Annotated in this window: 95 protein-coding genes and 1 riboswitch (2 of these 96 running past the window's edge); of the genes, 46 read left to right on the top strand and 49 right to left on the bottom strand. The window is 60.2% G+C overall.

The features are described 5' to 3' along the window. The 3 genes in view from AC5I5B_RS09780 to AC5I5B_RS09770 are tightly spaced (at most 14 nt apart) and all read left to right on the top strand, a layout consistent with a single transcriptional unit that may run on beyond the window. On the top strand, positions 1-588 hold the final stretch of the coding sequence (locus tag AC5I5B_RS09780) for a glycosyltransferase family 2 protein (RefSeq protein ID WP_112958612.1). Its footprint begins 1,350 nt before the window's first position; 588 of the gene's 1,938 nt are visible here — the last part of the coding sequence; its start codon lies off the left edge, out of view; it ends in the stop codon at positions 586-588. A 14-nt stretch (positions 589-602) separates the two neighbouring features. After that, positions 603-1,106 (top strand): DUF995 domain-containing protein, encoded by a 504-nt coding sequence (locus AC5I5B_RS09775; protein WP_003506364.1) that lies wholly within the window; start codon positions 603-605, stop codon positions 1,104-1,106. A 13-nt stretch (positions 1,107-1,119) separates the two neighbouring features. Further along, positions 1,120-2,082: a glycoside hydrolase family 26 protein gene (locus AC5I5B_RS09770; protein ID WP_060724773.1), complete on the top strand. Its 963-nt coding sequence runs from the start codon at positions 1,120-1,122 to the stop codon at positions 2,080-2,082. Between the two features lie 51 nt (positions 2,083-2,133). On the opposite strand, the gene AC5I5B_RS09765 is transcribed toward AC5I5B_RS09770, so the two are convergent. Beyond that, positions 2,134-3,318, bottom strand: a complete 1,185-nt coding sequence (locus AC5I5B_RS09765) for an AGE family epimerase/isomerase (protein ID WP_112958613.1) — start codon at positions 3,316-3,318, stop codon at positions 2,134-2,136. Between the two features lie 432 nt (positions 3,319-3,750). On the opposite strand from AC5I5B_RS09765, the gene bcsN reads away from it, so the two are divergent. From bcsN to AC5I5B_RS09740, 5 genes are all read left to right on the top strand, one after another. Further along, positions 3,751-4,650 (top strand): cellulose biosynthesis protein BcsN, encoded by a 900-nt coding sequence (gene bcsN, locus AC5I5B_RS09760; RefSeq protein WP_112958650.1) that lies wholly within the window; start codon positions 3,751-3,753, stop codon positions 4,648-4,650. Between the two features lie 94 nt (positions 4,651-4,744). Further along, the gene (gene bcsA / locus AC5I5B_RS09755) at positions 4,745-6,934 is read left to right on the top strand and encodes a UDP-forming cellulose synthase catalytic subunit (RefSeq protein ID WP_003506371.1); all 2,190 of its coding nucleotides are present in this window, start codon (positions 4,745-4,747) and stop codon (positions 6,932-6,934) included. Continuing rightward, complete coding sequence (locus tag AC5I5B_RS09750; RefSeq protein WP_112958614.1) at positions 6,931-9,432, top strand: cellulose biosynthesis cyclic di-GMP-binding regulatory protein BcsB; 2,502 nt, start codon at positions 6,931-6,933, stop codon at positions 9,430-9,432. Before bcsA ends, AC5I5B_RS09750 begins: the two co-directional genes overlap by 4 nt. Further along, positions 9,429-10,484, top strand: a complete 1,056-nt coding sequence (locus AC5I5B_RS09745; RefSeq protein WP_065695084.1) for a family 8 glycosyl hydrolase — start codon at positions 9,429-9,431, stop codon at positions 10,482-10,484. Before AC5I5B_RS09750 ends, AC5I5B_RS09745 begins: the two co-directional genes overlap by 4 nt. Next, positions 10,475-12,823: a tetratricopeptide repeat protein gene (locus AC5I5B_RS09740; protein WP_162724170.1), complete on the top strand. Its 2,349-nt coding sequence runs from the start codon at positions 10,475-10,477 to the stop codon at positions 12,821-12,823. The genes AC5I5B_RS09745 and AC5I5B_RS09740 overlap by 10 nt, the downstream gene beginning before the upstream one ends. A 28-nt stretch (positions 12,824-12,851) precedes the next feature. Here the strand turns inward: AC5I5B_RS09740 and AC5I5B_RS09735 are convergent, their stop codons facing one another. Together AC5I5B_RS09735 and AC5I5B_RS09730 are read right to left on the bottom strand one after the other, a co-directional pair. Continuing rightward, a complete protein-coding gene (locus AC5I5B_RS09735; protein ID WP_111780242.1) occupies positions 12,852-14,006 on the bottom strand; it encodes an amidohydrolase in 1,155 nt (384 codons plus the stop codon). Positions 14,007-14,066: 60 nt separating this feature from the next. Then, positions 14,067-15,713 (bottom strand): GNAT family N-acetyltransferase, encoded by a 1,647-nt coding sequence (locus AC5I5B_RS09730; protein WP_112958615.1) that lies wholly within the window; start codon positions 15,711-15,713, stop codon positions 14,067-14,069. 234 nt (positions 15,714-15,947) lie between these two features. On the opposite strand from AC5I5B_RS09730, the gene AC5I5B_RS09725 reads away from it, so the two are divergent. Next, the gene (locus AC5I5B_RS09725) at positions 15,948-16,682 is read left to right on the top strand and encodes an SDR family NAD(P)-dependent oxidoreductase (RefSeq protein WP_003506382.1); all 735 of its coding nucleotides are present in this window, start codon (positions 15,948-15,950) and stop codon (positions 16,680-16,682) included. 36 nt (positions 16,683-16,718) lie between these two features. Next, positions 16,719-18,071, top strand: coding sequence for an aspartate aminotransferase family protein (locus tag AC5I5B_RS09720; protein WP_003506383.1), 1,353 nt, complete (start codon positions 16,719-16,721; stop codon positions 18,069-18,071). Between the two features lie 117 nt (positions 18,072-18,188). Here the strand turns inward: AC5I5B_RS09720 and AC5I5B_RS09715 are convergent, their stop codons facing one another. After that, positions 18,189-19,535, bottom strand: coding sequence for a dicarboxylate/amino acid:cation symporter (locus tag AC5I5B_RS09715; RefSeq protein WP_112958616.1), 1,347 nt, complete (start codon positions 19,533-19,535; stop codon positions 18,189-18,191). Between the two features lie 236 nt (positions 19,536-19,771). Here AC5I5B_RS09715 and AC5I5B_RS09710 point away from each other — a divergent pair, with 236 nt between their 5' ends. Both AC5I5B_RS09710 and AC5I5B_RS09705 read left to right on the top strand, forming a co-directional pair. After that, positions 19,772-21,613: a sensor histidine kinase gene (locus AC5I5B_RS09710; protein WP_112958617.1), complete on the top strand. Its 1,842-nt coding sequence runs from the start codon at positions 19,772-19,774 to the stop codon at positions 21,611-21,613. A 1-nt stretch (position 21,614) separates the two neighbouring features. Next, positions 21,615-22,979: a sigma-54-dependent transcriptional regulator gene (locus tag AC5I5B_RS09705; RefSeq protein WP_112958618.1), complete on the top strand. Its 1,365-nt coding sequence runs from the start codon at positions 21,615-21,617 to the stop codon at positions 22,977-22,979. 97 nt (positions 22,980-23,076) lie between these two features. Here AC5I5B_RS09705 and AC5I5B_RS09700 read toward each other — a convergent pair whose 3' ends face one another. Next, complete coding sequence (locus AC5I5B_RS09700) at positions 23,077-23,568, bottom strand: BA14K family protein (protein WP_003506390.1); 492 nt, start codon at positions 23,566-23,568, stop codon at positions 23,077-23,079. A 179-nt stretch (positions 23,569-23,747) separates the two neighbouring features. Between AC5I5B_RS09700 and AC5I5B_RS09695 the strand changes: the two genes are divergently transcribed. Further along, complete coding sequence (locus AC5I5B_RS09695) at positions 23,748-24,458, top strand: GntR family transcriptional regulator (protein ID WP_112958652.1); 711 nt, start codon at positions 23,748-23,750, stop codon at positions 24,456-24,458. A gap of 52 nt (positions 24,459-24,510) precedes the next feature. Here the strand turns inward: AC5I5B_RS09695 and AC5I5B_RS09690 are convergent, their stop codons facing one another. Beyond that, positions 24,511-25,767, bottom strand: coding sequence for a D-amino acid dehydrogenase (locus tag AC5I5B_RS09690; RefSeq protein ID WP_112958619.1), 1,257 nt, complete (start codon positions 25,765-25,767; stop codon positions 24,511-24,513). A 7-nt stretch (positions 25,768-25,774) separates the two neighbouring features. Further along, positions 25,775-26,941, bottom strand: coding sequence for an alanine racemase (gene alr, locus AC5I5B_RS09685; protein WP_111817955.1), 1,167 nt, complete (start codon positions 26,939-26,941; stop codon positions 25,775-25,777). A 126-nt stretch (positions 26,942-27,067) separates the two neighbouring features. Here alr and AC5I5B_RS09680 point away from each other — a divergent pair, with 126 nt between their 5' ends. Then, complete coding sequence (locus AC5I5B_RS09680) at positions 27,068-27,526, top strand: Lrp/AsnC family transcriptional regulator (protein WP_003500727.1); 459 nt, start codon at positions 27,068-27,070, stop codon at positions 27,524-27,526. Positions 27,527-27,750: 224 nt separating this feature from the next. Here AC5I5B_RS09680 and thiD read toward each other — a convergent pair whose 3' ends face one another. The 5 genes from thiD to AC5I5B_RS09655 are packed head-to-tail and all read right to left on the bottom strand — an operon-like array spanning position 27,751 to position 31,663. Further along, a complete protein-coding gene (gene thiD, locus AC5I5B_RS09675; protein ID WP_112958620.1) occupies positions 27,751-28,548 on the bottom strand; it encodes a bifunctional hydroxymethylpyrimidine kinase/phosphomethylpyrimidine kinase in 798 nt (265 codons plus the stop codon). Further along, positions 28,545-29,207 (bottom strand): thiamine phosphate synthase, encoded by a 663-nt coding sequence (gene thiE, locus AC5I5B_RS09670; RefSeq protein ID WP_003506409.1) that lies wholly within the window; start codon positions 29,205-29,207, stop codon positions 28,545-28,547. The genes thiD and thiE overlap by 4 nt, the downstream gene beginning before the upstream one ends. Beyond that, the gene (locus tag AC5I5B_RS09665) at positions 29,194-29,934 is read right to left on the bottom strand and encodes a hydroxyethylthiazole kinase (RefSeq protein WP_080864898.1); all 741 of its coding nucleotides are present in this window, start codon (positions 29,932-29,934) and stop codon (positions 29,194-29,196) included. The genes thiE and AC5I5B_RS09665 overlap by 14 nt, the downstream gene beginning before the upstream one ends. Beyond that, positions 29,931-30,881, bottom strand: a complete 951-nt coding sequence (locus AC5I5B_RS09660; RefSeq protein WP_162724171.1) for an ABC transporter substrate-binding protein — start codon at positions 30,879-30,881, stop codon at positions 29,931-29,933. The genes AC5I5B_RS09665 and AC5I5B_RS09660 overlap by 4 nt, the downstream gene beginning before the upstream one ends. Beyond that, entirely contained in the window at positions 30,878-31,663 is a 786-nt protein-coding gene (locus tag AC5I5B_RS09655) for an ABC transporter permease (RefSeq protein ID WP_080866819.1), read from the bottom strand. The genes AC5I5B_RS09660 and AC5I5B_RS09655 overlap by 4 nt, the downstream gene beginning before the upstream one ends. Before the next feature lie 126 nt (positions 31,664-31,789). Then, a riboswitch (TPP riboswitch) is annotated at positions 31,790-31,892 on the bottom strand. Between the two features lie 195 nt (positions 31,893-32,087). On the opposite strand from AC5I5B_RS09655, the gene AC5I5B_RS09650 reads away from it, so the two are divergent. After that, a complete protein-coding gene (locus AC5I5B_RS09650) occupies positions 32,088-33,377 on the top strand; it encodes a pilus assembly protein TadG-related protein (RefSeq protein WP_003506420.1) in 1,290 nt (429 codons plus the stop codon). A gap of 22 nt (positions 33,378-33,399) precedes the next feature. Here AC5I5B_RS09650 and AC5I5B_RS09645 read toward each other — a convergent pair whose 3' ends face one another. The 6 genes from AC5I5B_RS09645 to AC5I5B_RS09620 all read right to left on the bottom strand — a co-directional run bounded on the left by AC5I5B_RS09645 (position 33,400) and on the right by AC5I5B_RS09620 (position 40,768). Then, on the bottom strand, positions 33,400-35,394 hold the full coding sequence (locus AC5I5B_RS09645) for an alpha-glucosidase (RefSeq protein ID WP_112958621.1): 1,995 nt from the start codon (positions 35,392-35,394) through the stop codon (positions 33,400-33,402). Positions 35,395-35,405: 11 nt separating this feature from the next. After that, positions 35,406-36,260: a carbohydrate ABC transporter permease gene (locus AC5I5B_RS09640; protein ID WP_080866815.1), complete on the bottom strand. Its 855-nt coding sequence runs from the start codon at positions 36,258-36,260 to the stop codon at positions 35,406-35,408. Between the two features lie 4 nt (positions 36,261-36,264). Continuing rightward, positions 36,265-37,176: a carbohydrate ABC transporter permease gene (locus tag AC5I5B_RS09635; RefSeq protein WP_162724176.1), complete on the bottom strand. Its 912-nt coding sequence runs from the start codon at positions 37,174-37,176 to the stop codon at positions 36,265-36,267. A gap of 174 nt (positions 37,177-37,350) precedes the next feature. Then, entirely contained in the window at positions 37,351-38,601 is a 1,251-nt protein-coding gene (locus AC5I5B_RS09630; RefSeq protein WP_112488902.1) for an ABC transporter substrate-binding protein, read from the bottom strand. Between the two features lie 50 nt (positions 38,602-38,651). Beyond that, a complete protein-coding gene (locus tag AC5I5B_RS09625; protein WP_080866814.1) occupies positions 38,652-39,728 on the bottom strand; it encodes an ABC transporter ATP-binding protein in 1,077 nt (358 codons plus the stop codon). Positions 39,729-40,063: 335 nt separating this feature from the next. Then, the gene (locus AC5I5B_RS09620) at positions 40,064-40,768 is read right to left on the bottom strand and encodes a GntR family transcriptional regulator (RefSeq protein ID WP_099087158.1); all 705 of its coding nucleotides are present in this window, start codon (positions 40,766-40,768) and stop codon (positions 40,064-40,066) included. Between the two features lie 100 nt (positions 40,769-40,868). Between AC5I5B_RS09620 and AC5I5B_RS09615 the strand changes: the two genes are divergently transcribed. The 5 genes from AC5I5B_RS09615 (at position 40,869) to AC5I5B_RS09595 (ending at position 48,372) form a co-directional block, all read left to right on the top strand. Next, positions 40,869-42,026, top strand: coding sequence for an LLM class flavin-dependent oxidoreductase (locus AC5I5B_RS09615; protein ID WP_080864905.1), 1,158 nt, complete (start codon positions 40,869-40,871; stop codon positions 42,024-42,026). Next, a complete protein-coding gene (locus tag AC5I5B_RS09610; RefSeq protein ID WP_112958623.1) occupies positions 42,026-42,919 on the top strand; it encodes an aldo/keto reductase in 894 nt (297 codons plus the stop codon). Before AC5I5B_RS09615 ends, AC5I5B_RS09610 begins: the two co-directional genes overlap by 1 nt. Beyond that, complete coding sequence (smoA, locus tag AC5I5B_RS09605; protein WP_003506438.1) at positions 42,919-43,443, top strand: NADH-dependent FMN reductase SmoA; 525 nt, start codon at positions 42,919-42,921, stop codon at positions 43,441-43,443. Before AC5I5B_RS09610 ends, smoA begins: the two co-directional genes overlap by 1 nt. Positions 43,444-43,666: 223 nt before the next feature. Further along, complete coding sequence (locus AC5I5B_RS09600; protein WP_236775467.1) at positions 43,667-47,791, top strand: autotransporter domain-containing protein; 4,125 nt, start codon at positions 43,667-43,669, stop codon at positions 47,789-47,791. Further along, a complete protein-coding gene (locus tag AC5I5B_RS09595; protein ID WP_495752617.1) occupies positions 47,791-48,372 on the top strand; it encodes an invasion associated locus B family protein in 582 nt (193 codons plus the stop codon). The genes AC5I5B_RS09600 and AC5I5B_RS09595 overlap by 1 nt, the downstream gene beginning before the upstream one ends. Here the strand turns inward: AC5I5B_RS09595 and AC5I5B_RS09590 are convergent. From AC5I5B_RS09590 to AC5I5B_RS09575, 4 genes are all read right to left on the bottom strand, one after another. Beyond that, positions 48,369-51,509: an efflux RND transporter permease subunit gene (locus tag AC5I5B_RS09590; protein ID WP_112958625.1), complete on the bottom strand. Its 3,141-nt coding sequence runs from the start codon at positions 51,507-51,509 to the stop codon at positions 48,369-48,371. The two genes, AC5I5B_RS09595 and AC5I5B_RS09590, sit on opposite strands and share 4 nt — an antisense overlap. Beyond that, positions 51,506-52,783 carry an efflux RND transporter periplasmic adaptor subunit gene (locus AC5I5B_RS09585; protein WP_112356375.1) on the bottom strand — a complete coding sequence of 426 codons (1,278 nt, stop codon included), beginning with the start codon at positions 52,781-52,783 and terminating at the stop codon, positions 51,506-51,508. The genes AC5I5B_RS09590 and AC5I5B_RS09585 overlap by 4 nt, the downstream gene beginning before the upstream one ends. A gap of 289 nt (positions 52,784-53,072) precedes the next feature. Next, positions 53,073-54,269 carry a polysaccharide biosynthesis/export family protein gene (locus AC5I5B_RS09580; protein WP_020011828.1) on the bottom strand — a complete coding sequence of 399 codons (1,197 nt, stop codon included), beginning with the start codon at positions 54,267-54,269 and terminating at the stop codon, positions 53,073-53,075. A gap of 415 nt (positions 54,270-54,684) precedes the next feature. Further along, positions 54,685-55,809, bottom strand: coding sequence for a glycosyltransferase family 4 protein (locus AC5I5B_RS09575; RefSeq protein WP_003506450.1), 1,125 nt, complete (start codon positions 55,807-55,809; stop codon positions 54,685-54,687). A 503-nt stretch (positions 55,810-56,312) separates the two neighbouring features. Here AC5I5B_RS09575 and AC5I5B_RS09570 point away from each other — a divergent pair. The 5 genes from AC5I5B_RS09570 (at position 56,313) to AC5I5B_RS09550 (ending at position 61,566) form a co-directional block, all read left to right on the top strand. Next, positions 56,313-57,839: an ABC transporter substrate-binding protein gene (locus tag AC5I5B_RS09570; RefSeq protein ID WP_112356376.1), complete on the top strand. Its 1,527-nt coding sequence runs from the start codon at positions 56,313-56,315 to the stop codon at positions 57,837-57,839. Positions 57,840-57,945: 106 nt separating this feature from the next. Then, positions 57,946-58,887 carry an ABC transporter permease gene (locus AC5I5B_RS09565; protein ID WP_162724172.1) on the top strand — a complete coding sequence of 314 codons (942 nt, stop codon included), beginning with the start codon at positions 57,946-57,948 and terminating at the stop codon, positions 58,885-58,887. Then, complete coding sequence (locus AC5I5B_RS09560) at positions 58,887-59,762, top strand: ABC transporter permease (RefSeq protein ID WP_020808496.1); 876 nt, start codon at positions 58,887-58,889, stop codon at positions 59,760-59,762. The genes AC5I5B_RS09565 and AC5I5B_RS09560 overlap by 1 nt, the downstream gene beginning before the upstream one ends. A gap of 1 nt (position 59,763) precedes the next feature. Continuing rightward, entirely contained in the window at positions 59,764-60,987 is a 1,224-nt protein-coding gene (locus AC5I5B_RS09555; protein ID WP_087745585.1) for an amidohydrolase/deacetylase family metallohydrolase, read from the top strand. Positions 60,988-61,071: 84 nt separating this feature from the next. Beyond that, positions 61,072-61,566: a RidA family protein gene (locus AC5I5B_RS09550; RefSeq protein ID WP_020808498.1), complete on the top strand. Its 495-nt coding sequence runs from the start codon at positions 61,072-61,074 to the stop codon at positions 61,564-61,566. Between the two features lie 6 nt (positions 61,567-61,572). On the opposite strand, the gene AC5I5B_RS09545 is transcribed toward AC5I5B_RS09550, so the two are convergent. Further along, positions 61,573-62,409 (bottom strand): IclR family transcriptional regulator, encoded by an 837-nt coding sequence (locus AC5I5B_RS09545; protein ID WP_020808499.1) that lies wholly within the window; start codon positions 62,407-62,409, stop codon positions 61,573-61,575. 89 nt (positions 62,410-62,498) lie between these two features. Here AC5I5B_RS09545 and AC5I5B_RS09540 point away from each other — a divergent pair, with 89 nt between their 5' ends. Both AC5I5B_RS09540 and AC5I5B_RS09535 read left to right on the top strand, forming a co-directional pair. Further along, positions 62,499-63,695, top strand: coding sequence for an aminotransferase class V-fold PLP-dependent enzyme (locus tag AC5I5B_RS09540; protein WP_111797176.1), 1,197 nt, complete (start codon positions 62,499-62,501; stop codon positions 63,693-63,695). Between the two features lie 203 nt (positions 63,696-63,898). Further along, positions 63,899-65,734 carry an ABC transporter ATP-binding protein gene (locus tag AC5I5B_RS09535; protein ID WP_112958626.1) on the top strand — a complete coding sequence of 612 codons (1,836 nt, stop codon included), beginning with the start codon at positions 63,899-63,901 and terminating at the stop codon, positions 65,732-65,734. A 6-nt stretch (positions 65,735-65,740) separates the two neighbouring features. Here the strand turns inward: AC5I5B_RS09535 and AC5I5B_RS09530 are convergent, their stop codons facing one another. Together AC5I5B_RS09530 and AC5I5B_RS09525 are read right to left on the bottom strand one after the other, a co-directional pair. Further along, positions 65,741-66,370, bottom strand: a complete 630-nt coding sequence (locus tag AC5I5B_RS09530; RefSeq protein WP_112958627.1) for a glutathione S-transferase family protein — start codon at positions 66,368-66,370, stop codon at positions 65,741-65,743. A 1-nt stretch (position 66,371) separates the two neighbouring features. Then, positions 66,372-66,737, bottom strand: a complete 366-nt coding sequence (locus AC5I5B_RS09525) for a metalloregulator ArsR/SmtB family transcription factor (RefSeq protein ID WP_112958628.1) — start codon at positions 66,735-66,737, stop codon at positions 66,372-66,374. 211 nt (positions 66,738-66,948) lie between these two features. On the opposite strand from AC5I5B_RS09525, the gene AC5I5B_RS09520 reads away from it, so the two are divergent. From AC5I5B_RS09520 to AC5I5B_RS09505, 4 genes are read left to right on the top strand one after another with little or no spacing between them, the layout of a single operon-like run. Continuing rightward, a complete protein-coding gene (locus tag AC5I5B_RS09520) occupies positions 66,949-67,800 on the top strand; it encodes an ABC transporter substrate-binding protein (RefSeq protein WP_112958629.1) in 852 nt (283 codons plus the stop codon). After that, complete coding sequence (locus tag AC5I5B_RS09515; protein WP_111780268.1) at positions 67,797-68,924, top strand: LLM class flavin-dependent oxidoreductase; 1,128 nt, start codon at positions 67,797-67,799, stop codon at positions 68,922-68,924. Before AC5I5B_RS09520 ends, AC5I5B_RS09515 begins: the two co-directional genes overlap by 4 nt. 29 nt (positions 68,925-68,953) lie before the next feature. Further along, the gene (locus AC5I5B_RS09510; RefSeq protein ID WP_112958630.1) at positions 68,954-70,786 is read left to right on the top strand and encodes a TRAP transporter large permease; all 1,833 of its coding nucleotides are present in this window, start codon (positions 68,954-68,956) and stop codon (positions 70,784-70,786) included. Positions 70,787-70,802: 16 nt separating this feature from the next. Continuing rightward, a complete protein-coding gene (locus tag AC5I5B_RS09505) occupies positions 70,803-71,801 on the top strand; it encodes a TRAP transporter substrate-binding protein (RefSeq protein ID WP_112958631.1) in 999 nt (332 codons plus the stop codon). Positions 71,802-71,870: 69 nt separating this feature from the next. Here AC5I5B_RS09505 and aztD read toward each other — a convergent pair whose 3' ends face one another. Both aztD and AC5I5B_RS09495 read right to left on the bottom strand, forming a co-directional pair. Beyond that, the gene (aztD, locus tag AC5I5B_RS09500) at positions 71,871-73,121 is read right to left on the bottom strand and encodes a zinc metallochaperone AztD (protein ID WP_112958632.1); all 1,251 of its coding nucleotides are present in this window, start codon (positions 73,119-73,121) and stop codon (positions 71,871-71,873) included. A 295-nt stretch (positions 73,122-73,416) separates the two neighbouring features. Continuing rightward, positions 73,417-74,928, bottom strand: coding sequence for an aldehyde dehydrogenase (NADP(+)) (locus tag AC5I5B_RS09495; RefSeq protein ID WP_003506480.1), 1,512 nt, complete (start codon positions 74,926-74,928; stop codon positions 73,417-73,419). 244 nt (positions 74,929-75,172) lie between these two features. Between AC5I5B_RS09495 and AC5I5B_RS09490 the strand changes: the two genes are divergently transcribed. After that, a complete protein-coding gene (locus AC5I5B_RS09490; RefSeq protein ID WP_003506481.1) occupies positions 75,173-75,526 on the top strand; it encodes a hypothetical protein in 354 nt (117 codons plus the stop codon). Between the two features lie 28 nt (positions 75,527-75,554). Here the strand turns inward: AC5I5B_RS09490 and uxuA are convergent, their stop codons facing one another. The 7 genes from uxuA to AC5I5B_RS09455 form a co-directional block, all read right to left on the bottom strand. Beyond that, on the bottom strand, positions 75,555-76,763 hold the full coding sequence (uxuA, locus tag AC5I5B_RS09485; RefSeq protein ID WP_060726879.1) for a mannonate dehydratase: 1,209 nt from the start codon (positions 76,761-76,763) through the stop codon (positions 75,555-75,557). 16 nt (positions 76,764-76,779) lie between these two features. Then, positions 76,780-77,826 (bottom strand): L-idonate 5-dehydrogenase, encoded by a 1,047-nt coding sequence (locus AC5I5B_RS09480; RefSeq protein WP_003506484.1) that lies wholly within the window; start codon positions 77,824-77,826, stop codon positions 76,780-76,782. Positions 77,827-77,895: 69 nt separating this feature from the next. Beyond that, positions 77,896-79,302, bottom strand: a complete 1,407-nt coding sequence (locus AC5I5B_RS09475; protein WP_003506486.1) for a TRAP transporter large permease — start codon at positions 79,300-79,302, stop codon at positions 77,896-77,898. A gap of 4 nt (positions 79,303-79,306) precedes the next feature. Continuing rightward, positions 79,307-79,879 carry a TRAP transporter small permease gene (locus AC5I5B_RS09470; protein WP_003506488.1) on the bottom strand — a complete coding sequence of 191 codons (573 nt, stop codon included), beginning with the start codon at positions 79,877-79,879 and terminating at the stop codon, positions 79,307-79,309. A 61-nt stretch (positions 79,880-79,940) separates the two neighbouring features. After that, on the bottom strand, positions 79,941-80,915 hold the full coding sequence (locus tag AC5I5B_RS09465; RefSeq protein ID WP_060724724.1) for a sialic acid TRAP transporter substrate-binding protein SiaP: 975 nt from the start codon (positions 80,913-80,915) through the stop codon (positions 79,941-79,943). Between the two features lie 62 nt (positions 80,916-80,977). Continuing rightward, positions 80,978-81,694: a FadR/GntR family transcriptional regulator gene (locus AC5I5B_RS09460; protein WP_003506492.1), complete on the bottom strand. Its 717-nt coding sequence runs from the start codon at positions 81,692-81,694 to the stop codon at positions 80,978-80,980. A 372-nt stretch (positions 81,695-82,066) separates the two neighbouring features. After that, complete coding sequence (locus tag AC5I5B_RS09455; RefSeq protein ID WP_060724723.1) at positions 82,067-82,753, bottom strand: HAD family hydrolase; 687 nt, start codon at positions 82,751-82,753, stop codon at positions 82,067-82,069. 408 nt (positions 82,754-83,161) lie between these two features. On the opposite strand from AC5I5B_RS09455, the gene minC reads away from it, so the two are divergent. Genes minC through minE form a run of 3 tightly spaced genes read left to right on the top strand, consistent with a single transcriptional unit; the run spans position 83,162 to position 84,998 of the window. Beyond that, on the top strand, positions 83,162-83,890 hold the full coding sequence (gene minC, locus AC5I5B_RS09450; protein WP_003506496.1) for a septum site-determining protein MinC: 729 nt from the start codon (positions 83,162-83,164) through the stop codon (positions 83,888-83,890). A gap of 35 nt (positions 83,891-83,925) precedes the next feature. Then, on the top strand, positions 83,926-84,741 hold the full coding sequence (gene minD / locus AC5I5B_RS09445) for a septum site-determining protein MinD (RefSeq protein WP_003506498.1): 816 nt from the start codon (positions 83,926-83,928) through the stop codon (positions 84,739-84,741). After that, entirely contained in the window at positions 84,738-84,998 is a 261-nt protein-coding gene (minE, locus tag AC5I5B_RS09440; RefSeq protein ID WP_003506500.1) for a cell division topological specificity factor MinE, read from the top strand. The genes minD and minE overlap by 4 nt, the downstream gene beginning before the upstream one ends. A gap of 42 nt (positions 84,999-85,040) precedes the next feature. Here minE and AC5I5B_RS09435 read toward each other — a convergent pair whose 3' ends face one another. The 3 genes from AC5I5B_RS09435 to AC5I5B_RS09425 all read right to left on the bottom strand — a co-directional run bounded on the left by AC5I5B_RS09435 (position 85,041) and on the right by AC5I5B_RS09425 (position 89,258). Further along, on the bottom strand, positions 85,041-85,943 hold the full coding sequence (locus tag AC5I5B_RS09435; RefSeq protein WP_111780275.1) for an amino acid ABC transporter substrate-binding protein: 903 nt from the start codon (positions 85,941-85,943) through the stop codon (positions 85,041-85,043). 72 nt (positions 85,944-86,015) lie between these two features. Beyond that, positions 86,016-86,909 (bottom strand): amino acid ABC transporter substrate-binding protein, encoded by an 894-nt coding sequence (locus tag AC5I5B_RS09430; protein WP_112495711.1) that lies wholly within the window; start codon positions 86,907-86,909, stop codon positions 86,016-86,018. Positions 86,910-86,939: 30 nt separating this feature from the next. After that, positions 86,940-89,258 carry an EAL domain-containing protein gene (locus tag AC5I5B_RS09425; RefSeq protein ID WP_112958634.1) on the bottom strand — a complete coding sequence of 773 codons (2,319 nt, stop codon included), beginning with the start codon at positions 89,256-89,258 and terminating at the stop codon, positions 86,940-86,942. A gap of 344 nt (positions 89,259-89,602) precedes the next feature. Here AC5I5B_RS09425 and AC5I5B_RS09420 point away from each other — a divergent pair, with 344 nt between their 5' ends. Continuing rightward, positions 89,603-90,961: an amidase gene (locus AC5I5B_RS09420; protein WP_112958635.1), complete on the top strand. Its 1,359-nt coding sequence runs from the start codon at positions 89,603-89,605 to the stop codon at positions 90,959-90,961. 45 nt (positions 90,962-91,006) lie between these two features. Here AC5I5B_RS09420 and AC5I5B_RS09415 read toward each other — a convergent pair whose 3' ends face one another. From AC5I5B_RS09415 to AC5I5B_RS09405, 3 genes are read right to left on the bottom strand one after another with little or no spacing between them, the layout of a single operon-like run. Next, a complete protein-coding gene (locus AC5I5B_RS09415) occupies positions 91,007-91,648 on the bottom strand; it encodes a ThuA domain-containing protein (RefSeq protein ID WP_003506506.1) in 642 nt (213 codons plus the stop codon). Positions 91,649-91,665: 17 nt separating this feature from the next. After that, entirely contained in the window at positions 91,666-92,766 is a 1,101-nt protein-coding gene (locus tag AC5I5B_RS09410) for a Gfo/Idh/MocA family protein (protein ID WP_111785064.1), read from the bottom strand. A gap of 52 nt (positions 92,767-92,818) precedes the next feature. Beyond that, entirely contained in the window at positions 92,819-94,018 is a 1,200-nt protein-coding gene (locus tag AC5I5B_RS09405; RefSeq protein WP_003506508.1) for an ROK family transcriptional regulator, read from the bottom strand. 195 nt (positions 94,019-94,213) lie between these two features. Here AC5I5B_RS09405 and AC5I5B_RS09400 point away from each other — a divergent pair, with 195 nt between their 5' ends. The 6 genes from AC5I5B_RS09400 (at position 94,214) to AC5I5B_RS09375 (ending at position 100,862) form a co-directional block, all read left to right on the top strand. Then, positions 94,214-95,515: an ABC transporter substrate-binding protein gene (locus AC5I5B_RS09400; RefSeq protein ID WP_495752616.1), complete on the top strand. Its 1,302-nt coding sequence runs from the start codon at positions 94,214-94,216 to the stop codon at positions 95,513-95,515. 70 nt (positions 95,516-95,585) lie between these two features. Continuing rightward, entirely contained in the window at positions 95,586-96,524 is a 939-nt protein-coding gene (locus AC5I5B_RS09395; protein ID WP_003506511.1) for a carbohydrate ABC transporter permease, read from the top strand. Beyond that, the gene (locus tag AC5I5B_RS09390; RefSeq protein WP_003506513.1) at positions 96,517-97,365 is read left to right on the top strand and encodes a carbohydrate ABC transporter permease; all 849 of its coding nucleotides are present in this window, start codon (positions 96,517-96,519) and stop codon (positions 97,363-97,365) included. Before AC5I5B_RS09395 ends, AC5I5B_RS09390 begins: the two co-directional genes overlap by 8 nt. A gap of 17 nt (positions 97,366-97,382) precedes the next feature. Further along, on the top strand, positions 97,383-98,456 hold the full coding sequence (locus AC5I5B_RS09385) for an ABC transporter ATP-binding protein (RefSeq protein ID WP_107677408.1): 1,074 nt from the start codon (positions 97,383-97,385) through the stop codon (positions 98,454-98,456). A gap of 144 nt (positions 98,457-98,600) precedes the next feature. After that, positions 98,601-99,653 (top strand): sugar phosphate isomerase/epimerase family protein, encoded by a 1,053-nt coding sequence (locus tag AC5I5B_RS09380; RefSeq protein WP_060724713.1) that lies wholly within the window; start codon positions 98,601-98,603, stop codon positions 99,651-99,653. A 21-nt stretch (positions 99,654-99,674) separates the two neighbouring features. Beyond that, positions 99,675-100,862, top strand: coding sequence for a Gfo/Idh/MocA family protein (locus AC5I5B_RS09375; protein ID WP_112593208.1), 1,188 nt, complete (start codon positions 99,675-99,677; stop codon positions 100,860-100,862). A 72-nt stretch (positions 100,863-100,934) separates the two neighbouring features. Here AC5I5B_RS09375 and AC5I5B_RS09370 read toward each other — a convergent pair whose 3' ends face one another. From AC5I5B_RS09370 to AC5I5B_RS09360, 3 genes are all read right to left on the bottom strand, one after another. Next, the gene (locus AC5I5B_RS09370) at positions 100,935-101,183 is read right to left on the bottom strand and encodes a hypothetical protein (RefSeq protein WP_112278542.1); all 249 of its coding nucleotides are present in this window, start codon (positions 101,181-101,183) and stop codon (positions 100,935-100,937) included. A 116-nt stretch (positions 101,184-101,299) separates the two neighbouring features. Then, positions 101,300-102,574, bottom strand: coding sequence for a glycerate kinase type-2 family protein (locus AC5I5B_RS09365; RefSeq protein WP_112958638.1), 1,275 nt, complete (start codon positions 102,572-102,574; stop codon positions 101,300-101,302). A 4-nt stretch (positions 102,575-102,578) separates the two neighbouring features. Beyond that, positions 102,579-102,932, bottom strand: a complete 354-nt coding sequence (locus AC5I5B_RS09360) for a DUF1304 domain-containing protein (RefSeq protein ID WP_060724711.1) — start codon at positions 102,930-102,932, stop codon at positions 102,579-102,581. Positions 102,933-103,155: 223 nt separating this feature from the next. On the opposite strand from AC5I5B_RS09360, the gene AC5I5B_RS09355 reads away from it, so the two are divergent. The 3 genes from AC5I5B_RS09355 to AC5I5B_RS09345 are packed head-to-tail and all read left to right on the top strand — an operon-like array spanning position 103,156 to position 108,627. Further along, the gene (locus tag AC5I5B_RS09355; RefSeq protein ID WP_065695018.1) at positions 103,156-103,920 is read left to right on the top strand and encodes an ImuA family protein; all 765 of its coding nucleotides are present in this window, start codon (positions 103,156-103,158) and stop codon (positions 103,918-103,920) included. Continuing rightward, entirely contained in the window at positions 103,835-105,352 is a 1,518-nt protein-coding gene (locus tag AC5I5B_RS09350) for a Y-family DNA polymerase (RefSeq protein WP_174054501.1), read from the top strand. Before AC5I5B_RS09355 ends, AC5I5B_RS09350 begins: the two co-directional genes overlap by 86 nt. Beyond that, positions 105,349-108,627 (top strand): error-prone DNA polymerase, encoded by a 3,279-nt coding sequence (locus tag AC5I5B_RS09345; RefSeq protein ID WP_112958640.1) that lies wholly within the window; start codon positions 105,349-105,351, stop codon positions 108,625-108,627. Before AC5I5B_RS09350 ends, AC5I5B_RS09345 begins: the two co-directional genes overlap by 4 nt. A gap of 12 nt (positions 108,628-108,639) precedes the next feature. On the opposite strand, the gene AC5I5B_RS09340 is transcribed toward AC5I5B_RS09345, so the two are convergent. Continuing rightward, on the bottom strand, positions 108,640-109,278 hold the full coding sequence (locus tag AC5I5B_RS09340; protein ID WP_112354816.1) for a class I SAM-dependent methyltransferase: 639 nt from the start codon (positions 109,276-109,278) through the stop codon (positions 108,640-108,642). Between the two features lie 83 nt (positions 109,279-109,361). Next, entirely contained in the window at positions 109,362-110,300 is a 939-nt protein-coding gene (locus AC5I5B_RS09335; RefSeq protein ID WP_003506534.1) for an AraC family transcriptional regulator, read from the bottom strand. Positions 110,301-110,482: 182 nt separating this feature from the next. Here AC5I5B_RS09335 and AC5I5B_RS09330 point away from each other — a divergent pair, with 182 nt between their 5' ends. Beyond that, positions 110,483-111,700 (top strand): MFS transporter, encoded by a 1,218-nt coding sequence (locus tag AC5I5B_RS09330; RefSeq protein ID WP_099087357.1) that lies wholly within the window; start codon positions 110,483-110,485, stop codon positions 111,698-111,700. Positions 111,701-111,768: 68 nt separating this feature from the next. Here AC5I5B_RS09330 and AC5I5B_RS09325 read toward each other — a convergent pair whose 3' ends face one another. The 4 genes in view from AC5I5B_RS09325 to AC5I5B_RS09310 are tightly spaced (at most 18 nt apart) and all read right to left on the bottom strand, a layout consistent with a single transcriptional unit that may run on beyond the window. Then, positions 111,769-112,503: a FadR/GntR family transcriptional regulator gene (locus tag AC5I5B_RS09325; protein ID WP_020011781.1), complete on the bottom strand. Its 735-nt coding sequence runs from the start codon at positions 112,501-112,503 to the stop codon at positions 111,769-111,771. Between the two features lie 18 nt (positions 112,504-112,521). Continuing rightward, positions 112,522-113,502 carry a galactofuranose ABC transporter, permease protein YjfF gene (gene yjfF, locus AC5I5B_RS09320; protein WP_003506538.1) on the bottom strand — a complete coding sequence of 327 codons (981 nt, stop codon included), beginning with the start codon at positions 113,500-113,502 and terminating at the stop codon, positions 112,522-112,524. Beyond that, on the bottom strand, positions 113,499-114,542 hold the full coding sequence (locus tag AC5I5B_RS09315; RefSeq protein WP_153315986.1) for an ABC transporter permease: 1,044 nt from the start codon (positions 114,540-114,542) through the stop codon (positions 113,499-113,501). Before AC5I5B_RS09315 ends, yjfF begins: the two co-directional genes overlap by 4 nt. After that, positions 114,542-115,343, bottom strand: the 3' portion of a protein-coding gene (locus tag AC5I5B_RS09310; RefSeq protein ID WP_003506542.1) for a sugar ABC transporter ATP-binding protein. 722 nt of this gene lie beyond the right edge of the window; the window shows 802 of its 1,524 coding nt (coding positions 723-1,524); its start codon lies beyond the right edge, outside the window — the gene reads right to left on this strand; it ends in the stop codon at positions 114,542-114,544. The genes AC5I5B_RS09315 and AC5I5B_RS09310 overlap by 1 nt, the downstream gene beginning before the upstream one ends.

Genomic DNA, 115,343 nt, shown 5'->3' with positions numbered 1-115,343 from the left:
TTGGCGGCAATACGCGACACGATCCGTGGCGATTTCGTCGATTTCCGCATCACGCCGAAGGGCACGCAGGCAAAACCGCCGCTGCCGCTGAGGGTCGTCGCGCCTTACATTCTTCTGGCAGCGCTCAGCCTTGTGGCCATGGTTCTGGCGCCGCGTGAAAACGGGGCGGAGGGCTTCTTCGTCTTCGCCGCCCTCAATGTGGCGATCTATGCGGGCCTTTCGGTGTTTCTGCTCATCCGCCATGCGATGGAAAACGGCGTGCCAAGGCTGCCGGCATTGCGTGGGGGAGCGACCGCCGCTGCCTGTTCGCTGCTGCTGGTGGCGGGGAGTGCCGCAGAACTCAGCTCCCATGCGATCGGCGGGCTGGAAGCCCTGTCGCACGGGCAACCCTATGTCAGTTTCACTGAAACGCGGTTCACGGTCGCCGGCGCGGGCGTGGAGGGTGCCAGATCGGTACGTCTGAAACTGCGCATCGCCGTGCCGGGACTGCGTGGACCGCAGGAAATGCAGGCGGAACCCATGGTGGTGCCGCCGCCGGCGGTGACAACCGGAGAGATCATGCTGGCCGACAATAGGGTCGGACAATGAAGGAGGAGGCTGTGATGAAAACAACAATAAGCAAATGCGGATTCTCCGCTTTCGTACTCTGTCTTGCGGTGGTCGTGCCAAGCGCCGTCCACGCTGCAGGCGGCACGAAGACGCCGAAACCGCTCAGAACCAGCGAAGTCGTGGACATGTACTTCGACAAGACCTGGAAATGGGAAACGGGCGGCGGACGCTTCATTGCCGATGGCCGCAAATTCGTCGCCGCAACGGAAGAAAAGGGCAAGAAGTCCATCGGTGAAGGCCGCTGGACCGTCGATGCCAATGGCACCCTGTGCATGCGCGCCACCTGGAAAAGCGCGGCAGGAAACGGCAAGGCCGATACCTGCTTCGACCATGGCCGCATTGGCAAGGTGCTCTACCAGCGCAAACAGGGCGGGCCATGGTACGTGTTCCGGCACAACCCGCCACGCCCTGGCGATGAGTTCCTCAAACTCGTCCGCAAGGACGATGTCACGCCGCAGATCGCCGCTTACGACAAGGCGATGACGGCAACAAGGTAGGGAGTAAGGTGTCATGCAGATAACAAGAAGAAAACTTTTGTTCGCAGGTGGTGCCGCCGCAGCCTTTACCGCCGGCATGTATCCGGTGCTCAAGCTCGACGCACAGGGTGTCGCCCCCATGACGTCGACGGGCATGAAGACACTTGCCGACAAAAGACCGACATTGCATGCGGACGGCATCCGTTTCGGCGCCTACGATCCGCACGGTGATTTCACGGCCCAGACCGGGGTGGCGTCGGAACATCTGTTCCTGCCCTGGGAGGACGTGGATCTCGACAGTCTCGCACTTGCGGATGCCTACGCTCTGGAGCGCAAGCGCAACGTGTTGATCACGGTCGAACCCTGGTCCTGGGACGTTAACTGGCGGCTCACCTCCGACGAGTTGCGCCGCAAGGTGATGAGAGGTGACTATGACCAGAACATGCAGGCGATCGCCGCGCGCATGTCGGCGATGAAAAGCCCGCTGATCCTGCGCTGGGGACAGGAAATGGAAGACACGTCCGGCCGCTTCTCGTGGTCGGGCTGGAACCCGCGTGATTACATCACGGCGTATAAACGCATGGTGGACATGACCCGCAAGGCGGTTCCCAGCGTCAAGGTGATGTGGTCACCGAAAGGTCTCGAGGGTCTGCAGGCCTACTACCCCGGTGATAGTTACGCCGATCTGGTCGGCCTTTCGGTCTTCGGTCTCGAGGAGTACGACAAGATCGAATATGGCGGACCGAAGACCTTCACCGATCTGCTGCGCAAGGGCTATGGACTTGTCGAAACCTTCAACAAGCCGGTCTGGGTTGCCGAACTGGGTTATGAAGGCGGCGATTCCTATGTTCGTCCGTGGATGAACGACGTGACGCTGAAACAGGCGGATTTTCCAAAGCTGGAAGAGGTCGTCTATTTCAACGACAAGGATGTTCATTCCTGGCCGCACAATCTCGGCAGACCGGACTGGCGCGTCGTGCGCCCGGCCAAGGCCTGATCGACGTCGAAAACCGGCGAGCGGCGATGCCGCTCGTCCGGTGCTCCAATACTAGTTAGCCGTCGCCAGCACTGCCTCGGCCTCATAGATGGCGCAGACGATGTGATAGAAGGTGCTTGCCGGCGCCGGCTCGTCGAGCATCGGCCTGTCGGCCGGCCATTTGTCGAACCAGAGCCCCTTGACCGGCGTGTCAAGGAAAGGCTGCAGCGCGCCGATGGCGCTGAGACCGGAGGCAAGGTAACGCTGCCGCTCCTCGCCGTTCGTGACGCTCGCCAGCCGCACCGAAGCCTTCAGCCATTCCGTCTGCGGCCATAACCGCGCCAGCCCGTCATGCACCGAAAAATCGTCGTAGAGGCTCATCACCGCCACCTTGCGGCGCGCGCAGATGCCGTGCTCTTCGCCGATCTGGAACAGGCGTTTTGCCTTGTCGATCGCTTCATCGTTTCCGCGCAGGCTGCCCCAGCGCACCAGAAGCCATGCCCATTCGAACTGGTGGCCCGGCTCCATGATCCGGCCCTTGTCGCTGTCGTGGGGTGTCCAGTCATGGGCGAAGAACTCGCGCAGCCCGCCATTGCCGCTATCAATGAAGCGGGTTAGCGCCAGACCGGCAATCTCATCGGCAAGCGCCGACCACGGGCCTTGCGGGTCCTGCAGCTCCCAGGCCAACATCGCCTCGAAAAGATGCATATGCGGATTGGAGCAGAGCGGTGCGCGAGGCGGGTTTTCTTCCTCGAAGCCCGCAATGGGATGTCTGTAGTCGCGCTCGAGGATGGCAAGAATATCGAGCGCCCGGCCGCGCATCTCGTCCCTGCGCTCGGGAAGGCTGGCGGCCGTCTGTGCGGCGGCGAAAAGCGCAAAGGCCTGATTGTAAAGATCGAAAGAGGGGTCGATCAGCCTGCCGGTCTGGTCGGCAAGGTTGCCGTAAAGGCCGTTTTCAAGGCGATAAACCTTCTCGAACCAGGAGAGACCGTGGAGGAGCGCATCTTTCCACGGCCCCTGCCATCCGTGCTGGCCGGCGGCGGCAAAACAATAGGCCTGACGCGGCTGCACGCGGGCGCGGCGGTCATCGGAAAAAACCGGCTTCGCATCCTGGCCGAGACGCTCGTAAAAGCCGCCATCCGGGCGGGCCGAACCCGCCTCCCACCACAGGGGCAGGGCGTCTTTATCCAGCCATTTGCGTAATGTTCCGATCTCTTCGGCAAGCGTCTGCGCGATGCTCGGAAATTGCACTGTCATATGGTAACTCTCTGTTTTTACAGTTGAATTAAAAATTTGACCAATAAAAACACGTAATAATAGACGCAAGTAGACCATGGGACATATTGCGCTGCAACCGTAAAATTATCGGCCTGACAGGACGCCAACCCCTGGCGGCGTCATTAGTTCCCCTTCTTTCGTGGGAGATGAGGGCCGCAACGGCGATTCGCGATTCATAAAGTGTCAGAAATTACAACGCAAATTTGAGATTGCTTATTCGTAGTCCTCACGTATTTCGTAGCAATGGTCTGGTCATTAGTGATTCGGTCTCCTTTTAACCTGGGCGGCGTTGGGGAAACAAAGGGGCGCAAGGCAGTGAAATTTTCTGCCTATACTTCATTGCTGTTCTCCGTTGCGGTTCTTTCGGGCTGCAATACTCCCGCGGGCGTTCGGTCGTTCGGCGGCGCGCAGATGGCGTCTCCTTCCGAGGCGCTGGTTTTCCCCCCGCCCGGCGGTCCCGAAATCGTCACCGTGGTCAACCGCACCTATTCCAACGCCGTGGCGCAGCAGGTCATTTTGCGCTCTGAGGCCGCGACCCCCGGGCAGAATTATATCAAGGCTGAGTTTTTCGGCCCGCAACAGGCCGGCGATACCGGTGGCGACGCCCTGGCTTTTTCCGGTTTCCGGGCATCTTCCGTCGCGCGGGAAATCCGCGCCGAGTTTCCGGGCGAAAACATAGCCATGTCGGCAAATTACCTGCAGAACGGTTATGGTGCGTTTTCCTATGCCGCCGGCCACGGCCGCGGCGACGATAGCTGCCTTTATGGCTGGCAGGACATACGCTCGCCGGAAAGCATGCGGCAGGACTTCCGCAATCTAGGACGCATCAAGGTGCGGCTGCGTCTTTGCCAATCTGGCGCAAGCGTCGAGCGGCTGCTGGCGGTCATGTATAATTACACCATTACCGGCACCTATGCCTCGCCAAGCTGGAACCCCTACGGCACGCCGCGGGCCGTCGATCAAAATCTCGGGCGACCCGGGAGCCCGGTCTATCCCATGAAGGCGGAGGATGTGCCGATGCGGCCCGGCGGCGAAGTGACCGCTAGTGTGCCCGTCCGGCCGGTCCGCCGCGTGGCGGCCGTCACGCCCGCGCAGCCGGAACCACAGCCTTTGCCGCCCGTTGCTGCCGTCAATATCCCATCGCCCACATCGACGGGTTCGCCGATCCAGCCTGTTCGATCTTCGGTGGCGGGCAGGCGGATGGACGGCGGGCCGGTGGAAAGCAGCCGGCAACCGTCGCAGGTGCCGCAGGTGTCCATTCCCTCGCCAGCTTGTCTGTCCGGTTCGGGAGCGTCACCAGGATGCAGGTGATCGCCGGAACCAGCGGAGAAGTGAGCGCCGAGGCGCATATCGCAAAATTTCCGGACCTAAATTCCGGATGGGGACGAGAACGGAAAGTTTCTGGATGAACAAGGCCATCACAGTCATTGTCTGGTTGCTTGTGTCGCTTTGCGTTCTGGCCATCGTCACGATGCCGGTCAGCCTGCAGACGCATCTGGTGGCGACCGCGATTTCGCTCATCCTTCTCGCAACGATCAAGAGCTTCAACGGGCAGGGCGCGTGGCGCCTCGTCGCGCTCGGTTTCGGCACCGCCATCGTTCTGCGATATGTCTACTGGCGTACCACGAGCACACTGCCGCCCGTCAACCAGCTCGAAAACTTCATTCCCGGTTTTCTGCTCTATCTGGCGGAGATGTACAGCGTCGTGATGCTGGGGCTCAGCCTTGTCATCGTATCGATGCCGCTGCCGTCGCGCAAGACGCGGCCCGGTTCGCCCGATTATCGGCCGACGGTCGATGTCTTCGTGCCGAGCTACAACGAGGATGCTGAACTTCTCGCCAATACGCTGGCAGCGGCCAAGAACATGGACTATCCGGCTGACCGTTTCACCGTATGGCTGCTGGACGACGGCGGCTCGGTGCAGAAGCGCAACGCCAGCAATATTGTCGAGGCGCAGGCGGCGCAGCGCCGCCACGAAGAGCTGAAGAAGCTCTGCGAAGAGCTCGACGTGCGTTATCTGACGCGCGAACGCAACGTCCATGCCAAGGCCGGAAATCTCAATAACGGTCTTGCCCATTCGACCGGCGAGCTTGTGACCGTGTTCGACGCCGACCACGCGCCCGCCCGCGACTTCCTGCTGGAGACGGTGGGATATTTCGAAGAGGACCCCCGGCTTTTCCTGGTGCAGACGCCGCATTTCTTCGTCAATCCCGATCCAATCGAGCGCAACCTGCGCACCTTCGAGACGATGCCGAGCGAAAACGAGATGTTCTACGGCATCATCCAGCGCGGTCTCGACAAATGGAACGGCGCTTTCTTCTGCGGTTCCGCCGCCGTGCTGCGGCGCGAGGCGCTGCAGGATACGGAAGGTTTCAGCGGCGTCAGCATCACGGAAGATTGCGAAACGGCGCTCGCGCTGCATTCGCGCGGCTGGAACAGCATCTATGTCGACAAGCCGCTGATCGCCGGCCTGCAACCCGCCACCTTCGCAAGCTTCATCGGCCAGCGCAGCCGCTGGGCGCAGGGCATGATGCAGATCCTGATCTTCCGCCAGCCGCTGTTCCGGCGCGGTCTCTCGTTTACGCAGCGTCTCTGCTATATGTCATCGACGCTGTTCTGGTTGTTTCCGTTTCCGCGCACGATCTTCCTGTTCGCGCCGCTGTTCTACCTGTTCTTCGACCTGCAGATTTTCGTGGCCTCGGGCGGCGAGTTCCTAGCCTATACGGCGGCCTATATGCTCGTGAACCTGATGATGCAGAACTATCTCTATGGCAGCTTCCGCTGGCCGTGGATTTCTGAGCTTTACGAATATGTGCAGACGGTTCACCTTCTGCCCGCCGTGGTTTCGGTGATCTTCAACCCCGGCAAGCCCACCTTCAAGGTGACGGCGAAGGATGAATCCATTGCCGAGGCGCGGCTTTCGGAAATCAGCCGGCCGTTCTTCGTCATCTTCGCGCTGCTGGTGGTGGCGATGGCCTTTGCCGTATGGCGCATCTACAGCGAACCCTACAAGGCGGATGTCACGCTCGTGGTCGGCGGCTGGAACCTGCTCAATCTCATCTTTGCAGGCTGCGCGCTCGGTGTCGTTTCCGAACGCGGCGATAAGTCGGCGTCGCGGCGCATCACGGTCAAACGGCGTTGCGAAGTCAAGCTTGAGGGCAGCGACGCCTGGGTGCCGGCTTCTATCGATAACGTGTCGGTGCACGGGTTGCTGATCAATCTCTTCGATAGCGCGACGAATATCGAAAAAGGGGCGACGGCCATCGTGAAGGTCAAGCCGCATAGCGAGGGTGTGCCGGAAACCATGCCTGTCAACGTGGTGCGGACGGTTAAGGGCGAGGGTTTCGTCTCGATCGGTTGCACCTTCTCGCCGCAGCGCGCCGTCGATCACCGCCTGATCGCGGACCTGATTTTCGCCAATTCGGAACAGTGGAGCGAGTTTCAGCGGGTGCGCCGCAAGAACCCCGGCCTTATCCGCGGCACGGCGATCTTCCTGGCCATCTCGCTCTTCCAGACGCAGCGTGGCCTCTATTATCTGGTCCGGACGCTTCGGCCCGCTCCCAAAGACGCCAAACCTGTCGGAGCCGTAAAATGACCGGCCGTAAATCCATCCGGGATTCTCTGGCAGTGCTGGTATGGGGGGCCGTTGCGACGGGCGCGATGGCGCAGTCCTCCCCCTTCGACATGTCGCCGGAACGGCCCGCCCAAACTGCTCCGACACCCGTACCGCCGTCCGCCATTCCGCCTGCCGTACCGCGCCAGCAGCCTCCTGCCCAGAAGCCGGCCCCAACGCCGTCTCAGCCATCCGCCACGCCGCCCTTTTCGGTTCAGCCCGCGCCGCAGCAGCAACAACGCCCCGCCGTTCCGTTGCCGCCGCCGGTTTCGGCTCCTCCGCGTCAGGAAGGCGCAAGGCCGGTTCCGGCGCAGGCCTCGCCGCTCAGCGCCGACAGCCGCCGCCGATATATCCTGCCCTATGAAAAGCTCAGCCTTTCCGGTGAGATCGACCGCCGGCAATGGAGCATCTATCTGACGCCGGAGCAGGTGAATGCCGCCGTTTCGCTCAATATCGGCTATCAGAACGCCATCGTGGTCGCGCCGGAAAGCTCGAATTTTCAGGTCAGCCTGAACAATGTCCCGCTGGAGCCGGCGCGTATTGAAGCGCCCGACAGCGAGGGCAATGTCTCCTTGAAGATTCCGCCCGGCGTCCTGCAGGTCGGCTCAAATGTCGTGAGACTGGGCGTGCAGCAACGCCACAGAACCGATTGCACGATCCAGTCCACCTATGATCTGTGGACCGATGTCGACCCTGCGAGCACCTATATCGGCTTTAATGCCGATGTCGCAGGAAGCTTTGCCAATATCGACGATATTCAGGCAACGGGGCCGGACGGCAAGGCGATGACGTCGATCGAGATTGTCGCGCCGGCACTGGGCAATCCGGCGTTTGCGGATTCTCTCCTGCGTCTTTCACAGGCGCTAGCGCTCAGAACCCAGATGCCGAACCAGGCGATCCGTTTCGTGGCCGCGCCTTCCACAGAACGCAAGGCAGGCACGCTGACGGTCCTCGTCGGAACCGCCCGTGAGATTGCCGGGATAGTCGGTACGCTGCCGCCCGAGGCGTCGGCGGGCGCCTTTGCCGGCTTTGGCGCCGCAGCACCTAGCGGTCTTTCGCCGCTTTTCGTCAGCGGCCCCAGCCCGCAGGCGGTTCAGGCGGCAATAGAGACGCTGTTTTCCTCGATATCGCGTACGCCCGGCGCGCAGAGAACGACCTTTTCAACCCGCAGCTGGCATGCGCCCGATGTGCCGCTTGTGATGTCGGACCGCCGTATCGCGCTTTCCGAACTTGGCCTGGAAAGCACCGAATTTGGCGGCCGGCGTTTCCGCAATGAGTTTTACGTGGGCATGCCCGCCGATTTTTATGCCTCGGCCTATGGCGAGGCGTCGCTTCTGCTCGACGCCGCCTATTCGTCGCAGGTACTGCCGGGCAGCCATATCGATATCTACGTCAATGACGAGATCGCCTCGACCGTGCCGATTTCCAACAATGGCGGCGGCATTTTCCGGCATCTGCCGATCAATGTGACGATGCGTCATTTCAAGCCGGGGCCCAACAAGGTAACCATCGAGGCGGTGCTGATGACGGCGCAGGATCAGGCCTGTGCGCCGGGCGCGCCCGCCAGCACGACCCCGCGTTTTGCGTTGTTCGACACGTCTGAACTTCATATTCCGGACTATGCACAGATCGGCCGCAAGCCCGACCTCGCCGCGATGGCGGGCGCCGGACAGCCCTATCGGACCGGCGGAACTCCTGTTGCACTGTCACTCGACCGTTTTGACACTGACACCATGTCTGCGGCAGCGACGCTGATCAGCCGACTGGCAAGCGTGGCGGGGCATCCCATCAACATCGAGACTGTCGCATCGCCGCTGGTGATCGGCGACCGCGACGCGCTGTTCGTTGGAACGATTTCGCAATTCCCGCAGGCATTGATCGGCCAGTTTAATCTCGTTCCTTCCAGCCAGATATCCTGGAAAATGGGAACCGGCGTTCAGCCGCCCGCCCAGAGCAGCGAAACCCTCTTTAACGACTGGCGGGAGCGGGTGGACGGAGGTGTCTGGGAGGGGCAGGTGTCGTCTCTCGAGGACTGGATGAAGCGGAATTTCGACCTGAGCTCGGATACGCTGCGCTTCCTGCCGGCGGCCGAGCAGCTCTATGCGCCACCCGGCAATGTCTCCTTCATGCTGGCGCAGGGACTCAGCCCCTCCGGCCAGGGGGTGTGGACGCTTGCCACAGCACCGACATCAGCGGAACTTCTTGACGGCATGGCGGCGATGACGCGGGAAAACCGCTGGCGCGGTGTCACGGGTCGTGTCGCCGCCTACGATGCCGCTGCCGAAAAGCTCGAAACGGTGGAGGTGGAGCGGCCGTATTTTTACGTCACGCGGGCGTTTTCCCTGTCCAACTGGAGGCTGGTTGCCGCCAACTGGCTGTCATCCAATGTGCTTTCCTATTCGCTGGCATTCATCGGTTTCGTTTCTCTCCTCGGCGTCGCAACTTTCACGATGCTGCGCATGATGGGGCGGCATCGATGAAGAACGGGATCTCGAAACTGGCCGGCATTCTCCTCGTGTCCGTGATGGCGGTGTTTGCAGGTATTTCGGTCAGCTGCGCCGCTTCGGTCTCACCGGAAGCGTGGTCGACCTATAAGGGTGCATTTCTGGATTCCGGTGGTCGTATCATCGATACCGGCAACGGCAATATCAGCCACAGCGAAGGGCAGGGCTACGGCATGTGGCTTGCCGTGCTTGCAGACAACCTGTCCGACTTCGAATTGATCTGGAGTTTCACACGTACCGAGCTCCTAGTGCGTGATGACGGACTTTCCGCCTGGAAATGGGATCCGCGCACCAAGCCGCATGTCACTGATATCAACAATGCCACGGATGGCGATATTCTGATCGCCTATGCGCTGGCGCTGGCGGCCGGGCAATGGAACCGTCAGGATTATGCCGAAGCATCCGCGGCCATCGCATCCGCCGTTCTCAAGAAGACGGTGGTACAACGTGGCGGGCGGGTGCTGCTTCTGCCGGCTGCCAGCGGTTTTGACGAGGGCGACCGGGAGGACGGGCCAGTGGTCAATCCTTCCTATCTGATTTTCGAGGCGTTTCCGGTCCTCAATCTCGTTGCGCCATCGCCGCTCTGGAAAGCTCTTGCCGATGACGGCGTGGCGCAGATCGGCGCCTTCGCTTTCAGCGATAGAAAACTGCCGGCCGATTGGGTGTCTGTGAAGACGAAGCCGCAGCCGGCGTCGGGTTTTCCGCCGGAATTCGGTTATAATGCGGTGCGTATTCCGCTTTATCTTGCAATGGCGAAGATGGGCTCGCCGGATCTGCTTTCCCGTCTGAAAACCGGCATGACGCTGGAAAGCGGCGCTGCCGGAACCTTCGACCTGAAGAGTGGCGAGGTCAAGGATGTCCTGTCGGATCCCGGCTATCGTATCATTCCGGCGCTCGCCGGCTGCGTCAGCGGGGGGGCGGCCATTCCCGCCGAACTTAAAAACTTTCAGCCAACACTTTATTATCCCTCCACATTGCATCTTCTGGCATTGTCGTTTCTGGCAAGGAATAACGGGGAATGCCGATGAACAAGCCATTGTCGACCTCGGCTCTCATCCTGCTTCTGATTGCGCTCGCCGCCTTCCACTGGCGCGACAGCATTCTCGGGCGGGTTTCGGACGTGCATACCTCGGCGGTCGGTGATAACCGCGCCGTGCAGCGCATTTCGCCGGCAGCCAATCCGGCGCAGATCAACGCTTTCGTCAAAAACCGCGAGATGGCGCAGGTGACTCAGCCCGCGACACCGCCGGTAACGGTGCCGGCGACCGATCCTTTGCCGGTGACGCAGGCCGGCGGGCAAGCACCGCAAACACAGACGGCGCAGGCACCGGCCCCCCGTACGCCCCAGCCCACATCGGGCAGCATGCCCGAAGTCGATCTCAGCGCGCTACGCTATTTTGCGGCGAGAGGCGATACCCAGCGCCTTCAGGCTGAAATCGCGCGTCTTCGCACGCTTTATCCCAACTGGACGCCGCCGGCCGGTCCTCTCGCCATTCCCGAAAACGGCGATCCGCGGCTCGATGCCATGTGGCAGCTTTATACAGATGGCCGTTATGCCGAGGTGAGAAAGGCGATTGCCGACCGCCAGCAGGGGGAACCCGGCTGGCAGCCGCCCGACAATCTGACGGGCATGCTCACCTTGGCCGAAGCGCGCCAGCGGCTCGTCAATGCCTCCGATCTCAAGCAATATGCGACGGTGGTGGATACGGCGGCCAACAATCCCGGCCTGCTGACCTGCAGCGAAGTCGATGTTCTGTGGCGGGTGGCCGACGCCTTCGCCAATACCGACCGGATGGGACGGGCGCGCGACGCCTATCTCTACATTCTCAACAATTGCACTGTTGCAAGCGACAGGCTCGCCACGGTGCAGAAGGCATCTGCGCTTCTGCCGGCGGAAATGATGGACGATCTGCTGGCCAAGGAAAAACCTGGCGCAGACGGCCAACTGGAATTCGAACCGGTGAAGAACGATCTCGCCCGCCAGTTTGTAGCCAAGGCCGGGGAAAAAGTGAAAGAGGGCGAAAAAGAGCGCATCACCGTTCCCTCCGCCTATGTGATGCGGCTTGAGCGGCTTGCCGAAACCGACAAGCTTGCGAGCGACGCCCTGTTGCTCGGCTGGTACAATATCCGCCAGAAGAACATGACAGAGGCGGAAAAGTGGTTCCGCAAGGCGCGGGAAGAGGAAGACAGCGCGTCCGCCTCTCAAGGGTTGGCGCTGGCGCTGATCGACCGTAACGAGCCGCGCGAGGCCGAGGACGTCATGTATAAATGGCGCACGGCTTCCGACGATGCGCTTGCGACCTATCTTGCCGCAACGGCCAATATTCTTGCGCTGCAGCCGCCGGTCGTGCTGCCGCCGGATGTGTTGCAACGCATCGCCGTTGAAACCGTGGCGCGCAAGGATGCGGCCACCGCGCAGCAATTTGGCTGGTACTCGCTCGCCTTCCGGCAGACCCCGCTTGCGTTGCAATGGTTCAGCACGGCTCTTGGCTGGAAGCCCGATGATGAGCCGTCTGCCTACGGCATGGCCGTCAGCTATCACGATCTTCGCAATCTCGCCGGTCTGCGTGGCATCCAGCAGCAATGGGCAAGCCGCTCCCAGCGGATCGCCGATGTGGGAACGGCGCGCATGGTGGATCAGTCCGGGCAGACGGTTGCCCCCATAACCGCGCCATCCACTGCCCCACAGGCGACGGCGCCTGCACCGACCTATGCGCCGCAGGGCGAGACGGCGGTGGTATATGCCCCGCCTGTCGTCCAGCAGCCGGAACCTTCGCGCAAGCAGGCGCGCCGCCCGGCGCAGGTGCAAAGGGAAGCTAGCGCCGCATCGCGCCCACGCTCCTGCGCGGCCTATCCCGATCCGCAGCGTCTGCCGCCGCAGCAGGCGCTCGATCTCGGCTGGTGCCTGATGGAGACGAACCGGCCGGCGGAGGCGCTGAAAGCCTTCGAAGCCGCGCTTGAAGGCGGTCAGTCGGCAGTTAAAAGCGACGCAGCCTATGGCCAGAGCCTTGCTTATCTGCGCATGGGCTTGACGGACCATGCCGCCGTTTCGGCGACGAAATCGAGCATGGACCGCCCGCGCGCGACGGAGCTGCAGGTCTCGATCCTTGCTGACCGCGCGGTTTCTGCCTTCCAGTCGAAGCGTTATGCCGAAACGCTTCTCCTGCTCGACCAGCGGGCACGGCTGGCGGATGAGCGCACGGACCTGATGGTGCTGCGTGGTTATTCCTACCTCGCCATGCGCCGTTACGGCGAAGCGGCACAGATTTTCGAAAGCCTGACAGCCATCGGAAATCAGGATGGGATCAAGGGCCTGGCTGCCGTGCGCGCCGCTCGTCCGAGTAACGGCCCGCAGGGCGGCGGCTGAGGCAGGCCGGCGTGACGCCGGTGGCCGCTTATTTCACGTCGGTGAGGTTGCGGATGATACGCATGAAGATGCGTGCTCCGCTGACGATCAGCGCGTCCGGAAAATCGTAATCGGGATTGTGCAGGTTGGGGTAGTCCCTGCCTGCACCGAGAAAGAACATGGCCGAAGACGAAACGGCGCGAAAACGGCCGAAATCCTCGGAAGCCCGCATGGGCAGCCCTTCCGAACCGTGGGAGATTTTCTCCTCGTCCAGCGCTTGCCGGATATGCTCGACCGCGTCGGGCGCATTTTCGCAATGGAGGAAAATATCGTCATAGGTGATGTCGAGTGCCAGCTTCTGCTCGGCTGCAACCTTTCTCGCCAATGACTCCGCAGCCTCGCAGAGTTTTTCCATCCGGTCGTCGGTCAGTGTCCGCAGCGTCGCCCAGATTTCCGCATCGGCCGGAGAAATGCCGAAAGCGGCTTCACCCATAACGGCATGGGTGATCGTCACCATCGAAAAATCAGGCTCAGGCGGGAAACCGGAGCCGAGTTCGGCCAAGGCCGGCATTAGCTGAGAGATGGCCCGCATGGGGGAAATGCCGTGTTCGGGCGAGGAAGCATGCGCGGTCTTGCCGGAAAGGCGGATTTTGACACCACGCGACGCGCAGTTGACCGGTCCCTCCACGACGCTGACATGGGCGAAAGGCAGGCCCGGCAGGTTGTGGAGTGAAAAGGAGTAGTCCGGCTTTATGTGTTCGAAGCGCGGGTCGGCGAGCACGGCGGCGGCGCCCGCACCGGTTTCTTCCGCCGGCTGGTACAGAAGGATGACGCGGCCGGTCTCCGGGCGCTGCCGGGAAAGGCCGAGCGCCAGCGCCGTCAGAATGGTGGAATGGCCGTCATGGCCACAAAGATGGCCCTTCCCATCAGTGCCGGAGCGGTATTCGGCCTCACTCTTTTCGTGGATAGGCAGAGCATCGAGCTCCGAACGGATCAGGATCGCCGGACCGCTTTTGCCGCTGTCATAAATCGCGGCGACGCCATGGCCGCCGAGATCCGCAAAAAGCTGGTCGGGCTGCGCCTGCTTCAGGAAAGTGCGGATGCGCCGCGCTGTTTCCTTTTCTTCGCCGGAGATTTCCGGATGACGGTGCAGATCATGGCGAAGCTCAACGAGATCGAGCATGTCCTTGTTGGTCAGAAACATCAAAAATCCTTGCAAGTCGTCCGGCCGGTTTTTCCAGCCGCAACTTACAGGGCGTTGCCTTTAATGCAAAACCTTTGGCGGGTGCCAGCGTTTGCCCGCCGTTTTCGGCTTGATGGCGAGCGTGACGATATCTGACGGCAGCGGAACCTTTGTCTTTGCCAGTTCCAGCCTGGCAAGGGCTGCACGGGCTTTTTCTGCATATTCCAGATGCGCCGCATCGTCGGAATGATAATGCTGCAGCCTGTCGAGAATTTCAGCGCCTTCCACCGTTCTTTCGGCGGCAATCAGCGCCACCGCGCATTTATAAAGCGCTTCCCGGTGGAAGGGTGCGCGATTGGTTACCTGGCGGAAGGCCTCGGATGCCTCGTGGTAGTACTGCTGCGCCAGCCGGGCCTCGCCGATGCGAAGCCACAGGACGACGGGTTCCTGGCCAGCGGCCAGAAGGCTTAGAAAGGCGATCTCGGCCTCCCGGAATTCACCCCGGTCGAACGACAGATTGGCGAGCCCGAATTGCGCGCCGAGATGGTCAGGTGCTGCGGCAAGCACCTGCCCGAAGGCGATATTGGCGGCCGCCTTCTGGCCGCTCTTGTAGAGTTTGAGCGCCTGTTCGTAGACAAAACGGATGCTGCGGGGGTGAAGCGTGCCGCCGAGATTTTCGCCCGAGCGGGTGCGGAACAACGTGCAGCTCAGCTTCTGCTCCTCCGGCCCGAAGAAATATTTGTAAGGCTCGTTGCCGCGCAGGAAATCATAGGTCCTGAAACCCTGCTCGATCGCCCGGCGGATGCAGTGGCCATGCAGCACGAGGCCGGGGGAAGGGGTCTTCCAGTTCTCGTCGCGGCCGGTGATATAGAACAGGACCGACTTCTTCTGGCGGTCGATGATATTGGCGAGTGCCCCCAACGGCTGGTCGCCGAACCAGAGGACCGGTACTTCCAGATCGCCGCGGATATAGACATCCATCAACATTTGTCGTGTCGCGCCGATCAGGAGTTCCGTACGCTCCTTGCCCTTGTGCGGCGCCCAGCGGATGCGCCAGAAATCGAACAGGATATCCATATCCCGCCTGATCGTCTCTCTCGTCGCGAAGGTGATGCTATATTCATCGCCGCCTTCGACCTTTCTCAGGAAACGTCGGAGCTTTTGCCGGGTCTGGCTGCTCATATGGCTGTCGAGATAGCTATCGAACGTCTCCGGCAGGGCCACCACTGGGCAGATGCAATTGTTGATGTTGTAGGGGTTGGTCGGCATGTTGTCGCGGAACATGACGAGCGGACCCTGAAGCGCGCGGATCATTGCGTCGCGACGCTCCGGCGGGCCGGAGAGATAATCGAGTTTCAGTTCTGTCCAGTTCTGCTGGCGTATATAGGAGCAGAAACCGGCAACGGCGTGATCTTCATAGTCCGGCAGGGTGATGAAGCCGGTGTAATCCGCCGCCGCATTGCCTGCCATGACGATGCTATCATGGAAGCGGCCGGTTTTCTTGTCCGGTTCGGTGACGATGCGCAGCGGGAAAAACGCCACATAGGGCGAGCCTTCCGGCCGTTCGCGCAGCGCAAGGATGAACCAGCGCCTGCGGCGCGGCATATAATCCCTGAGCCATCCCCAGGAGAGGAAATGCCGGGCATGGGGATCGGCCATGAACACCGCATCCCAGTTTTCGCGGATCGCCTCGAAGCCGGCGTCCGTGTCGATGATATCGATGCGCATTCGTCCCCCTCCCAATACTGATCACACATTCGGGAGGCTTCATTTTATGGGGAAACGGTCGGCTTCAAATATTCCCTTCGGGTGAAAGCCGTACATCAAATGGGATTAGCCCGTCGCCGATCCGCCATCGCTGCGCCGCGACAAAAAAGACCTTGTCAGCCGATGGCAGCGCTCTAACATGCGGGGCTGAATGCGCGGCCGGCTCAACGGTCCGCATGGCACAGGAGTTCTCATATGGCTGTTCCTTATATGCTTCTGACCGGCGCCAGCCGCGGAATAGGGCATGCCACCGTCAAGCTGTTTCAGGAAAAGGGCTGGAGAATTCTCACCGTATCGCGGCAACCCTTCTCCGAGGAATGCCGTTGGCCGTCTGCACGGGAAAGCCATATTCAGGCTGATCTGGAGGACTTGTCCCGTATTGACGCTCTGGCGGACGAGGTGCGTTCACGCCTGCCGGAGGGAAAGCTTGCGGCGCTTGTCAACAATGCCGGAATTTCGCCCAAGGGTGAAGGCGGAAGTCGTCTCGGTGTGAAGGATACGACGGCGGATATCTGGACGCGGGTGCTGAACGTCAATCTCGTTTCGACGGCGCTGCTTGCCCGCGCGCTTTTGCCGGAACTTGAGGAGGCGAAGGGCTCCATCGTCAACGTCACATCGATTGTGGGCTCACGTGTGCATCCTTTTGCAGGCGTGGCCTACGCCACATCGAAGGCGGCGCTCGCGGCGCTGACGCGCGAACTTGCGCATGAGTTCGGCCCGCGTGGCGTGCGCGCCAACGCCATTGCGCCGGGTGAGATCAACACCGCCATCCTCTCCCCCGGAACGGCGGAACTGGTGGACGCGCAGGTGCCGCTCGGGCGGCTCGGCACCACGGCCGAGGTGGCGCAGACCATCTATTTCCTCTGCTCGGAACAGTCGAGCTACATCAACGGCGCGGAAATTCACATCAACGGCGGCCAGCACGTCTGACACGCCGACCATCAACCGAAAATGGAGCCTTTATCGATGACCATCCTGCCGAATTCCGTCGAGGCACGCGATATCGCCTATCAGATGCATCCGAACGTCAATCTGCGCAAATTCGAAAAGACCGGCGGGCTTGTCATCGAGAGCGGCGAAGGCATCTATGTGACCGACAGCAGCGGCAAGCGCTATATCGAGGCGATGGCGGGGCTCTGGTCGGTGGCGCTCGGTTTCGGTGAAAAGCGGCTGGTGGAAGCGGCGACGAAGCAGATGCAGAAGCTGCCCTATTACCACACCTTTTCCTACAAGACGCACGGCCCGTCCGTCGATCTCGCCGAGTTGCTGATCGAGCTTTCGCCGGTGCCGATGTCCAAGGTGCACTTCACCTCCTCCGGCTCCGAAGCCAACGATCTCGTTGCCAAGATGGTTTGGTATCGCTCGAACGCCCTGGGCGAGAAGAACAAGAAGAAGATCATTGGCCGCATCAAGGGTTATCATGGCGTGACCATCGCCTCGGCCTCGATCACCGGCCTGCCGCGCAACCATGAAAGCTTCGATCTGCCGCTGGACCGCATGCTGCACACGGCCTGCCCTTCCTATGTGCATTTCGGCAAGGATGGCGAAAGCGAAGCGGAGTTCACCGCACGTATCCTTGGGGAATTGGAGGATCTGATCCTGCGCGAAGGTCCCGAGACCATCGCCGCCTTCTGGGGCGAGCCGGTGATGGGCGCCGGCGGCGTTCTCCTGCCGCCTGAAGGTTATTGGGAGGGTGTGCAGGCGATACTGAAGAAATACGATATTCTGCTTGTCGTGGACGAGGTGATCTGCGGTTTCGGCCGAACCGGCAAGATGTTCGCCTGCGAGACCTATGACATCAAGCCGGACGTGCTTGTCGTCTCCAAGCAGATTTCGTCGTCCTACATGCCGCTTTCGGCGATCATCATGAATGACAGTTTCTACCAGCCGATTGCCGATGAATCCGATCGTATCGGCTCCTTCGGCCACGGCTACACCGCCTCTGGCCATCCGGTCGCAACGGCTGTGGGGCTGGAAAACCTGAAGATCATTCAGGAGCGCGACCTTGTCGGTAATGTTGCCCGACTGGAAGGAAAGTTCCTCGATCATCTGAACGCGCTTGCCGACCACCCGCTTATTCATTCCTCGCGCGGTATCGGCCTGATCGGCGCGCTGGAGGTAAAGCCATGGGAGGGCATGAAGGCGGGTGATACCACGCTCACGCTGGCTGCGGCCATCGAAAGCGAAGGCGTCATCACCCGGCCGATCGGTGAAGCCATCTGCTTCTGCCCGCCGCTGATCATCACTGCCGAGCAGCTGGACGAGCTGTTTGCCGGTGTGAAGCGCGGTCTCGATAAGGCATTGGCCGCGAAAGGCTGACACTGCACAGTTTGCAATTCCGTAACGGAAAAGCCCGGAGTATCGCAAGATGCTCCGGGCTTTCTGTAGTTGCCTGCCCGGGAAAAACCGGGACAGGCCAGACCTTGGGAGGTCGTATTATTCGGCCGGCTGGACCGATGCCGGAAGCGAATCCACATCGGCGATGCCGGTGAACTCTTCCTTGCCGCTCAGAACGCGGGCAAGCTGGTCCTGATCCAGTTCGCCTTCCCAGCGGGCGACGACGATGGTGGCGACCGCATTGCCGACGAAGTTGGTGAGCGCACGGCATTCCGACATGAAGCGGTCGATGCCGAGGATCAGCGCCATGCCGGCAACTGGAACCGAAGGCACGACGGAGAGCGTGGCTGCGAGCGTGATGAAGCCAGCGCCGGTGATGCCGGCCGCACCCTTGGACGAGAGCATGGCAACGAGCAGCAGGAGGATCTGTTCACCGAAGGAGAGGTGGATACCGGTTGCCTGTGCGATGAAGAGCGCCGCCAGCGTCATGTAGATGTTGGTGCCATCGAGGTTGAAGGAATAACCGGTGGGAATGACGAGGCCGACGACGGAGCGCTTGCAGCCCGCCTTTTCCATCTTGCTCATCAGGCCCGGCAGGGCGGCTTCCGAAGAAGAGGTGCCGAGAACCAGAAGCAGTTCTTCCTTGATGTAGCGGATAAGTGCGACGATCGAGAAGCCGTTGTAACGGCAGACGGCGCCGAGAACCACGAACACAAACAGGAAGGAAGTGATGTAGAACGTGCCGATCAGCATGGCGAGGTTTGTAACGGACGAGATGCCGTATTTGCCGATGGTGAAGGCCATCGCGCCAAAAGCGCCGATGGGAGCGGCCTTCATCAGGATCGCGACTAGCTTGAAGATCGGATACATCAGGGCATGCATGAAATCGGTGACGGGCTTGCCCTTTTCGCCGACGATGCCGAGCGCGATGCCGAAGAGAACCGAGAAGAACAGCACCTGCAGGATGTCGCCGCTGGCGAAAGCACCGACGATGGTGGTCGGGATGATGTTCATCAGGAAGCCGGTGATAGTCTGCTCATGGGCCTTGTCGGCGTAGGTCGCGACAGCCTTGGCATCCAGCGTGGCGGGATCGATGTTCATGCCGGCGCCCGGCTGCACGGTGTTGGCGACGATGAGGCCAACGATGAGCGCAAGCGTGGAGAATACCAGGAAGTAAATCATGGCCTTGCCGGCGACGCGGCCCACCTTCTTCATGTCGTTCATGCCGGCGATGCCGGTTGCGACGGTGAGGAAGATGACGGGAGCGATGATCATCTTGACGAGGCGGATGAAGCCGTCGCCGAGCGGCTTCAGCTGTTCGCCGAAGGTCGGATAGAAATGGCCGAGCGCGATACCGGCGATGATGGCCACCAGAACCTGAAAATACAGGTGCTTGTAAAATGGCATTTTGGCGTGGCCTGCGGCCACGGCTGTCGTATCGATCATGTTTTTTCCTCCTCGGCCTCACCCTGCCTTTATTGGCCTCCCGGGATCGCCGTGTCGTTGACGGCTTCGCGCCGATTGCGGAGTCATGTGCAATACGCATGCCAGACTTGTTTATTTGCTGTAACCGGCTGATTTCAAAAGTAGTTTTTATTGAGGCTTTGCTGGCTTACGGACGTTTGTGTGGAATTCCGGACAAAATCTCTTGCGATCTGTGCGTAAATCCGCACAATTATCCCATGACCTATCAGGATCAGGCACCTCATTCCCAGGCGAAGCGGCGGGCGCAATGGCTGGCGCTGGCGGGCCTGTGGCTGCTCGTCAGTCTTGGTGTTCTCCTGGTGGCCGATGAGTTCGCCCGCAACCAGGCGCTGCGGGTGGCGGGTTCCGACGCTGCCACGGACGCCGAACTGAAGATCGCGCTCCTGAATGTTGCGCTGGAGCGGCCGCGCGCCATTCCGCTGGTCCTGTCAGGAGATCCCGATCTTGCCGTGGCGCTGGATGGTGGTGGTGCTCCTGCCCTCGATCGGCTGAATCGCAAGCTGGAAGGGCTGATTGAAGGGACGCAATCCTCGGTGATCTATGTGACCGGGCCGACCGGATTGACCATTGCGTCGAGCAACTGGCGGCAGGCGGACAGCTTTGTCGGCTCCAATTATGCTTTTCGCGAATATTTCCAGGCGGCGATGAAGACCGGCATGTCCGAACATTATGCGCTTGGCAATGTCAGCCGCCGGCCGGGTCTTTATATCTCCCGCCGTATCGATTCCGCCGACGGGCGGCCGCTTGGCGTCGTCATCGCCAAGGTCGAGTTCAACCGGCTGGAGACCGACTGGAACATCGGAGGCAAACCGGTCTATGTGGTCGACAGAAACGGCGTCGTGCTGATGACCAGCGTGCCGGAATGGCGCTTCCGGACCGTCGCGCCGATTGATGAGGCGCAGCGGAAAATCATTTCCGAGAGCCTGCAATTTGGCAATGAGGCGCTTTCAACCTTGCCATTTCACGCTGCGCGGCGCTCAAGCGAGGGCGTTCCGCTCATTCATGTCGATCAACCGGGGAGCGAGCGCGGCGATTATTTGCAGCTCGAAATGCCGGTTCCGACCACTTCATGGACCCTGCATTATCTGCAGCCCGTGGCGCCGGCGCTGAACGCCACAATCCGCGAGGGCAGGGTGGTGGCGCTGGCGACGCTGATGCCGCTGATGGCGCTTTCGGCCCTGTGGCTGTGGCGCAGGCACAGGGCGCTTAAGGAAAAGGAAGAGGAACAGCGCGCCCGCACCGAGCTGGAAATGAAGGTGCAGGAGCGCACCCGCGACTTGACCAGAACCCGCGATCACCTGCAGGCCGAAATCGCCCTGCATGAAAAAACCACCGGTGAGTTGCGCAATGTGCAGCACGAGCTGGTGCAGGCCAACCGCCTTTCCATCCTGGGGCAGGTGGCGGCGGGTGTGGCGCACGAGATCAATCAGCCGGTGGCGACGATCCGCGCCTTTGCCGATAATGCCCGCACGCTGCTGAAACGCGACCGCATGTCCGAGGCCACCGAAAATCTCGAAAACATCGCGGCGTTGACCGAGCGCATCGGCACGATTACCGGCGACCTGAAAATATTGGCCCGGAAGGGCCGCACCGCCGCCGAACCGGTCAGCGTTCGCTTGGTCATCGAGGGTGCGGTCATGCTGTTGCGCAGCCGCTTTTCAGGGCAGATGGATGCGCTGGATATCGTATTGCCGGATCAGGACCTGAAGGTGCTCGGCAGCCGTATCCGGCTGGAGCAGATCCTCATCAACCTTCTGCAAAACGCGCTGGAAGCCACTGAAGAGACTGGGGCGGCCCGTGTCGAAGTTCGTGTGCGCGAAGAAGGCGACATGGTCGTGCTTTCCGTCAGCGACAATGGCACGGGCATTCCCGAAGCCATCCGCGCCCAGCTTTTTTCGCCATTCAACACATCAAAGGAAAGCGGCCTCGGCCTCGGTCTCGTCATATCCAACGATATTGCTTCGGATTATGGCGGGCGTATCGAGGTGGCAAGCAGCAAGGCGGGCACATGTTTTTCCGTATTTCTGAAGCGAGCATGACATGACGGCGGACGGAACCATATTCCTGGTGGATGACGACTCGCAGCTGCGCAAGGCGATGGTGCAGACGCTGGAACTTGATGGATTGCCGGTCACGTCGTTTTCTCGCGCAGAACAGGCGCTTGCGGCTCTGAACGAGGATTTCGACGGCGTCGTTATCACCGATGTGCGCATGCCGGGCATGACCGGGCTTGAGTTTTTCGACCATGTCCGCAAGATCGATGCCGATCTGCCTGTCATCCTCATCACAGGGCATGGCGATGTGCCGATGGCCGTCGATGCGCTTCACAACGGCGCTTATGATTTTATCGCCAAGCCATTTCCCGCCGAACGCATAGTGGAAAGCGCGCGCCGGGCGCTGGAAAAGCGCCGGCTGGTACTGGAAAACCGCGCCCTTCGCCGGGCGGCGGGACAGGCGGAGGATGATCTGCCGCTGATCGGTCAGACGCCCGCCATGGAGCGCCTGCGCACCACGCTTCGGCACATTGCCGATACCGACGTGGATGTGCTGGTGGCTGGCGAGACCGGCAGCGGCAAGGAAGTGGTGGCAACGGCCCTTCATCGCTGGAGCAAGAAACGCTCAAAAGGTAATTTCGTGGCGCTCAATTGTGGGGCGCTGCCGGAAACGGTGATTGAAAGCGAGCTTTTCGGCCATGAACCGGGAGCTTTTACCGGCGCGCAGAAAAAACGCGTCGGCCGTATCGAACATTCAAGCGGCGGCACCCTGTTTCTGGATGAGATCGAAAGCATGCCGCTTGCGGTACAGGTGAAGATGCTGCGTGTTCTGGAAATGCGCGAGGTCTCGCCACTCGGGTCGAACGAGGAGCGGCCGGTCGATATCCGCGTGGTGGCGGCGGCCAAGGTCGATCTTGGTGATCCATTCGAGCGCGGCACCTTTCGCGAGGACCTCTATTACCGGCTGAATGTCGTGACGCTGTCAATACCGCCGCTGCGCGAACGCAAGGCGGATATTCCGCTGCTGTTCTCCCATTTCGTCACGAAGGCCGCCAACCGTTTCAACATGCCGGTGCCGCAGATCAGCTCGGGCATTTCCCGCCGCCTCAATGATCATGACTGGCCGGGCAATGTGCGCGAACTCGGGCATTTCGCCGAAAGGGTGGTGCTGGGGTTGGAGACGGAACCGGCGGACGCGCCTGCATTGCAATCCGCGCTCCCCGCCTCCGGCACCTTGCCGGAGCGCATGGATGAGATCGAAGCGCGCATCATCCGCGAAACGCTGGAACAATCGAATGGCGACGTGGCGGAAACCATCGCCACGCTCGGCATAGCCCGCAAGACCTTTTACGACAAGCTGCAGCGGCACGGCATCAACCGGGCGGATTATGTGAAGAGCGGCGCGGCGTGAGCCGGCGCGGGGCCGGTTGACGCATGATGAAAAGCCGCGGACGTTTCCGTCCGCGGCCTGACAATAACGACCATAATTGTGCCGAAGGTCGGCTTGATCAACCCGCTACGCAGAAATGACGCTGGCCGTCATAATCCGTATAGGTCCCGGTGCGGGAATTGAAGCTCCGGTAACGCTGCGAGCAATAGTCGTACCAGGCGTTGGTCCAGGGCTCGATGGTGCGATAGGTGGCGCGCTGGCCGTAAACCGGGCGGCTGTCATAGACAGGTTGCGGGCGGTAGACCGGAGCGGGGCGATAAACAGGCTGCGGCTGGGGCCGATAGTAGCGATAGTCCGGCTCTTCATCGACATAGCTCGGCTCATAACGACGGGGCGGGTCGATATAGACACGCTCATCATCCACCGGCGCCGGGCGGGACATTGCGGAGCCGACGGCGACACCGGCTGCAAGACCGAGTACGCCACCCAGAATGGCAGCATCGCGACGATCACGGCGGTCCCAGTCGCCAGCGGATGCGCTGCTCAAGGGAACAATGGTAGCGGCGGCGACAGCAATTGTCAGAACTGTTTTAGCTGCAAAGGACGACATGGTGTGTTCTTCCGTACAGGTGGCAGGGTGCTGCCAGTTGCAAATTCGATGGTTAAGGAAATACAGCTCGGCTGCTGAACGGGCGCTGAATGAATTGTGGCGGACCGGCGGCTGCCCGCAATTCCTGTTTGCGTGCGCCGCACTTCGCGCTAGAACTCAAGAACAAACAGGACGCCCCGATGAGCCTTTCCCAGATAACCGTCAATTCCGACACCTCGCATGAAGACCGTGCCCAGGCCATTCGCGATACGCTGCGTGACGCCATTGTCGACCGCCGGCTTGCGCCGGGCACGAAGCTGTCGGAATCGGAAGTGGGAACGCTGTTCGATGTCAGCCGCACGGTGGTGCGCGCGGCATTGCAGATGCTGGCTTACGAAGGGCTGGTGAAGGCGGAACGCAACCGGGGGGCCTTCGTCTCCAATCCGACGCCGGACGAAGCGCGACAGGTTTTCGCCTCGCGCCGGCTGATCGAACCCGGCGTCGTGGATGCGGCAATCGAAAAAATCACGCCTGCGGCTGTGGCACGGCTAAGGGAGCATCTGGTGCAGGAAAGCCGCCACCAGCATGAACGTGGCCCGAGCGCCAGACGCGCGGAAATCAAGGCATCGGGCGATTTCCACCTAATGCTGGCCTCGCTTGCCGGCAATGCCATTCTGGAAAAATTCATGGACGAACTGGTCGCCCGCTCGTCGCTGGTGATCGCGCTTTATGGCCGCTCGGGTGTCTCGAGCTGCGGGCACAATGATCATGCCGATCTCTTGGATGCGCTGGAGGTAAAGGATGCGGCAAAGGCTCGTGCGCTGATGTTGCAGCATCTCGACCACATCGAGGCCGACCTTGACCTGCGCATGATGGAAGGTCTGGCACTGAAGGATGCGCTGGCGCTCTGATTGACCGCCCATCCCCGTCTAGAGGGGCGGGGATGCGCGGATTAATCGCGTGTCAGGCGGCGTAACGGCTGATCGCCAGATCGTGCGTATCTATCTCGGGCTTGTTCCCGCTGATGAGATCGGCAAGCACCCGTGCGGAGCCGCAGGACATGGTCCAGCCGAGCGTGCCGTGGCCGGTATTGAGATAAAGATTGCTGTATCGGGTAGCGCCGATGACAGGCGTACCATCCGGCGTCATCGGGCGCAGGCCGCACCAGAATTTCGCCTGGGTCTGGTCACCAGCCCCGCCGAACAGGTCTTCCACCGAATGAGCCAGTGTTTCCTGCCGCGCGGCCGGCAAATCCTTGCTGAAGCCGGCGATTTCAGCCATGCCGCCGGCGCGGATGCGTGAGCCGAGCCGCGTGATCGCCACCTTGAAGGTCTCGTCCATGACCGTGGAGACGGGCGCGCGCTCCTCCTTCACGATCGGAACCGTGATGGAATACCCCTTCACCGGGTAAACCGGCAGAGTAAGGCCAAGCTGGCGCAGGAATTGCGGAGAATAGCTGCCGAGTGCGGCGACGAAAATGTCAGCCTCCACCAGTCCCCGGGTGGTTTCCACCGCCTTGACACGTCCCGCTTCAACGATGGGGCGCATGATGCCGGTATCGTAAAGGAAGGTAACGCCGGCTTCTTCGGCCATGCGGGCAAGTTCGGTGGTAAACATGAAGCAATCGCCGGTCTCGTCGCCCGGCAGGCGCAGGCCGCCCACGATCTTCTCCTTCGCCGGCGCGAGGCCGGGTTCGATGGCGGCGCAGCCGTCGCGGTCGAGAATTTCGAAAGGCACGCCGCCTGCCGTCAGCACGTCGACATCCTTGCCGATGGCGTCGAACTGCTTCTGGGTGCGGAATACTTCGAGCGTGCCCTGCATGCGCTGGTCATATTCGATGCCGGTCTCTTCACGCAGGGCCATCAGGCAATCGCGGCTATATTCGGCGATGCGCACCATGCGGCTCTTGTTGATCGCATAACGCGCCGAGGTGCAGTTGCGCAGCATCTGGCTCATCCAGCGCCAGGCGGCCGGGTCGGCCGTCGGGCGGATGATCAGCGGCGCGTGTTTCATGAACAGCCATTTCATCGCCTTCATCGGAATGCCGGGTGCCGCCCATGGCGAGGAATAACCGGGGGAAACCTCGCCGGCGTTGGCGAAGCTGGTTTCCAGTGCTGCGGCCGGCTGGCGGTCGATCACCGTCACCTTGTGTCCGGCTTTGGCCAGATACCAGGCGGATGTCACGCCGACGACGCCGGCTCCGAGGATAGTGACGTTCATGATCGTCTCACTTGTGATTGACTGATGTTGAAGCAATGGCCGGGGTTTCACCCGGCTGAATGTAACTGCGGCGATAACGGCGTCCGAGGCCTGTCAGGATCTCATAGGCGATCGTGCCCGCATCGTCGGCAATGTCTTCCAGCGTCTGGTCTGGCCCGATCATCTGCACGAGACTGCCTTGCGTCAATGCGTCTTCGGGCAGGGCGGATATGTCGAGAATAATGCTGTCCATCGAAACGCGGCCCGCAATCGGCAGGCGCACGCCGTTATACCACGCCGCGCCGCGATTGCTGAGCGAACGCGGCAGGCCATCAGCGTAACCGGCCGCGATTGTCGCAAGGCGCGTCGGACCGGCTGCCTCGAAAGATCCGCCGTAACCGACCAGCGAACCGGCTGGAACAGTGCGGGTCTGGATGACGGCGAGGTCAAGACGAACGACCGGCTTCATCGGGTTGGGGCGGGCAACAGAGGGGGCGCCGCCATAAAGCGCGATGCCGGGGCGCAGGAGATGATTGTGGTAATCATTGCCCAGAAAGATGCCGCCGGAGTTGGAAAAACAGACCGGTACATCAGGGAAAGCAATGGCAGCTTTGCGCATCACCGAAAGCTGAGCGGCATTGGAGGCATGGTTCGGTTCGTCGGCGCAGGCGAGGTGGCTCATGATGAAGGCGATGTCGATACCATCAAGCAATTGCGGCTGCGAGGCGAGGACTTCAAGCTCTTCGGGGGAAAGGCCGAGACGGCACATGCCGGTATCGATCTGCACCGCGGCGGCAAGCCTTTTGCCAAGCTTCTTGGCATGGCCTGACCATTGAGCGATCTGCTCCAGTGAGTTCAGAACCGGGGTAATGGCCATGGCCGCGCAGGAGGTCTCATTGCCAGGCTGAAGACCATTGAGGACGAAAATCCGCACTTCTGCCGAAAGTCGGAGCCTGAGCGCCAGCGCTTCATCGATATGGGCGACGAAGAAATTGCGGCAACCGGCCTCGAACAGGGTCTGCGAGACGATATCCGCACCCAGGCCATAGGCATCGGCCTTGATGACGGCCGCCGTCTGCGATGCTGGCGCCATCGCCGCGAGGGTCAGATAATTGTCGCGCAATGCGCCGAGGTCGATGGTCAGATGACCGCTTGCACCACCGGCTGCCTGCTGGCGGCTGATCTGCATATCCATGTCGTTCACCCTCATTTTTATCTCATGAGGGTATTGCAACGATTATCGAATTTCTTGGCGATTGTTCGAAGGAAATGCGATAGAGTTCGTAATCACGCAATTTTCTTTTGCTAATTGGAATCTTCTATGTCGTCCCTCGATGCGACCGACCGCCATATCATCCGTCTGCTTCGGCTCAATGCCCGCATCAGCAATGCCAAGCTTGCTGCAGAGGTCGGACTTTCGGCATCCGCCTGCCTTCGCCGGGTCGATATTCTCGAGCGGGAAGGGATTATTCGCGGGTACACGGCACTGACCAGCGGTCTTGCCGGCGGCGAGGTGATTTCGGTCATCGTGCAGATCACGCTGGATCGGCAAACGGAGGATTTTCTCAACCGTTTCGAAAACGCAGTGCGGCGATATCCGGAAATCCGCGAATGTTATCTGATGACGGGCGGCTCGGATTATTTTCTGCGCTGCGAGGCGGAAAGTGCGGGGGATTTCGAGCGTATTCACAAGGAAATTCTGTCGAAACTGCCGGGGGTTTCGCGCATTCATTCGAGTTTTGCGATCCGGAATGTGCTGGCGACGCCGAAGGCGCGGTAGTTGCATTTTAAAAGCGGCAGAATATGCGGCCACCCCCCTCTGTCCTGCCGGACATCTCCCCCTCAAGGGGGGAGATCGGGTAGGGGTTCTGTTTCATTCCCACGCTATTCTTGCAACGCGCGATACGTTTCTAATTGTATGGTGGGCCACAGCCACTTGTCGATCTCCCCCCTTGAGGGGGAGATGTCCGGCAGGACAGAGGGGGGTAAGCCCCGCACTCTGCACTAACTCCACCACCGATAAAAATGATGCACCGGCCCCCGCCCATGTCCAACGGCAAGCCCCCGCCCGGCATCGAGCGCCCCGCTCAGATACTCCTTCGCAAGCCCCACCGCTTCCCGCAACTCACAACCCCTGGCAAGATAAGCCGTGATCGCCGCCGCCAGCGTGCACCCCGTCCCGTGGTCATTCTTCGTCTCCACCCGTGCCACGGAAAGCGCCTGCATGGCGCCGTCCGCAAACAGATAATCCGTACTCTGCGGCCCCTCACCATGGCCGCCCTTGATGAGCACGGCTTTTGCACCCGCTTTCAGGATCGCCTCAGCCTGACGGGTGATCTCCTTCTCCATGGTGGCCATCGGCGTGCCGGTCAGCAACGCCGCTTCCGGCAGGTTCGGCGTGACGATGGCGGCGAGCGGCAAAAGCTCGCGCCGCAATGTCTCGATGGCATCTTCATGCAGCAAACGGTCGCCTGACGTCGCCACCATGACCGGATCCAGCACCACCGGCTGTGATTGCTGCCGAAGCCGTTCGGCGATGGCGGCGATGGTTTCGATCCGCGATACCATGCCGATTTTCACCGCATTGACGGCAAGATCGGAGAATACCGCCTCCATCTGTGCGACGATGGTGGCGACGGAAATATCCTCCACCGCGGTCACGCCTCTGGTGTTCTGGGCGGTGATGGCGGTGATGACGCTGGCCGCATAGGCGCCAAGCGCTGAAAAGGTCTTGATATCAGCCTGGATGCCCGCGCCGCCGCCGCTGTCGGAGCCGGCAATGGTCAATGCAATTGATGTCATGGTTGTCTCGCTTTCAGCGTGGCGTCAATTGCGGAGCGGAAGTCCTTGGCCGCACTGGCAATATCGGCCGCACGAAAAATGGCGGAAATGACCGCGACACCATCCGCACCCGCCTTGATGACGGACGGTACACGCGCAAGATCGATGCCGGCGATGGCGCCCACCGGCATATCAGGTCGCCATTCCCTCAAAAGGGCGCGTAGCGTCGCAAAACCGTCGATGCCAACGGGCTTGTCCGGATTGACCTTGGAAACGGTTTCGAACACGCCGCCAATGCAGGCATAGTCGACGGGCATGGAAGCTGCCCGTTCGGCATCGGCACGGTTCTTGACGGTAAGGCCGATGATCGCCTTTTCACCGAGAATGCGCCTTGCGGTCTTTGCATCCATGTCGTCGGCGCCGAGATGCACCCCGTCCGCGCCAGAAGCGAGCGCCACATCCACACGGTCGTTGATGACAAGCGGCACGCCGGTGCCGGCGATGGCCTCATGAATGGCGCGGGCGTTTTCGATCATTTCCCGCGTAGAGCCGTGCTTGTCGCGATATTGCAGAATGGTCGCGCCGTTGAGTGCGGCGGCGAGAGCAAGCTCCGGCAGCGGTGCGACATCGCTAAGGCTTGCGTCGACCAGCGCGTTGAGGCGGTAATCAACCTTGTTCATGCTCGATCCTCGCGTGATTGATGATGTCCTCACCGGAAATTTCGGAAAGCGCATCCAGAAATGCCGGTTCGAATGTGCCGGGGCCTCCGGCGCGTCTGGCGGCGAGTTCGGCGGAAACGCCTGTCACGGCAAGGGCAGAGGCCGCCGCCGTCAGTGCGTCTTTTTCCACTGCCATGAAGGCGGCGATGACGCCGCCCGAGAGGCAACCCGTGCCAGTCACCTTCGCCATCCACGGATGGCCGTTGACGATCCTGACGCTGCGGGTCGTGTCGCTGAGGTGATCCACAGGCCCTGTCTCGATCCTCACTACATCAGGCACATCGCCGATCAGGCTCATTTCGGCGTGATTACCGCGCACGATGGTCGGGGAAAGTGCGATGAGTTCGCGCGCGAACTCCAGTCGCGACGGTGAATAATCGCAATGCACGGGGTCGACGATCCACGGCTTGCCGGAGGCATTGGCGATCTCTATCGCAAGCCGGATGACCTTGCGCCGTTCGGCATCCAGTGTGCCGAGATTAACGGTCAGTGCATCCGCCTTGGCCACGAAGCTCTCGATTTCCTCGAGCGAGGTGGTCATGGAAGGAATTCCACCGACGACGGTGATGCCGTCTGCGGTGAATTTCTGCACCACGGTGTTCATCAGGCAATGCACGCGCGGGCGCGTCTGCCGCACGCGCTCCAGAATTTCGGCGGCCTTTGCCGCTGTCGGATAAGTCGTCGTCATGGCTGTTGCAGCTCCACGGCGATGTCGCCCGCCGCCGGCGCCTGCTTGATCAGCTGCATCTCCTGCATGAAAGCGCCGAAACGTGCATAGCGGGTGCGGTCGAGTGCGGCCGGGCGCTTGGCGAAACGCGGCAGCGTGTCGAAGAAGGCCTGCTTGTTCAGCGCGTCATCAAGGTTCGGATAGGCCTTGATGAAAAGCTGCCAGGATTCCTGCGGGTGGTTGGTGATGAAGATCGCGGCCTGTTCCACGGCGGAGAGGAAACGCGGCAGGCGGCTGTCCTTTACGAGATCGCGATGGGTGACGAAGATCAGCTCGTCATAGGCCGGAACGCCATGTTCCTCGGGAAAGAAGGAGCGGCCCTCATGTCCCTCGAGCTTCATCTGCGTCAGCTCGAAATTGCGGAAACCGCCAAGCGTGGCATCCACCTTGCCAGCGATCAGCGACGGCGAGAGCGAAAAATTGACGTTGATGAGTTCGACATCATCCTTCGTCAGCCCGTCCTTTTCCAGCATGCGCTTCAGCATGGCATCTTCGAAGCCGGATACGGAAAAGCCGACCTTTTTGCCCTTCAGATCCTTCAGGCTCTTGATCGGCCCATCGGCGAGAACGGTGACGGTATTGAGGGGCGTTTCGACCAGCGTGCCGAAACGCACGAGTGGCAGGCCGGCGTCGTGGTCGAGATAGAGGTTCGGCTGGTAATGCACGCCAATATCGGCCTGTTTTGCCGAGACGAGACGCGGCACGGCGGAGGGGTCTGCGGGCGGAACCAGTTCCACCTCCAGCCCGGCATCGGCAAACAGGTCGCGTTCTTTTGCAATCACCATCGGCGCGTGATCCGGATTCACGAACCATTCGAGCAAAACGGTGAGCTTGTCGGCCGCCTGGGATTGCATGGGCGCAAGCACGCTTGCAGCCGCGACGACGAGGGAAAGAAGAGTTCGTTTCATGGTGCCGAAAGTCTCCGCAAATATCTGAAAGGAGTGGTGTGTTCTGTTTCTTTGGCCCAGGGGGCGAGATGGGCTGTCGAGAGATCGACGATAAGCCGCAGCAGCACCGCCATGACCGCGAGAATGGCCATGGCGGCGAACATGGTGTCGGTCTGCATCCGGGCATTGGACTGGATCATCACAAATCCGAGCCCTGCGGATGCGCCCACCCATTCGCCGATGACGGCGCCCAGCGGAGCGAGCGGCGCTGCCACCCTCAGGCCCGAGATCAGCGACGGGAGCGCCAGCGGCACACGCAACCGGGTGAGGACCTGCCAGTGGCTCGCCTTTGTCAGCGAAGCGGCGTCGAGGATGGCGCGCTCCGTGCGGTTGAGGCCGTCAGTGAAGGAGGACGCGACCGGAAAGAAGATGATGATCGCCGTCATGACCACTTTCGAGGCCATGCCGAAACCGAACCAGAGGACGAGAATGGGGGCGAGCACGAACACCGGAAAGGCCTGCAACACCAGAACCATGGGCCAGACGAGGCGGCCGAGGCGCGGGATGGCGGCAATGGTGAAGGCGACGAGAATGCCGGCGGTGATTCCCGCCGCAAGCCCGAGCGCCATTTCGCTGAAGGTTACCAGAGCCTGTCCGAGCAGGAAGCCGGGCTGGCGCAGGAAAGCGCCGGCAACATCGGCGGGCGATGGCAGGATATAGCGGGGTGGCGAAAATAGCCACGTCCCCGCCTGCCAGAAAACCAGCAGAAGACCGACACCGTTCAGCGCATGGGTGGCACGCATGGGCCGGACCTCAGACGCAAACGCACCATGTGCGAAGGGCGGAACGTTTCAGCATCATCATTCGTCTCCAGATGTGACAATCACGGAGATCAGGGCAAAGCGGAGAAGAGAAAGGGCAGCGCCCCTCGGGCGCGACAGTTCCGTTCCTACGCCGGCATGACCCGGATCAGGTTCAAGGGTCCGGCTCAACGCCATCTCAGCACCGTCTGGTGCTCCCCTCGGAAGAGTTTGTTTTGTAAGTCAAGTTTCATAAATGTCAACGTCCCGCCGCCGATCCGCCGTCAGGCGCGATCGCGGGTACCCGTATCCATCTGCGTATTAGTTATTGAGGAAATTAGATTTATCGAAAATTAGTTATCTCTTGAAACTGCCTTTCAATATTGTACGACTAATTTGGCCCCGGGAAAGATGATTGGGGGCGAATTTGAAGAACTTCTGGCAGGATAAATCGGGAAATTTCGGCATTCTCAGCGCCTTGTTGATGGTGCCGCTGATTGGCGCCGCCGGCGTGGCCCTTGATGTGACGCACGGCATGGCCGTCAAATCAGACCTGCAGATGGCGGCGGATGCTGCGGCGCTCGCGGTGGTTGCCGATACGTCGGCGAGCGTTCACAAGGCAAAGGAAATGTCGAGTGACGGCGTCATTACGCTTGGCGGCGATGAGGCTTCCGCATTCTTCGAAAGCAATGAGAGGGCCAATCCCGACTACAAGCTCCTGTCTCTCGACGTGTCGGTGATCAAGCGCGGTAACGCCATCGAATCGTCGGTCAGCTTCAAGGCATCCATCGGCACGAAGCTTTCACGGGTCCTCGGAGAGGATCTCATCACTGTTTCGGGCAAGGCGACCGCCAAATACGAGACGGAAACATTCAGCGACTTCTATGTGCTTCTGGATAACACTCCCTCGATGGGCGTTGGCGCCACGCCGGCCGATGTCGCCACCATGGTTGCGAATACGAGCGACAAATGCGCTTTCGCCTGTCACATCGTGACAAACGGGGTGGTGGACAAGAACAGCTATTATTACAAGGCCAAAAGCCTCGGAGTGACGACGCGCATCAATGTGGTCGCAAAGGCCACGGCGAGCCTTATGGACACGGCGAAGTCCAACCGCAAAAGCAGCAATCAATATCGCATGGCGGTCTACACTTTCGGAGAGAAAGCCGAAGATACGAAGCTGCTCGAGGTCGTTCCCTTGACGTCGGACCTGGCGACCGCGAAGAAGAAAGCCGGTGAAGTCGACCTGATGTCGATCCCAAAGCAGGGATTTAACAACGACCAGCAGACGGATTTCGACCGGGCACTCACTCAGATCGGCGACAAGATCGGCAATTCTGGCACCGGGGCGAGTTCGGCCAGCCCCGAGAAGATTATCTTCTTCGTTTCAGACGGTGTCGGCGATAGCTACAAGCCATCCAGCTGCACCAAAAAGACGACCAGCGGCCGCTGTCAGGAGCCGATCGATATCAAATATTGCACGAAGCTGAAGGAAAAGGGCTTCCGGATCGCCGTGCTCTACACCACCTATCTGCCGCTGCCGACCAATGACTGGTACAATAGCTGGATCGCGCCCTTTCAGCCGGAAATCGGCGCACGCATGCAGCAATGTGCTTCTCCAGGACTGTTCTTCGAAGTCAGCCCGTCGCAGGGCATCAGCGACGCGATGACCGCCCTCTTTAAAAAGGCCATCACATCACCCCGCCTGACGGGGTGATGGAGAACGAACCCGCTATCGTTCAGCCGATGGTGCGAAGTTTTTCAAACAGCTGCCGCTGGCTGCTATCGGCACGGTAGAATATCGCCGGCTCGCCGAGCGGCGCTTCGACGGTAATGTCTCGTCCGCCGCGATAATGCGCGCCGCTCCACAGATGCACCCATTCGCCGTCGCCCGGAAGATAGAGCGAACGTTGCGTTTCTCCGGCTTTCCAGACCGGTGCGACAAGCATGTCCGCCCCGTAGAGGTAGCAGTCCTGAATTTCGTAGGTCTGCCGGTCATCCTCATAATGCAGGAAGAGGGGGCGTTGCACCGGCAGGCCCGACTCTGCAGCCTCGGCGGAGAGCGACTTCAGATAGGGGGCGAGCGCGACATAGATGGATGTCATACGGGCGAAATGGGCAAGAACCGCCTCATCCTGATCGATCTGCAGATTGTCGCGCGGGCGGTTGCCCTCATGGGTGCGCATGACCGGCGTGAAAGCCGCCATCTCCGTCCAGCGCATGATGAGTTCAGCAGTCCTGACATTGCCGAACAGGCTGGTGTAACCGCCGATGTCCGAGTGGTGATAGGCATTGCCCATAAGGCCGGAGGAAAGCGCGCCGCAGATGACGGTGATCAGGCCGTCGTGACGGGAGAAGTCGACAGACTGGTCGCCGCCCCAGATCAGCGGGCAATGGGCCTGCACGCCCGTGAAGCCGGCCCGCATGAAGAACAGCGCTTCGCCGGTCTTTCCCCGGCTCTCGACGGCCTTCGCATTGACCTCGGCCCAGAGAGTGGGCCAGGCATTGTGCATCAGCTTGGCGTCGACGCCATTGGAAAGCGTGATATCGATCGGCAGATATTCGCCGAAATCGGCCATCCAGCCGGAAAGGCCGAAATCCAGCATATTCCTGCCGATGATCTCCTCGGCGAACCAGTCGGCGGCGGCCGGATTGGTGAAATCGACCACACCGCAATCGAACTCGCCGAAATCCACCAGCGCCGTTTTTCCCTCGGCGTCGGTGGCGAAATAACCAGCCTTTTCGGCGACCGGGAAAAGCGGGCCGTCGACGCAGAGATAGGGGTTCACGTAACCCAGGAAGCGGATGCCCTGATCGGTAAGCTCGGCGATCTTCTGGCGCAGATGCGGATAGCGCGTATCATTCGCCTGCCAGTCCCAGAACAGGCGGGCGCCAAAGGATGTCTGGCGAAGACCCACCCAGTCCTCGCACCAGAGGCCGGACACCTTCGTTCCGGCCGCGCGGATTTTCTCCAGCCGGGCAAAGGAGTTGGCGCCGTCCTTTAACCCGATGATCGCGCCGTTATAGACCCATTCCGGCAATTCCGGCTGGCGTCCGAACCGCAGCGAAAGCGCGGAAACGATATCGGTGAAACTGTCGCCGGCGAAAAACTCGATCCTTTCAGGGATGGCCCAGATTTCGATTTCGTGGAAATCGTCATTGCGGAAATCGAAGACCGAATAGGCGCTCGTTTCCACATGCAGCGCATATTTGCGCGACGAGAGCCAGGTCGGCTGCGGATAGTTGGTGTTGTAATAATCACCGCCCGCCTTGCCGCTGACGTCAGACTTGAAGGTGATTTCGGTTGTCTTGTCGCGGCCGACCCCCGGCTCGGAGGTCCAGAGCGGGAAACGACGGCCGCGCATGTCGAAATAGGACATCTGCTCGCCGCCGCCCCAGACATGCTCGTCCGTTTTCGCAACGATGCGCAGCCAGAGGCGGTTGACGGTTTCATCTAGAGCCGTCAGCCTGATAGCGTTGCCGTCGAGCGTCAGGCGAAGGCGCGGTGCCTGTCCCGGTGAGGATGAGAGCGTGACGCTGTCGCCGTTGACCTCCGCATGGCGCAGGGCGGTTCGCTCGATGACATAGTCTTCGATATCGAAATTGCCGCGATACATATCCATCCGCTCCTTGCCGAAACCGGCGAAGAAGGCCGGATTATCAGACGAATGGGAAAGGATGGTGCGGTTGCCGATCGCGAGTGTGAAGCCGTCTTTGGTCGTTTCGAAATGCATGACTTAACCTTTTAGCCCTTGAGACCACCGGCGGTGAGGCCCGAGACAACCCGTTCCTGGAAAATGACGATCAGGATCGCGACCGGCACGATGCCGACCACCAGCGCCGCCGAAATGACCGGCCAGGGGAAGGCGAATTCACCCTGATACAGCTGGATGCCGACGGGAAGCGTGCGGAGCGCCGGATTGGAATTGAAGGACAGCGCCAGCAGGAACTCATCCCAGGCATTGACGAAGGCGAGGATGCCGGCGGTGAAAACGCCCGGCGCGCAGAGCGGCACGACGACCTTGAAGAGTGCGCCGATGCGGGTGCAGCCGTCGATCATGGCGGCGTTTTCGAGATCGCGCGGAATGCTTTCGAAGAAAGAGACGAGCATCAGCGTGCAGACCGGAAGAGAAAGGACCGTGTAAGGCAGAATCAGTGCCGTCCAGCTGTTGAGCAGGTTCAGCGCGCGCATGATTTCGAACAGCGGCACCAAGAGCGTCACCAGCGGGAAGGTGGAAACGGCGATGATGAGTGAGAGGATCAGCGCCCGGTATTTGAGGTTGAGCCGCGCCAGCGCATAAGCCGCCAGCACCGAAATCAGAATGGTGAGCGCCGTGGAGAGCAGGGCTACCATGAAGCTGTTGAACAGGAAGAGGTGCAGCGGCTGGTCGGAAAAGGCCTGCATGTAGTTAGCAAGCGTCGGGGCATGCGGAAACCACGTGATCGGCTTGACCGTCAGTTCCGCTTCGGTCTTCAGCGAGGTGAAGAGGATCCAGATTGCCGGGAACAAGCCGTTGACCAGCAGGATGGAGGCCGCGATGAAGCGCAGCGGCTTGCCGGAAAAGACGGAGGACAGACCGGAATTTGCAACGGTGCTCATGGGATCAGTCCTTCGTCCTAATGATGCGGAGATAAACGGCGGTAACGCACATGGAGAGCGCAAACATCATGACCGCCAGCGCCGAACCGTAACCGAGATCAAGGAAGGAAACGGTGTTCTGGTGGATATATATGGCAAGCGTCGTGGTGGACGTGCCGGGGCCGCCGCCGGTCATCATGTAAGGAATATCAAAGGTCTGCAGCGCTGTGATCGTACGGAAGATGAGGGCGACGACGATCGAGGGCTTGAGAAGCGGCAGGGTGATTTCGAAGAACTGGCGGACCTTGCCGGCGCCATCCACATCAGCCGCTTCATAGAGCGAGCGTGGAATGGTCTGAAGGCCGGCGAGGATCATCAGCGCCATGAACGACGAAGTTTTCCAGATGATCGTCAGGCAGATGGCCGCAAAGGCCCAGTTCGGCGAGTTGAACCAGATGATGCCTTCAAAGCCCAGCCGGTTCAGAACGTCATTGACCACGCCATATTCGTAATGGAAGAACCATGCGAAGATGAGGCCGGCAAAAGAGAGCGGCAGCGCCCAGGGAATGAGCAGCGACAGGCGCATCGGCCACTGCATGGAGAAGGGGAGGTTGGCGAGCAGCGCCAGCCCTAGGCCCATGAACAGCGCGCCAGGCACGGTGATCAGCGTTATCAGAACCGTATTCCAGGTCGTTTCCCAGAAGATTGGATCGTCAAACATCGCCGTGTAGTTTTCAAAGCCGATGAATTCCGCCGGCAGGCCTGATGTCAGCGACAGGCTGAAAAACGAGGTGTAGACGAGCCGCGCCACCGGATAAACGATGATAAGCGAAAGCAGGATCGCCGCCGGCGCCAGCAGAAGCACGGCCAGCGACCGGTCGCCGAGATCGAGCCACCGCGTCCAGCGCGGCTGCGGTTTCTCGTCCACCCGAACCATGGTTCTATCAGGCATTGTCACGTCTGCCACTCCCGCAACTGGATTCACGTCATCGTCTCCCGATCGGACCGGTTCACATCCGGCCCGTTTATCGCGCCGTTCAGGCGGCGTTATTCCTGTCAGTCGAAACGGCCGGAAAGGGCATGGTTTGCATGCCGCCTTCCGGCCCAAAGCTTAGCGCAGAACGCGCCGCAGACGGCTTTCCATCTGCTTTGCGCCGTCTTCCGGTGTCATCACGCCGGCAAGCACGCCATTGACCGTGGTGCGGATCGTCTCGCTGACCTCGTTGTAACGCGGTGTCACGGGGCGGGCCTTCGCGGTCTCAACGACTGGCAGGGCGTCCGCGAACCAGGGGATCGTCTTGGTCACGTCCGCATCCTTGTAGAGTGCGGCATAGGTGGGCAGAAGGGCGGCGTTGATGGCCATGAACTTCGACACATCCTGACCCGAGAGATACTCCACCAACTTCTTGGCTTCGTCCTGCTGCTTGGAATAGGCGGAAACGCCGAATTCCCAGCCGCCGAGGCAGGTCGTCTGCTCGCCGCCTTTGACGGCGGGCAGGCGGGCGACGCCGACCTTGTCGTTCACCTGCGATTCCTTGCCCTGGAAATGGGTCCAGGCGTAGGACCAGTTGACGGCGAAGAGAACCTTGCCGGCTTGGAATTCCTTGCGGGTATCGTCGGTTGCCACTTCCGAAATGTTCTTCTTGGAAATGCCTTCGTCGACGAAGCTCTTCCACAGCTTCAGCGAATCCACGGCGGCCTTGTTGTCGAAATTCAGCTTGCCGTTTTCAACCAGGGACTTGCCTTCGCTCCAGTAGGGCAGGAGGAAGGTACAGACCGCGCCTTCGATCGCCTTACCCTGGAAGGACAGGCCCTGAAGTTCGGGGTTCTTTTCGCCTTCCATCACCTTCTTGGAAGCTTCCTTCAGCTCGTCCCAGGTGGTCGGCGGCTTGATGCCGTATTTGTCGAGGAGGTCTTTGCGGTAATAAAGGAACATGGAATCGGCGAAGGCGGGCAGCGCCACGATCTTGCCATCCACCGTGTTGGCTTCCGCATAGGTCGGCAGGTAGGCGGACAGGTCCTTGCCGGCAAAATCGCTGGTCCAGCCGGCCGTGGCGAACTGTGCCGGGCGGATGACGTCGAGCATCAGCACGTCGAGGCTGGAATCCTTGGCCGACATGACGGTGTTGAGATATTGCGCCTGCATTTCCGAGGTGTTGCCGCCGGTCTCGATGACCACCTTCACACCCGGCGTCTTGCCCTCATATTGATCAAGCGCCTTGCGCCACACATCCGGCTGATGCTGGCTGGAAACGAAGATTTTCAGTTCGGTATCGGCAAAGGCCTGTCCCGAAAAGGCGAGCATGGTCGCGCAGAGAGCTGCACCCATAAGGGCTTTGCCCCGGATAGCTTTGAATGTCATGTGTTCCTCCCATTATTAAACCCTTGGCCGCAGCATTTTTCGCCGGGCGATCAGTGGATAGAGCGTTCCGTTGCCGCGTCGAAAAGATGGACCTTGGATGGATCGACGCCGATCCGCAGTTCCTCGTTCGGCGTCGGCCGAAGCTGCGGCGGCATGCGTGCGGTCAGCGCCGCATCGCCAAGGCTGAAATGGACGAGCGTGTCCGAGCCCAGCGGTTCCACAACCTGCACCTTGACCGCAAGCTGCGTGTCGAAGCCCTCGACGGGGCCGAAATGTTCCGGGCGAATGCCGACGATGACTTCACGCCCGTCGAGGCCCGTTTCGCGGGATGGCCGGATGGCGGCCATCGGCAGGGAATTGCCATCGGAAAATGCCAGCCGGTCGCCGCTCACCTTTGCGCGGGCGAAATTCATCGCCGGGGCGCCAACGAAACCGCCCACGAAGACGCTTTCCGGCCGGTTATAGACCTCGTCAGGTGTGCCGACCTGCTCGATATCGCCGCCGCGAAGGATGACGATGCGGTCCGCCAGCGTCATGGCCTCCACCTGGTCGTGGGTGACGTAAATGATGGTGGTGCCGAGCTGCTGGTGCAGACGCTTGATTTCCGTGCGCACCTGTCCGCGCAGCTTGGCATCCAGATTGGAAAGCGGCTCGTCGAACAGGAAGACCTGCGGACGGCGCACGATGGCGCGGCCCATGGCCACACGCTGGCGCTGGCCGCCCGAGAGCTGGCCGGGTCGCCGGTCGAGAAGGTGCTCGATGCCGAGCATCCTCGCCGCCTCGTCAATGCTGGCATTGGCCTGCGATGCGCTGACACCGCGCACCTTCAGGCTGAAACCCATGTTTTCGCGCACCGTCTTGTGCGGATAAAGCGCATAGTCCTGAAACACCATGGCGATGTCGCGTTCGCGCGGCGGGAGCCGGTTGACGACACGGTCGCCGATCCTCACCTCGCCGTCTGTAATGCTTTCCAGCCCCGCGACCATGCGCAGCGTCGTGGATTTGCCGCAGCCGGAAGGGCCGACGAACACCACGAATTCTCCATCGTTGATTTCAAGGTCGATGCCCTTGACGATGCGAAGCGCACCGTAACTCTTGTCCAGCTTGCGCAGGCTGACCGAAGCCATATTTTCCTCCTCACGACCGGCGCGTCCAGAATTTGAATGGACGCAATAGCCGGTATCAACCTTCAAATTCCACGCATCGCATCTTCGAAAATCGATCCCGATTGTCTGGCGATATCGTGGGATGGCGAAACGCCTGTCTCCCTGAGGTCGTGATATTACCTTTCATAAAAAGGAAATCAATAGTGTATCAATTTTATTTCTGACAGAAATCAAAAACTATTAACTCATTGATTAAAAGAAATATAACTGCAAAATCAGCCCGACGGCAGGCTGCTGCTTGCTTGCCTCTCGTCAAATTCTTTCATCCATGTGGATCACGCGAAATTTGTGCAATCTCAACGTATGCGTGAAACGTATCGTGCGACGGTATGGTCGAACCAGGTCCATGAAACTTCGGCCACGGCGCCATCCTGCGCCTGGCTGAGGCGCAGAACCCGCGGCACCGAAACGCCGGCTTTCTGGCCGAAAACCTCGGGCGCCCATTCGGGCAGGTCGCCGAGATCGATGCGATCCTCCGCCTTCGATATCCAGAGGTTGAGGCGGGTGCGGTAATAGAGGTAGAGGGATTCCGACATGTTCTCGATGGCGATTGTGTCGACGTAAGAACCATCAAGCCAGATCTCCTCGATGGCTGCGGGTTTGCCGGCGATGCGCCGCAGGCGGCGGATCCTGTGCCCTTCCGCCGATGTGCCGAAAGCGGGCAGGTCAGCGGGCTTGGCAAGGCGCGCCACATCCAGAACCTCCGCCGTCGGCAGGCCGCCGCCTTCGATCAGTTCGAGGCGGAAGAAGGCATAGACGCTTTGCGGATCACTGACGGCGCGGATGTAATTGCCGGAACCCTGCACGCGCTCCAGAAGGCCGCGCTCCTGCAGTTCAGCAAGCGCCTTGCGCAGCGTGCCGACGGCGATACCGAGATCGGCCGCCATATCGCGCTCCGGCGCCAGCTTCTCGCCGTCGATCAACCGGCCCGCCGCCACCTCGCGCACCAGCATTTCGGCGATCTGCATATACATGGGCAGGCTGCCGCCAGTGTGTTTCATATGCCGTTTCCTCCCCCGAAACAAAAATTGATACATCATTGATTTACATATTTCTTGATGTTATGCAAGAAAAACGAGAGCGGCCTTGAGGAGGAATTGCATGACCGTCGTACCCGTTACATCCGCTGATCTCGATGCTGCCGAGGTCTCCTGGTTTTCCGCTTTGTGTTCCGATGACTACGCCTATCTCGGCGTGCCTGACGGCAGCCTGCGCTCCAGCTTCGAGCATTGCTCCGATATCGTCAAAAAAGCCGAAGAACTCGGCTTTCGCAACATTCTCTGCCCTTCGTCCTATCAGGTCGGGCAGGATACGCTGAGCTTCGTCGCCGGCTGTGCGCCGATCAGCGACCGCATCAATTTCCTTGCGGCGATCCGCTGCGGCGAGATGCAGCCGATCATGCTGGCGCGCACGGTTGCCACGCTCGATCACATGCTGAAGGGCCGCCTGACGCTCAACGTCATCAGCTCCGATTTCCCCGGCGAAGTGGCCGACAGCGCCTTCCGTTACAAGCGCAGCCACGAGGTCGTTGAGATTCTGCGTCAGGCCTGGACCCGCGACACCATCGATCATGACGGCGAGATCTACCAGTTCAAGGGTGTGTCGACCGAACCGGCAAGACCCTACCAGCAAAATGGCGGCCCGCTTCTCTATTTCGGTGGTTACTCTCCCGATGCGCTGGAACTCTGCGGCGCACAATGTGACGTCTATCTGATGTGGCCCGAGACGAAGGATCAACTGGCAGACCGCATGCGCGCCGCCAATGAGCGCGCCGCCGCCCATGGACGCACGCTGGATTATGGCCTGCGTGTCCATATGGTCGTGCGCGATACCGAGCAGGAAGCCCGCGAATATGCCGAACATCTGGTCTCGAAGCTGGATGATGAGTATGGCCAGCTGATCCGCAACCGCGCTCATGACAGCGGTTCGCTCGGCGTGTCGCATCAGGCACGAGCCCGCGAACTCGCCGACAAGTTCGGTTATGTCGAACCCAATCTGTGGACCGGCATCGGCCGGGCGCGCTCCGGCTGCGGCGCGGCGCTGGTCGGTTCGACGGATCAGGTTCTTTCGGCGCTGGAGGACTACCAGAAGATGGGTATCCGTGCCTTCATCCTTTCCGGTTATCCGCATCTTGACGAGGCGGAACATTTCGGCACCAAGGTTCTGCCGCAGATGAAAACCTGCTCCCTGCCGCATGCCTACGGCCGGGTGCCTTCTGAAACGCCGACCACGCCGCTCGGCAACGGGGAACGCCACTGATGGAACGCATTGCTCTTTCCGACAAACTCGAACTCAGCCGCATCGTCTACGGCATGTGGCGCATCGGTGACGACGCCGACACTTCACCGGCCCATGTACAGGCGAAGATCGAGGCCTGCCTCGCGCAGGGCATCACCACCATGGATCAGGCCGATATTTACGGCGGATACACGGCGGAAGCCATTCTCGGCGCCGGCCTGAAGGCTGCACCGGGTCTGCGTGACAAGATCGAAATCGTCACCAAATGCGGCATCGTCGCGCCGGCCGGGCGTCACTCAGCCGCGCGCGTCAAGCATTACGATACGACGGCCGGCCACATCAACGCTTCGGTCGAGGCATCGCTTCGCGACATGGGAACGGATCATGTCGACCTCCTTCTCATTCATCGCCCGGATCCGCTGATCGACGCGGAAGAAACCGGCAAGGCGCTCGATGCGCTGGTGGCGTCGGGCAAGGCCAAGGCCGTCGGCGTCTCCAACTTCCGCCCTTGGGACTTTTCCCTGCTGCAATCGGCCATGAGCAACAGGCTGGTGACCAACCAGATCGAGATGAGCCTCCTTGCGACGGATTGCTTCACCAACGGCGATCTCGCCTTCCTGCAGGAAAAGCGCGTTTCTCCGATGGCATGGTCGCCGCTTGGCGGCGGTTCGCTGTTTTCGGGTGCTCATGGTGGCACCATGGCTGCCCTGCAGCGCATCGGCAAGGAACAGGGCGTTGATGCGACGGCTGTCGCGATCGCCTGGCTGCTGCGTCATCCGGCGAAGATCGTGCCGGTGCTCGGCACCAATAATATCGAGCGTATCAGAACCGCGGCCGATGCGCTCCGCGCGACGATGGACCGCCAGACCTGGTTCGAACTCTACACCCTTGCGATTGGAAAAGAGGTGCCGTGATGACAGTGGCAGAGGCGATCAAGATGCCCAATGAGCATGTATTCGTTCCCGGCGGCGAAAACAGCCGCAGCTTTCGCAATGCGCTCGGCGCTTTCACGACAGGCGTGACTGTCGTGACCGCCACCACGCCGGAAGGCCCGATCGGCATGACAGTCAACAGCTTTGCGTCCGTGTCGCTTGATCCGCCGCTGGTGCTCTGGTCACCGGCCAAAAGCTCATCCCGTTATCAGGCCTTCAGCGGTGCGACCCATTTTGCCATCCACGTTCTGAGCGCGGATCAGGACGTGCTGAGCGCCCGCTTTACCCGCAACGGCCGTGCCTTCGACGATCTGGATTGGGAATTGAACGACGAAGGCGTGCCGGTCATCCCTGGAACGCTTGCCCGTTTCGAGTGCCGGCAGGCGGCGGCCCATGATGCGGGCGACCACACCATCATCGTCGGTGAGGTGCTGCGCGCCGCGCATCGTGATGGCGATCCGCTGTGTTTTTCGGGCGGCACCTTCGGTCGCTTCGCCCGGCAATAACGGAACCTTCGGTCATTCCGGAAACTTCGGTATCAGTGATGCCGTTATTATGGAAACACTCCACTTTTCTAAGGAGCGCGCTGGTCGCGCTCCTTTTTTGCGAAGTAAAATAGCATTCTTCGCTTTTTATACTGACGCTGATCTCTTAAACCGGGTTAAGTGGCTGCAAGAGATGATTCGCCGGACCTAACAGGCGAAATGATGCGCCGATGAGGAAAAATTGATGACCGGTGGTTTCTGGCGGGAAGAGGCGTCGAAGGCCGGTTCAGGTTTTAGGCCCGTCCGGCAGTTCTTCTTGCGGGCATCAACGAGCCTCCTTGCGCTGGCGTTGTCCTCCGCCATCGCGCCTGCTGCATTTGCAGAATCCATCGCCTGGGTTGGCTCTTCCTCGGATGACTGGTTCTCGCCAAGTAGCTGGTTTGGGTACACGCGTGTGCCGGGAGCGAACGACCTCGCCGCCATTGACGCTCAAGGCCCGACAATAGCCGCCGGGCGTGTCGCAGAAATCGATGAACTCGGCATTGGCATTACTCTGGATGGGTCGCTGTCAGTGGAGGGCGGCCTTAAGACTTCCAATACAAAACTCGGCAACAAGGATTTGGTCGCGGGCACGTTAAATTTTTCCGGCGGCGATTGGTCGAACAAACATGACATATTTATTGGCGGCGTAGGCATTGGGGAAGTCTCCCTCACCGGCAGCAGGGCGGTCTCCGGTGGGAATTTCTACCTGGGTGGCGGTTCGGGCCATGGTTGGCTCACTCTCGACAATCTATCGAGTTTCGATAATACCGGCACCACTTTTGTCGGTGTCGCGGCGGATGATGACTTTGATCAATTGCAGATTCTGGGCGCAAGCACGTTCAGGACCGGCGGATTTGCGATCGCAGATGGTATGGATTCCGTAGGCACCGTCTCCGTCGAGGGGAACGGGAGCAGCCTTACCGTGTCGCAGGACATGGTGATTGGCCATGGCGGCAACGGGCTTCTGACGATCTCCAGCGGTGGTGTTGTCAAAAGTCTTGCGACCACCATCATCGGCAATCTCGCGACATCGAGCGGAGGTTCGCTGACCGTCAACGGCCGTGGTTCCATTCTGGAAACCTCCGGCCCCTTGATTGTTGGCAATGAAAGCTCGGCAAGTATGTTTATCGGGACGGCGGCAGAGGTTATCAGTGGCGCTGTCGTGATCGGCCGGCATTCGGTCGGTCGGGCCACCGTCACGGGCAGCGATTCCCGGTGGATCACGGGCAATCTGAGTATTGGCGGTGATGAGAACGATCCTGGCGGCGCCATCGGTGATGGTGCAGTTGATGTAATGGCGGGCGCTGCGATCAACAGTGCTTCGGTTCAACTTGGCGCTGTCTCGGGCGCCAGGGGGTCTGCCACTGTTGAAGGCGCGGATTCTGCCTGGACGATCGGAGACGATGGTCTTTCTGTCGGCCTTTCCGGCTCTGGTTCCCTGAGCGTTAAAGCCGGCGGTCATGTCGATTCCGTCAACACGGTTGTCGGGGCAAAAGAGGGGAGTGATGGCTCTATCACGGTTTCCGGGTCTGGAAGCACCTTCAACAACGCCGGTGATCTCGATGTGGGTTGGGAAGGCGACGCTTCGCTGCATGTCGATACCGGCGGCACGGTAACAAGCGACAGCGCAATTGTCGGCACAAAATCGATGATTGCCGCGGTGAACATCAGTGGCGGCGGCTCGACCCTGACGCTCGCAAAGACGCTGATCGTCGGATATGAGAACGCTACCACGGGAGAGGTTTCCGTCACGACCGGCGGCGAAATCCGGGCGAAGGAGCTTTCGATCGGCGAGCTTGGCGGCTCTTCCGGCAAGCTGAGCGTTATCGGAGCGGGTTCGATCGTTACCGTCTCCGTTGACAGCAATCTCGTCAATTCCGGTTCAACCTATGTCGGGTGGCGCGGCGGTGGGAATTTAACGGTGACCGATGCCGGTTCTCTCGGCACAAATCGCCTGTTTGTTGGCACGCAGGCTGGATCAAACGGCTTCCTGCATGTTGGTGGTATTGGCTCGCAGGTTGAGGTCCACGATGCTCTCGTGATCGGTGGAGGCGGCAACGGTTCAGTCGAGGTGACTGGCGGCGGCGCTCTTGCGGCCCACACTATTGTCATCGCGGCGGCGGCAGGTTCCACCGGCGTCTTGAACATAGGCGCCCGCGCGGGATTGACGGCGCGAGCGGCGGGTGAGGTTGACGCTGCGGGAATCGTTTTCGGCGCCGGCAACGGCAGTATCGTTTTCAATCATTCGGAAGCTGATTATAGCCTCTCCGCGAATATTTCTGGGACCGGACGTGTTGTCGCGGAGAATGGTGTCACCACACTCGCAGGCCATAACAGCTACTCCGGCGGCACCACCATATCTGCCGGTACTTTGAAAGGCACGGCGACGAGTTTTGGTTCTGGCCAGATCGCCAACAATGGGCAACTCGTCGTGGATGGGGCCGGCACGCTTTCAAATAGTCTCACCGGTTCCGGTACTGTCGAAAAGACGGGTAGCGGAAATCTCGTTCTTGCCGGCAACAACAGCTATTCCGGTATAACAACGATTTCGGCCGGCACGCTGACTGGAGCGGCAAGAAGCTTCGGCTCGGGCCAGATCGTCAACGATGCGCAGCTCGTTGTGGACGGGGCAGGCACGTTTTCAAATGTCGTCAGCGGCACCGGCACCTTTGAAAAGACTGGCGACGGCAATCTGGTTGTGACCGGCAACAGCACATATTCAGGCGCAACCGAGGTTTCATCGGGCAAGCTCAGCGTCAACGGCTCGCTGGCGAGCGCCGTTTCCGTCCGCAGCGGCGCGACGCTTGGTGGTTCCGGCACCATCGGCGGGCTGACTGTCGCTTCCGGGGGCACGCTGTCGCCCGGCAATTCGATCGGCACCCTGACCTCGACCGGCGATGTGCGATTCTTCAGTGGCTCGACCTATACGGTTGAAATCGACGCGTCCGGCAATTCCGACAGGATTGCCGTCGCCGGTGCTGTCACTATCGATAACAACGTCAAACTCGTTGTCACGCCGCTTGCAAGTCATTCAGCCTATAGTCTCGGCACGCAATATCCGATCCTGACGGCAATGGGCGGTATTGCCGGCACCTTTTCCGGCGTGGACGAGAAATTCGCTTATTTGGTTGTGAGCGTCACAAAGAGCACGGATAACGGCACCGCATATCTCTCCTTTAACCGTGCATCGCCGGATTCCGGGCTGCTTGCCTCTGAGACATCCTCGGAGAATGCCCAAAACGCCGCGAATGCCGTTGAGGCGGCACGGGAAGATCCGGCGCTTTATCAGGCGGCATTGTTTCTGGGGCAAAATGAAACCCAATCCGCCTTTTCGCAGCTTGCCGGCGAGCTGCATCCGTCACTGGCCATGGCATTGATAAATCGCAGCCAGCTGACGCGGGCTGTCATTCTCGAGAGGTTGCGCAGCGCCTTCGACGGCGTGGATGCGCGCGCGATCATGCCCGCCGGCAATGCGACGGGCGGGAGCGGAACGCAGCGTGTGGACGAGGGTTCTCTTACGTTCTGGTCCAATGGATTCGGATCGCGCGGCCGTGTCGACGGCGATAGAAATGGCGCAACGGTTGATATCAAAGGTAAGGGCGTCCTTATCGGTCTGGATGGAGATTTGGATGACGGCGTGCGGGCTGGTGTGGCCGCGGGTTACGGTCACGACAGCATAAGCCAGAAGTCGGCATCGGCGGATGTGGATAGCTATTATGTGGCAGCTTATGCGGGTCTGACGAACGGTCCGGTATCGCTGCGTCTTGGCGCGACCCATGCCTTTCAGGATATCGACACGCGCCGCGCGCTTTCCTTTTCAACATTGCAGGAAAATCTCACGGCCAGCTATGGTGCATCCACAACGCAGGCCTTTGCCGAGGCCGCCTGGCGTTTCGACCTCGATCGCACCGTCATCGAGCCCTATGCCAATGTCAGCTATGTGAACCTGGAGACGGAGGCCTTTGGCGAGAGGGGCGGTGTTGCCGCAGTATCGTCCGGTTCGGCCAGTCATGATCAGCTATACACGACGCTTGGTGCGCGTTTGCGTCAGGATATTTCGTTGGACGACATGTCCGGGCAGGCGACGTTCGATATCGGGTGGCGGCACGCCTATGGTGACCCATCAGTGGTGAGCACATTGTTTTATACCGGCGGCGATGGATTTTCCGTCGCAGGAACAGCGATGACGCAGGATGCTGCGCTGCTTAACCTGGGGCTCAGCTACGATCTCGCTCCTTCCGCCACTTTGACATTCCGTTATGGCGCGGTCTTTGGGGCAGGAGTGCTGGATCAATCCGCTTCGGCCGAACTGGGAGTCCGTTTCTGATGTCGTTCAGACCACACAAGTCGCGGAATGCGGCGCTTGCTGTTGCCGTCTTCGCCGGGGCCATGGCGGGTGACGCCGGTGCGCAGGAAGCCGCGAACCCGGCCGTACCGCTGCATGAAATTCATGGAAGCTGGCAACTTGCCTGTGCGGCACCAGTGAAAAAAGATCCCGCCGATCCGAACACCACGGAGACGGCGCCGGCCAAACCGCTCTGCGCCATTGCGCAGGTGCAGCTTGAGGAAAAAACCCGCAAACTTGTCGTCTCGGTCGAATTCCGGCTTGATGATTCCAAAACGCCGGGACAGCTTTCAGGCACCATCGTCATGCCGTTCGGTCTGGCTGTCACCAAGCTCTTTTCGATAGAATCCGGCAATGTGCGGCTGCAGGAAGTGCAGGTGAGCACCTGCCTTCCTGTCGGCTGTGTCGTGTCTTTCACGCCCTTCGTCGAACTTGTCTCGGCTCTGGAAACAGGCAAGACGCTGACGATCGAAGCCCCGGACCTGCAGGGAAGAACCGTCTCATTCCAGCTGCAGTCGGCAGGTTTTTCCGAGGCGTTGAAGCGCCTCGGAAGCCTGTATTAAGCCGCGACGGAATCGGGCTCTGCGGCGCCTTCCGGCTTTTGCTGTTCAGCATGTTTCTCGGCTGATTTTTTGCGGGAAAATAGACCGGTGAGGAAGTGGCCAAACCTGTCCATTTCCACGAAGATGACAGGCGTGATGAACAGCGTCAGCAATTGCGAGACGATGAGGCCGCCGACCACGGCGATACCGAGCGGCTGGCGCAGTTCCGAACTCGCGCCCGAGCCGAGCGCAATGGGGAGCGCCCCAAGGAGTGCGCAGAAGGTCGTCATCATGATCGGTCGGAACCGGCGCACGCAGGCTTCGTGAATGGCTGTAGCCGGTGGTTCGGCCTTTTCGCGCATCAATTCCACCGCCACGTCGATCATCATGATCGCGTTTTTCTTGACGATGCCGATCAGCATCAGCAGGCCGATCAGCGCGATGATCGAGAAATCCATGCCCATCACCTTCAGCGCCACCAGCGCGCCGAAGGCCGCCGCCGGCAGGCCGGAGAGGATGGTCAGCGGGTGGATGAAGCTTTCGTAGAGCACGCCGAGAACCACATAGATGGTCAGCACCGCCGCCAGAATGAGAATGCCGGTATTGCCCTGGCTCTGCTGGAAGATCGCCGCCGTGCCGCCATAGCTGGTGAAGACATCCTGCGGCAGGCCTATCGTGCTCTTGATCTGATCGATCCGGCTTGTGGCATCGGAAAGCGCCACGCCGTCAGGCAGGTTGAAGGAAATCGTCGTGGAGACGAGCTGGCCCGTCTGGTTGATGGTCACAGGCGCCTGTGTGCGGGTGAGGGTGGCGAAGTTTGAAAGCGGAACCAGAACGCCCGATTTTGCGGAGAGAATGTTGATATCGCTGAGGAAATCATCGTTCCACGGTTTGGAGCTGTCGAATTCCACGATAACGTCGTAGCTGTCGCCGGTGGACTGGATCTGCGCCGCCGTATAACCGCCAAAAGACATTTCCAGCGTCTTGCGCAGCTGGTCATTGGTGATGCCGAAGGCGGCCGCCTTTTCCGGATCGACGGAAATCGTTGCGGCGATCGCTCCATTCTGGGCATCCGAGGTAACTGACGTGAAGGTGTGATCGCGGCGCATCGCCTCCATCAGCTTGTTCGACCATTCATTGGTCGTGTCGGCATTCAGGCCCTGAACGACGAGCTGGTATTGGCTGGCGGAGCTGCGCCCGCCGAAACGCAGGCTCTGCTGCGGATTGATATAGGTGCGGATGCCCGCCACTTTCGATGTGGCCTGCCCAAGTTCCGTGAGCACCTGGCTCAGCGGCGCACGCTCTTCCTTCGGCTTCAGTTCCACGAACATCGAGCCGTTGTTCAGCGGGTTACGGGAATTGCCGCCCACAATGGAGGTGACGTGCACCACGGCCGGATTCTTGCGGATCTGATCGGCGACCTGAGCCTGCAGGTCACGCATCGCCGTGTAGGAAATATCCTCACGCGCCTGTGTCGAGACCGAAAGACGGCCAATATCTTCCTGGGGGAAGAAGCTGGAGGGCAGGGTTTCGAAGAGATAAAGCGATGCCGCGACCGAGGCGAGAAATGACGCCAAAACGATGCGGCGATGGGAAAGGCACCAGCCGACGGCGCGACCATAGGCGCGTAGCGTACGTTCGAAACCCGCATCGAACCAGCGGATGATCGCCGGTGGTCTGGAGGAATGGCCGGAGAGGCGTGAAGCGAGCATCGGCGTCACCGTCAGCGACACCAGTGCCGAGGCCATGATCGCCAGCGTGACGACCATGCCGAACTCGTTAAAGAGCCTGCCGATGACGCCGCCCATCAACAAGATGGGAATGAAGACGGCAACCAGCGAGATGGACATGGACAGAATGGTGCTGCTGACCTCTGCCGCGCCCTGAAGGGCGGCTTCCCGCATGGGCAGGCCTTTTTCATGCAGGCGCAGGATGTTTTCCAGCATGACGATGGCATCGTCCACCACCAGCCCCACGGACAGGGTTAGTCCGAGCAGTGAAATATTGTCGATGCTGTAACCCAGGACATACATCATGCCGAAGGCGGTGATGAGCGACAGAGGCACGGCAAGCCCCGGAATGATGGTTGCCGTCAGGTGTCCGGTGAAGAGATAAATGACAGCCACCACCAGCCCGATGGTGAGGAACAGCGTGAACTGCACGTCCGAGATTGCGTCCTTGATCGCAGTCGAGGCATCATTCATGACGTTGATATTGACTGAAGGCGGTAATTGCTGGTGAAGCGCCGGAAGCTTGGCCTTGATCGCGTCAACAACCTCGACTGTATTGGCATCCGGTTGACGCTGCACGGCGAGAATGATGGCCTGTTCGCCATCGAACCAGCTGCCGGCATTGGTGTTGTCGATGCTGTCGGTGACATTGGCGATATCACCGAGGTGAATCCTTGCGCCGTTGGTCGTTGAAACGACCAGCGAGCGGAACGCCTCGGCATTGGTGCGTTGCGTGTCCGCCTCGATCGTCAGGCGTTGATTTTCGTTTTGCAGGGCGCCGACAGGCACCTGATTGTTGGCTTGAGCGATGGCCGTGGTGACGGTGTCGACACCGAGGCCTCTTGCCTGAAGCTGCGTCGGATCAAGGCCGATGCGCACGGCGTAGGTCTGAGAGCCATAAATACTGACCTGCGCGACGCCCGAAATGGTGGAAAGAAGTGGCGAGATGATGTTTTCGGCGATTTCGTCCACTTTGCTGGTGGGCATTTCCTTGCTGTTGACAGCGAGCAGCAGCAGCGGCGCATCGGCCGGGTTGGTTTTGCGATAGCTCGGCGTCGTCGTCATGTTGCTCGGCAACTGCCGCTGCGCGCGCGAGATTGCCGCCTGCACATCGGCGGCCGCAGCATCGATATCGCGGTTGAGATCAAACTGCAGCACGATCGAGCTGTTGCCGAGCGTGTTGGTGGCGCTGATTTCGCTGACGCCGGGAATGGTTTCGAACTGCTTCACCAGCGGCGTGGTGACCGAGGTGGCCATGGTTTGCGGCGAAGCGCCTGACAGCGATGACGAGACATTGATCGTCGGAAAGTCCACTTTCGGCAGGGCGGCAACGGGCAGCAGGCGGAAGCCGGCGAGCCCTGCCAGTATCAGGCCTATGGCAAGAAGCGTGGTGGCAACGGGCCGGTTGATGCAGAAATTCGGGATCATTGGCCGCCAACCTTTTCCTGCGGAATATTGGCGGCCAGATTACCGGCCGCGCCGCCCTTGTCGGAAAATTGCTCGACGACGAGCTGGCCATCGGCAAGTTCCGATTGGCCCTCGACGATTATATGCTCACCGCCGTTCAGGCCGCTCGCGATGGCCGTGAGATCGCCATTCGAACGGGCGACTTCCACCGGCGTCATATGGGCATGATGGTCGCTATCGACGGTATAGACGAAATTGCCCTTCGGACCGGGCCGCACGGCGACCGTCGGCACGACGATCATCTCCTCATCCGAAACAAAATGAGCCGTGACGTTGACGGACTGGCCGGGCCATAAAAGACCGCGATCATTCTTGAATTCCGCCTTGGCCAGCACGGTGCCGGAGGTCTGGTCCACCGTATTGTCGTAGAACCGCAGCACACCGCTCATCGGCTCGCCACCCGTTGCCGCCGGATCGACATCAACAGCGGTGTCTTTTGTCACGCCTTCACGCAGTTGCGGCAGATAGCGTTGCGAAAGCCGGAAACTGACCGAGATCGGATCGTATTTGGTGATTGTCACGATATTGACGCCTGCGCTGAGATAGGCGCCGGGGCTGACAGTGATGTCGCCGAGCCGTCCGTCGAAAGGCGCGCGGATTTCCATATGCTCGAGCGTCACCTGATCTGAGGCGAGCGTTGCCTTGTCGGCATCGATCTTGGCGCTGGCGCTGTCGCGCGCTGCCCTGGCCTGATCCAGCACCTGTTGCGATTCCGCGCTTTGCTTGACCAGATTGGCGGCGCGCTGGAAGGCTGCCTCCGTCTGCTCAAGCGTTGCCTGATCAGCTGCGATATTGGCTTTGTCCTTGTCGACGGCGGCGCGGGCGATGCGATCGTCCATCTTGAGGATCAGATCGCCTGCCTCGATGTGCTGGCCATCCTTCGCCTCGATTTCGGTAACGAGGCCGGCCTGAAGCGGCGCGATATTGGTGATGTCGGCCGCAACCGCCCAGCCCGTCGCCGTTGCATCCATCGGCAGCGTCGCCTTGCTGACGGCGATGGTGCTGACGGTGGGTGGCCCGCCATTGCGTCGCCCTCCACCCTGTCTTTGTCCCTGCTGTCGGGCTGGCTGGCCGCTCTGGGCCGATTGTGCCGCCGGTTCGGTGTTCGCCTGCTGCGAAACGCTGGCGAATTGTTTAAGGTAAGGAACTTGGTCGAGCGGCAAGCGATCCCTAAAATACCAGGTACCGGCGGCTGCAATGGCAAGAACGCTGAGGGCGGTCCAGAAACGTTTCATCTGACGATTCCGCGTAATGAGAGCGATACATGTTTCCCGAACATGTGCGGTAAGCCTTGGGAGCAGCTCTCCCCCACAAGACACCCAATGCGCTGCGAAATCACCTTAAACTTTTGTAATGGCGGCGACAATGACCGTCGCTATATGCGTTGTCTTTCAGGGGGCAGACGGTTTCGGTCCGTGCCGAAAGCCCATGCTTGATCACTTCACCTTCGCCGCCGGTTCCGGCCAAAGAAAAAGCCGCCTCGTTTCCGGGGCGGCTTTGGTACAAGTGGCGAGAAACCGACGATCAGAAGGCCCGGATGGCGTTGCGCGTGGCAAGCACGTCCTCGGCAACATTGCCCGTCGTTGCCGGAACGGAGCCGACGAGATCCAGGAACTTGTAGAGTTCGGTGGCCTGCGAATTGGTGACGTAGATGATGTCGCGATCCTGCATCGGGAACTTGGTGGCGGCGAAGAAGGTCGACGGATCGCGCAGATTGGCGCGGAAGATGACCGGAACGTCCTGTCCGGGGAACTTGGACGTGTTGATGCCGAGCTTCACGAGAAGATCGCGCTTGACGATACGATAGACATAGACCTGGGCGGGGTCGGCACGGGAATCGAGCAGCCCGCCCGCTTTGCCGAGTGCATCCGAAAGCTTGAGATCGGCGTCCTCGAACTCGAAACGTCCATTCAGGCCCGAAGCGCCGAAGGCGAGATAGGTGCGGCGCTCACGCTCCACCATGATCGTGTCGCCCGGAACCACATAGATGTTTTCGGACGGCGTGCTGACGAGGTGGTTGTAGTTGACGCGCGCGGTCTTGCCGCGGCGGATCAGCGTGACATAGGATTCGATATTCGGGGCGCTAAGGCCCTTTGCATAGGAGATAACGTCGAGAACGCGATCTCCTGCTTCCGAAAGCTGAACCTTGGTCGGCTCCTTGACGTCACCCAGCACGGAGGCCTGCGCGGAGCGGCTGGAAATCTTGGTGATGAGAACCTGCGGCTCGATGGCGCGGTTGGCGAGCCGTTCCTCGATTTCGCTCTGGACATCCTCCACATTGCGGCCGGTGGCGCGAATCTTGCCCGCATAGGGAACGCTGATATTGCCTTCCCGGTCCACCGTCTGGTTCGGCAGGCTGATGAAGTTGCCGGGACGGCTGCCCGCGTCGTTCGGGATAAACAGGCCGCCGGCCTGGCTTTCAAAGATCGCGACCTGCACCACGTCGCCGACACCCATCGGCAGGGCCGGAACGCCGCCCTTGCCGCCGCCGAAACTGCCGAGCAGCGTCGTGGTTGTGGTATCGCCGACATAATTGAGAACGGCGCTGTTGATATCGAGCAGCGCATAGTCGACACCTGCGGTTTTCTGCTTGTCCTTGGAGGCGAATTTCACGGAAGCGTTAGATTCGATCGACGCTGCATCGGGCCCTGAGGCCGCTGTAACCGTGCACCCCGCCAGTGCTGCGGAGGCAAGCAGAATCGAAACATTCAATAAACGCATTTGGTCCTCGAAATGAATGCCGTCCGAAAAGCAGAAATAATCCGGACATCGTATAAGTTTTTAAAAATAAGCACTTCATAAATGACACCGGTAAAGAAAATCAAAACCGGTATTACATCCGTTTAGCGGAATCGCGTCCCGAGATGTTTACGCCTGCCAATCAGGCATATGCCCAGTTTCAGGCGATGCTTCAAGTTGATCATCGCTCAACTGCGCCGAAAAATTTCGGGCGAGGCACGATGTTTTAATCCCCTGATGGTGTCGGTATTGTTGTGCTTCAATATTCAGTCGGCTGCCATAATCTCTTTGATTACCGCATTGCGCTAGTGCAGTTTTGTCACGCTTGCGCGGTTTCTTTTGCGGTTGATTCAATTGAGTTCTAATCAATTGTTTTATAAATGTTTTTATTAGCTCGTCATGCCCGCTCAGCCAGCGCGAAATTCACGGTATCCGCAAATTCCCGCAGGAAACGCTCACGTGAGAAGCGAGCGGCATTGTTGATGCAGGCGTTCTTGTCGAAGCGATCGGAATTGTCGACGAATTCCTGTACGGCGGCGCAGATCGCTTCCGGTGTCTGCTCACCGAAATAAAGGCCAGTCGGATGGTTGGAGGCGCCGAGAGGAACGACGGTTTCCAGAACGCCACCTTTGCCATAGGCGATGACCGGTGTGCCGAGCGCCTGGGATTCGACGGGCACGATGCCGAAATCGTCTTCTGCCGCAAAGACAAAGGCCTTGGCCTCGGCCATATATTTGTGAAGCTCCTCATTGCCGACGAAACCGAGGATTTCGACATTCGGCGCGGCGATTTCGCGGATGCGTTTCATGTCCGGTCCGTCGCCGATGACGACCAGCCGTTTGTCCGGCATCTTTGCAAAGGCTTCCACGATAAGGTGCACCTTCTTGTAAGGCACCAGCCGCGACGCCGTGACGAAATAGTCACCCTTGAGGTCGGACGGGGAAAGATGGGACGTGTCCACCGGCGGATAGATCACGGTGGAATCGCGGCCATAACACTTGCGCACCCGGTTGCGGATGAATTTGGAATTGACCGTCATCAGGTCGACGCCGTTGGCGGTGCGGATGTCCCACATGCGGATATAGTGAAGAACGGCGCGCGCGATCCATGAGGCGAAGCCGCGCGTCAATCTGGTTTCCTTGAGATATTGGTGCTGCAGGTCCCAGGCGTAGCGGATGGGGCTATGGATATAGGAGACGTGAAACTGGCCCGGCCCGGTGATGACGCCCTTGGCGACCGCGTAGCTCGAGGAAATCACCAGATCATAGCCGCTCAGATCGAACTGTTCGATGGCGAGCGGCATCAGTGGCAGATAGGAGCGGTATTTTTTTCGGGCGAAGGGCAGTTTCTGGATGAAGGAGGTGTTGACGGGACGCCCGCCGAGAAACCCCCGGTCCCGCTCGCTCATGAAATCGACGAGGCAGTAGAGGTCCGCGTGAGGATAAATCTCAAGAAGGTTGTGAAGCACTTTTTCGGCGCCACCTCTGTCGGTGAGCCAGTCATGCACGATTGCCGTCTTCATAATTTCCTCAATAATTTCAACGTAATAAAAATTAATGTTCCGCCCTGGAATAAAGTTCGGCGGTGTAGAGTATCAGGTCTATGTGCAGCCTTTTAAAATACGGCTGGCGGCGGAGAATGGCGTAACGAATAATAAAAATGTGCTGGTATGTGTGTGGTGATCTGATGTTGGTCCGATCTTTAATAGCACTTTGTTCGCAAATGCGAAATATCCAACCTTCTTAATTCCCTTTCTTCCTTTACAGCCGAACGCTTGCCGTCATTCCCGCCGTCCCGGCTGGAAGAGTTGGATTTTTTGGTGCGCTGTATTTTGGGTAAAATCCCCATTTTTCCATCACCTTACAACCTGTTGCCGCCTCCCGCGCAAACCTGCCTCGCGTTTCGCCGATCACGGAAACTCATCGCCATGCCTCATTCTCATTGACACGGCGATGTATCAAGATATTCTGTTATAAAGATGCATATAACATAATAATGGAACACATAAGAGCTGGGAGCTTGACCATGAGACGTAAACTTGCATTTCTCGCCACTGTCGCTTTGCTGTTGGCACCTAACGTAATGATGGCCGCGGAGAAGGGCGGCGTCATCAATGTCGCGACGATCGGTGAGCCGCCGACACTTGATCCCATGGCGTCTACCGCCGATCTCGTCGGCATCGTCACGCAGCATATTTTCGAAACACTCTATACCTTCGACAAGGGCTGGAAGGTGACGCCGCTTCTGGCGGAAAGCCTGCCCGAGATCAGTGCTGATGGTAGAACCTACACGATCAAGCTGCGGCAGGGCATCAAGTTCCATGACGGCAGCGACATGACGTCCGAAGATGTCGTCGCCTCGCTTGGCCGCTGGATGAAGATCGCCTCGCGCGGCAAGCAGGCAGCCGGCTTCATCGAAAATATCTCCGCGCCTGACGCAGGGACGGTGGCGATCACCCTCAAGCAGCCCTATGCGCCGCTGACCTCGCTGCTCGCCTTCAACAATTCGGCGGCGATCATCCTGCCCGCTGAAAAGCAGGCGGAGCCAATGGCCGAATTCATCGGCACCGGTCCCTATATGCTGAAGGAACGCAAGGCCGACCAGTATATCCAGCTCGTCCGTTTCGACGGCTATAAGTCCCGCGACGGCGAAAGCGACGGTTATGGTGGCGCACGCCATCAATATCTCGATGAAATCCGCTTCGTTCCGGTACCCGATCCGAACACCCGCGTCGAAGCCGCTGTTTCCGGCCAGTATGACTATGTCGATTCCATTCCGGTGGAATCCTTCGACAAGGTGAAGTCGTCGGCGGCGTCGCAGCCGCTGATGCTGAAGCCTTTCGGTTTCCCGGTCTTCGTGTTCAACACCAAGGAGGGGCTTTCTTCCAAGCTTGAGGTCCGCAAGGCGGTAACCGAGGCGTTGAACATGGAAGACATGCTGGCAGCCGCTTTCGGCAGCAAGGATTTTTATGCGCTTGACGGCGCCTATTATCCCGACAATTTCTCCTGGCACACGGAAGACGGCGTCGAGGGCAACTACAATGTCGGCAACCCGGAAGCCGCTGCCGAAAAGCTCAAAGCGGCCGGTTATAATGGCGAGCCGCTGCGCATTCTCACTAGCCGCCAATATGAGTTCCACTACAAGATGGCGCAGGTTGCCGCGGAATATCTGAAGCTTGCCGGCTTCAAGGTGGATATGCAGGTGGTGGACTGGGCGACGCTGACGCAACGCCGCGCCGACCCGAAGCTCTGGGACATCTATATCAGCCACAGCCCCTTCCTGCCTGAACCGGCGCTGATGGGCGCGCTTTCGACCAGTTCGCCGGGCTGGTGGGACACGCCGACGCGCAAGGCTGCGGTTGACGCCTTCACCTCCGAAGCCGATCCGGACAAACGCATCGCGCTCTGGGCCAATGTGCAGAAGACGATCTATGCCGAGCTGCCGCTCCTCAAGATCGGCGACTTCAATGCCGTGGCGGCCAAGTCCAACAAGCTGGAAGGCGTCGATCCGGCTCCGTGGCCCTATTTCTGGAATGCCTCGGTCACGAAATAAGGCCAGGACGGCAATCGGGTGCCGGGCTGCCGGCACCCTTCAGCAGTTTCGCTTCAACTATCGCGCATGAGCAGTCCGCCGCTTGTGCCATTGGGAGCCCTTATTCGTGATACGGTATATTTTCCAGAGACTTGCCGGAATGGTCGTGGTGATGTTCCTCGTCGTCACCATTGTCTTCGTCATTCTGCGCGTCACACCCGGAGACCCGGCCGCCGTGATGCTGGGGCCGGATGCCTCGGCGCAGGACATAACGGAGCTGCGCACCCGGCTCGGTCTCGATCAGTCGCTTGGCGTGCAATATGTCTATTATATCGGCCAATTGCTGAAGGGCGATCTCGGCCAGTCGATCTTTCTCAACATGCCTGTTGGATCGGCCCTGCTGGACCGGGCGGAGCCGACATTCTTCCTGACGATCTTTTCGCTGCTGATCGCCAGCGTCATCGCGCTTCCGATCGGCATCTATGCCGCTTACCGGCGCGGTTCCTTCGTGGATCAGGCCGCCACCACCATTGCGATGCTGGCGGCGAGCATTCCAAGCTTCTGGCTCGGCCTCATCCTCATGCAGTTCTTCGCCGTCCGGCTCGATATGTTCCCGGTCTCGGGATATGGCGGTCCGGGCGCGAGCTTCCTCGAGCGCATGTATCACCTGACCTTGCCGGCAATCGCGCTCGGCCTCGTTTCCTCGGCCCTCATTCTGCGTTTCACCCGCGCCTCGATGCTGGATGTTCTCGGCGACGATTACGTCCGTACCGCCAGAGCCAAGGGTGTCAAGGAGCGGCGGGTGGTGATGAAACATGCGCTGAAGAATGCGCTCATTCCCATCCTGACCGTGCTTGGTCTCACCGCCGCCGTGCTGATTTCCGGCGCGGTCGTCACAGAAACCGTCTTCGGCCTGCCCGGCATCGGCAATCTCGTCGTGTCGGCCGTGTTGCGACGCGATTATCCGGTCATTCAGGGCGCGCTTCTCGTCATCGCCGGGCTTTACGTGCTCATCAATTTTGCAATCGACATGCTCTACCTGCTGGTCGATCCGAGGGTTCGTTACTGATGGCCGATATTGTTTCCACCGCCCCGCCGGCGCGCAACCCGAGCATCCTGTTCATTCGGCGTCTGCTGAAGCGCAAGACGGTTGCCGCCGGTCTCATCGTTTTGCTCATCTTCGTGCTGCTTGCGGTTTTCGCACCGATGATCGCGCCTTATTCACCGTCGAAACTGTCGATCGTCAATCGCCTGAAACCGCCGAGCGAACTCTACTGGTTCGGCACCGATGAGTTTGGCCGTGACGTCTTCTCCCGCACCATCTACGCTGGAAGACTGTCGCTTCTGGTCGGGGCCGCGGTGGTGGCGCTTTCGGCGCTGATCGGCATCACGCTCGGCCTGCTCGCCGGTTTCTTCCAGAAACTGGATACGCCGATCGCCCGGCTGATCGACGCCATGATGGCTTTTCCGGATATTCTGCTGGCGATTGCGCTGGTGGCAGCGCTCGGACCGTCGCTGACGACTGTCATCATTGCTCTTGCCGTCGTCTACTCGCCGCGCCTTGCCCGCATCGTGCGCGCCTCGACGCTGGTGATCCGCGAATTGCCCTATGTGGAGGCGGCCAAGGCGCTTGGCATTTCCACCTTCCACATCATGACGCGGCATGTGCTGCGCAATCTCGTCTCGCCGATCCTCGTGCAGTGCACCTTTCTGTTCGCCAGCGCCATGCTGGCCGAGGCCGGCCTTTCGTTTCTGGGACTTGGTGTCAGCCCTGAAATACCCACCTGGGGAACCATGATTTCCGCCGGCCGCCAATATATCGGTCAGGCGGACTGGATGACCTACTTCCCCGGCTTTGCCATCATTTTTTCCGTGCTCTCGCTGCAAATGGTCGGCGACGGGCTGCGGGACATGCTCGACCCAAGACTGCGAAGGGATTTGTAATATGACGTCCGGTGAACAGGCGAAAGCGCCTCTTCAAGCTCCCATTCTTCTCACCAATGTCAAACCCGTCGGTTTCGGAAAGGGGGCGTCCCAGGCCTCGACTGATATTCTGATCGGTGGCGATGGCAAGATTGCCGCGGTAGGCTCTGCGCTGCAGGCGCCCGCGGATGCGCAGCGTATCGACGCCAAGGGCGCCTTCATCTCGCCCGGCTGGGTCGATCTGCACGTCCATATCTGGCACGGCGGCACCGACATCTCCATCCGCCCTTCCGAATGCGGGGCCGAGCGCGGCGTGACCACGCTGGTGGATGCCGGTTCGGCGGGTGAGGCGAATTTCCACGGTTTCCGCGAATATATCATCGAGCCCTCGAAGGAACGCATCAAGGCCTTCCTCAATCTCGGCTCCATCGGGCTTGTCGCCTGCAACCGCGTGCCGGAACTGCGCGACATCAAGGATATCGACCTTGATCGAATCCTCGAATGTTACGCCGAAAACAGCGAGCATATTGTCGGTATCAAGGTGCGTGCGAGCCACGTCATCACCGGCTCCTGGGGTGTGACGCCGGTCAAGCTCGGCAAGAAGATCGCCAAGATCCTGAAAGTGCCGATGATGGTGCATGTGGGCGAACCGCCGGCACTCTACGACGAGGTGCTGGAAATTCTCGGCCCCGGCGATGTCGTGACGCATTGCTTCAACGGCAAGTCGGGCTCCAGCATCATGGAAGACGAGGACCTGTTCAACCTTGCCGAACGCTGCGCCGGTGAAGGCATCCGGCTGGATATCGGCCATGGCGGCGCATCCTTCTCCTTCAAGGTGGCGGAAGCGGCGATTGCGCGTGGCCTTTTGCCCTTCTCGATCTCCACGGATTTGCATGGCCATTCGATGAATTTCCCGGTCTGGGATCTCGCGACGACCATGTCGAAGCTGCTGTCGGTCGATATGCCCTTCGAAAAGGTGGTCGAAGCCGTCACCCGCAACCCGGCCTCCATCATTCGCCTCGATATGGAAAACCGCCTCGATGTCGGCCAGCGCGCTGATTTCACTGTCTTCGATCTTGTCGATGCCGATCTCGAAGCGACCGATTCCAATGGTGACGTGTCGCGTTTGAAGCGCCTGTTCGAGCCGCGTTATGCGGTCATCGGCGCGGAAGCGATCACCGCCAGCCGCTATATCCCGAGGGCGCGCAAGCTTGTGCGCCACAGCCATGGTTATTCCTGGCGCTGACCCCGACTGGAACGGCGGAGGGCATTGCCTTTCGCCTTCCGCAGACACGACGGGATACCCGTCCCGGCATTATGAGGAATTCGCGTGAAACAGTCTTCGCTTGATGCAGAAGAGCATCTTTCGCCCTATGACCGGCTTGCCGCGCTCGGCATCTCCCTGCCGCCGCCGCCGCCGCCGATTGCCAATTTCGTCACCCATGTGGTGGAAGGCAACATGCTTTACCTCTCGGGGCAGGGGCCGCGGGAGGAAAACGGCCATCTTTATGCCGGCAAGGTGGGCGCGGAAATCGGGCTGGAAGAGGCCTATAACCATGCGCGCCTCACCGGCATCAATCTGCTTGCCGTCATGCATGAGGCGTTGGGGGATCTGGCGCGGGTGAAGAAGGTGGTCAAGCTGCTCGGCATGGTCAATGCCGTCAGCGATTTCCGCGATCATCCGAGCGTCATCAACGGCTGCTCCGATCTCTTCATCAACGTGTTCGGCGATGCCGGGCAACATGCTCGTTCCGCCGTAGGTTTCGGCTCATTGCCGGGCAATATCACCGTCGAGATCGAAGCGATCGTCGCGCTCAAGGGGTGAGGCTATTTAATGGTTGCGCCAGCCCATCAGCTTTTCGATCCGTTCCGCCGAGACCCTGACCTGTTCGGTGTAGTGGTTCTCGTCCGCCAGCACCTTCTGTTCCGGCAGCACGATGGAGATCGTCGCGACGCATTCACCCCTGTTATCGCAGATCGGCGAGGCTATGCAGGCGACGGCGTAATCGGATTCGGCGACCTGTATCGACAGCCGGTCATGAAAGGCGGCCGCCGCCGATTGCGAGAGCGTCTCCGGGTTGATCTCCGCGCGGCCAGTCGGCGAAGAACGGGCGCAGCGCCGGAAAAGTTCGAGACGTTCCGCCTCCGGCAGATGGCCGACCAGCAGGCGGCCGGACGCCGTCCAGTTCAGCGGAACACGGGTGCCGACGCGGGACGCGACCTGGAAATGGCTCGGCCCATCGGCCATGGCCAGAACAAGCATATGGTCGCCGTCGCGACCGCAAAGCTGGACGGTTTCGCCAGCGTGGCGGCAGAGATCATGCATTTCATGCGTGGCAACACCCATGAAATCCAGCGAGCGGGCATAGGCAAGGCCGTAGTGATAAAGCCGCGCGCCGAGCCAGATGTTGCCGTCGGCATTGCGGGCCAGCATGTTCTTTTCGACGAGATCGTCGACGATCACATAGACGGTGGAAAGCGGCGCCTTGATTGCCTTGGCAATGGCGTAAGCGCCGGCGGGCGATCCGGTTTCGTAAAGATAATCAATAACCTGAAGAGCGCGGTCGATACCGCTGACGCGCGAGCGTTTGGCCGTCTTCGCGTCCGGGGTTTCTTCCGTGGGAGACACGGCGGTTGAAGGCATTTCGTCCAGCTTATGGGCGTCCAATTTCCGGCTCCTCATGAATTTTGAGAAGCTATTACATTATTATGGCATATATGTCGATGCCCAGCGCATCGCAAAGACAGGAGAAAGACATGACCGAGGATATCAGAAGCAGGATCGGCCTTCGCCCGGTCATCAACGTCTCGGGCACCATGACCTCGCTGGGCGCGTCGATTGTCGTTCCCGAGGCCGTTCAGGCCATGGCGACCATCCTGCCGCAATTCGTCGAAATCAATGATCTGCAACGCAAGGCGAGCGCGATCATTGCAAGGCTGACGGGCGGCGAGGCCGGTTTCGTCACGGCGTCCTGCTCTTCCGGGATAAGCCTTGCGGTTGCGGGGGCCATCACCGGCAACAATCTCCTGGCCATCGAAAAGCTGCCTGATACCGCACCGGAAAAGAACGAGGTGCTGGTGCAGATGGGGCATGTGGTGAGCTACGGCGCGCCGGTGGATCAGGCAATCCGGCTCGCCGGTGGCAAGGTGGTCCTGGTCGGGCAAGCGACATCCACCCACCGGTTCCACATGGAAAACGCCATCACCGAAAAGACGGCGGCGGCGGTTTATGTCATCTCGCACCATGTTGTTGATTACGGCCTGCTGCATCTTTCCGAATTTGTCGAGATTGCCCACGCCAAGGGCGTGCCGGTTATCGTTGATGCGGCTTCCGAATATGATCTGAAGCTGTTTCTGGCAACGGGCGCGGATGTCGTGCTCTATTCCGGCCATAAGTTCCTCGGCGGCCCCACCTCCGGCATCGTGGCAGGAAGTAAGGAGTTGGTGCGCAACGCCTTCCTGCAGAATATGGGCATCGGCCGCGGCATGAAGGTCGGCAAAGAAAGCATCTACGGCGTCATGGCGGCGCTGGAAGCCTGGGAAAAGCGCGACCATGCCGGCATCCGTGAGCGTGAGACCGGCTATCTCAATCTCTGGAAGGAAACGCTGGATGGTCGTCCGGGTGTGACGGCGCTGATCGAGCCGGATCCGACCAATAACCCGCTCGACAGGCTGCGCGTTATCATCAATGCCGAGGAAGCGCATATCACCGCCTGGGACCTGACAACGGCACTAGCGAGAGGCAATCCGCCGATCATTACCCGCGACCACGAGGTGGAGCATCGCTATTTCTATCTCGACCCATGCAACCTTCATCCCGGACAGGAAACCATCGTGGCTTCGCGTCTGGCGGAGGAACTGGACAAGGCGCGCGCCTCCAACGAGGTGATTGCTACTCCGTTCGACGACCGCAGCCGCCACCGTTTCGACGGCATGCTGCGCTGGCCGGATTAAGTGAAGCGAGCGGGTGCCACTTGTTTCTTCTCCCTGAGGGGGACAAGGTCGCGGCAGTGGGATGAGGGGGCAAGGGTCGTGAGATACGGCAACGTTGCCCCCTCATCCGACCCTTCGGGCCACCTTCTCCCCCTTGGGGAGAAGAAACTCGCGGCAACTGCCCGCCCAAGCATTGCAACCAGAATAAATAGAAGGGAACGATCATGACCATGCCGCAGGCAGCACCCTTTGGTGCCAATGAGCCGGTGCTTTCCGTCCGCAATCTCACCACGTCTTTTCACGTGGATGGCGGCTGGAAACCCGTGGTTCGTGATATTTCCTTCGATGTCGGGCCGGGCGAGACGGTCGCGATCGTCGGTGAAAGTGGCTCGGGCAAAAGCGTCACCTCGCTCTCCATCATGCGGTTACTGGATCGTGAAAGCAGCAGGGTTCAGGGCGAAATCCTGCTTGGCGGACGCAACCTGCTGTCGCTTTTCGAAGATGCCATGCGGCAGGTGCGGGGCAACGAGGTGGCGATGATCTTCCAGGAGCCGATGACCAGCCTCAATCCGCTATTCACCATCGGTGACCAGATTTCCGAAGCCTTGTTGTGCCATCAGCCGATGTCCAGGGCGGATGCGCGGACTGAGACGATCCGCCTTCTCGAAAAGGTCCGCATTCCCTCAGCCGCATCGCGTTTCGATGAATATCCGCATCGCTTTTCCGGCGGCATGCGCCAGCGCGTGATGATCGCCATGGCGCTTGCGTCCCGGCCGAAACTCCTGATCGCCGACGAGCCGACGACTGCGCTCGATGTGACCATTCAGGGCCAGATACTGGACCTCATCAAGACGCTTCAGGAAGAGGAAGGCACGTCGGTTCTGTTCATCACCCATGATATGGGTGTGGTGGCTGAGATCGCCGACCGCACCGTCGTCATGTATCGCGGCGAGCAGGTGGAAGTCGGCGCGACGGCCGATATCTTCCATCGCGGCAAACATCCCTATACCCGCGCGCTTTTGTCCGCCGTTCCGGTTCTGGGTTCCATGACGGGTGAGGAAAGACCGCTCCGGTTTCCCATCGTCAACACCACCACAGGCGAAACGCAGCAGCCGGCGCGCCCGGGCGATACCGTCGACGCTAGCGCCCAGCCAGTGCTCAAGGTGGAGGGGCTGACCAAACACTTCGATATTCACTCCGGTTTGTTAGGCCGGCTCAGCGGTCGCGTGCATGCGGTGGAAAACGTGTCCTTTGATCTGCGGGCCGGCGAAACATTGTCATTGGTCGGCGAAAGTGGTTGCGGCAAATCGACGACGGGACGAGCCATCATGCGGTTGATCGAGCCGACTGCCGGTTCGGTGGTGGTCAATGGCGAGAATATTCTCGCTCTCGACAAATCAGGCATGCGCGAGATGCGCAAGACGGTGCAGATGATCTTTCAGGACCCATATGCCTCGCTCAATCCGCGCATGACCGTGGGTGCGGCGATTGCCGAACCCTTTCTGGAACACCGCATGGGAAGCGCCCGTGAGGCGAAGGATGTGGTGGCCGATATGCTCAAAAAGGTTGGTCTCTCGCCCGATATGGCGGTGCGTTACCCCCACGAATTCTCGGGCGGTCAGCGGCAACGTATCTGCATCGCCCGCGCGCTAGCGCTCCAGCCGAAGGTGATTGTCGCCGATGAGAGCGTTTCGGCGCTTGATGTTTCGATCAAGGCGCAGGTCATCAACCTGATGCTGGATTTGCAGCAGAGCCTCGATCTTGCCTTCCTGTTCATCAGCCATGACATGGCGGTGGTGGAACGCGTCAGTCACCGTGTCGCGGTGATGTATCTCGGCGAAATCGTCGAGATCGGCCCGCGCGCGGCGGTGTTCGATAATCCGCAGCATGACTATACCCGCAAGCTGATGGCTGCCGTGCCGGTGCCGGACCCGGACCGCAGAAATACCCGGCGAAATGCCGCGAATGACGAGCTGAAAAGCCCGATCCGCGCGGTCGATTACGTGGTGAAACCGCGTGAGTATCGCGAGGTCTCGCCCGGCCACCTTGTCGCCTGCTGAAGCAGGTTAAAGACCCGGTACGTCGGAAGTCGCGAAAGGCACGCGGTAACCGCGCTGGAAGGTTTCGCGTTGTCCGAGCTGGCGATACCACTGCTTTACCGCCGGGAAATCATTGAGGTCGATTTTATGGCGAGGGAAACGCGAGACCCATGGCCAGATGGCAATATCGGCTATGGAAAAATCATCGCCGACAAACTCCCGCTCGGTCAAACGGTCGTTCAGCGTCAGATAGAGGCGCTCCGTATCCGAGGCGAAACGCGTCTCGGCAAAGGGTGCTTTTCCGGCATTGTAGGTCAGGAAATAATGGGCGTAACCGAGCGTCGGGCCGAAGTTGGCGGCCTGCCACATCAGCCATTCGGTGACTGTCAGCCGTGAGGCGGCAGAGACGGGCTTGAGCCGCCCGGCCTTTTTGGCGAGATAGATCAGGATCGCGTTCGATTCCGTCAGGATGGTGCCATTGTCGCGATCGACGATCGCGGGGATTTTCGAGCCGGGATTGATGCGGGTATAGTCGGCTGAGAATTGCTCGCCTTTTTCGATGTCGATGGCGTGGCTGACATAGGGCAGGCCGAGTTCTTCCAGCGCAATCGAGATTTTCAGGCCGTTGGGAGTGATCCAGGTGTAAAGGTCTATCATCCTAATCGAACATCGCCTCGTCTAACGGCAAAGCCCGCCTGCTTTTCTTGCCGGTCACGTCGGAAAGGTCAGTATAAAGACCGCGCAATGTCAGAACCAGCTGGACGATGCGCGGATCGGTGACGCGGTAGATCACCTGTTTGCCTTCCCGCGAGCCTTCGATCACGCCGGCGTCGCGTAATTCGGCAAGCTGCTGGGAAAGCGTTGGCTGCTGGATGCCGAGTTCATATTCCAGCGCGGAAACGGAAGCTTCCGTTTCCATGAGATAACAGACGATGGCCAGGCGATTGGCATTGGCGACCAGCTTCAAAAGCTCGCTCGCCTCCACCACGCTGCGGCAGATGAGATTGGAAACCGGTTTCGTCACGACTACAGGCCCATTTTTTAAACTATAAAAAAGTAAATTGTATGGCGATAAATTTCAATGGCTTGATTAGGGTGAGTTTGACAGGATCAAGCGTTTTTTAAAATCTACAGGATTGGTAGATTTCTCTTTCGCTTTCTCGCAGAGGATCGCCAAAACGTTCCTCGAAAACATTCTATAAAAAAGTAGATTGATTGCGAAATGAGGTGTCGACATGAAAATCGGGGTCCATCCCAACAATCTGCATTTGCGGCTCGCCCGGCTCTGGCCCGGCGCCTTTGAGGAATTCGGTCCGGAATTCGTGCCCTATCGCGAGGGGCGCGATACCGCGGCGCTTCTGGAAAAGGGCGAAATCCATTTCGGTGGCACGGGCTCGACGCCGCCAATCGAGGCAGATGCGCGCGGGCTTTCCGCGGCCTATATCGCGGCTTCTGCGCCGAGGCCAGCAAACGGCGCGATCCTCGTGCGGCGCGACAGCCCGATCCGTTCCGCCGCCGATCTCGAGGGAAAGCGCATATCGCTGATTGACGGCTCGTTTCACACCTATCTTCTGGCGCGCAGTCTGGAAGGGGCCGGGCTTGGTCTTGCGGATGTGACACGCATCGAAAGCGGCGACAGCGATAGCCTGCGCGACCTCGTGGAAGGCCGCGTCGATGCCTGGGTGACGATGTTGCCACGGCTCGAAAAAGCTCTTACTCATGACGGGATCAGCCTTCTGGTCCGCTGCGGCTCCACCATTCCCAACCGTTCGCTGTTCTGGACGCTTGCGCGCCACAATATTGCGTTGGAGAGCCGAGAGGCGATTGCGGTCGAACTCGACCGCATCGGCCGGGCCGTCATGGCGGATATCGACAGGGCGGCGGCGCTGCTCGCCGCCGAACCGGGTAGCGAGGGCGACGCTTCATCCTGGGCGAAGGTACTGCGCTCGCGCGATCTTTCCGTGGTGCCCGCCACCGAGAATATCCTTGCCGAACAGCAGGAGGAGGCCGATACGCTTTACAGGCACGGTCATTTTTCTTTACCGGTTCAGACGGGTCAATCAGCCAGCGCGGGAGGCGACAGATGAATATTTTCTGGTACATGTGCGCGCCCGATGGCGCTTATCCCTGGCAGCCGGAAGGGTCCCGCAAGGTCGATCTCGGTTATTATAAGCAGCTGGCGCTTGCTTACGACCAGCTTGGTTACACCGGCGCCCTTTTTGCCACCGGGGCGCATGACGTCTGGGTGCTGGCGGGTGCGCTGCTCTCCTATACCGAGCGGCTGAAACTGCTGGTCGCCATTCATCCGGGCCTGATCGCGCCGACGCTGCTTGGCAAGATGGCGGCGACGCTTCAGGAGTTTTCGCGCGGACGCCTGCTGATCAATGTCGTTTCGGGCGATGCGAAGATGCTCGGCGCCTATGGCATGACCATGCCGCATGACGAGCGTTACGAGATGGCGGATGAATATCTGCAGATATGGCACCGGCTTTTCGCCGGTGAGACGGTCGATTTCAAGGGCCAATATTTCCAGACGGAGGGCGCAAAGCTCGCTCTGCCAGTGGGGCAGGGCATAGAGCCGCCGCCGCTCTGGTTCGGCGGTTCGTCGGATAAGGCGATCGACGTTGCCGCCAAACATGTCGAGACCTATCTCTCATGGGGTGAAACGCCGGACCAGATCGGTGCTAAGGTCGATCTGGTCAAGGCGCGCGCGGAAAAGCTCGGCCGCGAGCTGGAATACGGCATCCGCCTTTATGTCATCGTGCGTGATACGGATGAAGAGGCCTGGGCCGCCGCCGCCGATCTCTATGGCCGTATGGATGCGAACGCGATTGCTGCAAACCAGCGTTTCGTCGGCAAGACGGATTCCGTCGGCCAGCAGCGCATGACGGCAATGCATGGCGGGCAGAAGCCTGAGAACCTGCGCGATCTTGAAATCGCGCCCAACCTCTGGGCCGGCATCGGTCTTGTTCGGCCCGGGCCGGGAACGGCGATTGTCGGTTCGCCGGATACTGTCATCCGCACGCTGGAGGCCTATAAGAAGGCGGGCGTGAATACCTTTATTCTGTCCGGTATGCCATTGCTGGAAGAGGCCTTCCGTTTCGGGGAAAAGGTTCTTCCGCGTCTCGATGTATCGCGGGAAGTCTCATCGGCCAAACAATTCACCTGGTCGACCTTGTTCGATCGCGACCTCTCGGCAAAGGCCTCCTGAGCATGGCTTTGGGAGTGGAGAAGAAAGACATGACGGCAAGTCCGGCAACGATATCAGCACAAAGGCGCATCGGCCCGCAACGCGTGGCCGAGCGTGTGCTCGCCGTTCTGGACAAGGCGCTCGGTGCGGTCGCCGCCGCCATCCTTGCCACACTTCTTGCGGTGGTGCTGGTCAATGTCACCCTGCGTTATCTGTTTCACACCGGCTTCATCGGTGCGGAAGATCTCGGCATCTGGCTGCATGTGGCGATGATCGCGGTTGGCGCGCCGCTCAGTCTCAAAAGCGCGCTTGCCATGCGGCTCGACGTTTTCGTGCGATTTTTGCCTGAGCGTTTTCACGCAGCCACCGAAGTTCTGGCGGATGCCTTCTCCTTCGTCGCAGCGCTCATCCTCGCTTTCGGCGGGGTTGAGATCGCGGCGATGCTGGGCGGCACCTCGCCGACACTCGGTCTGCCGGAATGGGTGCGTTTCGGCTTTCTGGGTGCAGGTGGCGCGCTGATCCTTCTCTATCTGGCGCTACAGCGCGTTAGTGAAGGCAAGGTGTTTGCCGTTCTCGCGTCGCTCGCCATCGCAGTCGTGGCCTATGTCGGCCTGCCGGAAGTTTTTGTCGATACGACCCTGCCGCCAAGCCTGTTTCTGGCGCTGACGGCAGCGGTGGGGCTGGTGCTGGCAGCACCGCTCGCCCATGCCTTCCTCGCCGCAGCTTACGTGGCGATCGCCTTCGGCAGCACCTTGCCGGAACCGGCCATCGTTTCCTCGACGGTAACCGGCATGTCGAAATTCCTGCTGCTCGCCATCCCCTTCTTCCTGCTGGCCGGAAGCCTGCTGACGGAATCGGGCGTTGCCAACCAGCTGGTCCGCTTCGCCGCCGCCATGGTCGGACATCGGCGGGCGGGACTGGCGCAGACGACGCTTCTGACCAGCGTGCTGTTTTCCGGCGCATCCGGCTCCTCGGTCGCCAACGCCGCCTTCGGCGCTTCCACCTTCCAGCCGGAGCTCGTCAAGCACGGCTATCCGCCGGCGCAGGCGGGTGCGATTATTGCCGCCACCTCGGTGCTCGACAATGTCATCCCTCCCTCCATCGCTTTCTTGATCCTTGCCACAGCCACCAATCTGTCGGTCGGCTCGCTGCTGGTGGGCGGCTTCTTTGCCGGCGGGCTGATGGCGATCTGCCTTGCGGTGGCGATCCATTTGAGCGTGCGCAGCGTCGATACCCTGCCGCGCGCCACGGGAGTTGAACGCTGGCGCTCCGCCATCGCCGCCATACCCGCCTTCGGCCTCGGCGTCATCGTGGTGGTCGGCATCCGCATCGGTATTGTCACCACCACGGAAGCGGCCGCACTTGCAGCACTCTACACGCTGCTTCTCGGCTTCGGGTACCGGGTGGGCGCGGGGCGTATCTTCGCAACTTTCCGGCAATCAGCCGGTGAGGCGGCGGCCATCGGTCTCCTTATCGGAACGGCAGGCCCCTTCGCCTTCCTTCTGGCGGTCGATAATGTCTCCGGCCTGGTCACGGATTTCGTGACATTGCTTGGCGGCAGCAAGATCGCGGTGCTTCTGCTTTCCAACCTCATCCTGCTCGTGGTGGGGCTGGTGCTGGATATCGGTGCGGCCATCCTGCTGTTTGGACCGATCCTGTTGCCCGCAGCCGTTGCCGCCGGTATCGATCCCATCCATTTCGGCGTCATTCTGGTGGTCAATCTGATGATCCATGGCCTGACGCCGCCGCTTGGCATGCTCATCTTCGTGGTCAGCGGTGTCACCCGCATTCCGGCGACGGCGCTATTTCAGGCCGTCGTTCCCTATCTCCTGTCCCTTCTCGTTTCCCTCGCCATTCTGTGCGCCTGGGCCATTGTCTTCTAAATCCGGGGTTTTATTCATGACTATTATCGATCGTCGCAATCTCCTGAAACTCTCTGCCGTAGGTGCAGCGACGCTTGCCGCGCCCGCTTTCGTGCGCACTGCAAGTGCCAAGACCCGTAACATTACGGTCGCTTCCCTGTTCGCCGACGACAAGCCGGAGACGAAAATCTGGGTGAAGATCAGCGAGCTGGTGGAGGCGAAACTGCCCGGCCGTTTCCGCTTCAATATCGTCAAGAGCGGCGCGCTGGGCGGCGAAAAGGAAGTGGCGGAGAATATCCGTCTCGGATCGGTTCAGGCGAGCCTCTCCACGGTTTCCTCGCTTTCCGGCTGGGTGCCGGAACTACAGATCCTCGATCTGCCCTTCCTGTTCCGCGATGCCGACCATGTGCGTAAGGTGGTGACGGGCGAAACGGGCAACGGGCTGAAGACGAAACTCACCGCGCAACAATTCGTCGCCGCCGATTTCATCAATTACGGCGCACGCCATCTGCTGACCAAGGAACCGGTGATCCGGCCGGAGCAGCTGGAAGGCAAGAAGATCCGCGTCATCCAGAGCCCGCTGCACACCAAGCTCTGGAGCGCCTTCGACACCACGCCGGTCGGCATTCCAATCACCGAAACCTATAATGCGCTGGCGACCGGCGTGGCTGACGCCATGGACCTCACCAAATCTGCCTATGCCGGCTTCAAGCTTTACGAGGTCGTGCCTTATATGACCGAGACCGGCCATATCTGGGCCTCGGGCGTCGTCTATTACGGCGCGACCTTCTGGAACCAGCTGGATGATGAGGAAAAGAAGGTGCTTTCGGAAGCCTCCAGCGAAGGTGCGCAATATTTCAACCAGCTGATCGTTGAAGACGAGACGAAGTCCGTCGAGCTTGCACTCTCCAAGGGCGGCAAGGTGCTGCAGCCGGAAGCGCTGGATGAATGGCGCAAGGGTGCTCAGGGCGTCTGGCAGGATTTCGCCGGCATCGTCGGCGGTATCGAGAAGATACAGGCTGTGCAGTCTGCCTGAGGATACGTCTCTTCAAAATTAGAAAACCCCATGCGTCTGTCGGGCGCACGGGGTTTCTTTGCTTTGGTATCAATGCGAAGCGCCGGAGCCGCCGACGGCGACGATGGAATAAGGCTGGCCTTCCACTGCGACCGTGCGGGTTTCCTTCAGGCTTTCCCCATCTACCACGCGGATGAGTGAATGGCGCGGATCGGAGATCGCGACCTGTCCATCGGCAACGGCCAGACGCGGGCGCGGATCACGCCAATGGCCGTCCTTGCTGTAGGGCTCGGTGACCTTCGCCTTGCGGGTGATCGCGCCTTCCAGCACGTCAAGCACGTGCAGGTCGCCGTCTTCGGTCAGAATATAGGCGTTGCGCGGATTGGCGGGATCGAGAATGAAATCCACGCGCCGGGTCGGCAGCTCCACCAGACGGAAGGCGTCCTTGCTATCCGGATCGATCAGGACGACCTTGTCCTCACCGTAATTGCCGAGAAAGAACTGCATGGATTTGCCGCCAAGCAGTGTGCCGGTATAGGCTTTCGGGAAATCTTCCGGATAGGCCAGCATTTCAAGCTTCGGACCATCGGTGCCGCCGGGGCGGGCAACGAGAATGCCTTCCTTGCAACCGAAGGCGACAAGCCGTGCGGACGTCGCCTCGCCATGCAGGTCGGTGCATGCCGCCTGCTCGCCAACCTGCTTGCCCTCCCTGTCGAGAACGCGCAGTCCGATGCGCGGCGGCAGTGTATCGGGTTTCGTTTCGATCTCGGTATTCGGCACGGAAACCAGAACGAAGCGCCCCAGCGTCACCGCCACGCCATGATGCGGCGCTGTCGTGTCGACGGTGCGGACCTTGGCCTTGCCGTCAAGCAATGCTCCCTCGTCGATTATCTCAGCCTTGCCGCCACGGTCATAAAAGAGGATCGCATGGTCATCATGCGGCACGACGTGGAAAGGGCGCTTGCCTTCGAAGGTGACGGGCAGAAGCGCGGCATCCTCCACATTCAGATCGCGATGCTCACCGTGATCGGAAAAAACGATGCCGGTCTTGATCACATGCACCATGTCGGCATCCGATTGCGTCGCGAAAACCGTCTTGCCGGAGGCGCTGGCGGTCAGCGCCGCATAGCCCTTCAGATCGTAGCGCCCGAGCTCCTTGCCGGTTTCGAAATCTATTGCGCGCACCACCGGCTGGCTGTGATCGGCAACGAATAGCCGCCATTCCTTGATGCTGTCACTGCTTTCTTCTGCCAGCGCCATGCCTGGAACGAGCGGCGTGGCAAGCGCAAGGCATGTGGCGAGTGCGCTCATACCGAAATGGTGATGAAGGGAAAATCTCATGGTGTTCCTTCCAGACGTTGTCATCCTCATACGGGTTCGAACCGATAGCGGGTCTTTGAGAATGAGTGTAATGTTATTACGTTACGAGAGGCGTATTAGCATTATGCGCAGGGTCCATGTCAACCGACGTGGACGTCGTACTGCTGAAAATCTGGAAAGTGTGTATCGGTGAAGCGTTGAAGCTTCCGTGTCAGGCCGCAAACGCGACGTCATCCTCGGGCTTGACCCGAGGATGACGGAAGCGGAGGTTCCGGCGCTGAAGGCAGGCGCATTGCCGCGCCTGCCTTTTCAGTGATTAGCGAATGTCTTCCGGCAGAACATCCGAAGGAATGTTCTGATAAGAGACCGGGCGCATGAAGCGGCGGATCGACATGGTGCCGACCGAAGTTGCGCCGAAGTTCGTGGAGGCCGGGTAGGGGCCGCCGTGAACCATGGCTTCGGAGACTTCAACGCCGGTCGGGAAGCCGTTGGCGAGAACGCGGCCCGCCTTGCGTTCCAGGATCGGCAGCAGCTTGCGGCCGAGTTCGGCATCGCCGGCATCGAGATGCAGGGTTGCCGTCAGCTGGCCTTCGAAGCTCTTGGCGACTTCGATCATTTCTTCTGCGCTTTCGACCGTGACGATCAGGCCGAGCGGTCCGAAGACTTCTTCTGCGAGTGCATGGTTGGCAACCCAGTCCTTGCCGGCAACACGGTAGAGATAAGGTGTTGCATTGCGCAGGTTGCAGGAGGTCGTCAGCACGTCGCGCACGCCGTTGCCGGCAGCGATGCGGTCGCGGCCATCACGATAGGCCGAAGCGATGCCATCGGTCAGCATGACCTGCGGGCCGACTTCGGAAAGAGCAGTACGCGCGGTTTCCGCGACCGTGTCTGCCTGCGAGGCAAGAACGACGGCAATGCCCGGATTGGTGCAGAACTGGCCGGCACCCATGGTGAGCGAACCCGCCCAGCCCTTGGCAATGGCTTCACCGCGAGCAGAAACGGCTTCCGGCAGCAGGAACATCGGGTTGACCGAACCGAGTTCGCCGAAGAAGGGGATCGGCTCGGGGCGCTGGGCGCAGAGGTCGAACAGCGCGCGGCCGCCGGCGAGCGAACCGGTGAAACCGACCGCCTTGATGCGCGGATGCTGCACGAGCGCGGAACCGACATCGCGGCGGCCGCCCTGGATCAGCGAGAAGACGCCGGGATGCAGATTATGCTTCTTGACGGCGGCGAGAACGGCTTCGGCAACGATTTCGCCGGTGCCGGGATGGGCGGAGTGACCCTTGACAACCACTGGGCAACCAGCTGCCAGAGCCGCTGCGGTGTCACCGCCGGCCGTGGAGAAGGCGAGCGGGAAGTTGGAGGCGCCGAAGACCGCAACGGGGCCGATCGGACGCTGCATCAGCCGGATATCCGGGCGCGGCAGGGGCTGGCGATCCGGCAGCGCTTCGTCATGGCGACGGTCGAGATAGTCGCCCTTGCGGATATGCGAAGCGAAGAGACGGAGCTGGCCAACGGTGCGGCCGCGTTCGCCCTGCAGGCGTCCTGCGGGCAGGCCGGTTTCGGACGAGCCGATTTCGGTGATGGCGTCGGCGCGGGCTTCGATCTCATCGGCGATGGTGTCGAGGAATGCGGCGCGCTCTTCGCGGGTGGTGTAACCGTAGCTCCAGAAAGCTTCTTCGGCAGCTTCACAGGCCGCATTCACCAGATCGACGGTGCCGACCGAAAAATCGAAAGCTTCGCCATGTGCAGGCTCGCTGCGGAATTTTGCTTCCGTTGCGACCCATTCTCCTGCAACCAGATGTTTGCCGTGCGGCTTGAAACTCATTGTGCTCTTCCCTGAAAATCTGATCCTGTGTGGAAAATCCACCCGACACCGTGACGCCAGACCGAAAAGCGACAGCGCAAACGCCATCAGCCGCGATCCTCGCCCGGTTGCCTTCTGCCTTAGCCCGTGTGGGGCTTGAGCGAAAGCCGGTTTTTCAACTATCTGACCGAAAAGTGTGATTAATTGGGCGAGGCGCGAAAAAGACCCGCTTCCGTTTACGCGCACGGCGCTTTATTGTGACGCCATGATGACAAATAGACTTCCGAAATATGTCGCCTGGTCGGTTCTTCTGCTGATCGTGATCGTTACAATCTGCCCGATCGGATTTCGGCCGCACACGCTGACGACTGTTGGCATAGACCGCGCCGCCGCCTTCGCCTTCTGCTCTGCCGCCTTCGTGCTGGCCTATCCGCGTTATTGGCTGGCGATCATTATGGCGGGCATTGTCGCAGCTTTCGGGATCGAGGCGCTGCAATTCCTGTCCCCGACACGTCATCCGCAGCTGACGGACGGCGCCGTGAAAGCCGCTGGAGCGGTTGCCGGTGGACTTGCAACCTTCTCCTATCTCTTTTTCCGGGCGCGGTTGACCGCAGGCTGACGGAACCGTCCGCGGTCAATTCTCCTGTTCAGCCTTTGCCGTTCGCAAGACCGAAACGGCTGTGCGACAGCGTGCGCTCGATGCCGCGCAGTTCCGCAAGCCCCTTCAGCCGGCCAATGGCGGGATAACCGGGTTGCGCGCCGCGCGTCAGATCGTCGAGAATTTCCTGGCCGTGATCGGGGCGCATTGGAATGGTGTGGTCTTCACGGCCCTCCGCCCGGCGGCGCGCCTCTTCGGTGACGAGTGCGGCGATGACGGCGACCATGTCGGTTCCGCCTTCCAGATGCTCGTCTTCGAAGAAGGAGCAGGGCACGGTGTCGGTGTCGCGCGTCACGTTGCGCAGATGCACGAAATGGATGCGGTCAGCAAAACGGCTGGCGATGAAGGGCAGGTCGTTATCCGCCCGCGCGCCGAGAGAGCCGGTGCAGAGCGTCACGCCATTGGCGCGGCTATCGACCTTTGAGAGCATATGGGCATAGTCGGCCTCGGTGGAGAGGATACGCGGCAGGCCGAGCAGCGGCCACGGCGGATCATCGCCATGGGCGCAGATGTTGATGCCGACTTCTTCGGCAACCGGCGTCACCTCGGAGAGAAAGTCGACCAGATTTTGCTGCAACCTTTCGCGGTTGATGCCGTGATAGGAGCGCAGCTTTTCCAGAAGCTGGGCGAGCGTATAACCATCCGCCGAGCCCGGCAGACCCGCGCCGATATTGCGCCCGAGCGCTGCGATTTTTGTATCCGGCATCTCAGTGAAGCGTTTTGTCGCTTCTTCTACCAGCCAGTCCGGATAATCGGCCTTTGCGTCGGGGCGCTTTAGGATGTGAATATCGAAGGCGGCGAAATCGGTAAGATCGAAGCGCATCGCCTTCGCGCCGTGTTTGGTTTCCCAGCGCAGGTCGGTGCGGGTCCAGTCCAGCACGGGCATGAAATTGTAGCAGACGGTGCGGATGCCGGAGGCGGAAAGGCGGCGCAGCGTCTCCTGCCAGTTGGATATATGGGTTTTCCAATCGCCGGTCTGGGTCTTGATATCCTCGGAAACCGGCACGCTTTCCACCACGTCCCAATAAAGACCGCCGGCCTTGATGGCCTCATGCCGTTTGGCGATCTCGTCGACCGGCCAGACGTCACCGGTGGCGATGTGATGCAGCGCGCTGACAATGCCTTCCGCCCCCGCCTGAGCCGCATCCTGAACCGTGACCTTGTCGACCGGGCCGAACCAGCGCCATGTATGTCTCATCTTAAGTCCTCAAACATTATTCTGCGGAAAATGTCAGTTGCACCTTGCAGGCCGCGGATCGGTCTCCGGCCTGTTCGAATGCGGCTTTCGCCTCGCCAAGCGGGAAACAGTGGGAAATGATTGGCCGCACATCGATCTTGCGGGTGGAGATGAGCCCCGCGGCGATGGCGAATTCATCGTGGAAGCGTTGCGAGCCGCGCCATAGGATTTCCTTGCCCACCAGCGCATTGAGCGGAATGGTAATATCGCCGGTCACGCCCACCTGCACGATGGTGCCGCGCGGACGCACGCAGGCGAAGGCGCTGCGGAGCGCGGGGCCAGCGGCGGAGCAATCGAAAATAACGTCGAAATAACCCTTGTTGTCCTGATAGGGCAAAAGCGCCTCGGCATCCCTTGCGACATTGATCGTGCGATCTGCACCCATGGCTGGCGCACGTTCCAGCGCCGCATCGGTCAGATCGGTCGCAACGATGATGCTTGCACCCCCATGGCGGGCCGCGGCGATGGTCAAGAGCCCGATCGGCCCGGCCCCCGTCACCAGCACCTTCGCGCCAGCGAGATCGCCGGCCTGCGCTGCGGCATGCAGGCAGACGGCGAGCGGTTCGGTGCAGGCAGCTTCGGCGGGCGAGGTGGCGTCTGAAAATGTTGTACATTGTTTTGCCGGAACCACGAGCCGGTCGCGGAACATGCCGTGTTCGTGCGGCAGGCGCATGGCGCTGCCCATGAAGCGCATCTCAAGGCAGTGGATCGGCTGGCCCTTCTGGCAGAAATGGCAATGGCCGCAGGGTTGCGAGGGATTGACGGCGACGAGCTGGCCGATGGCGAGCCCGTTGACGCCTTCCCCCAGCGCCCGTACATGGCCGGATGCCTCATGCCCGCAGATGATCGGTTCACGCACCCGGACCGGGCCGAAGCCGCCATCCTGGTAATAATGGAGATCGGAGCCACAGATGCCGCCCGCCGCCATAGTGAGCAGCACTTCGCCGGGACCCGGCTCGACGAGGTCCTGCGTTTCGACGCGAATGTCCTTCTGGCCGTATAGACGTGCCACGCGTGTCTGCATGACGATGCCCTCATGTCTGTGTATGGAATGAATGAACCCGCGCGGCGAACCGCGCGGGCAGGGGTTTCGTCAGCGGATCAGGCCCATTTCGGTCGGCAGCCACAACGTGATTGCGGGAATGAAGGTGATCAGCAGCAATGCGACGAACAGCGGCACCAGCCACGGCAGGATGGCGATGGTGGTGCGTTCGACGGAGAGTTTTGCCACGCGCGAGAGCACGAACAGCACCATGCCAAGTGGTGGATGCAGCAGACCGATCATCAGGTTGAGCGTGATGATAAGGCCGAAATGCACCGGATCGATGTTAAATTGCAGCACCAGCGGCAACAGGATCGGCACGAGGATGGTGATGGCCGCAATCGTATCGAGGAAGCAGCCGACGAACAGCATCAAGAGATTGACCAGCACGAGGAAGATCCACTTGCTGTCGGTGATCGTCAGGATCGCCGCAGACAGAAGCTGCGCCGCCTGGCTGACGGTCAGAAGCCATGCGAAGACCGAGGCTGCCGCGACGATGAAGAGCACCGAGGCAGTTGTCTCGATGGTGTCGAAGGTCGATTTCGCCAGCGTCTTGAAGGTCATCGTGCGGTAACGGACGAGCCCGAGGAACAGCGACCAGAGCACGGCCGCGACGGCTGCTTCCGTCGGTGTGAACCAGCCCATGGTCATGCCGCCGATCAGGATCACCGGCGTCATTAGCGCCATCACGGCGGAGAAGTCGAAATACCAGTCGCAGGCGAGCAGGATGACCAGCACGATCAGGATCGACAGGTTCAGCGACAGGCCAAATGCCGTGAGGATATAGATGCCGAGCGGCACCATCATCACCACGAAGACTTCTATTGATGCACCAAAGATGGTTCTGAGGCTGAAGGGCGTATCGGAGCCCCAGCCCTTGATATAGGCGAAGACCGCAACCGTGATCATCATCAGCAGCGTCATGACGACACCCGGAATGATGCCGGCCATGAACAGCGCGCCGATGGAGACATTCGCCATCATGCCGTAAATGACGAAGGGCAGTGATGGCGGGAAGATCGGTCCGAGCGTCGCGGAAGCGGCGGTGACGCCGACGGCCGCTTCGACCGGATAACCGTGGTCCTTCATGGCCTTGATTTCGATGGTGCCGATACCGGCGGCGTCGGCAAGCGCCGTGCCGGACATGCCGGAAAAGATCACCGAGCCGATGATGTTGACCTGTGCCAGGCCGCCTTTCATCCAGCCGACGAGCGCGACCGCGAAGGAGTAGATACGTCCCGTCACCCCTGCCGTGTTCATGAGATTACCGGCAAGGATGAAGAAGGGAACGGCCAGAAGCGGGAAGCTCTCGACACCTGCAATCAGGCGCTGCGCCGCGATGATATCAGGCGCGACATTGTAGAACACGATGTAGAGCAGCGAGGCCGAGGCCATGGAAATGGCGACCGGCAGGCCGATCAGCATCAGCAGAAGAAATGAGCCGATAAGAAGCAGCATCTGATCAATCCCCCGCGCTCTGGAATTCTTCGGGCCGCTCCAGAACGGAATAGCCACGCCGCATATTGTCGATGAAGACCTGCACCGACCGGAAGAACATCAGCACGAAAGCGGCCAGAACCGTGTAGAAGACGATGTTGCGCGGAAGCGCCACGGTTACCATCTCCTCATCTGCGACGATTTCCAGATAGCGCCACATCAGCCAGGATGTGTAAGCGAAGAAGACGATACGCAGCACATCGACAAGGATCGACATGACGCGGGCCACCTGCGGCGGCACATAGTGATAAAGCACATCCACCTGGATGTGACGCGACATGCGAACGCACATGACCGAGCCCAGAAACACCACGCCGATCAGGCAGTTGACGGCGATTTCCTCCGTCCAGGCGTAGCTGTTGTTAAGCACGTAGCGGGTGAAAAACTGGAGGAACACACAGCCCGTCATCAGCCAGAAAAGGCCGAGCGTGACCCAGTCCTCGAATGCATAGACCTTGAGATCGACCTCGGGCGGCGCCTCGTCGAATGTATGGGCGAGTTCCTCAGGCGTGACCTGAGTATGGATTTCCTGCGACATTGAGATATCCCGTCTGGAGAGAAAGGGCGGTGCGGCAAAAGGAGCCGCACCGGATCTTGCTTCACTTGACGGCGCGAATGGCTTCCCAGTCGGCCTTGTCGTAACCGAAGTCCTCGAACTTCACTTTTTCGATGACGTTCTTCTCGAAGTCGGCCTTGTCGACTTCGGCGACGGTCAGGCCGCGCTTCTTGAAGTCTTCGACGAGGCTTTTTTCGCGTTCATCGATTGTCTTGGTGGTCCGCTCGGCGGCCTGCTGCATGACCTCGGTGAAGATTTTCTTGTCTTCATCGGAAAGCTGCGACCAGAGGTTCTTCGAAATCACCGTGTTGAGGTGGTCGACGATGTGACCGGTCAAGACGATATTCTTCTGCACCTCAAAGAACTTCTTCGCCTCGATGGTGGTCAGCGGGTTTTCCTGTGCGTCGACGGTGCCGTTCTGGAGCGCCAGATAGACTTCCGCAAAGGCAATCGGCGTCGTGTTGGCACCGCAGGCACGCGGCATGGCGAGATAGGCTGGAACATCGGGAACACGCATCTTCAGCCCGGCCATGTCGGCGCAGGCGGTAATCGGCTTGTTCGATGTCGTGTGGCGCGTGCCGTAATAGCTGACGGCGGCGATGTGGTTGCCGGTTTTATCTTCGTAACCCTTGGCGAGGCGCTTGAAGATGTCGCTCTTGGTATAGGCGATCAAATGGCTCGGATCGCGGAAGATATAGGGGAAATAGGTGACGCCGATCGGCTTGAAGTCACGCGCCGCGAAGCTCGAGCCGGAAATGATGATATCAACGGTGCCGATCTTCAGGCCCTGATTGATATCGGCTTCCTTGCCAAGCTGAGAAGCCGGAAAGACATCGATCTTGTAGCGGCCATCAGTGCGCTTGGCGATTTCTTCTGCGGCCCAGACCGAATCCGTGTGGAACGGTTCGGAGGTTTCGTAAACATGGGCCCATTTCAGCGTGGTCTGTGCCTGCGCCGCCAGAGCGGAAAGCAGGATGGCGGCTGTTGCACCCATCAAAGTCGACAATCTGATTTTCATTCTTAACTCCTCCCGAATTAAAGTCAGATTTTTCATTTCCCCCGTCGCCGGTTTGGCGGCGGTTATTCTTCTCCGATCGCTTCCTCCCCGAAGCTTTCGGAAAATCTCTTCTGCGACAGCGTCAGATGCTGCCGCATCGCCTCGCGCGCCCCTTCCGGGTCGTTGGCGGCAATGGCGTCACGGATTACCCGATGTTCCTGCACGGCGAGGTTCCAAGTGTGCGGGCCCTCGAAATAGCTGGCGAGCTTTTCGAAAAAGGGTGACAGGCTGCGCTCGTCATAGATCAGGCCGGTAAAGCGATTGAGCGCCGAATTGCCGATGATGTCGGCAATCGCAGTATGGAATGCCCGGTCGAGATTGAGCGCCTGCGGTGAATTGTCAAGCGCGCCGGCCATGCGTTCGATGATATCGTCAAGCTTGGCGATGCATTCCGGCTTAGCAAGCCGCGCGGCTTCCTCGGCAATTGCGCTTTCGATGATGCAGCGCGCCTGCAGGATTTCGAACGGACCATGCGCATCCGGCACCGTCGGCTTTTCTTTAGCCTGTTTGCCGGCTGCGCTGACATAGACGCCCGAACCCATGCGGATATGGATGTGGCCCTCCACTTCCAGAACGATGAGGGCTTCACGAACCGTCGGGCGGGAAACGCCGAAACGTTCCGCAAGATCCCGTTCCGCCGGCAAGCGCTGACCTTCGGTCAGCTCCCCGCTTTCGATGAGCAAACGAATTTGTTCCGCGACCAGCCGGTAAAGGCGGCGCGGCTCCAGAGCCACAAACATGATGTCCCTCCCAGCGCGAAAGTCTCCCCCGATCGCGCAAGCGGTAAGATGGTCTTACCAATTTTATTAGGGCGCATTTATGTGGTGCTGTCAATTGGCCGGTGTGGAAAAGTGCGAGGCGAAAGACTTGCGGCCGACGCAGAGGCTTGGCATTTGCCTCACTCCGGGGCTTTTTTCATTTCCGCCATTCCGGACTTGAACCGGAAACCAGCCAGCCCAAGTCATCGGACCGAGGGTGATGGCAAAGTCCGAAAACGTCTCCTCCGTCATGCTCGGGCCTGTCCCGGGCATCTGTAACCGATCGGCTTTGCGATACGTGTTTGGATCCTCGGGACAGGCCCGAGGATGACGGTGCATGTGTGGGTTGGCTTTTCAGCTCTTGCTACCTGCGAGCTTCAAGCCGCCGTCGTCGCCGATGATGACATCCAGCTCACCATACCCGCCAATGGAAAGATGCGGCGTTTCGATCGGGTGGGAATGGGTCACGTTGATGACCACCACCGCGGCGCCCATGCGTTCTCCGGCCTGAATGCCTGCGGGCGCGTCTTCGAAGACGACGCAGCTTTCCGGCGCAACGCCCAGCCTTTCGGCCGCCTTCCTGTAGCCTTCGGGATCGGGCTTGCCGTTGACGACATCGTCCGCACAGATCATGACGGGTGGCGGCGTAATGCCGGCCGCGGCGAGCCGCCGTTCCGCCAGTTCACGCACGGCTGAGGTCACGATGGCCCACTTGCCTGCCGGCAAAGATGCGAGGAAGGCTGCGGCGCCCGGTATCTGGATGATGCCGTCCACATCATCCATTTCGGCGCGCAATATCATGTCCGCCTCTGCATCCACATTAAGGCCGGGAACCGCCTCCCGGCGGATCACCTCCGAAGCCCGCATGCCGTGAATGCGCTGCAGGAAAGCAACCGGCTCGATGCCGTTAGCAACGGCCCACTCCCGCCAGACCCGCTCGACGACGGCGATCGAATTGACGAGTGTTCCATCCATGTCGAACAGGAAGGCCGCAAACTCTTGCGAAAAAATCTGGTTCTGCGGCGGGACTTTGCTGTGCATCTCATTCTTCCATTGGAACTGTGGGGCAGCCCGTATCTACAGTATTGGGAGACATAACGGAATCGCTTTTCCATCTAGGGAATCGAAGGCCGGCGCAAGGTCGGTCGGAAATCCTGTGCCAGAATCGGACGTGCCGCGATCCCGTCGAGTCGATCTCCCCGGGGCAGGGAAGGAGGGGAGGGCGTGTCTTCGCTGAGACGTCAGCCTGCTGCAAGGATGAGCTGTCATCATAGGCATTCACAGCGGGTGGAATATCGCGAAATCAAAAGGTAGCCGAGGTTTTTGAAAGTTCTGCGCGAGGAGTTTCGCAAGGGGAATTTTCTTAACGATTTCCCTTCTTTGGGGTCGGCGTTAACCATTTGTTAACCATATTCGAGGTACCTAATTGTCAACGATTTATTTACCAAGATGACCAAAGTGCTAACAGACCAGCGTTCGATCCGTATCAAAGGCCGCTCCTTCCTCGCAGTCGTCCTGTCCCCCGAATCTCCGGTCGATCAATGGCTGGAGAGGCTTGATGATCTCGCCGCCCGTTCGGCGGGCTTCTTTCTGTCGCGGCCGGTGGTTCTCGACGTCTCTGAGCTGTCGCTCGACAAGGCGGGCCTGAAAGAACTGCTGGCGGCGCTGACGGAGCGCAATGTCGGCATCATGGGCATTGAGGGTGTTCGCCCATCGATGATCGAGCCGGGCATGCCGCCATCGCTGAAGGGTGGAAAGCCCGCTTCCGATGTCGAAGTTGAGCCGGTCGCCATCGCTGCCGAGTTGCCGGAAGAAAAGCCGCGTGCTGCCGGTGAGGTCAGGGCCGTCGTGCCGTCACTGGTCATCAACGAGCCGGTGCGCTCCGGCCAGTCGATCATGTTTCCCGAAGGCGACGTGACCGTCATCGGCTCGGTCGCCTCGGGCGCGGAAATCATCGCCGGCGGTTCGGTGCATATTTACGGCGCCCTGCGCGGTCGGGCCATGGCCGGTTCGCTCGGCAATGTTTCGGCGCGCATCTTCTGCCGCAAGCTCGAAGCGGAGCTTCTGGCCATCGACGGCGTCTACAAGGTGGCCGAGGATATTGACGACAAGCTGCGCGGCCAGCCCGTTCAGCTCTGGCTGGAAAACGATACGATCAAGGCCGCAAAACTCGGCTGATAACAGATAAACACACAGGAACAGGAGAGAGCCATATGGGGAAGGTAGTCGTTGTAACTTCCGGCAAGGGCGGGGTCGGCAAGACCACCTCGACCGCAGCGCTTGGCGCCGCATTGGCGCAGAACAAAGAGAAGGTCGTGGTCGTCGATTTCGATGTCGGTCTGCGTAACCTCGACCTCGTCATGGGTGCTGAACGCCGCGTGGTTTACGATCTCGTCAACGTCATCCAGGGCGACGCCAAGCTGACGCAGGCGCTAATCCGCGACAAGCGCCTCGAGACGCTGTTCCTCCTGCCGGCCTCGCAGACGCGTGACAAGGACAATCTGACGCCGGAAGGCGTCGAATGGGTCATCAACGAGCTGAAGAAACATTTCGACTGGGTGATCTGTGACAGCCCGGCCGGTATCGAACGGGGCGCGACGCTCGCCATGCGCCATGCAGACGTGGCCGTCGTTGTCACCAATCCGGAAGTCTCCTCGGTGCGTGATAGCGACCGCATCATCGGCCTGCTCGATTCCAAGACGCTGAAGGCCGAACGCGGCGAGCGCATGGAGAAGCACCTGCTTCTGACGCGTTACGATGCTTCCCGTGCCGAGCGTGGCGACATGTTGAAGGTCGATGACGTTCTGGAAATCCTTTCCATTCCGCTGCTCGGCATTATTCCGGAAAGCACGGACGTGCTGCGTGCTTCGAACGTCGGTGCGCCGGTCACGCTGGCGGATGCCCGTTGCGCGCCGGCCATGGCTTATTTCGACGCCGCTCGCCGTCTCTCCGGCGAGGATATTCCGGTGGTCATCCCGGGTGAGAAGCGCGGCATCTTCTCCAAGATCTTCGCAAGGAGGGCTGCATGAGCATCTTCAGTCTTTTCCGCAAACAGAAGTCGGCACCGCTTGCGCGTGAGCGTCTGCAGGTGCTGCTCGCCCACGAAAGGGCATCGTCCGGCTCCGATCTCGTGGCTATCCTCCGGGAAGAAATTCTCGGTGTCATCGCCAAGCATGTGCAGATCGACAGCGACCGGGTGCATGTGAAGATGGATCGCGACGAACATGTCTCCATTCTGGAGATCGACGTCGAAATCCCGCTTGGCGCGGACCTGCGCGCTGCCTGAAGACATTCCGCCAAAGACGCCGCCCGCCACCGGGCGGCTTTTCTATTCCGCCGTCGTATCGACGGGTTTGCGAAACGCTTCCTCCAGGTCACCGGGCAGCGGGCGTTTCAGGTTTATCCCGTTCGGCGGGATCGGCGCGTTGAACCATTTGTCGTAGATTTTTTCGATTTCGCCGCTGGCATAGATTTCGCCGAGCGCTTCGTTGACGGCATCCCTGAAGCCGGTATCACCGTGCCGGAGCATCAGGCCATAGGGCTGGGGCGGGGCGAGATATTCGTTGGAGATGACATAGTCTTCCGGCTTGCCCGTTTCGGCGACGAAGGATCGCAGAAGAATATCGTCCATCACGAAGGCTGATGCGCGGTTTTCCGTCACCATGTCGAAACTGCCCTCGGTGCTGTCATTCTGCAGCACGGCAATGTTCAGCCCCAATTTGCGATTGAGCACGTTGAGCTGGCTGATATTGATGGTTCCCGTCGTCACCACCACCGTTCGTCCGGCAAGATCGGCGACGGTGTTCAGACCGCTCGATTTCAGCGCGACATAACGCGTGCCGGTAATGAAGTGGCTGTAGGAGAACCACACGGCCTTGCGCCTTTCCTCCGTATTCGTGCTTGCCACGCATTCCATATCCATCGTGCCGTCATTGAGAAGCATGATGCGGTTGCTGGGCGTGCGCTTGACGAATTCGACCTTCAGTTCCGGCAGGCCGAGCTTTCTCTTGATGGAATCCGCCACCCTCAGGCAGAGCTCGATGCTGTAACCGATCGGTTCCGATCCGGTGCCAAGATAAGAAAAGGGAATATTGCGATCGGCATAACCGAGCTTGATCGTGCCGGTTCTGGCAATGGTATCAAGCGTCGGCGGTTGGGCACCGTCACTGGCCGCCTGGGCGGGCAGAAGACTGAGGAAAAACAACAGAAGCCATAATGTCGATCTCTGCATCGCGCATCTCCAGCCAAAATAATCCGTCAAAACATCTTCATGAAAATCGATAGGAGTTGGCGCTTTGCGCTCTCAGTCCTGGTATTCGCTTGGATATTCGTAGGCCTGTTTTAATGACGCGGCCATTGGCAGGTTCAGGTTCATGCCGTTGGGGGGAATGGGCTTGGTGAACCATTTTTCATAGAGGCCGTGAATGGCCGGCCCGGTGAAGATATGCCTGAGGCTTTCATTGACCGCCGCTTTGAAAGCCGGGTCGTTGCGCCGGAAAACCAGGCCATAGGGTTCGGGCGCGCTCAGCGTTTCCTCGGAAAGCGCATAGAGGTCCGGGTTTTTCGATGTCGCCGCCAGCGCCGCGAGCAATATGCCATCCATGACAAAGGCGGAAGCCTTGCCGGAAACCACGAGTTCGAAGGCCTCCTCATTGGTCTTTGTCGGCATCACCGAGATGTTGAGGTTCTTCGCCCGGTTGACGGCGTTGAGCTGCTCGATATTGACGGTGCCGGAGGCGGATGTGACGGACCGTCCGGCGAGATCGGCAAGGCTTTTCAGATTGTCCTGCCTGCGGGAGAGAAACTGCGTCGCGGTCATGAAATTGGGATAGGAGAAATCTACGATCTTGCGGCGTTCGTTATTGTTGGTCGTGGCCGCGCATTCAATGTCGATCTGGCCGCTGCGGACAAGGATGAAGCGTGTCGCGGGCGTTGCCTTGACATATTCGAGCTCGATGCGGTCGAGCTTCAGCTTCCTGCGAATATCTTCGCTGATCGCCCGACAAAGATCAGTCGAGAAACCAGTGACCTCGCCATCAGGCAATTGATAGGAAAAGGGCGGTTCGGCCTCGCGATAGCCAATGCGGATCTTGGCGGTTCTGGCAATCTGCTGAAGCGTGTCGCCTTCGCCGGCGGCCTGAAGGGGCGTGATGGGAGCAAAGCATGTGAGGAAAAGGCAAAATACTGAAAGACGCATTTTATGTCCTCTGGGCCGGCGGCCGGTTTCTCAAATGGCTTTTTGTGGTGGGCAATAGATTTCCTGTGTCGGTCGACCGATGTCGCCGAATTCATCCTGCGCAATCGGAGCGATGACGGCGCGGTTCTTGAGAATTCGGGCAAGCGGCGCGGGCTCGGCAAAATAATAGCCCTGCGCTTCGTCGCACCCGGAAAGCTTGAGCGCTTCGACCTGCTCACTGTTCTCAACGCCTTCGGCGGTGACCTTCAGGCCAATCTGTTCAGCCATGTCGATGACAGTGTTGACGATGGCCGAACACATGGGATTGGCCGGCAGGCCGGAGACGAATTCCCGGTCGATCTTGATCTTGTCGAAAGCGACATGGGTTAACGTGCTGAGCCCGGCGTAACCGGTGCCGAAATCATCAAGAGCGAGGCGAACGCCTCTTTCCTTCAGCAGTTTCAGGGCCCGGGCGCTGCTGTCACGCTCCAGCATGGCCGTTTCCGTCACTTCCAGTTCAAGCCGTTCCGCCGGGAAGCCGGATTTCTCAAGCGCCCGGTCGACGACAGGGACGATGTCGTCATTACAGAGCTGAACGGCGGATAGGTTGACGGCGAGCTTGATATCCTTCGGCCAGGTCATCGCATCCATGCAGGCCTGTGCCAGAACCCATTCGCCCAACGGCCTGATGAAGTTGTTTTCTTCGGCAAGCGTGATGAAGCGGTCCGGGGTAATGAGGCCAAGCTTGCTGTGTCGCCAGCGGGCCAGCGCTTCATAAGCCACAATGCGACCGCTCTGCAGATTGACCACGGGCTGGTAGTGCAGCTCGAATTCGTGGTTTTCGAGTGCGGATTTCATGTCTATTTCCAGCGCATGCTTATGCTGCGCCGCCATGTCCATGCCCGCCTCATAGAAAACGAAATAACCACAGCCCATGGATTTCGCCCGGTAAAGGCCGAGATCGGCGTGTTGCAGAAGCTGCGTGGCGGATGTGCCGTGGCCCGGCGCGCAGGCGATTCCGATGCTGGTATCAATGCTGATGTCGCTGCCTTCGAGGCCGAAACTGCGCGAGACGGCATGCACCACCCGCGCGGCCAGCATCGCCGCATCGCTCTCGCAGTCACCGTTTGTCGACTGTATGATTGCGAATTCGTCGCCACCGAGGCGACTCACCATATCGTTTTCACCGAGCACGGAGGAAATCCGCGAGGCCACCGCCACCAGCAAGGCGTCACCGGCGGCATGTCCGAGTGTGTCATTGACGGCCTTGAAGCGGTCGAGATCGAGCAGCATGACATTGAAGGGCTGGCCGGACGCCGACAGTTGCTCCAGACGGTTTTCCAGCGTCTTCATCAACAGCACGCGGTTTGGAAGTCCGGTCAGCGCGTCGTGATGAGCCATATGCTCCAGCTGCTGCGCCATATCGCGTATCTGCCGCAGGCGTCCACGCTCCAGAACCGCCTCGCGCAACGTTTCGATGGCGGTCGCCATGTCGCCGATCTCGTCCCGCCGCTCCTGAAACGGCGTGGCGACATCTGTTTCCTCGCGGGCAATCCGCAGGGTCGCCTGCACCAGCGCCGGGACCGGTTTCAGGAAATGCCGGGCAATCACGGTCACAAGCACACCGGTGACGGTCAAGACCACGATCAGCGCGGCGAGTGAATTATAGATGAGCTTGCGCTGCGCGCCATAAAGCGCGTCCGATCCGCCGATGCTGACGGCGACCGCGCCGATCGGTTTCTTCGTTTCCGTGCTGATGATCGGCAGCAGGCCGATATAATGGCTGGATTCGCCGATGGTCGCAAAACCGGTGGAAAAACGCGCGGCGACCGCGTCTCTGGAAAAGATGGGATCGGTGGCGAGCGGCTTTTCGTCGTCATCGGTGGCGTTGTCGAAGGCCGCCGCGATCTGGCGGAAGCCGGAAGCGGCCTCATCATAACGGAAAAGCCAGACGGCATTCTTGGTCTGCGCGCCGATAAGCGCGAGAACGTCGCTGGGGTTGAAGCCGGTGACGAGAATGGAGTCATCATCGCCGATCGGCTTGTCGGTCAATATGCCGTTGACCTGCCCGTCGGTATCGGCGGTGACGCTGACATAGGTATAGATGCTGCGAAGCGTGGCGCTGGCGATCTGCGAATTGACGCGGGCCTGGTTGAGCCATTGCTCGCTGGCGGCGGCAACGAACATGTACCAGCCGACGAGCGCGCCAATGCTGTAGGAAAAGATCACGCCGCCCAGGAATATCAGGGTTATCTTGCTGGCAAGCGACCGCCGCCGCGAAAACCGGCCTGTTTCCGGCTGCGTCGGTGAGCGAAGCGTGTGGCCCGGTTCAACCTGTCTATCCGTCCCGCGATAGGCAGTCTCTTCCATTCGCGATAGTCCCCCGCGATGTCGCGTTATAATTGTTTTATGGAATTTTATAGGGCATGCGTTTCAATGATGTCTGCTAAATAATTCAACAAAGTTTAGAGGCGATTAAGAATTAATCCGTCTTTTTATAGTCGTAGCTTATATAAGAAATGGCATTCATGCACCTTAGGTTGAAAAAATCGGAGGTTAGAGATGAAGCGTCAAGGATAGACTCCAAAATTCTGCGATCTTCGTCATGTTTCCTGATCTGGCGTGTGGGGCATAGATCGCGCGATGATTGACCTTGCCAACGGGTGGATAAACGGCATGTTGTGCGCAACATGCCGTTTTCAGGGAAGATATCCATGGCTCACAGAGGCAAAAATATCGCGCAGCTTTCCGTTCTCATCCAGAGCGGCCATCTCGATCCGCGTACCTTGGCGGAGGAGACGCTGGATGCGATCGGCAATGAGGGCGATCAGGCCATTTTTGTCGAGTTGACGGCCGCGCGGGCCATGGTGGAGGCGGAAGCCGCGTCAAAACGCATTGCCGAGGGCCGTTCCTGTGGCGTGCTTGATGGCATTCCGGTGGCCTGGAAGGACCTTTTTGATCTGGAAGGCATGGCGACCACGGCCGGATCGACGGTGCTTGCGGATGATGCGCCTGCGTCTCGCGATGCTGATGTGGTGACGGCGCTGAAACAGGCGGGCATGATCTGCATCGGCCGCACCAATATGAGCGAGTTCGCGTTTTCCGGTCTCGGCATCAATCCGCATTATGGCACGCCACGCAATCCTGCTTCTAAGGATGGTCACCGTCTGCCGGGCGGCTCTTCGTCCGGCGCGGGCGTCACTGTCGCCGCTGGTCTGGTGCCGGTGGCGATCGGCACCGATACGGGCGGATCGGTGCGTATTCCCGCCGCCTTCAACGGTGTGGTGGGTTACAAGGCAAGCCGCGGCCGCTATTCGATGCGTGGCGTTTATCCCTTGGCAAAAAGCCTGGATTCGCTCGGGCCGCTCACGCACACCGTGCAGGACGCCGTCTGGGTGGATGCCGCCATGCGCGGCAAGGCGGCTGCAGACGTCCAGCGTGCGCCTCTCGCGGGCCTTTCGCTGGTGGTGCCGGAAACTGTATTTTTCGATGGCATAGAGGATGGCGTTGCAGCCGCTTTCGAACAGGCGGTGGAACGTCTTGTCCGCGCCGGTGCGTCGGTGCGGCGGCAGGCATTCCCGATTTTTTCGGAACTGTTCGATCTTATCAAAGAAAAGGGTGCGCTGGTGACGGCGGAAGCCTTTACCCTGCACAAGACACGGCTGGAAGGTGTGGATGCCGCGCGCATGGACCCGCGCGTGGTTGCGCGAACGAGGCTTGGTGCAAATATTTCAATGCCTGATTATATCGCCATCATCGAGGCGCGCGAACGCATGACGGCGGCGTTTTCAGGCATGATCGGCAGGCAGGAACTGCTGGTGTCTCCGACATTGCCGCATGTTGCGGCCAAGGTCGCGCCGCTTCTCGATGACGACGATGCCTTTTTCGCCATGAATGCGAAAACCCTGCGAAATACCCAGATCGGCAATTTCTTCGATCTCTGCGGCGTTTCCATCCCTTGCGGGACGGGTGAAGCAGACATGCCGGTTGGCCTGCTGCTTTCCGGTCTACACGGCTCGGATGACCATGTTCTCAGCGTGGCGATGGCGGCGGAAGAGATTATTCGCGGCTGATGAAAGGAAAAGGCGGCCTTGTTTGGCCGCCTCTCAATGCACGCTTCAGCGCGCCGCCCAGTTGGCGCCGCGGCGAAACATGGTCTTCATCTGCGGTACGGAAAATTCCTTGGCCTGATGGCCGAGCGCCGAATAGAAGACGCGGCCTTTGCCATATTTGCGTTTCCAGACCACCGGCATCACCACGCCGTCGATCCACCAGGCGTGGTCGCCGGTGAATTTCGTCGTGGCCAGCACCTCGTTGGAGGGGTCGACATGCATGTAATATTGCTCCGACGTATAGGGGAAATCGGAAATTCCCTCCATCAGCGGGTCGTCGGGGCGGGTGATGTTGACCGTGTAATCGATGATATTGCCGGGGTGGGCGACCCATTGGCCGCCGATCATGAACTGATATTCCACGCATTCGCGGAAACTGTCGCCTGCACCGCCATGGAAACCGGCAATGCCGACGCCGTTTTCGACGGCGGCCGTGAGGTTCTTGATCTCTTCCTTCTCGATCTTCGACATGGTGACAATAGGCACGACGAGGCTGAGATCATGCACCGACGGATCGGCGAAAGCCTCCGTGCTGTGCTCCACATAGACCTTGAAACCGTCTTCCTCCAATATGTCCTTGACGATGGTGGCGCATTCCTGCGGCTCGTGGCCGCTCCAGCCGCCCCAGACGATGAGTGCTTCGCGCATTTATTTCCTCCTCGGGATTATTTGCCGAGCTGGCCGTCGACCAGCGATGTTTCGAGCGGCGCAGGGCGCTCCGCTTTGGTGGTGATGGAAACGGTCGTGCCGCTGTCCGATGCCGTCTGGAAGGCTTCCATGACTTCCAGCACATGCAGGGCGAGATCGCCATTGGCGCGGTGCGGACGGTTCTCGCGGATCGCGTAGGCCATATCTGCAACGCCGATGGAGCGATAATTGCCGTCAGCATAGGGCGACGACAGCGACTGCGGCTCGAACTGGCCGCCCTTTTTCAGCAATTGCACCTCGCCGCCGAAATGGTTGGGATCGGGCACGATCAGCGTGCCTTCGGTGCCGTAGAGTTCCAGTGGCACATGTTTGTGGCCCGCCACATCAAAGCTCATGCCCACCTGCACAACGGCGCTGTTCTCGAAGGCCAGCACGCCGGACACATGGGTGGCGACATGGACGGGGATTTTTTCACCGTTCTTCGGTTCGCTGGTGATGAGGCGCTCATTGCGCGGTGCAACGGCAAAGCCCGCCACCTTGGCGACCGGGCCGAACAGGTTAACGAGATCGGTAATGTAATAGGGGCCCATATCGAGCATCGGCCCGCCGCCGACCTCGTAATAGAAGGCCGGGTTGGGGTGCCAGCGCTCATGGCCGGGGCACATGAAGGTGGCTGTTCCGCCAACGGGCTGGCCCAGCACACCCTCGTCAATCAAGCGGCGCGCGGTCTGGTGTCCGCCACCGAGGAAGGTGTCCGGAGCCGAGCCGATGCGCAGGCCCTTTGCCTTTGCCGCGTCTGCAAGGCGTTTGCCTTCCGCGAAATTGATGCCGAGCGGTTTCTCCGAATAGGCGTGCTTGCCGGCATCGAGCGCGCGCAGGCCCACTTCCACATGCGCCTTGGGGATCGTCAGGTTGACGATGATTTCCACTGACGGGTCGGAGAGAAGTGCGTCGATGCTGGTTGCCTTCAGGCCGAATTCGTCCGCCCGCGCCTTCGCCGCTTCCTCGTTCATATCCGCCAGTCCGCGAATGTCGAGAATGGGAAACGACGCCATGGCCTTGAGATAGGCGCTGGAAATGTTGCCGCAGCCTATGATGCCGATACCGACCTTGTTCATATGATTCCTCCCGTAAATCAGAAATACCTGGGTCTGTGCTCAACCCCGTGGGCTAGAGCGCTGGCCCGGTTGTGTTCCATGGCGATTCGTAAAGTTCGTAAAGCGCAACGGCCGCGGCCCCCTGCGCCCACAATTCGTCGCTCGCAACATCGAAAACCAGTTCCGCGACACCGGCCAGCGATGGCGGCACGGCGGCGTTGTAGCTGTTGCGAATGCTGGCGATGAAAGGTTCGCCAAGTTCGAGGCTGGAGCCGGTGATGATGACCCGCGGCGGCGCAAACAGCGTGACGATATTGGCAAGTGTCAGGCCAAGTGCTGCGCCGGCGCGCAGGGCCGCTGCGATGAGATCGTGATCTTCGGCCGCAATCAGCGCATGGGCATGCTGCATGCCACGGCCGAGCCGGATCGCTTCGGCAAAACGCCCGTCCACCGGGCGCGAGCCTAAAATGGCATTTTCGCCCGCCTGGCTTGCCAGCCGCACCGTGCCTTCATTGGCAAGGCCGATGACGAGGTCGCCGAGATTGTGGCTGAGACCGCCCGCACCACGAAACAGCTGGTTCTGGTGCAGCACGCCAAGCCCGAGTGTCTGTTCCAGCGAAATCAGCACCATGTCTTCGAGATCGCGCGCATGGCCGAACCAGTGGTGGGCGAGCGTGATGGCGTGGGCGTCACTTTCGATGATGGTTGGCGAATTCAGCCGCGCCGTCATTTCCTCGGCAAAGTTGACGTTCACTTCGCGCAGGATAGGACTGCTGCGGATCCTGCCGGTGCGGTGTTCGATGACACCGGGCAGGCCGAGACAGACCATGTCCACATCCTCAAGCGAAAGACCGGCATCGACGACGCAGCGTCGTACGCCGTCTTCCACCAGATCGGCGATGACTCCGATGGGCTGGCGGTCGACGCGGATCGGCAAGGCAAGGGTGGACAGCACATTGCCGCAAAAATCGGTGACGACGAAAACCATGCGGTTTGCGGCGATCTTGGCGCCCACAACGCGGGCGGCATCCGGGTTCAGTTCCAGCATCACGCGCGGTCTGCCGCGCGCCCCTTCGGTGCGGATATCACCGATATGGCGGGTGAGAATCAGCCCGTCATCGAGCAGCGAGGCGGTAATCGCCGAAACAGTCGTGGTGGAGAGCTGCGTTCTTTCGCTGATTTCCACCCGCGAGATCGGGCCATGGCGGCGGATGCTATCAAGCACGCTCAGCCTGTTGATCGCGCGCATCAATTCGGGGTCTGCGGTCTTCATGAGGTCCTGCTGCGATCGGGTTCGATCTAAAACGAATTTATATCGGATTGCGGATTAAATAACGTCTGTCGGGAGGGGTGTGTCAAGCGGTTTGGGTAAAAAATTGGCAAACCGCCTTGACATCGGGCAGGGCGTGGGGTGAATTAATCCGCATTGGGGAATAAATGGTGAGGAACCCCAGGGAGGATCACGATCATGACGTATTGGCACGCAGGCGCAAGCCTGAGCGGCAGGCGGATTGCCTTTGCCGCAACGACAAGCATAGCCCTGATGCTCGGCGCGGCCAGCGCCTCGGCAGCGACCGTCGTTAAATGGATGCATGTGGAGCTGGAACTCAAATCCGTGGCTGTCTGGGAGGAGATTGCCAAGGAATACGAGGCCAAGAATCCCGATGTCGATGTTCAGCTGCAGTTCCTCGAAAACGAGGCCTTCAAGGCAAAATTGCCGACGCTGCTGCAATCCAATGACGTGCCTGACTTCTTCTACAGCTGGGGTGGCGGCGTCCTTGAGGAACAGTCCAAGACCGGCGCGCTGAAAGATCTGACCGAAGTTTTCGACGCCGATGGCGGCAAGCTGCGTCAGGCCTATAATGCGTCCGCAATCGACGGCCTGTCCTTTGACGGCAAGGTCTGGGCGGTACCTTACCGCGTCAGCCTCGTCAGCTTCTTTTATAACAAGGAACTGTTCGCCAAGGCCGGCGTGAAGGCCGAGGACATCAAGACCTGGGACGATTTCAGCGCCACGGTCAAGAAGATCAAGGAAGCGGGTATCGTCCCAATCGCCGGCGGCGGCGGTGAAAAATGGCCGATCCATTTCTACTGGAGCTATCTCGTCATGCGCAATGGCGGGCAGGCCGTGTTCGATGCCGCCCGCAAGGGCGAAGGCGAAGGTTTCATGGACCCGGCGATCATCAAGGCCGGTGAACAGCTGGCCGCGTTCGGCAAGCTCGAACCCTTCCAGCCCGGCTATCTCGGCTCCACCTGGCCACAGGCGCTCGGCGTCTTCGGCGACGGCAAGGCGGCAATTATTCTCGGCTTCGACAATACGGAAGCCAACCAGCGCAAGAATGCGGGCGACGGCAAGGGGCTCGCCCCTGAAAATATCGGCCGCTTCGCCTTCCCGGTTGTCGAAGGCGGTGCTGGCAAGGCCACTGATACGCTGGGCGGCCTGAACGGCTGGGCGCTCACCAAGAACGCTTCCAAGGAAGCGATCGATTTCGCGGCCTTCCTGACCAGCAAGGAAAGCGAAGAGAAAATGGCGACCGCCGGCATGATCCTGCCGGTTGCCACGGGTGCCGCCGGTGCGGTGAAGAACCCGCTGCTGGCGGATTCGGCAAAACAGCTTGCCGCCTCCACCTGGCACCAGAACTTCTTCGACCAGACATTGGGCGCCGCCGTCGGCCGCGTCGTCAACGATATTTCAGTCGAGATCGTTTCCGGCCAGATGACCTCCGAAGAGGGCGCCCAGCAGATTCAGGACGCATTCGAACTGCGCTGATCTGACGGTTTTCATGGCAGCGCCGCGAATGTGCGGCGCTGCTTATCTGCCTCCATGAAAGCGGATAGAGATGACGGATATTTCCATGACTTCTGCGTCCATACCGGCGCGCGGCGCGACAAAGGCCAAGCGCAAGCAAAGTTCGGTCGCGCATGACCGGGCGCTGACCCTTCTGGTGTTTCTGCCGCCCGCGCTGTTGCTCTTTACCCTGTTCGTCATCCTGCCCATGGGCGAGGCGGCGTGGTACAGCCTTTACCGCTGGAACGGTTACGGCACACCGACCGATTTCGTCGGTCTGAAGAATTTCCAGGTCCTGTTCGGTAATGCCGCCTTCTCGCAGGCCCTTATGAATAACGGCCTGATCATCCTTATCTCTATCCTGATCCAGATTCCGCTGGCGATCTGGCTGGCCATGATGCTGGCGCACCGCATTCCCGGCGTCGTCGCCTTCCGGCTGGTGTTCTTTCTGCCTTATGTTCTGGCTGACGTCGCAGCGGGCCTGATCTGGCGCTTCGTTTATGATGGCGACTATGGTCTGTTCGCCGCCATTTCCAATTTCTTCGGCTTCGCAAATCCTTACGTGCTGGCCGACAAGGATGTGGCGATCTACGCCGTGCTCGGCGTCATCGTCTGGAAATATTTCGGTTTCCATATGATGCTGTTCATCGCCGGCCTTCAATCCGTCGACAAGAACGTGCTGGAAGCAGCCGAAATCGACGGCGCGTCCGGCTGGCAGAAATTCCGTTATGTCACGCTGCCGATGCTCGGTTCCACGGTGCGCCTGTCCGTCTTCTTTGCTGTGATCGGTTCGCTGCAGCTGTTCGACATGATCATGCCGCTCACCGGCGGCGGCCCGTCCAACTCCACACAAACCATGGTCACCTTCCTCTACACCTACGGCGTCATGCGCATGCAGGTGGGGCTTGGCAGCGCAGTCGGCGTCGTTCTCTTCGTCATCTGCGTGACGCTCGCCTTCGGTTACAAAAGGATTTTCATGCGCCATGACTGACACATCCACTTCCGTCCGCATGCCGCTGCAAACCAAGCTTTATCTTTATATATCGCTGAGCCTGATTGCGGCCATCGTGCTTATCCCGTTGCTCACCACCGCGCTCGGCGGCTTCAAGACGCTGGGAGACCTGCGTGTCAACCCGTTCGGTATTCCGGCCGAATGGCAATGGTCCAACTACGGCGATATCCTGCTTGGCAAACGCTATTGGCTGCAAATCTTCAACTCGCTGGTCATCGCGCTGCTGACGGTATTCCTGACGCTGACTGTCTCGGCCATGGCGGCCTTCACCTTCGCGCATGTGAAATTCTTCGGCTCGTCCTTCCTGCTCAATTATTTTCTGCTGGGGCTGATGTTTCCGGCGGCGACCGCCATCCTGCCGCTGTTCATTCGTATCCGCGATCTCGGCCTGCTCGATACCTATTGGGGTGTGGTGCTGCCGCAGGTAGCCTTCGGGCTGGGCATGAGCATTCTCCTGTTCCGCAATTATTTCCGTAATCTGCCGGACGAGCTGTTTCAGGCGGCCTTCGTGGATGGCTGCGGTTATCTGCGCTTCTTCTGGCATATTTCCGTGCCGCTTTCGCGGCCGATCGTGGCGACCGTTGGCATTGTCTCCTTCGTCGGCAGCTGGAACAGCTACATCCTTCCGCTCATCATGCTGAATTCGGAATCGAAATATCCCTGGCCGCTCGGCATCATGGTTTATCGCGGCGAATTCGGCACGGAATGGCAGCTCGTTCTCGCCTTCATCACGCTGACGATCCTGCCGACCGTCATCGTCTTCTTCCTCGCACAGAAACACATCATCGCGGGTCTGACGGCCGGTGCCGTCAAATCGTGACGTGAAAGGAGCAAAAAATGGCTTCCGTCGAACTTAAGGATATCCGCAAGTCCTATGCCGCGCTCGATGTCATCCACGGCATCTCGCTTGATATAACGGATGGTGAATTCATCGCGCTGGTCGGGCCTTCCGGTTGCGGCAAATCCACCCTTCTGCGCATGATCGCCGGGCTGGAGGAGATCACCGATGGGGATATTCTCATCGGCGACAGGGTGGTCAATGGCATGACCCCGCGCGAGCGCAACATCGCCATGGTGTTCCAGTCCTATGCGCTTTATCCGCATATGACGGTGGCCGAAAACATGGGCTTCAATCTGAAGCTCGCCGGCCAGCCGAAAAACGTCATTGAAGAACGTGTTGCGGAAGCCGCCCGCATGCTCGATCTCGGCAAGCTTCTGGATCGCAAGCCCTCGCAGCTTTCCGGCGGCCAGCGCCAGCGTGTCGCCATGGGCCGCGCCGTGGTGCGCAACCCGGCCGTCTTCCTGTTCGATGAGCCGCTGTCCAACCTCGATGCCAAGCTTCGCGTACAGATGCGCAGCGAAATCAAGGCTCTGCACCAGAAGGTCGGGACGACCTCCATCTATGTCACCCATGACCAGATCGAGGCCATGACGCTGGCAGACCGGGTGGTGGTGCTCAATCACGGCCGCATCGAACAGCAGGGCACGCCGCTCGAACTTTACAAGACACCCGCCAATCTCTTCGTCGCCGCCTTTATCGGTTCGCCGGCCATGAACCTCATCGAAGGCGTGGTCGATGGCGAGGGTGACCAGCCCGCCGCCCGGCTGAAGGACGGCACCGCGATCCGCATTGCCGCCTCCCGCAAGGTCAAGCGCGGCCAGCCGGTGACGATCGGGCTTCGCCCCGAGCACATCGGTTCGGCGATCGGCGGCGATATCTCGCTTACCGGACGGACGGTGCTGGTGGAACCGACGGGCGCGCAGACCCATGTGGTCTTCGAACTGGCGGGCGATCAGGTTACGGCAGTGGTGGATGGCGAGCAGCCGGTGAAGGTGAACACCCCGTTTGCAGCCACCGTGCATCATGAGCGTGTGCACGTCTTCGACAGGGCGAGCGGACTGGCGCTTTAAGCGCCTCCCGTCTTTTAAATGAAATACGGAAATTCTCTTGCCCCTCCGCTTTTGGGGCTTGTTTGAAAATCACGAGCGGTTAGCTTGGCGCTTGGGAACAAAGCGGGTTACCGCACAACTGTATCGATGCAGGAGGAGATTTTTATGAGAACGATCAAAGGGCCGGGTCTTTTTCTCGGTCAGTTTGCCGGTGATGCAGCCCCCTTCAACAGCTGGGACGGCATTACCAAATGGGCGGCGGAAAAGGGCTACGCCGGCGTGCAGGTGCCGACCTGGGCCGGGCAGCTGATCGATCTCAAAAAAGCAGCGGAATCGAAAGACTATTGCGACGAGTTCGCTGGTGTCGCACGCCAGAACGGCGTGGAAGTGACCGAGCTTTCCACCCATCTGCAGGGCCAGCTTGTCGCCGTTCATCCCGCCTATGATGAGGCCTTTGACGGTTTTGCCGCACCGGAAGTGCGCGGCAACCCGAAGGCGCGTCAGCAATGGGCGGTGGAGCAGGTGAAGCTCGCGCTGAAAGCCTCGAAAAATCTCGGCATCAAGGCGCATGCGACGTTTTCCGGCGCGCTTGCCTGGCCGTTCGTTTATCCGTGGCCGCAGCGTCCGGCCGGTCTGGTGGAAACAGCCTTTGACGAACTGGCGAAGCGCTGGACGCCGATCCTCGATTACGCCGATGAGCAGGGCGTGGATGTCTGCTACGAAATCCATCCGGGCGAAGATCTGCATGACGGCGTCACCTTCGAGATGTTCCTCGAGCGGGTGAAGAACCACAAGCGCGCCAACATGCTCTACGATCCCTCGCATTACGTGCTGCAATGCCTCGATTATCTCGACAATATCGACATCTACAAGGACCGCATCAAGATGTTCCACGTCAAGGATGCGGAGTTCAACCCGACCGGGCGGCAGGGCGTTTATGGCGGTTATCAGGGCTGGGTGAACCGCGCTGGTCGCTTCCGTTCGCTGGGCGACGGGCAGGTTGATTTCGGTGCGGTCTTCTCCAAGATGGCGGCCAATGATTTTGACGGCTGGGCCGTCGTCGAATGGGAATGCGCTCTGAAACACCCTGAAGACGGCGCCCGGGAAGGGGCGGAATTCGTCAAGGCGCATATCATCCGCGTCACGGAAAAAGCCTTTGACGATTTCGCATCAAGCGGCACCGATGATGCGGCCAACCGCCGTATGCTTGGGCTTTGAAAGCATTTCAGGGGAGATATTATGGCTATTGAAGGAAAGACAACGGACAAGGCGAACAAGCGGATTCGCCTTGGCATGGTCGGTGGTGGTTCGGGCGCATTTATCGGCGGCGTTCACCGCATGGCGGCGCGGCTCGACAATCGTTTCGATCTCGTGGCAGGGGCCCTGTCCTCGACGCCGGAAAAATCCCTCGCTTCCGGCCACGAGCTGGGGCTCGATCCCGAGCGTTGCTATGGTTCGTTCGAGGAAATGGCCGAAAAGGAAGCGCTGCGCGAGGATGGCATCGAGGCGGTGGCGATCGTTACCCCCAACCATGTGCATTATCCGGCAGCGAAGGCGTTTCTGGAGCGCGGCATCCATGTCATCTGCGACAAGCCGCTGACCTCCAATCTGGAAGACGCCAAAAAGCTGAAGCAGTTGGCCGACAAGGCCGATGCACTGTTCATCCTCACGCACAACTACACCGGCTATCCGATGGTGCGGCATGCGCGGGAACTGGTGGAGTCAGGCGCGCTCGGCACGATCCGTCTGGTGCAGATGGAATATCCGCAGGACTGGCTGACGGAAGCGGTGGAACAGACCGGCGCGAAACAGGCCGTCTGGCGCACCGATCCGGCTCAGTCCGGCGTCGGCGGCTCCACCGGCGATATCGGCACCCATGCCTATAATCTCGGTTGCTTCATTTCCGGTCTGGAAGCGGATGAGTTGGCGGCGGATGTGCATACCTTTGTCGAAGGCCGCCGGCTGGATGACAATGCGCATGTGATGCTGCGCTTCAAGCCGAAGGGCGGCAAGCAGGCAGCCAAGGGGCTACTCTGGTGCAGCCAGGTTGCGGTCGGTCACGAAAACGGGCTGAAGGTCCGTGTTTATGGCGACAAGGCCGGCATCGAGTGGACGCAGGCCGATCCGAACTATCTCTGGTTCACGAAGCTTGGCGAGCCGAAGCAGCTCATCACCCGTGGCGGTGCCGGGGCAGGAGCTGCGGCAGCACGCGTCACCCGCATTCCGTCCGGCCATCCGGAAGGTTATCTCGAAGCCTTCGCCACCATCTATACCGAGGCGGCGCACGCCATCGAAGCCCGCCGCACCGGCTCGGCGCTCGATAAGGCGGTTATTTACCCGACCGTCGATGACGGGGTTAAAGGCGTCGCCTTTGTTACGGCCTGCATCGAGTCCGGCAAGAAGAATGGCGGCTGGGTGAAGCTGTAAGACGAGGTTGCGGTATATTTCTTCTCCCCGTTGCCGGGGAGAAGACGCCCCTGACGTCATCTGCGGACGGGATCAATTGACGCGTGTCGTCTGTCGCTGCGCCCGTTCCGTTATGGGGCAGCCGTCCTGAAGCTTGGTCCAGGACGAAACGTTGAGCTTCATCTCGCAGCGCGCGAGATAGGAGCCACCGTCGACCTTCAGGCAGGATGTCTGGCCGAGTTCGAACATGGTGCCGCGATTTCGGCATTTGCAATTATGGGCATCCGCCAAGGTAGGAATAAGGGCCATGATCAGGCCAAGTATGAGCACTCCAGTACGCATGGCTGAGGCTCCAAAGGATATCCCGCCAGATTACTCCTGTCCGAGGGCATAGTCAAAAACGGCCTTTGCCTGTGATGCGCGCCCTCTGAGGGCAGCAGCCGCTGCGAGTTCCCCCGCTAGCACCCGATCAAAATCGCCCTGATATCATTCACATTCGTCAGGGTCGGACCCGTCACGACGAGGTCTCCTGCCGCCTTGAAAGCGGTGTAGCTGTCGTGGCTTACGAGCGACTGACGCGGATCGACACCGGCTTCGCGCATGCGGGCAAGCGTATCCGGCGTCACCACAGCACCCGCCGCATCCTCGACGCCGTCTATGCCGTCGCTATCGCCGGCAATGGCCCAGATGCTGCCCGCGCCCTTCAGCGTCAGTGCGAGGCTCAGCAGGAACTCCGTGTTACGGCCGCCCTTGCCGGCTGGCCCCTTGCCAATCGTGACCGTGGTTTCGCCGCCGGAAAGCAAAACGGCCGGGCCCTTGACCGGCAGGCCCTTGCGACTGGCGGAGAGCGCTATACCGGCCATGACAGCCCCGACATCCTTGGATTCGCCTTCCAGCGAATCCCCGAGGATGAGCGGCGTAAGCCCGAGTTTCACGGCCTCATCCGCTGCCGCCTGCAAGGCGAGCGAAGGAGCGGCAATGAGCCGGATATCCTCGTCGATATCGCCGGTCTTCGGGGTTTCCTCACCTTTTTCCAGCACCTTGCGCACGTTTTCCGGAAGATCGAGCGCATAACGGGAGATGATTTCCCGCACGGTTTCGATGTCGCTCGGATCGGCAACCGTCGGGCCGGAGGCGATTTCCGAGGGGTCGTCGCCCGGCACGTCGGAAATCAGCAGCGAAACAACCTTGGCCGGTATGGCGGCCAGCGCCAGCCGTCCGCCCTTGATGCGGGAGAGATGCTTGCGCACGGCGTTCATGTCGGAAATCGTCGCGCCGCTAGCAAGCAAAGCGCGGTTGACGGCCATCTTGTCCGCAAGTGTCATGCCTTCGGCCGGTGCCACCATCAGCGCCGAACCGCCGCCGGAAATCAGCGCGATCACCATGTCGTCGGTGGTCAATCCCTCGACGGCGGCGAGAATGCGTTTTGCCGCTTCCGCGCTCCTATCGTCGGGCACGGGATGGGAAGCCTCGATGATCTCGATATGCGCAGTCGGGACGGCATGGCCGTAACGCGTGACCACCACACCCGAGAGATCGACATGTGGCCATGCCGCTTCAAGCGCTGCGGCCATCGCGGCCGAGGCCTTGCCGGCGCCCACCACCACGCACCGGCCTTTGGGCGGAGATGGAAGGTGGTGTTGCAACACCTTTGCCGGATCGGCGCTGGCGACTGCAGCCATGAAGATGCGGTTGAGGGCGTCTCTTGCGGACGTGTCGTTCCATGCGCTCATCGGTTCATGCTCCGATCCAGAGGAAGCCGAGCGCAAACAATGCCGGCAACGCCTGAATGAACAGGATCTTCATATTGGCTGTCATGGCGCCGAAAATACCGGCCACCAGAACGCAGGTAAGGAAGAAAACCTTGAAGCTCAGCCCTTCATCGCCCTGCGTGAGCCCATAGATCAGCCCCGCTGCGAGAAAGCCGTTATAAAGGCCCTGATTGGCGGCAAGCACTTTTGTTTGCCGGGCAAAATCCGCCGAAAGACCGAAAGCATTGCGCCCGGCTGGCTTTTCCCACAGCAGCATTTCCAGAATGACGATGTAAATATGGATGGCCGCAACCACGGCAATCAGAATGCTGGCGATCATCGGCGGTTTCCTCCAAACCATGATGTCCGTAGCCGTTGTCAGGGTGAACAGGTGGCGAGCGGACACTTCCGTTTTAACGGTGGCACGAAGGGCTGCAAGGCCAGAATCTCCTCTTCCCGTGCAAACTGTTGAAGAGTGGTGACCTGTTGCTTGACTCTTTGCTGAAATAGGAACAAAACAAGAACAATAGAGATGAATAACCGGAATTGAAACCTGTCATGCCATGCAAAAGCGCGCGGATCAGTTGCTCGTTGTCGAAGAGCTGCGTGAAAGGCTGGAAAGGATCGGTAACGGTCCTGAGCGGCTGCACGAGACCTTGCCTTTCGGCGTGGATGCCATCGACCATCGCCTGCCGGGAGGCGGGCTCAAGCTCGGCTGTCTGCATGAGCTGAGCGGCGGCGGCAATGGCGCTGCCGATGGTGCGGCGGCCGCCCTTTTTGCGGCCGGTGTGGCGGCAAGGCTTTCCGGCAAGGTTTTATGGTGCGTCACCCGGCGGGATCTGTTCATGCCGGGGCTGACGCAGGCCGGCCTTTCGCAGAACCGGCTCATCATTGTTGAATGCCGCGATGAGAAGGGCGTGCTCGACTGTTTCGAGGAGGGCTTGCGCTGCAATGGTTTCGGCGCGGTGATGGGTGAGGTGGCAAAACTGCCGATGAACGCATCGCGACGGCTGCAACTGGCGGCGGAAACCTCCGGTGTTACCGGCATCGCCATCCGCCGTTTCCGGCGTGCGGCCGATGCGGCGCTGTACGGCGAACCGACGGCGGCGGTGACCCGCTGGCGCATCTCCGTCCGTCCTTCTTCGCCCTTGCCGGTGCCGGGGGTGGGCAGGCCGCGCTGGTTTCTCGAGCTTTTGCGATGTCGCGGCGGCGAAAGCGCTGAATTTGAAGTGGAAGCCTGTGATGCAAAGGGTCGTATCGCTCTACCTGCCGACATGGCCGACGGATCGCTTCCGGCGTCTTTCGGGAGAGAACGCGCCGCCGGTTGAAAAGCCGCTGGTCATGATCGGCCGCCAGGGCAGCCGCCGGCTGGTGCTGGCGCTCGACAAAGCGGCAAAGGCGGCGGGCATCCGGCCCGGCACGCCGGTCAGCAAGGCGCAGGCGCTGGTGCCGGGCCTTCTGGTGGAAGATCTGGATGCAGCTGGAGATGCCCGCGCCCTGCAGCAGCTGGCCTTTCATTTTCTGCGCATCTATGCCCCCATCGTCGCCGCCGATACGCCTGATGGGCTGGTGCTGGACACGGCGGGAGCGGACCATCTGCACGGCGATGAGACGCTGATGCTGAGCGGCATGGTCAACCGCCTGCATGCCGCAGGCTTTGCCGCCCGTGCTGCCATTGCCGATAGCTGGGGTGCTGCCCATGCGCTGGCCCGCTTCGGCCGCGAGCAGATCAGCATCATACCGCCGGGCGGACAGCGGGCAGCGATCAGCGGGTTGCCGCTTGCCGCGTTGAGGCTGGAGGAGCGTATCGTTTCCGGGTTGAAGGTACTCGGCTTTCGCAGCATCGGCGAGCTTGCCGAAGCCCCGCGCGCGCCGCTGACCCTGCGTTTTGGCCCCGAACTCGTCCGGCGTCTTTCCCAGGCTTTCGGGGAGATCGGCGAACCCATAGAGCCGGTGCGCGTGGCCGAACTGGTGGAGGTGCGTCGCGCCTTTCCCGAGCCGATTGTGGCGGCGGAAACGATTGCCCGTTATACGCAGAAGCTGGTCACGGGGCTTTGCTCAGCACTTGAAAAACGCGGCCTTGGTGCCCGCCGGGTCGATCTGGTGCTGCACCGGGTCGATAGCGGCCTGCAGGCGGTACGCGCAGGCACCTCCAGACCGGTGCGCGACATCAAGCAGCTTGTCCGGCTTCTGACCGACCGTATCGACACCATTGATCCCGGTTTCGGCATCGAGATGATGGTGCTGACCGCCACCCATGCCGAGCCGCTTCTCGCCGCGCAGGCCCGGTCCTCGCTTCTGGAGGAGGGGCGTGCGGACATCGCCGATACGGTCGATGTTATCCTCAATCGCGGCCACAGGGTCTATCGTTATGCGGCGGTGGCAAGCGATGTGCCGGAACGCTCCGTTGCCCGCGTTGCGGCGCTTGCATCTGAGGCTACCCTCGGCTGGCCCGGCCACTGGCCTCGTCCGGTCAGGCTTTTTGCAAGGCCGGAACCCATCGAGACGCTGGCGCTGCTGCCGGACCATCCGCCGCGTTATTTCATCTGGAAAGGCGTGCGCCATAATGTGCGGCGCGCCGACGGGCCGGAACGGGTGTTCGGCGAATGGTGGAAACGCGACCGGGAAAAGGAAGCCGTGCGCGATTATTTCACGGTGGAAAATGAAAGCGGCGAGCGCTTCTGGATTTTCCGCTCCGGCGATGGCGAACATGCCGAGACAGGCTCGCAGGGCTGGTTCATCCACGGGGTCTTTGCATGAGCACGCCGCGTTATGCCGAACTTCAGGTGACCACGCATTTTTCCTTCCTGCGCGGCGCAAGCTCCTGCGAGGAGCTTTTCGAACAGGCCAAAAACCTCGGCATCGAGGCGCTCGGCATTGTCGACCGCAACAGCCTTGCGGGCATTCCCCGCGCCTACGAGGCGGCAAGCACCCACGGCATCCGGCTCGTCATCGGCTGCCGGCTCGATCTGGATGACGATCTTTCCGTGCTTGTCTACCCCATGGATCGCCCGGCATACGGCCGGCTTTGCCGCCTGCTGTCCGTTGGCAAAAAGAGGGGTGGCAAGGGCAAATGCCGGCTCACATGGGACGATCTCGTTACCTATGGCGAAGGTCTGATCGTGGTGCTGCTCGCCGATCTCGCCGATGATCTCTGCGCACTTCGCCTGCGGCGGCTGAAAGCCGCTTTTACGGATCGCGCCTATATGGCGCTCAGCCTCAGAAGACGTCCCAATGACCAGATGCGGCTTTTCGAATTGTCCAATATGGCTCAAGTCGCAGGTATACCGACGGTGGTGACCAATGACGTACTGTTCCATGTGCCCGAGCGGCGCATGCTGCAGGATGTCGTCACCTGCATCCGGCATAATTGCACCATCGACGAGGCGGGTTTCCGCCGCGAGCGGCATGCCGACCGCTATATGAAGCCGCCGGAGGAAATGCACCGGCTATTTGCCCGCTACCCCGAAGCGCTGGCCCGCAGTCTCGAAATCACGAAGCGCTGCAAATTTTCACTGAAGGAACTGGTCTATCAATATCCCGAGGAGCGCAGCCTGCCGGGGCTGACGGCGCAGCAGGCGCTGGAGAAGATGGTCTGGGAAGCGGTGCCGGGGCGGTATCCGCAAGGTTTGCCGGAGAAGGTGGAAAAGGCGCTCAAGCATGAGCTGGCGGTTGTCGGCAGGTTGCAATATGCCTCCTATTTCCTGACCGTGAGTGCCATTGTCCGTTATGCGCGTTCAAAAGATATCCTATGTCAGGGGCGCGGTTCGGCAGCCAATTCGATTATCTGTTTTGTACTTGGCATCACCGCCATCGATCCCGCTCTTTTCAGCAATCTCGTCTTCGAACGTTTCGTTTCCGAAAACCGGGGAGAACCGCCTGATATCGACGTGGATTTTGAACACCAGCGGCGCGAGGAGGTTATCCAGTGGGTCTATGACACCTACGGCCGTGACAAGGCTGCGCTCTGCTCCGTTGTCACCCGTTATCGCGGGCGTGGGGCGCTGCGCGATGTCGGCAAGGTTCTGGGCCTGCCGGAAGATCTGACGAAGCTTCTATCCTCGCAGGTCTGGCGCTGGAGCGAGGGGGTGGGTGAAAAGCAGGTGAAGGAACTGAACCTCAATATGGAGGATCGTCGCCTGAAGCTTGCCTTCGAATTGGCCAACCAACTTGTCGGCACACCGCGCCATCATAGCCAGCATCCGGGCGGCTTTGTGCTGACCCATAACCGGCTGGACGAACTGGTGCCGATCGAACCCGCCGCCATGGATGATCGCCAGATCATCGAATGGGACAAGGACGATATCGATGTCGTGAAATTCATGAAAATGGATTGCCTGGCGCTCGGCATGCTCTCCTGCATGAAGCGCGGCTTCGATCTGCTGGAGGCGCGCACTGGAGAGAAATACGATCTCGCCGCCATGCCGCCGGATGATGGGCCCACTTATGCCATGATCCAGAAGGCCGATACGCTCGGCACATTCCAGATCGAGAGCCGGGCGCAGATGTCGATGTTGCCGCGCCTGAGGCCGAAGGAGTTTTATGACCTCGTCATTCAGGTCGCCATTGTTCGCCCCGGCCCCATTCAGGGGGATATGGTGCATCCCTATCTGCGTCGCCGACAGGGAAAGGAGCCGGTTCGTTATGAAAAACCGGAACTGGAAAATATTCTGAAAAAGACGATGGGTGTTCCGCTGTTTCAGGAGCAGGCCATGCGGATCGCCATGGATTGCGCCGGTTTTACCGCAGATGAGGCGGACCAGTTGCGCCGAGCCATGGCGACCTTCAAGAATGTGGGTACCATTTCCAAATTCAGGGAAAAGCTCGTCACGGGCATGGTGGAGCGTGGTTATGAGCAAGAATTTGCCGAACGTATCTTCAAGCAGCTCGAAGGGTTCGGTAGCTATGGTTTTCCTGAAAGCCATGCGGCCTCCTTTGCGCTGATCGCCTATGCCTCCTCATGGCTGAAATGCCATCATCCCGATATTTTCTGTACGGCGCTTCTCAATTCGCAACCCATGGGGTTTTACGCCCCGGCGCAGATCGTGCGTGATGCGCGCGATCATGACGTCGAGGTGCGTCCGGTCTGCGTTAATAACAGCCGTTTTGATTGCACGCTGGAGCCTACGGGCAAGAAGAATGGGAATGGTAAAGAGCGCTACGCCGTGCGGCTTGGCCTGCGCATGGTGAAGGGACTCTCTAACGATCACGCAGCTGATATCGTCGCCGCCCGGCAGGATCGGTCTTTTGCCTCGGTGGATGATCTCTGGCGAAGGGCGGGCGTTCCCGCCGCTGCCCTCGTCTGTCTCGCGGAAGCCGATGCCTTTTTACCGTCGCTTTCGCTTGCCAGACGCGAGGCGCTCTGGGCCATCAAGGCCTTGCGGGATGAGCCGCTGCCGCTTTTCGCCGCCGCCGCCAGTCGGGAAAATGCCGTGGTGGATGAGCTTCAGGAACCCTCCGTCGCGCTCAGGCCCATGACTGACGGTGGTGAGGTAGTTCAGGATTACGGCCATGTCGGACTGACGCTGCGCGAACATCCCATGACATTCCTGCGGCGCGATCTTTCCCGCCGCCGTATCGTCACCTGTGCGGAGGCCGTGCGCGCCCGTGATGGCGCATGGCTGGAAACGGCGGGTCTGGTGCTGGTGCGCCAGCGCCCCGGCTCGGCAAAGGGGGTGATCTTCATGACACTGGAGGATGAGACGGGCATCGCCAATGCGGTGCTGTGGGTAAAAACCTTCGAAAAATACCGGCGCGTGGTGCTGTCCGCCGGCATGGTTGGTATTTACGGCAAGATCCAGCGGGAGGGTGAGGTGGTGCATCTGGTCGCCCATCGGCTGACAGATTTGTCGGAGGCGCTGGCCAGCGTGGGCGAACGCAACCATGCCTTTCCCCTGCCGCATGGGCGTGGCGATGAGTTCCACCACGGCATTCCACCGGATGATCACCGCACTATCAGGAAGCATCCGCCGCCTGCCGTGGACGATGCGGAGGAGGTGGAGCGGATAAAGGTCATTTCCCGCAATTTTCACTGAAGACGGCTCAGATCACCTTTTGCGCGCCACGATGTAAGGACGATTGTCATTGCCCTTTGTCGCGTGGATTTCCGTGGCCAGAATGTCAAAACCGCCGGCGTTTATATGCCGGCCAAGCTCGGCCGCGTTGAACACGCCGGCAAAGGGCGCCTTGCCGATCGCACGCATCGCCGGCAGGACAAGGCGGATAAACGGGTTCATATCCCTAACGCAGGGGGTCTTGGTGACGAACAGCCCGCGCGGGCCAAGCAGGGAATGAATGTGCTGCAATGTGCCGCGCAGGTCGCGCACCAGATGAAGATAGTTGAAACCCAGCACCACGTTGAACTGATGAGGGTCGGGGGCAAGCGTTTCCACGGTCGCAGTGCTGAAAACGAGGTTCGGGAGAGGGCCGGCGGCGTGTTTTCTTTCCTCGGCGATTGCGATCATGCCGGCGGAAATATCCGTCGCAAGATAGTCTTTGACGCTGCACGCAAGCCGGATCGCCGTTGTCCCGGTGCCGCAACCCAGTTCCAATACCCTGTCATCCGGATTCAGCAGGGCACGGGTCCGCTCCAGCGTGCGCTCATATCCGGCCTCATCCGAAATCCTGCCCTTTGCATATTTCCGAGCGGTCCGGTTCCAGAAACGGGCGTCGTCGGCAATACTCATGGTGGATGCTCCCCGGACGGCGCCCTTCCGCTTCGGGCGGATCTGCTCTCACGCGGATATCCTATCCGGTTTGTTTGTAGCTTTTAAGCCGCATCCTCCAACCCGGCCGTGTCCTTCCGGCGAAACTGGCTGGGCGGTGCGCCGAGCACGCGTTTGAAGGCGCGGCTGAAGGAGGCTTCGGAATCGTAACCGAGTTTTTCCGCCGCCAGCGTCACGCGCATGCCTTCGCGCAGCCACAGCCGTGCCTGGTGCATGCGTACGCGCACCACATAGCGCGCCGGGCTTTCGCCCACCACGCGGGTGAAGCGCTCCGCGAAACTGGAGCGGGAAGCGCCCATCAGGGAAGCAAGCTCCTCCACGCTCCAGTCCTTTTCGGGATTGAGGTGGATGGCGGCCAGCACCCGTCCGAGTTCGGGGTTGCGCACCGCAGCCAGCCAGCCGCTGGAATCGCCGCAGCCATATTCCACCCATGTGCGGATCAACGTCGCGGTCAGCACATCGGCAAGCCTTGCCAGAATGCCGCCCGCACCAACACGGTTCAGTTCCACCTCACGCGTCATGGCCTCCAGCAGATGCGGAATGGCCGGATCGCTTTTGGCGAGATCACTGGTCAACATCACATCCGGCATCAGCTGCAGGAGGGGGTGCAGATTATCCATGTTGAAACGCATCGAAGCGGTAAAGGCCACGGTATCGCCGCCGGCGCTGGCGCATTGCAGGTCGAAAACGCCCTGGCAGACTTCCTTCTTGCCGAAACGGTCGAAGGGGGTAGGCGTCACATCCTCGCCGCTACCCAACACATGGGCGTGGCCGCGGGGCAGAAGAACGGCGTCGCCGCATGTCAGCGTCAGCCACTCGCCGGAGGGTTTGCGCAATTTCGCCTGGCCGACACCGATGAAATGGAACCGTGCCGCTTCCTGCTCGGGAAAAGCTGTCGCCCAGGGGGTGGCCATGCGGCATCGGCCGTATTCCACGCCGTCGAGCCTCAGGCCACGCAACATTTCCGTCAGGGCATCATTCATGGCGCTCTCGCAAATTTGGATGTTTGGTTAAGGAATACGGATTTTCTAGCATGGAAACGCCGGGCTGTCACGCATAGCTTACGACCATTGATTTGCAGAATATGAACTGGCCTCCCACCGGTTTCACCATTTTGCCATTCCGTTTCAGAGCGCGTTCCGGAAATGCGCATCAGGAGATTTTCATGAGCAACCGGACCATAAACGAACTCGAATATGTGCCGCGCAAGACAGAGCCGGATGCGAAGTGGGCCGCCGTGGTTTCGCTTTCGCTCGGCGTCTTCGGGCTGGTGACGGCGGAATTCCTGCCGGTCAGTCTGCTGACGCCGCTTTCGGCCGATCTCGCCGTCAGCTCCGGCATCGCTGGCCAATCCATTACCGTTACGGCGCTGGTCGCGGCGGTCGCCGGCCCCGGCGTTGTCATTGGCACACGCAGCATCGATCGCCGCTGGACATTGCTTGGGCTGACCACGCTGCTGATCATCTCCAGCACTTTGGCCGCCTTCGCAAACGGTCTCTTTATGCTGTTTGCCTCGCGCGTCCTGCTCGGCATCGGCCTTGGCGGCTTCTGGGCCATGTCCGCGGCGCTGGCACTGAGACTCGTACCGCTTGATAAAATGCCGCGTGCGATGGCCATCATCCTGACAGGAGTTTCGGTCGCCACCGTCTGTGCCGCACCGGTGGGCGCGTGGATCGGCGCGACACTTGGCTGGCGTTCGGCCTTCGTCGTTGCGGGTGTGCTCGGTGTCATTGCGCTCGTCGTGCAATTGCTCACCGTTCCGTCGCTGCCGCCGGCCGGTGCACCCGGTCTTTCCACCATGTTCCGCCTGTTGCAGCGGCCGCAGGTCCGGATCGGCCTTCTGACGACGCTGTTCATTGTTGCGGGTCACTTTGCCGGTTTCACCTATGTCCGTCCGTTCCTGGAGGATGTGACGCTTCTTGGCGTCGAGGCGATTTCGCTCGTCCTTCTGGTTTATGGTGTCGGCGGCTTTTTCGGTAATCTCTTCGGCGGTTTCCTCTCCGAGAAAAACACGGCATGGGCGGTGACGTTCGCCGCCACCCTGATCGCCGCATCGGCTTCCGTTCTGGTCGTGGCGGGTGCGTCGCCCCTGATTGCCGGCCTTGCCATCGCCTCCTGGGGTTTTGCCTTCGGTGCGCTTCCGGTCAGCGTACAGAGCTTCATCACCCGGGCCGCTTCCGATGAGGCGGAAAGTGCCGGCGCGCTGCTGCTTACCACTTTCCAGATCGCGATTTCCAGCGGTGCGGTTCTGGGCGGTCTGCTGATCGATCTTCAGGGTGCGACGATGGTCTTCGTCTTCGTGGCGATTGCCGCCCTTCTCGGTGCATCGCTGATGGCGTCGCGCCGCGGTGTGGTGCCACAGGTCGAGGCCTCGCAGGGGTAAGCCACCCCTCGGAGAAAAAAAACCGCCTTCGTGCGGGTCTTAAGAGAAGAGAAGGCGTTATTCCGTCTTTAGGGCGCCTTTATCGCGTTCTGTGTCCGGTCTTTGCCCACCTCGATCACATGGCGCATGGCTTTCACCGCCGCATCCGCGTCACGCGCCGCAATCGCGTGTACGATGCGCAGATGATTGGACGCGATCTCGGCGATGGTGCCAGGCGAAGCGGCCGGCGATGAGAGCTGGAAGGATATCGCAAGTGCGGCTTCGATCAGCCCGCTTGCGGAGCGCATGAAGGGGTTGCCGGACATATGCGCGACCGCAAGGTGGAATTCGAGATCGACCTTGGCGATGCTTTCCGGCGTATGTTTCGGATTGTCGAATTTGGCGGCGATGACGTAAAGGGAAACGATATCGTCATTGGAGGCCTGCAGCGCCGCCGCCGCCGCCGCCGCTGGTTCCAGCGCCAGGCGTATCTCCGCCAGATGCGTGACGAATTCCTGATCTATGCCGGCCTCGCAGCGCCAGCCCAGCACGTCGGGATCGAAGAAATTCCAGCTGGAGCGGTCAAGAACGCGGGTGCCCACCTTGGCCTTTGGTTCCACCAGACGCTTCGCCGCCAGCGTCTTCATCGTCTCGCGCAGCACGGTGCGGGAGACGCCGAACCGCAAGGAAAGTTCGGCATCATTGGGCAGCAGGGAGCCTTCCGCAATCCTGCCCGAGACGATGGCGCTGCCGAGTTCGGAGACCACATGGGCGTGGCTGTTCCGGCGTTTTCGCCCGCTTATCGTCGTTTCGAGCAGCCCCAAGCAAGCCTCCCTTGGCAATTATGCCGGATGCGGTCCGGCCAGTCTCCTGTTTGAATACCAGATGATTGCGCGCTGCAACACGATGAAGACGAAAAGCAGCACACCGATGACGATTTTCGTCCACCAGGAAGAAAGCGTCCCGTCAAAAACGATGTAGGTCTGGATCAGCCCCTGTATCAGAAGGCCGATAAAGGTTCCCGCCACCAGCCCCGTGCCGCCGGTCAGAAGCGTCCCGCCAATGACGACAGCGGCGATGGCGTCCAGTTCCACGCCCACCGTCGCCAGCGAATAACCTGACGAGGTGTAGAGCGTATAAACGATGCCGGCGAGGCCCGACAGGAAACCGGAAAGCGCATAGATGCCGATGGTCGTCGCGCCAATCGGCACCCCCATCAGCTCGGCCGATTGCGGATTGCCACCCAACGCATAGACATTGGCGCCGAAGCGGGTGCGGCTGGCGATCAGCATGCCGGCGGCGAAGACGAGAAGCATCAGCATGGCCAGCGCCGTCAGCCTGCCGCCGCCTGGAAAGCGGAAATAAAAGCCCTGTATCGCATCGATGAACGGGTGGGAGATCGGCACCGACTGCGTGGAAATCAGATAGGCCGCGCCGCGCGCCAAAAACATGCCCGCCAGTGTCACCACGAAAGGCGGGATCGACAGGAAGCGGATCATCGCCCCCATCAGGCAGCCGAACAGCGTCGAGACTGCCAGCACGATGGCGAAGGCCAGCAGCGGATGGATGTTATAGGTGCCGACCATGACCGCCACGAAGACGCTGGTGAAGGCGATGACCGAACCGATGGAGAGATCGATGCCGCCCGACAGGATGACAAAGGTCATGCCCACCGCCGCGATGCCGAGGAAGGCATTATCGGTCAGAAGATTGCCTATCACGCGCGTCGACAGGATCGACGGATATTGCAGCACGCACAGCAAATAGGCGACCACGAAGATCGTCAGCGTGGTGAGGAAGGGCAGATTGCGGCTGTGGATCATCGCGCGGTTCCTTCCTTGGTCATGCCATTGGTCGCCGCCGGTTTGACGTGCGGCTTCGGCGCTTTCACGAAACCGAGGACGGCCATGATTGCAGGCGATTGCAATGTGAGCACCACCATGATGATGCCTGCCTTGATGATGAGGTTGAATTCCGGCGGAAAGCCCGAGACGAGGATGCCGGTATTGATGGTCTGGATGATGAGCGCGCCGATCAATGAGGCCGTGATGGAGAAACGGCCGCCATTTAGCGATGTGCCGCCGATCACGACCGCCAGGATCGCGTCCAGTTCCAGCCACAGCCCGGCATTGTTGGCATCCGCGCCGCGAATATCGGCGGTCACGATCATGCCGGCAATGGCCGCGCAGAGGCCGGAGACGGCATAAACGAAAAACAGCAGGAAGCGCGCCCGCACGCCGGCGAGCGCCGCTGCACGGCGATTGATGCCTGTGGCCTCGATCAGGAAACCGAGCGCGCTTTTACGCACCAGAAGGCCGATCAACAGCGCCGCGGCCACCCAGATGATGACGGGCAGCGGGATGCCTGCGAACGAGCCGGAACCGATGGCGGCAAAGCTGTCATTGTTGAAGGTGAGAATGACACCCTCGGTAATAAGCTGGGCGATGCCGCGTCCCGCCACCATCAGGATCAGGGTGGCAATGATCGGCTGGATATCGAGAATGGCGACCAGCACGCCGTTCCACAGGCCGCAGGCAATGCCCACCGCAAGTGAGATGACGATGACCGAGGGAATGGAATGGCCATTGCTGATGAGCGTGGCCGCGACCGCGCCGCAGATGGCGATGACCGCGCCGATGGAAAGATCGATACCCTTGGTGGCGATAACCAGCGTCATGCCGATGGTCAGCAGCGCCACGGGAGCGGCGCGCACGAGAATATCCACCAGACTGCCATAGAGCCGGCCATTCTGGAAAGAAACATGCAGAAAACCCGGCGAAATGATTGTAATCGCTGCCAGAATGATAAAGAGCGCGGCAAGCTGGGGAGCAAGTCTTTTGAAGCGTCGTGTTACAGCCACCATCACGCCGCCTCCGTTTTCGCCGCATCCGCAATTGCCCGCATGATGTTGTCGGCGGTCACTTCGCTGCCTTTCAATTCACTGACATGGCGGCGGTCGGAAAGCACGACCACACGATGCGCAACGGCCGTCAGTTCTTCCAGTTCGGAGGAGATGACGACGAGCGACATGCCTTCGCCGCAGAGTTTTTCGATCATTTTGAGAATTTCCGCATGCGCGCCGATATCGATGCCGCGTGTCGGCTCGTCGAGTATCAGCAGTCTGGGCTGGGTGGCGAGCCAGCGTGCCAGAATGGCCTTCTGCTGATTGCCGCCGGACAGGAATTTTATCGGCCGGTTGGGGTCGGCCGGGCGGATATCGAGCGATTTGATGAAGCTTTCGGCAAGCTCCGCCTTCTGTCGGCGCGATAGTGGCCGTGCCCAGCCCTGCCGCGCCTGAAGCGCCAGAGCGATATTATCGGTGACGGAAAAGTCGCCGATAATGCCGTCCGTCTTGCGCTCTTCCGGACAGAAGCCGAACCCGGCCGCAATGGCGGCCTCGGGAGACGAAATCGCCGCCGGTTTTCCGTCAATCATCGCCGTGCCGGTATCGGGACGGTCGATGCCGAACAGCAGGAAGGCGGTCTCCGTTCGGCCGGAGCCAAGAAGACCGGCGACGCCGACGATCTCTCCCGGCCGGATGCCGAGATCAAAGGGGGCGATGCTGCCGCGCTTGCCATAGGCTTCGAACCGGATTGGCGGCTCGCCCTCGGCGACCGTATCTTCGGTGGCCTGATGTTCGTGGGTAATATGCTGAAGCTCGCGA

The sequence above is a fragment of the Agrobacterium sp. genome, from assembly GCF_059499945.1.
The sequence above is the reverse complement of the archived record's forward strand: the minus strand, read 5'-3'. Positions and strand labels throughout refer to the sequence as shown.

Bases quoted from the DNA above. Each gene is read 5' to 3' on its own strand.
- AC5I5B_RS09585 (WP_112356375.1), bottom strand. From the start codon at position 52,783: ATGAAACGTTTCTGGACCGCCCTCAGCGTTCTTGCCATTGCAGCCGCC.
- AC5I5B_RS09435 (WP_111780275.1), bottom strand. From the start codon at position 85,943: ATGCAGAGATCGACATTATGGCTTCTGTTGTTTTTCCTCAGTCTTCTG.
- AC5I5B_RS09385 (WP_107677408.1), top strand. From the start codon at position 97,383: ATGGCTTCCGTCGAACTTAAGGATATCCGCAAGTCCTATGCCGCGCTC.
- AC5I5B_RS09355 (WP_065695018.1), top strand. From the start codon at position 103,156: ATGCAAAAGCGCGCGGATCAGTTGCTCGTTGTCGAAGAGCTGCGTGAA.
- AC5I5B_RS09375 (WP_112593208.1), top strand. From the start codon at position 99,675: ATGGCTATTGAAGGAAAGACAACGGACAAGGCGAACAAGCGGATTCGC.
- AC5I5B_RS09700 (WP_003506390.1), bottom strand. From the start codon at position 23,568: ATGTCGTCCTTTGCAGCTAAAACAGTTCTGACAATTGCTGTCGCCGCC.
- AC5I5B_RS09515 (WP_111780268.1), top strand. From the start codon at position 67,797: ATGAATATTTTCTGGTACATGTGCGCGCCCGATGGCGCTTATCCCTGG.
- AC5I5B_RS09730 (WP_112958615.1), bottom strand. From the start codon at position 15,713: ATGCGCATCGATATCATCGACACGGACGCCGGCTTCGAGGCGATCCGC.
- AC5I5B_RS09665 (WP_080864898.1), bottom strand. From the start codon at position 29,934: ATGACGACGACTTATCCGACAGCGGCAAAGGCCGCCGAAATTCTGGAG.
- thiD (WP_112958620.1), bottom strand. From the start codon at position 28,548: ATGACATCAATTGCATTGACCATTGCCGGCTCCGACAGCGGCGGCGGC.
- AC5I5B_RS09770 (WP_060724773.1), top strand. From the start codon at position 1,120: ATGCAGATAACAAGAAGAAAACTTTTGTTCGCAGGTGGTGCCGCCGCA.
- AC5I5B_RS09560 (WP_020808496.1), top strand. From the start codon at position 58,887: ATGGCCGATATTGTTTCCACCGCCCCGCCGGCGCGCAACCCGAGCATC.
- AC5I5B_RS09505 (WP_112958631.1), top strand. From the start codon at position 70,803: ATGACTATTATCGATCGTCGCAATCTCCTGAAACTCTCTGCCGTAGGT.
- AC5I5B_RS09495 (WP_003506480.1), bottom strand. From the start codon at position 74,928: ATGAGTTTCAAGCCGCACGGCAAACATCTGGTTGCAGGAGAATGGGTC.
- AC5I5B_RS09430 (WP_112495711.1), bottom strand. From the start codon at position 86,909: ATGCGTCTTTCAGTATTTTGCCTTTTCCTCACATGCTTTGCTCCCATC.
- smoA (WP_003506438.1), top strand. From the start codon at position 42,919: ATGACAGTGGCAGAGGCGATCAAGATGCCCAATGAGCATGTATTCGTT.
- AC5I5B_RS09380 (WP_060724713.1), top strand. From the start codon at position 98,601: ATGAGAACGATCAAAGGGCCGGGTCTTTTTCTCGGTCAGTTTGCCGGT.
- AC5I5B_RS09490 (WP_003506481.1), top strand. From the start codon at position 75,173: ATGATGACAAATAGACTTCCGAAATATGTCGCCTGGTCGGTTCTTCTG.
- AC5I5B_RS09765 (WP_112958613.1), bottom strand. From the start codon at position 3,318: ATGACAGTGCAATTTCCGAGCATCGCGCAGACGCTTGCCGAAGAGATC.
- minC (WP_003506496.1), top strand. From the start codon at position 83,162: ATGACCAAAGTGCTAACAGACCAGCGTTCGATCCGTATCAAAGGCCGC.
- AC5I5B_RS09725 (WP_003506382.1), top strand. From the start codon at position 15,948: ATGGCTGTTCCTTATATGCTTCTGACCGGCGCCAGCCGCGGAATAGGG.
- AC5I5B_RS09520 (WP_112958629.1), top strand. From the start codon at position 66,949: ATGAAAATCGGGGTCCATCCCAACAATCTGCATTTGCGGCTCGCCCGG.
- AC5I5B_RS09405 (WP_003506508.1), bottom strand. From the start codon at position 94,018: ATGAAGACCGCAGACCCCGAATTGATGCGCGCGATCAACAGGCTGAGC.
- AC5I5B_RS09400 (WP_495752616.1), top strand. From the start codon at position 94,214: ATGACGTATTGGCACGCAGGCGCAAGCCTGAGCGGCAGGCGGATTGCC.
- AC5I5B_RS09415 (WP_003506506.1), bottom strand. From the start codon at position 91,648: ATGCGCGAAGCACTCATCGTCTGGGGCGGCTGGAGCGGCCACGAGCCG.
- AC5I5B_RS09715 (WP_112958616.1), bottom strand. From the start codon at position 19,535: ATGATCGATACGACAGCCGTGGCCGCAGGCCACGCCAAAATGCCATTT.
- AC5I5B_RS09740 (WP_162724170.1), top strand. From the start codon at position 10,475: ATGCCGATGAACAAGCCATTGTCGACCTCGGCTCTCATCCTGCTTCTG.
- AC5I5B_RS09350 (WP_174054501.1), top strand. From the start codon at position 103,835: ATGCAAAGGGTCGTATCGCTCTACCTGCCGACATGGCCGACGGATCGC.
- AC5I5B_RS09470 (WP_003506488.1), bottom strand. From the start codon at position 79,879: ATGTCGCAGGAAATCCATACTCAGGTCACGCCTGAGGAACTCGCCCAT.
- AC5I5B_RS09360 (WP_060724711.1), bottom strand. From the start codon at position 102,932: ATGATCGCCAGCATTCTGATTGCCGTGGTTGCGGCCATCCATATTTAC.
- AC5I5B_RS09425 (WP_112958634.1), bottom strand. From the start codon at position 89,258: ATGGAAGAGACTGCCTATCGCGGGACGGATAGACAGGTTGAACCGGGC.
- yjfF (WP_003506538.1), bottom strand. From the start codon at position 113,502: ATGATCCACAGCCGCAATCTGCCCTTCCTCACCACGCTGACGATCTTC.
- bcsA (WP_003506371.1), top strand. From the start codon at position 4,745: ATGAACAAGGCCATCACAGTCATTGTCTGGTTGCTTGTGTCGCTTTGC.
- AC5I5B_RS09390 (WP_003506513.1), top strand. From the start codon at position 96,517: ATGACTGACACATCCACTTCCGTCCGCATGCCGCTGCAAACCAAGCTT.
- AC5I5B_RS09345 (WP_112958640.1), top strand. From the start codon at position 105,349: ATGAGCACGCCGCGTTATGCCGAACTTCAGGTGACCACGCATTTTTCC.
- AC5I5B_RS09625 (WP_080866814.1), bottom strand. From the start codon at position 39,728: ATGGCTTCGGTCAGCCTGCGCAAGCTGGACAAGAGTTACGGTGCGCTT.
- AC5I5B_RS09750 (WP_112958614.1), top strand. From the start codon at position 6,931: ATGACCGGCCGTAAATCCATCCGGGATTCTCTGGCAGTGCTGGTATGG.
- AC5I5B_RS09595 (WP_495752617.1), top strand. From the start codon at position 47,791: ATGTCGTTCAGACCACACAAGTCGCGGAATGCGGCGCTTGCTGTTGCC.
- AC5I5B_RS09655 (WP_080866819.1), bottom strand. From the start codon at position 31,663: ATGCGTGCCACCCATGCGCTGAACGGTGTCGGTCTTCTGCTGGTTTTC.
- AC5I5B_RS09480 (WP_003506484.1), bottom strand. From the start codon at position 77,826: ATGCAGACACGCGTGGCACGTCTATACGGCCAGAAGGACATTCGCGTC.
- AC5I5B_RS09315 (WP_153315986.1), bottom strand. From the start codon at position 114,542: ATGGTGGCTGTAACACGACGCTTCAAAAGACTTGCTCCCCAGCTTGCC.
- AC5I5B_RS09720 (WP_003506383.1), top strand. From the start codon at position 16,719: ATGACCATCCTGCCGAATTCCGTCGAGGCACGCGATATCGCCTATCAG.
- AC5I5B_RS09615 (WP_080864905.1), top strand. From the start codon at position 40,869: ATGACCGTCGTACCCGTTACATCCGCTGATCTCGATGCTGCCGAGGTC.
- thiE (WP_003506409.1), bottom strand. From the start codon at position 29,207: ATGAACAAGGTTGATTACCGCCTCAACGCGCTGGTCGACGCAAGCCTT.
- AC5I5B_RS09690 (WP_112958619.1), bottom strand. From the start codon at position 25,767: ATGAACGTCACTATCCTCGGAGCCGGCGTCGTCGGCGTGACATCCGCC.
- AC5I5B_RS09410 (WP_111785064.1), bottom strand. From the start codon at position 92,766: ATGAACAAGGTCGGTATCGGCATCATAGGCTGCGGCAACATTTCCAGC.
- uxuA (WP_060726879.1), bottom strand. From the start codon at position 76,763: ATGAGACATACATGGCGCTGGTTCGGCCCGGTCGACAAGGTCACGGTT.
- AC5I5B_RS09600 (WP_236775467.1), top strand. From the start codon at position 43,667: ATGACCGGTGGTTTCTGGCGGGAAGAGGCGTCGAAGGCCGGTTCAGGT.
- AC5I5B_RS09775 (WP_003506364.1), top strand. From the start codon at position 603: ATGAAAACAACAATAAGCAAATGCGGATTCTCCGCTTTCGTACTCTGT.
- AC5I5B_RS09340 (WP_112354816.1), bottom strand. From the start codon at position 109,278: ATGAGTATTGCCGACGACGCCCGTTTCTGGAACCGGACCGCTCGGAAA.
- AC5I5B_RS09370 (WP_112278542.1), bottom strand. From the start codon at position 101,183: ATGCGTACTGGAGTGCTCATACTTGGCCTGATCATGGCCCTTATTCCT.
- AC5I5B_RS09530 (WP_112958627.1), bottom strand. From the start codon at position 66,370: ATGATAGACCTTTACACCTGGATCACTCCCAACGGCCTGAAAATCTCG.
- AC5I5B_RS09660 (WP_162724171.1), bottom strand. From the start codon at position 30,881: ATGAAACGAACTCTTCTTTCCCTCGTCGTCGCGGCTGCAAGCGTGCTT.
- AC5I5B_RS09710 (WP_112958617.1), top strand. From the start codon at position 19,772: ATGACCTATCAGGATCAGGCACCTCATTCCCAGGCGAAGCGGCGGGCG.
- AC5I5B_RS09610 (WP_112958623.1), top strand. From the start codon at position 42,026: ATGGAACGCATTGCTCTTTCCGACAAACTCGAACTCAGCCGCATCGTC.
- AC5I5B_RS09460 (WP_003506492.1), bottom strand. From the start codon at position 81,694: ATGTTTGTGGCTCTGGAGCCGCGCCGCCTTTACCGGCTGGTCGCGGAA.
- AC5I5B_RS09620 (WP_099087158.1), bottom strand. From the start codon at position 40,768: ATGAAACACACTGGCGGCAGCCTGCCCATGTATATGCAGATCGCCGAA.
- AC5I5B_RS09365 (WP_112958638.1), bottom strand. From the start codon at position 102,574: ATGAGCGCATGGAACGACACGTCCGCAAGAGACGCCCTCAACCGCATC.
- AC5I5B_RS09640 (WP_080866815.1), bottom strand. From the start codon at position 36,260: ATGAGCACCGTTGCAAATTCCGGTCTGTCCTCCGTCTTTTCCGGCAAG.
- AC5I5B_RS09635 (WP_162724176.1), bottom strand. From the start codon at position 37,176: ATGGTTCGGGTGGACGAGAAACCGCAGCCGCGCTGGACGCGGTGGCTC.
- AC5I5B_RS09420 (WP_112958635.1), top strand. From the start codon at position 89,603: ATGGCTCACAGAGGCAAAAATATCGCGCAGCTTTCCGTTCTCATCCAG.
- AC5I5B_RS09535 (WP_112958626.1), top strand. From the start codon at position 63,899: ATGACCATGCCGCAGGCAGCACCCTTTGGTGCCAATGAGCCGGTGCTT.
- AC5I5B_RS09705 (WP_112958618.1), top strand. From the start codon at position 21,615: ATGACGGCGGACGGAACCATATTCCTGGTGGATGACGACTCGCAGCTG.
- bcsN (WP_112958650.1), top strand. From the start codon at position 3,751: ATGGCGTCTCCTTCCGAGGCGCTGGTTTTCCCCCCGCCCGGCGGTCCC.
- alr (WP_111817955.1), bottom strand. From the start codon at position 26,941: ATGGATATGCAGATCAGCCGCCAGCAGGCAGCCGGTGGTGCAAGCGGT.
- AC5I5B_RS09510 (WP_112958630.1), top strand. From the start codon at position 68,954: ATGACGGCAAGTCCGGCAACGATATCAGCACAAAGGCGCATCGGCCCG.
- AC5I5B_RS09590 (WP_112958625.1), bottom strand. From the start codon at position 51,509: ATGATCCCGAATTTCTGCATCAACCGGCCCGTTGCCACCACGCTTCTT.
- AC5I5B_RS09330 (WP_099087357.1), top strand. From the start codon at position 110,483: ATGAGCAACCGGACCATAAACGAACTCGAATATGTGCCGCGCAAGACA.
- AC5I5B_RS09630 (WP_112488902.1), bottom strand. From the start codon at position 38,601: ATGACATTCAAAGCTATCCGGGGCAAAGCCCTTATGGGTGCAGCTCTC.
- AC5I5B_RS09335 (WP_003506534.1), bottom strand. From the start codon at position 110,300: ATGAATGATGCCCTGACGGAAATGTTGCGTGGCCTGAGGCTCGACGGC.
- AC5I5B_RS09580 (WP_020011828.1), bottom strand. From the start codon at position 54,269: ATGCGTTTATTGAATGTTTCGATTCTGCTTGCCTCCGCAGCACTGGCG.
- AC5I5B_RS09745 (WP_065695084.1), top strand. From the start codon at position 9,429: ATGAAGAACGGGATCTCGAAACTGGCCGGCATTCTCCTCGTGTCCGTG.
- AC5I5B_RS09695 (WP_112958652.1), top strand. From the start codon at position 23,748: ATGAGCCTTTCCCAGATAACCGTCAATTCCGACACCTCGCATGAAGAC.
- aztD (WP_112958632.1), bottom strand. From the start codon at position 73,121: ATGAGATTTTCCCTTCATCACCATTTCGGTATGAGCGCACTCGCCACA.
- AC5I5B_RS09395 (WP_003506511.1), top strand. From the start codon at position 95,586: ATGACGGATATTTCCATGACTTCTGCGTCCATACCGGCGCGCGGCGCG.
- AC5I5B_RS09465 (WP_060724724.1), bottom strand. From the start codon at position 80,915: ATGAAAATCAGATTGTCGACTTTGATGGGTGCAACAGCCGCCATCCTG.
- AC5I5B_RS09570 (WP_112356376.1), top strand. From the start codon at position 56,313: ATGAGACGTAAACTTGCATTTCTCGCCACTGTCGCTTTGCTGTTGGCA.
- AC5I5B_RS09540 (WP_111797176.1), top strand. From the start codon at position 62,499: ATGACCGAGGATATCAGAAGCAGGATCGGCCTTCGCCCGGTCATCAAC.
- minD (WP_003506498.1), top strand. From the start codon at position 83,926: ATGGGGAAGGTAGTCGTTGTAACTTCCGGCAAGGGCGGGGTCGGCAAG.
- AC5I5B_RS09555 (WP_087745585.1), top strand. From the start codon at position 59,764: ATGACGTCCGGTGAACAGGCGAAAGCGCCTCTTCAAGCTCCCATTCTT.
- AC5I5B_RS09475 (WP_003506486.1), bottom strand. From the start codon at position 79,302: ATGCTGCTTCTTATCGGCTCATTTCTTCTGCTGATGCTGATCGGCCTG.
- AC5I5B_RS09680 (WP_003500727.1), top strand. From the start codon at position 27,068: ATGTCGTCCCTCGATGCGACCGACCGCCATATCATCCGTCTGCTTCGG.
- AC5I5B_RS09575 (WP_003506450.1), bottom strand. From the start codon at position 55,809: ATGAAGACGGCAATCGTGCATGACTGGCTCACCGACAGAGGTGGCGCC.
- AC5I5B_RS09645 (WP_112958621.1), bottom strand. From the start codon at position 35,394: ATGCATTTCGAAACGACCAAAGACGGCTTCACACTCGCGATCGGCAAC.
- AC5I5B_RS09735 (WP_111780242.1), bottom strand. From the start codon at position 14,006: ATGTTTCTGACCAACAAGGACATGCTCGATCTCGTTGAGCTTCGCCAT.
- AC5I5B_RS09455 (WP_060724723.1), bottom strand. From the start codon at position 82,753: ATGCACAGCAAAGTCCCGCCGCAGAACCAGATTTTTTCGCAAGAGTTT.
- minE (WP_003506500.1), top strand. From the start codon at position 84,738: ATGAGCATCTTCAGTCTTTTCCGCAAACAGAAGTCGGCACCGCTTGCG.